Source organism: Sporacetigenium sp. TC11, from assembly GCF_058146105.1.
In genome coordinates, this window is record NZ_JBYVNY010000012.1 from 1 (window position 1) to 99,599 (window position 99,599).

General features: G+C 28.9%; 103 protein-coding genes, 1 riboswitch and 2 other annotated features. Of the genes, 75 read left to right on the top strand and 28 right to left on the bottom strand.

Going from position 1 to position 99,599, the window contains the following annotated elements:
• From ACUSRV_RS14285 to ACUSRV_RS14295, 3 genes are all read left to right on the top strand, one after another.
• Positions 1-1,152, top strand: a 1,152-nt coding sequence (locus ACUSRV_RS14285; RefSeq protein ID WP_490142641.1) for a S8 family serine peptidase, incomplete at its 5' end; no start/stop codon positions are given.
• Between the two features lie 14 nt (positions 1,153-1,166).
• Positions 1,167-2,861 carry a S8 family serine peptidase gene (locus tag ACUSRV_RS14290; RefSeq protein ID WP_490142642.1) on the top strand — a complete coding sequence of 565 codons (1,695 nt, stop codon included), beginning with the start codon at positions 1,167-1,169 and terminating at the stop codon, positions 2,859-2,861.
• A gap of 105 nt (positions 2,862-2,966) precedes the next feature.
• Entirely contained in the window at positions 2,967-3,509 is a 543-nt protein-coding gene (locus tag ACUSRV_RS14295; protein WP_490142643.1) for a hypothetical protein, read from the top strand.
• Between the two features lie 118 nt (positions 3,510-3,627).
• Here the strand turns inward: ACUSRV_RS14295 and ACUSRV_RS14300 are convergent, their stop codons facing one another.
• Positions 3,628-3,951, bottom strand: coding sequence for a YlbF/YmcA family competence regulator (locus ACUSRV_RS14300; protein WP_490142644.1), 324 nt, complete (start codon positions 3,949-3,951; stop codon positions 3,628-3,630).
• A gap of 175 nt (positions 3,952-4,126) precedes the next feature.
• On the opposite strand from ACUSRV_RS14300, the gene ACUSRV_RS14305 reads away from it, so the two are divergent.
• Positions 4,127-4,498, top strand: coding sequence for a hypothetical protein (locus tag ACUSRV_RS14305; protein ID WP_490142645.1), 372 nt, complete (start codon positions 4,127-4,129; stop codon positions 4,496-4,498).
• Between the two features lie 322 nt (positions 4,499-4,820).
• Here ACUSRV_RS14305 and ACUSRV_RS14310 read toward each other — a convergent pair whose 3' ends face one another.
• Complete coding sequence (locus ACUSRV_RS14310; protein WP_490142646.1) at positions 4,821-5,441, bottom strand: hypothetical protein; 621 nt, start codon at positions 5,439-5,441, stop codon at positions 4,821-4,823.
• A gap of 159 nt (positions 5,442-5,600) precedes the next feature.
• Here ACUSRV_RS14310 and ACUSRV_RS14315 point away from each other — a divergent pair, with 159 nt between their 5' ends.
• The 3 genes from ACUSRV_RS14315 (at position 5,601) to ACUSRV_RS14325 (ending at position 7,806) form a co-directional block, all read left to right on the top strand.
• Positions 5,601-6,761 carry an amidase domain-containing protein gene (locus tag ACUSRV_RS14315; RefSeq protein WP_490142647.1) on the top strand — a complete coding sequence of 387 codons (1,161 nt, stop codon included), beginning with the start codon at positions 5,601-5,603 and terminating at the stop codon, positions 6,759-6,761.
• A 150-nt stretch (positions 6,762-6,911) separates the two neighbouring features.
• Positions 6,912-7,112 (top strand): cold-shock protein, encoded by a 201-nt coding sequence (locus ACUSRV_RS14320; RefSeq protein ID WP_490142648.1) that lies wholly within the window; start codon positions 6,912-6,914, stop codon positions 7,110-7,112.
• Between the two features lie 265 nt (positions 7,113-7,377).
• Positions 7,378-7,806 (top strand): CBS domain-containing protein, encoded by a 429-nt coding sequence (locus tag ACUSRV_RS14325; protein ID WP_490142649.1) that lies wholly within the window; start codon positions 7,378-7,380, stop codon positions 7,804-7,806.
• 38 nt (positions 7,807-7,844) lie between these two features.
• On the opposite strand, the gene ACUSRV_RS14330 is transcribed toward ACUSRV_RS14325, so the two are convergent.
• Entirely contained in the window at positions 7,845-8,606 is a 762-nt protein-coding gene (locus ACUSRV_RS14330) for a peptidylprolyl isomerase (protein ID WP_490142650.1), read from the bottom strand.
• A gap of 206 nt (positions 8,607-8,812) precedes the next feature.
• Here ACUSRV_RS14330 and ACUSRV_RS14335 point away from each other — a divergent pair, with 206 nt between their 5' ends.
• Positions 8,813-9,037, top strand: coding sequence for an alpha/beta-type small acid-soluble spore protein (locus tag ACUSRV_RS14335; RefSeq protein ID WP_490142651.1), 225 nt, complete (start codon positions 8,813-8,815; stop codon positions 9,035-9,037).
• Positions 9,038-9,080: 43 nt separating this feature from the next.
• On the opposite strand, the gene ACUSRV_RS14340 is transcribed toward ACUSRV_RS14335, so the two are convergent.
• A complete protein-coding gene (locus tag ACUSRV_RS14340) occupies positions 9,081-9,530 on the bottom strand; it encodes a hypothetical protein (RefSeq protein WP_490142652.1) in 450 nt (149 codons plus the stop codon).
• Positions 9,531-9,742: 212 nt separating this feature from the next.
• Between ACUSRV_RS14340 and ACUSRV_RS14345 the strand changes: the two genes are divergently transcribed.
• The 3 genes from ACUSRV_RS14345 (at position 9,743) to ACUSRV_RS14355 (ending at position 11,542) form a co-directional block, all read left to right on the top strand.
• On the top strand, positions 9,743-9,952 hold the full coding sequence (locus ACUSRV_RS14345) for a cold-shock protein (RefSeq protein WP_490142653.1): 210 nt from the start codon (positions 9,743-9,745) through the stop codon (positions 9,950-9,952).
• Between the two features lie 110 nt (positions 9,953-10,062).
• Complete coding sequence (locus ACUSRV_RS14350) at positions 10,063-10,803, top strand: alpha/beta hydrolase (protein ID WP_490142654.1); 741 nt, start codon at positions 10,063-10,065, stop codon at positions 10,801-10,803.
• An 88-nt stretch (positions 10,804-10,891) separates the two neighbouring features.
• Complete coding sequence (locus tag ACUSRV_RS14355; protein ID WP_490142655.1) at positions 10,892-11,542, top strand: hypothetical protein; 651 nt, start codon at positions 10,892-10,894, stop codon at positions 11,540-11,542.
• A gap of 52 nt (positions 11,543-11,594) precedes the next feature.
• Here the strand turns inward: ACUSRV_RS14355 and ACUSRV_RS14360 are convergent, their stop codons facing one another.
• Entirely contained in the window at positions 11,595-12,041 is a 447-nt protein-coding gene (locus ACUSRV_RS14360) for a hypothetical protein (RefSeq protein WP_490142656.1), read from the bottom strand.
• A gap of 281 nt (positions 12,042-12,322) precedes the next feature.
• Between ACUSRV_RS14360 and ACUSRV_RS14365 the strand changes: the two genes are divergently transcribed.
• From ACUSRV_RS14365 to thiE, 9 genes are all read left to right on the top strand, one after another.
• A complete protein-coding gene (locus ACUSRV_RS14365; RefSeq protein WP_490142657.1) occupies positions 12,323-12,868 on the top strand; it encodes a DUF3867 domain-containing protein in 546 nt (181 codons plus the stop codon).
• Between the two features lie 94 nt (positions 12,869-12,962).
• A complete protein-coding gene (locus tag ACUSRV_RS14370; RefSeq protein WP_490142658.1) occupies positions 12,963-13,721 on the top strand; it encodes a SagB/ThcOx family dehydrogenase in 759 nt (252 codons plus the stop codon).
• Positions 13,722-14,131: 410 nt separating this feature from the next.
• Positions 14,132-15,409, top strand: a complete 1,278-nt coding sequence (locus tag ACUSRV_RS14375; protein WP_490142659.1) for an HD domain-containing phosphohydrolase — start codon at positions 14,132-14,134, stop codon at positions 15,407-15,409.
• Positions 15,410-15,420: 11 nt separating this feature from the next.
• Positions 15,421-15,702, top strand: coding sequence for a DUF1653 domain-containing protein (locus tag ACUSRV_RS14380; protein ID WP_490142660.1), 282 nt, complete (start codon positions 15,421-15,423; stop codon positions 15,700-15,702).
• 219 nt (positions 15,703-15,921) lie between these two features.
• Positions 15,922-16,086 (top strand): zinc-ribbon domain-containing protein, encoded by a 165-nt coding sequence (locus tag ACUSRV_RS14385; RefSeq protein WP_490142661.1) that lies wholly within the window; start codon positions 15,922-15,924, stop codon positions 16,084-16,086.
• A gap of 94 nt (positions 16,087-16,180) precedes the next feature.
• The gene (locus tag ACUSRV_RS14390) at positions 16,181-17,005 is read left to right on the top strand and encodes a DUF2278 family protein (RefSeq protein WP_490142662.1); all 825 of its coding nucleotides are present in this window, start codon (positions 16,181-16,183) and stop codon (positions 17,003-17,005) included.
• Positions 17,006-17,034: 29 nt separating this feature from the next.
• A riboswitch (TPP riboswitch) is annotated at positions 17,035-17,145 on the top strand.
• A 69-nt stretch (positions 17,146-17,214) separates the two neighbouring features.
• A complete protein-coding gene (thiD, locus tag ACUSRV_RS14395; RefSeq protein WP_490142663.1) occupies positions 17,215-18,024 on the top strand; it encodes a bifunctional hydroxymethylpyrimidine kinase/phosphomethylpyrimidine kinase in 810 nt (269 codons plus the stop codon).
• The gene (thiM, locus tag ACUSRV_RS14400; RefSeq protein WP_490142664.1) at positions 18,017-18,817 is read left to right on the top strand and encodes a hydroxyethylthiazole kinase; all 801 of its coding nucleotides are present in this window, start codon (positions 18,017-18,019) and stop codon (positions 18,815-18,817) included. Before thiD ends, thiM begins: the two co-directional genes overlap by 8 nt.
• Positions 18,810-19,421: a thiamine phosphate synthase gene (gene thiE, locus ACUSRV_RS14405; protein ID WP_490142665.1), complete on the top strand. Its 612-nt coding sequence runs from the start codon at positions 18,810-18,812 to the stop codon at positions 19,419-19,421. The genes thiM and thiE overlap by 8 nt, the downstream gene beginning before the upstream one ends.
• Before the next feature lie 42 nt (positions 19,422-19,463).
• Here thiE and ACUSRV_RS14410 read toward each other — a convergent pair whose 3' ends face one another.
• On the bottom strand, positions 19,464-20,252 hold the full coding sequence (locus ACUSRV_RS14410) for an ABC transporter permease subunit (protein ID WP_490142666.1): 789 nt from the start codon (positions 20,250-20,252) through the stop codon (positions 19,464-19,466).
• Positions 20,245-21,153 carry an ABC transporter ATP-binding protein gene (locus ACUSRV_RS14415; protein WP_490142667.1) on the bottom strand — a complete coding sequence of 303 codons (909 nt, stop codon included), beginning with the start codon at positions 21,151-21,153 and terminating at the stop codon, positions 20,245-20,247. Before ACUSRV_RS14415 ends, ACUSRV_RS14410 begins: the two co-directional genes overlap by 8 nt.
• A 192-nt stretch (positions 21,154-21,345) precedes the next feature.
• Here ACUSRV_RS14415 and ACUSRV_RS14420 point away from each other — a divergent pair, with 192 nt between their 5' ends.
• Entirely contained in the window at positions 21,346-21,993 is a 648-nt protein-coding gene (locus ACUSRV_RS14420) for a lysoplasmalogenase (protein WP_490142668.1), read from the top strand.
• A gap of 78 nt (positions 21,994-22,071) precedes the next feature.
• On the opposite strand, the gene ACUSRV_RS14425 is transcribed toward ACUSRV_RS14420, so the two are convergent.
• A complete protein-coding gene (locus ACUSRV_RS14425) occupies positions 22,072-23,181 on the bottom strand; it encodes a DEAD/DEAH box helicase (protein ID WP_490142669.1) in 1,110 nt (369 codons plus the stop codon).
• A gap of 337 nt (positions 23,182-23,518) precedes the next feature.
• On the opposite strand from ACUSRV_RS14425, the gene ACUSRV_RS14430 reads away from it, so the two are divergent.
• Positions 23,519-25,135 (top strand): SulP family inorganic anion transporter, encoded by a 1,617-nt coding sequence (locus ACUSRV_RS14430; protein ID WP_490142670.1) that lies wholly within the window; start codon positions 23,519-23,521, stop codon positions 25,133-25,135.
• A 30-nt stretch (positions 25,136-25,165) separates the two neighbouring features.
• Here ACUSRV_RS14430 and ACUSRV_RS14435 read toward each other — a convergent pair whose 3' ends face one another.
• Both ACUSRV_RS14435 and ACUSRV_RS14440 read right to left on the bottom strand, forming a co-directional pair.
• Positions 25,166-25,588, bottom strand: a complete 423-nt coding sequence (locus ACUSRV_RS14435) for a hypothetical protein (RefSeq protein ID WP_490142671.1) — start codon at positions 25,586-25,588, stop codon at positions 25,166-25,168.
• Between the two features lie 10 nt (positions 25,589-25,598).
• Complete coding sequence (locus tag ACUSRV_RS14440) at positions 25,599-26,030, bottom strand: hypothetical protein (RefSeq protein ID WP_490142672.1); 432 nt, start codon at positions 26,028-26,030, stop codon at positions 25,599-25,601.
• A 182-nt stretch (positions 26,031-26,212) separates the two neighbouring features.
• Here ACUSRV_RS14440 and ACUSRV_RS14445 point away from each other — a divergent pair, with 182 nt between their 5' ends.
• A complete protein-coding gene (locus ACUSRV_RS14445; protein WP_490142673.1) occupies positions 26,213-27,034 on the top strand; it encodes an MBL fold metallo-hydrolase in 822 nt (273 codons plus the stop codon).
• Between the two features lie 35 nt (positions 27,035-27,069).
• On the opposite strand, the gene ACUSRV_RS14450 is transcribed toward ACUSRV_RS14445, so the two are convergent.
• A complete protein-coding gene (locus ACUSRV_RS14450; protein ID WP_490142674.1) occupies positions 27,070-27,273 on the bottom strand; it encodes an alpha/beta-type small acid-soluble spore protein in 204 nt (67 codons plus the stop codon).
• 119 nt (positions 27,274-27,392) lie between these two features.
• Positions 27,393-28,589 carry an anaerobic nitric oxide reductase flavorubredoxin gene (locus ACUSRV_RS14455; RefSeq protein WP_490142675.1) on the bottom strand — a complete coding sequence of 399 codons (1,197 nt, stop codon included), beginning with the start codon at positions 28,587-28,589 and terminating at the stop codon, positions 27,393-27,395.
• Between the two features lie 133 nt (positions 28,590-28,722).
• On the opposite strand from ACUSRV_RS14455, the gene ACUSRV_RS14460 reads away from it, so the two are divergent.
• Positions 28,723-29,433, top strand: coding sequence for a YczE/YyaS/YitT family protein (locus ACUSRV_RS14460; RefSeq protein ID WP_490142676.1), 711 nt, complete (start codon positions 28,723-28,725; stop codon positions 29,431-29,433).
• Positions 29,434-29,471: 38 nt separating this feature from the next.
• On the opposite strand, the gene ACUSRV_RS14465 is transcribed toward ACUSRV_RS14460, so the two are convergent.
• Positions 29,472-29,651, bottom strand: a complete 180-nt coding sequence (locus tag ACUSRV_RS14465; RefSeq protein ID WP_490142677.1) for a hypothetical protein — start codon at positions 29,649-29,651, stop codon at positions 29,472-29,474.
• Between the two features lie 155 nt (positions 29,652-29,806).
• Between ACUSRV_RS14465 and ACUSRV_RS14470 the strand changes: the two genes are divergently transcribed.
• The 11 genes from ACUSRV_RS14470 (at position 29,807) to hcp (ending at position 39,299) form a co-directional block, all read left to right on the top strand.
• The gene (locus ACUSRV_RS14470; protein WP_490142678.1) at positions 29,807-30,214 is read left to right on the top strand and encodes a CidA/LrgA family protein; all 408 of its coding nucleotides are present in this window, start codon (positions 29,807-29,809) and stop codon (positions 30,212-30,214) included.
• Entirely contained in the window at positions 30,207-30,899 is a 693-nt protein-coding gene (locus ACUSRV_RS14475; RefSeq protein WP_490142679.1) for an LrgB family protein, read from the top strand. The genes ACUSRV_RS14470 and ACUSRV_RS14475 overlap by 8 nt, the downstream gene beginning before the upstream one ends.
• Positions 30,900-31,018: 119 nt before the next feature.
• On the top strand, positions 31,019-31,201 hold the full coding sequence (locus tag ACUSRV_RS14480; RefSeq protein ID WP_490142680.1) for a hypothetical protein: 183 nt from the start codon (positions 31,019-31,021) through the stop codon (positions 31,199-31,201).
• 60 nt (positions 31,202-31,261) lie between these two features.
• The gene (locus ACUSRV_RS14485; RefSeq protein ID WP_490142681.1) at positions 31,262-31,513 is read left to right on the top strand and encodes a hypothetical protein; all 252 of its coding nucleotides are present in this window, start codon (positions 31,262-31,264) and stop codon (positions 31,511-31,513) included.
• 67 nt (positions 31,514-31,580) lie between these two features.
• Positions 31,581-31,843 (top strand) — a binding site (T-box leader).
• A gap of 155 nt (positions 31,844-31,998) precedes the next feature.
• Positions 31,999-32,805: an amino acid ABC transporter substrate-binding protein gene (locus ACUSRV_RS14490; RefSeq protein ID WP_490142682.1), complete on the top strand. Its 807-nt coding sequence runs from the start codon at positions 31,999-32,001 to the stop codon at positions 32,803-32,805.
• A 45-nt stretch (positions 32,806-32,850) separates the two neighbouring features.
• A complete protein-coding gene (locus tag ACUSRV_RS14495) occupies positions 32,851-33,462 on the top strand; it encodes an amino acid ABC transporter permease (protein WP_490142742.1) in 612 nt (203 codons plus the stop codon).
• Between the two features lie 11 nt (positions 33,463-33,473).
• Complete coding sequence (locus ACUSRV_RS14500; protein WP_490142683.1) at positions 33,474-34,220, top strand: amino acid ABC transporter ATP-binding protein; 747 nt, start codon at positions 33,474-33,476, stop codon at positions 34,218-34,220.
• 169 nt (positions 34,221-34,389) lie between these two features.
• Positions 34,390-35,808: a fascin domain-containing protein gene (locus tag ACUSRV_RS14505; RefSeq protein WP_490142684.1), complete on the top strand. Its 1,419-nt coding sequence runs from the start codon at positions 34,390-34,392 to the stop codon at positions 35,806-35,808.
• A gap of 237 nt (positions 35,809-36,045) precedes the next feature.
• On the top strand, positions 36,046-36,924 hold the full coding sequence (pdxS, locus tag ACUSRV_RS14510; RefSeq protein WP_490142685.1) for a pyridoxal 5'-phosphate synthase lyase subunit PdxS: 879 nt from the start codon (positions 36,046-36,048) through the stop codon (positions 36,922-36,924).
• A gap of 1 nt (position 36,925) precedes the next feature.
• Complete coding sequence (pdxT, locus tag ACUSRV_RS14515) at positions 36,926-37,504, top strand: pyridoxal 5'-phosphate synthase glutaminase subunit PdxT (RefSeq protein WP_490142686.1); 579 nt, start codon at positions 36,926-36,928, stop codon at positions 37,502-37,504.
• A 145-nt stretch (positions 37,505-37,649) separates the two neighbouring features.
• On the top strand, positions 37,650-39,299 hold the full coding sequence (gene hcp, locus ACUSRV_RS14520) for a hydroxylamine reductase (RefSeq protein ID WP_490142687.1): 1,650 nt from the start codon (positions 37,650-37,652) through the stop codon (positions 39,297-39,299).
• A gap of 43 nt (positions 39,300-39,342) precedes the next feature.
• Here the strand turns inward: hcp and ACUSRV_RS14525 are convergent, their stop codons facing one another.
• A complete protein-coding gene (locus ACUSRV_RS14525; protein ID WP_490142688.1) occupies positions 39,343-41,022 on the bottom strand; it encodes a flavin monoamine oxidase family protein in 1,680 nt (559 codons plus the stop codon).
• A 248-nt stretch (positions 41,023-41,270) separates the two neighbouring features.
• On the opposite strand from ACUSRV_RS14525, the gene dmpI reads away from it, so the two are divergent.
• From dmpI to ACUSRV_RS14540, 3 genes are all read left to right on the top strand, one after another.
• Positions 41,271-41,483 (top strand): 4-oxalocrotonate tautomerase DmpI, encoded by a 213-nt coding sequence (gene dmpI, locus ACUSRV_RS14530; protein WP_490142689.1) that lies wholly within the window; start codon positions 41,271-41,273, stop codon positions 41,481-41,483.
• Positions 41,484-41,607: 124 nt separating this feature from the next.
• Positions 41,608-42,924 carry a hemolysin family protein gene (locus ACUSRV_RS14535; protein WP_490142690.1) on the top strand — a complete coding sequence of 439 codons (1,317 nt, stop codon included), beginning with the start codon at positions 41,608-41,610 and terminating at the stop codon, positions 42,922-42,924.
• A gap of 78 nt (positions 42,925-43,002) precedes the next feature.
• Positions 43,003-43,506 carry a peptide deformylase gene (locus ACUSRV_RS14540; protein ID WP_490142691.1) on the top strand — a complete coding sequence of 168 codons (504 nt, stop codon included), beginning with the start codon at positions 43,003-43,005 and terminating at the stop codon, positions 43,504-43,506.
• Between the two features lie 49 nt (positions 43,507-43,555).
• Here ACUSRV_RS14540 and ACUSRV_RS14545 read toward each other — a convergent pair whose 3' ends face one another.
• Positions 43,556-44,104, bottom strand: a complete 549-nt coding sequence (locus tag ACUSRV_RS14545; protein WP_490142692.1) for a DUF2238 domain-containing protein — start codon at positions 44,102-44,104, stop codon at positions 43,556-43,558.
• Positions 44,105-44,282: 178 nt separating this feature from the next.
• Here ACUSRV_RS14545 and sfsA point away from each other — a divergent pair, with 178 nt between their 5' ends.
• The 4 genes from sfsA (at position 44,283) to mnmA (ending at position 48,862) form a co-directional block, all read left to right on the top strand.
• Positions 44,283-44,972 carry a DNA/RNA nuclease SfsA gene (sfsA, locus tag ACUSRV_RS14550; protein ID WP_490142693.1) on the top strand — a complete coding sequence of 230 codons (690 nt, stop codon included), beginning with the start codon at positions 44,283-44,285 and terminating at the stop codon, positions 44,970-44,972.
• 143 nt (positions 44,973-45,115) lie between these two features.
• Complete coding sequence (locus ACUSRV_RS14555; RefSeq protein WP_490142694.1) at positions 45,116-45,985, top strand: DegV family protein; 870 nt, start codon at positions 45,116-45,118, stop codon at positions 45,983-45,985.
• A 195-nt stretch (positions 45,986-46,180) separates the two neighbouring features.
• Positions 46,181-47,635: an amino acid permease gene (locus ACUSRV_RS14560; protein WP_490142695.1), complete on the top strand. Its 1,455-nt coding sequence runs from the start codon at positions 46,181-46,183 to the stop codon at positions 47,633-47,635.
• A gap of 138 nt (positions 47,636-47,773) precedes the next feature.
• Positions 47,774-48,862, top strand: coding sequence for a tRNA 2-thiouridine(34) synthase MnmA (mnmA, locus tag ACUSRV_RS14565; RefSeq protein ID WP_490142696.1), 1,089 nt, complete (start codon positions 47,774-47,776; stop codon positions 48,860-48,862).
• Positions 48,863-48,897: 35 nt separating this feature from the next.
• Here the strand turns inward: mnmA and ACUSRV_RS14570 are convergent, their stop codons facing one another.
• The 3 genes from ACUSRV_RS14570 to ACUSRV_RS14580 all read right to left on the bottom strand — a co-directional run bounded on the left by ACUSRV_RS14570 (position 48,898) and on the right by ACUSRV_RS14580 (position 51,838).
• Complete coding sequence (locus ACUSRV_RS14570) at positions 48,898-49,350, bottom strand: staygreen family protein (protein WP_490142697.1); 453 nt, start codon at positions 49,348-49,350, stop codon at positions 48,898-48,900.
• Positions 49,351-49,554: 204 nt separating this feature from the next.
• Positions 49,555-50,487, bottom strand: coding sequence for an ATP-grasp domain-containing protein (locus ACUSRV_RS14575; RefSeq protein WP_490142698.1), 933 nt, complete (start codon positions 50,485-50,487; stop codon positions 49,555-49,557).
• A gap of 43 nt (positions 50,488-50,530) precedes the next feature.
• Entirely contained in the window at positions 50,531-51,838 is a 1,308-nt protein-coding gene (locus ACUSRV_RS14580; RefSeq protein WP_490142699.1) for a dicarboxylate/amino acid:cation symporter, read from the bottom strand.
• 121 nt (positions 51,839-51,959) lie between these two features.
• Positions 51,960-52,194: a binding site (T-box leader), on the bottom strand.
• A gap of 167 nt (positions 52,195-52,361) precedes the next feature.
• Here ACUSRV_RS14580 and cspBA point away from each other — a divergent pair.
• The 4 genes from cspBA to ACUSRV_RS14600 all read left to right on the top strand — a co-directional run bounded on the left by cspBA (position 52,362) and on the right by ACUSRV_RS14600 (position 61,591).
• The gene (gene cspBA / locus ACUSRV_RS14585) at positions 52,362-55,709 is read left to right on the top strand and encodes a bifunctional germination protease/germinant receptor pseudoprotease CspBA (protein ID WP_490142700.1); all 3,348 of its coding nucleotides are present in this window, start codon (positions 52,362-52,364) and stop codon (positions 55,707-55,709) included.
• A gap of 139 nt (positions 55,710-55,848) precedes the next feature.
• Positions 55,849-57,540 (top strand): S8 family serine peptidase, encoded by a 1,692-nt coding sequence (locus tag ACUSRV_RS14590; RefSeq protein ID WP_490142701.1) that lies wholly within the window; start codon positions 55,849-55,851, stop codon positions 57,538-57,540.
• Positions 57,541-57,859: 319 nt separating this feature from the next.
• Positions 57,860-61,282, top strand: coding sequence for a pyruvate carboxylase (locus tag ACUSRV_RS14595; RefSeq protein ID WP_490142702.1), 3,423 nt, complete (start codon positions 57,860-57,862; stop codon positions 61,280-61,282).
• A gap of 114 nt (positions 61,283-61,396) precedes the next feature.
• The gene (locus tag ACUSRV_RS14600) at positions 61,397-61,591 is read left to right on the top strand and encodes a CDIF630_02480 family spore surface protein (protein ID WP_490142703.1); all 195 of its coding nucleotides are present in this window, start codon (positions 61,397-61,399) and stop codon (positions 61,589-61,591) included.
• 118 nt (positions 61,592-61,709) lie between these two features.
• Here the strand turns inward: ACUSRV_RS14600 and ACUSRV_RS14605 are convergent, their stop codons facing one another.
• Positions 61,710-62,741, bottom strand: a complete 1,032-nt coding sequence (locus ACUSRV_RS14605) for an alpha-hydroxy-acid oxidizing protein (RefSeq protein ID WP_490142704.1) — start codon at positions 62,739-62,741, stop codon at positions 61,710-61,712.
• A gap of 94 nt (positions 62,742-62,835) precedes the next feature.
• Complete coding sequence (locus ACUSRV_RS14610) at positions 62,836-63,696, bottom strand: nucleoside hydrolase (RefSeq protein ID WP_490142705.1); 861 nt, start codon at positions 63,694-63,696, stop codon at positions 62,836-62,838.
• Positions 63,697-63,915: 219 nt separating this feature from the next.
• Between ACUSRV_RS14610 and ACUSRV_RS14615 the strand changes: the two genes are divergently transcribed.
• The 13 genes from ACUSRV_RS14615 (at position 63,916) to ACUSRV_RS14675 (ending at position 75,230) form a co-directional block, all read left to right on the top strand.
• On the top strand, positions 63,916-64,245 hold the full coding sequence (locus tag ACUSRV_RS14615) for a hypothetical protein (protein ID WP_490142706.1): 330 nt from the start codon (positions 63,916-63,918) through the stop codon (positions 64,243-64,245).
• Positions 64,246-64,256: 11 nt separating this feature from the next.
• Positions 64,257-64,931 carry a TIGR04283 family arsenosugar biosynthesis glycosyltransferase gene (locus tag ACUSRV_RS14620; RefSeq protein ID WP_490142707.1) on the top strand — a complete coding sequence of 225 codons (675 nt, stop codon included), beginning with the start codon at positions 64,257-64,259 and terminating at the stop codon, positions 64,929-64,931.
• 1 nt (position 64,932) lies between these two features.
• On the top strand, positions 64,933-65,643 hold the full coding sequence (locus ACUSRV_RS14625) for a TIGR04282 family arsenosugar biosynthesis glycosyltransferase (RefSeq protein WP_490142708.1): 711 nt from the start codon (positions 64,933-64,935) through the stop codon (positions 65,641-65,643).
• Positions 65,618-66,619, top strand: a complete 1,002-nt coding sequence (locus ACUSRV_RS14630; protein WP_490142709.1) for a phosphotransferase — start codon at positions 65,618-65,620, stop codon at positions 66,617-66,619. Before ACUSRV_RS14625 ends, ACUSRV_RS14630 begins: the two co-directional genes overlap by 26 nt.
• Before the next feature lie 20 nt (positions 66,620-66,639).
• Positions 66,640-67,392, top strand: a complete 753-nt coding sequence (locus ACUSRV_RS14635) for an exodeoxyribonuclease III (protein ID WP_490142710.1) — start codon at positions 66,640-66,642, stop codon at positions 67,390-67,392.
• Between the two features lie 361 nt (positions 67,393-67,753).
• Positions 67,754-68,824, top strand: coding sequence for a sulfurtransferase (locus tag ACUSRV_RS14640; RefSeq protein ID WP_490142711.1), 1,071 nt, complete (start codon positions 67,754-67,756; stop codon positions 68,822-68,824).
• Between the two features lie 63 nt (positions 68,825-68,887).
• Complete coding sequence (locus ACUSRV_RS14645) at positions 68,888-69,322, top strand: hypothetical protein (RefSeq protein WP_490142712.1); 435 nt, start codon at positions 68,888-68,890, stop codon at positions 69,320-69,322.
• A 219-nt stretch (positions 69,323-69,541) separates the two neighbouring features.
• Positions 69,542-70,654 carry a heterodisulfide reductase-related iron-sulfur binding cluster gene (locus tag ACUSRV_RS14650; RefSeq protein ID WP_490142743.1) on the top strand — a complete coding sequence of 371 codons (1,113 nt, stop codon included), beginning with the start codon at positions 69,542-69,544 and terminating at the stop codon, positions 70,652-70,654.
• 346 nt (positions 70,655-71,000) lie between these two features.
• Positions 71,001-71,936 (top strand): arsenosugar biosynthesis radical SAM (seleno)protein ArsS, encoded by a 936-nt coding sequence (gene arsS, locus ACUSRV_RS14655; RefSeq protein WP_490142713.1) that lies wholly within the window; start codon positions 71,001-71,003, stop codon positions 71,934-71,936.
• Between the two features lie 12 nt (positions 71,937-71,948).
• Positions 71,949-72,377, top strand: a complete 429-nt coding sequence (locus ACUSRV_RS14660; RefSeq protein ID WP_490142714.1) for a C-GCAxxG-C-C family protein — start codon at positions 71,949-71,951, stop codon at positions 72,375-72,377.
• A 184-nt stretch (positions 72,378-72,561) separates the two neighbouring features.
• The gene (locus tag ACUSRV_RS14665; RefSeq protein ID WP_490142715.1) at positions 72,562-73,266 is read left to right on the top strand and encodes a YdjY domain-containing protein; all 705 of its coding nucleotides are present in this window, start codon (positions 72,562-72,564) and stop codon (positions 73,264-73,266) included.
• A 60-nt stretch (positions 73,267-73,326) separates the two neighbouring features.
• Positions 73,327-74,517, top strand: a complete 1,191-nt coding sequence (locus ACUSRV_RS14670) for a VTT domain-containing protein (RefSeq protein WP_490142716.1) — start codon at positions 73,327-73,329, stop codon at positions 74,515-74,517.
• Between the two features lie 62 nt (positions 74,518-74,579).
• Complete coding sequence (locus ACUSRV_RS14675; protein WP_490142717.1) at positions 74,580-75,230, top strand: TVP38/TMEM64 family protein; 651 nt, start codon at positions 74,580-74,582, stop codon at positions 75,228-75,230.
• 163 nt (positions 75,231-75,393) lie between these two features.
• Here ACUSRV_RS14675 and ACUSRV_RS14680 read toward each other — a convergent pair whose 3' ends face one another.
• Positions 75,394-76,779, bottom strand: coding sequence for a peptide MFS transporter (locus tag ACUSRV_RS14680; protein WP_490142718.1), 1,386 nt, complete (start codon positions 76,777-76,779; stop codon positions 75,394-75,396).
• Positions 76,780-77,038: 259 nt separating this feature from the next.
• Here ACUSRV_RS14680 and ACUSRV_RS14685 point away from each other — a divergent pair, with 259 nt between their 5' ends.
• From ACUSRV_RS14685 to ACUSRV_RS14710, 6 genes are all read left to right on the top strand, one after another.
• Positions 77,039-77,398, top strand: coding sequence for a GntR family transcriptional regulator (locus tag ACUSRV_RS14685; RefSeq protein WP_490142719.1), 360 nt, complete (start codon positions 77,039-77,041; stop codon positions 77,396-77,398).
• 1 nt (position 77,399) lies between these two features.
• Positions 77,400-78,098: an ABC transporter ATP-binding protein gene (locus tag ACUSRV_RS14690; RefSeq protein ID WP_490142720.1), complete on the top strand. Its 699-nt coding sequence runs from the start codon at positions 77,400-77,402 to the stop codon at positions 78,096-78,098.
• On the top strand, positions 78,091-78,819 hold the full coding sequence (locus ACUSRV_RS14695; RefSeq protein WP_490142721.1) for a hypothetical protein: 729 nt from the start codon (positions 78,091-78,093) through the stop codon (positions 78,817-78,819). Before ACUSRV_RS14690 ends, ACUSRV_RS14695 begins: the two co-directional genes overlap by 8 nt.
• A 98-nt stretch (positions 78,820-78,917) precedes the next feature.
• A complete protein-coding gene (gene nagZ / locus ACUSRV_RS14700) occupies positions 78,918-80,144 on the top strand; it encodes a beta-N-acetylhexosaminidase (RefSeq protein ID WP_490142722.1) in 1,227 nt (408 codons plus the stop codon).
• Positions 80,145-80,365: 221 nt separating this feature from the next.
• On the top strand, positions 80,366-80,992 hold the full coding sequence (locus ACUSRV_RS14705) for a DUF47 domain-containing protein (protein WP_490142723.1): 627 nt from the start codon (positions 80,366-80,368) through the stop codon (positions 80,990-80,992).
• A gap of 11 nt (positions 80,993-81,003) precedes the next feature.
• A complete protein-coding gene (locus tag ACUSRV_RS14710) occupies positions 81,004-82,005 on the top strand; it encodes an inorganic phosphate transporter (protein ID WP_490142724.1) in 1,002 nt (333 codons plus the stop codon).
• Between the two features lie 66 nt (positions 82,006-82,071).
• Here ACUSRV_RS14710 and ACUSRV_RS14715 read toward each other — a convergent pair whose 3' ends face one another.
• The gene (locus ACUSRV_RS14715) at positions 82,072-83,499 is read right to left on the bottom strand and encodes an amino acid permease (protein WP_490142725.1); all 1,428 of its coding nucleotides are present in this window, start codon (positions 83,497-83,499) and stop codon (positions 82,072-82,074) included.
• Between the two features lie 172 nt (positions 83,500-83,671).
• Here ACUSRV_RS14715 and ACUSRV_RS14720 point away from each other — a divergent pair, with 172 nt between their 5' ends.
• The 6 genes from ACUSRV_RS14720 to ACUSRV_RS14745 all read left to right on the top strand — a co-directional run bounded on the left by ACUSRV_RS14720 (position 83,672) and on the right by ACUSRV_RS14745 (position 88,279).
• Positions 83,672-84,217: a hemerythrin domain-containing protein gene (locus ACUSRV_RS14720; RefSeq protein ID WP_490142726.1), complete on the top strand. Its 546-nt coding sequence runs from the start codon at positions 83,672-83,674 to the stop codon at positions 84,215-84,217.
• A 142-nt stretch (positions 84,218-84,359) separates the two neighbouring features.
• The gene (locus ACUSRV_RS14725) at positions 84,360-85,088 is read left to right on the top strand and encodes an ABC transporter ATP-binding protein (protein ID WP_490142727.1); all 729 of its coding nucleotides are present in this window, start codon (positions 84,360-84,362) and stop codon (positions 85,086-85,088) included.
• A complete protein-coding gene (locus tag ACUSRV_RS14730; RefSeq protein ID WP_490142728.1) occupies positions 85,081-86,265 on the top strand; it encodes an ABC transporter permease in 1,185 nt (394 codons plus the stop codon). The genes ACUSRV_RS14725 and ACUSRV_RS14730 overlap by 8 nt, the downstream gene beginning before the upstream one ends.
• A gap of 80 nt (positions 86,266-86,345) precedes the next feature.
• On the top strand, positions 86,346-87,155 hold the full coding sequence (locus ACUSRV_RS14735) for a ZIP family metal transporter (RefSeq protein ID WP_490142729.1): 810 nt from the start codon (positions 86,346-86,348) through the stop codon (positions 87,153-87,155).
• A gap of 53 nt (positions 87,156-87,208) precedes the next feature.
• Positions 87,209-87,583, top strand: a complete 375-nt coding sequence (locus ACUSRV_RS14740) for a DUF4363 family protein (protein ID WP_490142730.1) — start codon at positions 87,209-87,211, stop codon at positions 87,581-87,583.
• A gap of 12 nt (positions 87,584-87,595) precedes the next feature.
• A complete protein-coding gene (locus ACUSRV_RS14745) occupies positions 87,596-88,279 on the top strand; it encodes a YetF domain-containing protein (RefSeq protein ID WP_490142731.1) in 684 nt (227 codons plus the stop codon).
• A 46-nt stretch (positions 88,280-88,325) separates the two neighbouring features.
• Here ACUSRV_RS14745 and ACUSRV_RS14750 read toward each other — a convergent pair whose 3' ends face one another.
• Complete coding sequence (locus ACUSRV_RS14750; protein WP_490142732.1) at positions 88,326-88,547, bottom strand: hypothetical protein; 222 nt, start codon at positions 88,545-88,547, stop codon at positions 88,326-88,328.
• A gap of 348 nt (positions 88,548-88,895) precedes the next feature.
• Positions 88,896-89,285: a GntR family transcriptional regulator gene (locus tag ACUSRV_RS14755; protein WP_490142733.1), complete on the bottom strand. Its 390-nt coding sequence runs from the start codon at positions 89,283-89,285 to the stop codon at positions 88,896-88,898.
• A gap of 345 nt (positions 89,286-89,630) precedes the next feature.
• Here ACUSRV_RS14755 and ACUSRV_RS14760 point away from each other — a divergent pair, with 345 nt between their 5' ends.
• Together ACUSRV_RS14760 and ACUSRV_RS14765 are read left to right on the top strand one after the other, a co-directional pair.
• Positions 89,631-90,743, top strand: a complete 1,113-nt coding sequence (locus tag ACUSRV_RS14760; RefSeq protein ID WP_490142734.1) for an ABC transporter ATP-binding protein — start codon at positions 89,631-89,633, stop codon at positions 90,741-90,743.
• Positions 90,744-90,762: 19 nt separating this feature from the next.
• Complete coding sequence (locus tag ACUSRV_RS14765; RefSeq protein WP_490142735.1) at positions 90,763-92,316, top strand: glycine betaine ABC transporter substrate-binding protein; 1,554 nt, start codon at positions 90,763-90,765, stop codon at positions 92,314-92,316.
• Positions 92,317-92,373: 57 nt separating this feature from the next.
• Here ACUSRV_RS14765 and ACUSRV_RS14770 read toward each other — a convergent pair whose 3' ends face one another.
• On the bottom strand, positions 92,374-93,270 hold the full coding sequence (locus ACUSRV_RS14770; RefSeq protein ID WP_490142736.1) for an HD domain-containing protein: 897 nt from the start codon (positions 93,268-93,270) through the stop codon (positions 92,374-92,376).
• Positions 93,271-93,416: 146 nt separating this feature from the next.
• On the opposite strand from ACUSRV_RS14770, the gene ACUSRV_RS14775 reads away from it, so the two are divergent.
• Positions 93,417-95,159 carry an ABC transporter ATP-binding protein gene (locus ACUSRV_RS14775; RefSeq protein WP_490142737.1) on the top strand — a complete coding sequence of 581 codons (1,743 nt, stop codon included), beginning with the start codon at positions 93,417-93,419 and terminating at the stop codon, positions 95,157-95,159.
• Complete coding sequence (locus ACUSRV_RS14780; protein ID WP_490142738.1) at positions 95,149-96,885, top strand: ABC transporter ATP-binding protein; 1,737 nt, start codon at positions 95,149-95,151, stop codon at positions 96,883-96,885. The genes ACUSRV_RS14775 and ACUSRV_RS14780 overlap by 11 nt, the downstream gene beginning before the upstream one ends.
• 87 nt (positions 96,886-96,972) lie before the next feature.
• Here ACUSRV_RS14780 and ACUSRV_RS14785 read toward each other — a convergent pair whose 3' ends face one another.
• The 3 genes from ACUSRV_RS14785 to ACUSRV_RS14795 all read right to left on the bottom strand — a co-directional run bounded on the left by ACUSRV_RS14785 (position 96,973) and on the right by ACUSRV_RS14795 (position 99,266).
• A complete protein-coding gene (locus ACUSRV_RS14785; protein ID WP_490142739.1) occupies positions 96,973-97,929 on the bottom strand; it encodes a 1,4-dihydroxy-2-naphthoate polyprenyltransferase in 957 nt (318 codons plus the stop codon).
• A gap of 118 nt (positions 97,930-98,047) precedes the next feature.
• A complete protein-coding gene (locus tag ACUSRV_RS14790) occupies positions 98,048-98,566 on the bottom strand; it encodes a QueT transporter family protein (RefSeq protein ID WP_490142740.1) in 519 nt (172 codons plus the stop codon).
• A complete protein-coding gene (locus ACUSRV_RS14795) occupies positions 98,556-99,266 on the bottom strand; it encodes a radical SAM protein (RefSeq protein ID WP_490142741.1) in 711 nt (236 codons plus the stop codon). The genes ACUSRV_RS14790 and ACUSRV_RS14795 overlap by 11 nt, the downstream gene beginning before the upstream one ends.
• Between the last annotated feature and the right edge of the window lie 333 nt (positions 99,267-99,599).

The window sequence follows — 99,599 nt, forward strand, 5'->3', positions numbered from 1 at the left end:
TTATCACAAGATACAAATGGTCATGGAACATTAGTAGCTGGAATAGTAGGTGGAAGAGGAAGGGTGAATCCTCAATATGTAGGTGTAGCACCCGGTTCAGAACTTATAGTAGTAAAGTTAGCAGAAACAAATGGATATTATAGTAAGGTTGATCTTATGGCAGGAGTATACTATGCATATTTAAAATCGATAGAGCTAGGGCGGCCATTAGTTATAAATATATCTTTGGGAAGTAATTTTGGTGGAGTATCAGGAACAACTATATTTGAAAACCTACTTTTTTATGAAGATAGAGGAGTAGTTACTGTTGCTGCAGCTGGAAACGAAGGCAATACACAAACTCATTATTCAGGGACTATAATACAAGGAGAAAGTAGAGATATATTATTAGAAGTAGGGGCAAATGAAAGGGATATACAGCTTCAGTTTTGGGGAAAAAGACCTGATAAAATATCTGTATTAATAATATCCCCATCAGGGGAATTAAGTGAAACATCAACAGTTAGAGATTTAGCTACAGTTTCAGGAATATTTGATTATGAACTTACAACATATGAAATTTTTTATGACTATCCTGATTTTTTCTCTGGTGATCAGTTAGCACTAATAACTTTAAGAGATATAAAACCGGGAATATGGACAGTTAGATTAAGTGGAGACTATATAGTTGATGGGCATTATGATATGTATTTACCCAATCGGTCTCTATTACAGTCTGGAACTAAATTTTCAGAAGCAGACCCTTTTGGAACCTTAAACTATCCATCATCATCAAATGAAATGATTACAGTAGGAACATACAATACTGTAAATAATAGTATATGGCAATCTTCATCGAGAGGCCCAACAAGATTAGAAAAGTTAAAGCCAGATATTGTAGCTCCAGGAGTTAATATAATATCTACTTACCCAGGTGGTGGATACAGTAATATAACAGGAAGTAGTGCAGCAGGGGCACATGCATCTGGAGCTGTTGCATTGTTTTTGGAGTATGTATTAGTTAATGGAGCTAATCCTATTGTATCATATGTACAAATGATAAAATCATTTATGTTGCAAGGAGCTAGAAAATTTCCAGACATAACATATCCAAACGTTTCATATGGTTATGGATTATTGGATATTAGGGGAATGTTTGACCAATTTAGATAAAAGAGGTGATATAATTGGCTGACTTATCACAATTTGTAAAGTCATATTTTATTTTATATACAGGAGATATAAGAGCTGCTTTAAGCTCTATAGGACTTAGTAATATAATAATATTAAATGCAAAAAATGCATTACTTTATGCTCCAGAAAATTTTAATGATGCATTACTAAATACTATTAAACAAATAGATTTATGGAGAAGTTACTTTCCAATGAGCCATCTAGGAACTGTTACAAATAATCTATCAAATGGAGTAAGTGTTAGAGATGCTGTAGGTTCCCAGGTTCTTATACAAGAACAAACTGCATATGTAGATCTAACTGGAAGAGGAGTATTAATAGCCATAATAGATTCAGGTATAGACTATACCCACCCTGATTTTATATACCCAAATGGAAATTCTAAAATAATTAGATTATGGGATCAAGAAAACCAACAGGGAACCCCACCAGAAGGGTATTTATTTGGAACCGAATATACAAATGAGCGAATAAATGAAGCGATAGTAAATAATGATACATCATTATCTGTTGATAGTTTAGGATATGGAACTTTAAGTGCAGGTATGGCAGCTGGAATAGGAAACGTGTCTACAACATATAGGGGGGTGGCAATAGGTGCAGAATTAATAGTTGTAAAACTAAAGCCACTTTTAAATATTTATACGGAAGATAGAATATATTATAGCCATATAGACCTCTTTGCAGCGATAGATTATGTTATGAGGGTAGCACAGGAACTCAATAGACCATTAGTTATAAATTTATCTATAGGAGGTAGATTCGGAAATTATTCAGATACAACATTTCTAAATGCCCTAAGATCCCAACTTAGAAGAGGTGTTGTAGTAGTAAGCGGTGCTGGAGATGATGGGAATGCAGATATTCATTATTCAGGAAGATTTTCGGTAAACGGAGAAACTCAAGATGTAGACATAGAGGTAGGAGAAGGACAGAGAAATTTAGATATATATCTTAGTGCGGATATGCCAGATAAAGTATCTATATCAATTATAAGCCCTTCTGGTCAGATGACGCGGAAATTAAGTTATAAAACAGCTTTTCATTCAGGAATATTTAATATAGAGGATGTGAATTATTCTGTAACATATTTTTATCCAGAAATATTAACTGGAGATTTAATTGCAACTATAAGGCTTGAAGATGTTAAGCCAGGTATATGGACGATAAGATTGTATGCTGATTATGTAGTAAATGGAATACATGATTTATATTTGCCTCCTAGAAATATGTTACCTGTAGGTACTAGATTTGTAAAGTCAGACCCATTTGGAACTATAGATTTATTTGGAGTCGATCAGAATATTATTACAGTGGGAGCTTATGACGTTATAGCAAATGGGGTAGCTCGAATTTCATCTAGGGGAACACTAAATCAACAAGATACCATAAAACCTGATTTAGTGGCTCCTGGAGTAAATATAATATCTACATTTCCAGGAGGAAGTTATAATACTATAACAGGAACAGGTGCTTCAAGTTCAATTGTAGCAGGTGTTGTGTCATTATTACTTCAGTATTTCATTGTAGATAGAAATAGCTTACAATCTGCATATACAGAAATTATAAAAACCTATTTAATAGCTGGAGCTGATACTAAGTTAATATATAGTTATCCTAATGTATCTGAAGGGTATGGACTTTTAAATATAGAAGATACATTAGTACAAATAGATTTAACTATATAATAATGCTCAAATTATTAGTAACAGTATAGTATGTACTTCATATATTAATATTAGGCATAGTTGTACAAATACTTAGCCAATATTAATATATAAAGGAGTAAAACTATGAAGTGTAAAAAATGCGGATGTAACTCAGAATATAAACCTGAATGTGAAACTTATACAGAGCCTGAATACGAATATAAACCTTGTAATTGGGTTAATCCTATGTGGATGAATTATCCAACTTGGCCAATGAATGTTCAAGGACAATGCCAACAAGCTCCCGAATGTCCAAAAACATATGTAGAGCCTATGTATGATATGACACCTATGTATTACACAGGACAAATGAATAAAGAATATCCTCTTATAATGCAACAATCTGTAAATATAGATTTTGATATTATGCAATATTATATGTGGATGTATCAAAATATGATGATGCAATTTATGAACCAAATGGCGCAACAACCAACACCAATGCCAATGCCAATGCCAATGCAACAACCAATGCCAATGCCAACACCGATGCCAATGCCGATGCCAATGCCGATGCCAACACCACAACCAATGCCAATGGAACAATTTATACCAGAAGAAATTCCATTCCCAATGCCACAACCGATAGTTCAACCTACTACACAACCAAAAAAATTAAAAGGATAAATAAAATGGCTGGTGAAAACCAGCCATTTTATATTTAAAGAAATTTTAATTTCCAACTGCTAAACTTGAGCAACTAGCCTGCTTTTCAAGGCCGTTGGTGACATGAGCGCAGGGAATTTTATTTAGTTAATTCAGATTCTATATACTTATATATTTTTTCCATCATTTCATTAAATTTTTGAGCAGCAAGAAGATAGTTATTAACCTCATTAGATCTAAAGAAATTTTCATATTCCTTATTTAGTTGTGCAAGCTTTTCTTCCATTTGCTGTCCAGGTTGATATCTTGAGTATATAGTATTTTGTTTGTATAAGTAAGAATCAAGCTGTTTTTTAAGATTTCTATTTTTTTCTACAATAGCCTTAGAACTATTAAGTTCTATAAACTCTCTACTCATTTTTATAGAACTTGCAAGTGCCTTAGCATTTTTAGTTACATCCATAGTAAATCCTCCTTGTAAACTTTAAAATTAGACTCTATATATTATAATCATCAATAAGGATAAGTGTTACATAAGATAAACATATAAAAGTCTTAGTAACAGAAACATAAATCCAAACATATTATAAATTAAAGGAGGACAACTTCTTTGTTAATTTATAAATGGGAGGTAACTTATGTATAATTATTATCTAGCTCAAAATGATGATAATGAACCTAACTATACACCACAAAGACCACAAGGGTCACAGGGAGATGTATCTCTGTTCATATCTCCAGGGGCGATAGAAGATGCTATAAGAAGATGTAGAAGTAGATGGATATTTATATGGGAAAGGGGTAAAAGAAGAGGATATTGGATGAGAGTTAATTATTTGGATAGACAAACTGTTGGAGGAAGAGTAAGAGGACGACAATTTTATGTTGATTTACAAAATATAGAAGCAATATCATGCTACGAAAGACAATCTCAACCACCAAGACCACCAAGACCACCAAGACCAGGTCAACCTCAAGGACCAAATTTCCCATGGTGGTGGATGTTCTAAATTACTAGGATATTATAATTTATACGGTTTGCAGATAAGTTATAATATCCAACTGCTAAACTTAAGCAACGTACCTGCTTTTCAAGGTCGCTTAAGACATGAGCGTAGCGAATTTTTAATAATATATTTGAAAAATAGGCATTAGTAGTAGCAAAAAAATTTATAATGAATAGATTATATTAAGACAACTTTAGGATAAAGACACTGTAGATAAACTTCAAATTTATTTATATTATCACTAATAATAATGACAACGTGTATCAAAAATATAAATAAAAAAAGGTATAAGATTGACAATATCTTATACCTTTTTTATGTGTAATTATGCCGTCTCATATTTGGTATTGTACCACCCTTCGCGTATATCGTCTACGCTATATGATTCAGATATATTCTTATAAAGTACATATCTAACAGTTCCGTCTTCTCTAGTTCTTGTAGTACCTACCTTAAATCCTGCATTTAGTATGTTATTAAGGCTATATACATTTTCAACAGCAACAGTAGTTAGAACATACCTCTTACCTCTAATTTGAGATAATTTTATTCTAGTATCTAATAATATAGATTGAAGAGCATTTCCTCTATATGATGGATGAACCATAACAAAACCAGATATATAAGTGTTTACAAAATCTTCAGCAGGTATCTCTAGTTCATTCATCAACTCTATGTCAGATATAGAAGGAGTTTCACAAAGTGCACTTGCTATTATTTCATCTTCTACATAACAGCCTATTATAAAACCACCTCTATTTAATATTTCTTGCAAATAATCATGATCTCTAAACTTTAGCCAACTCTTTCCATCAAGGCTATCATTAACTATATTATATAATTTAATGATATCATCAAAATTTTCCTCATTTATATAACGTATATCGGCATATACATTATTAGTAGGAACTCCATTGACCTTAGATAGAAGTATTTTAGTTATCATCGCAACACCTCTTTTCTAGAAATTTATTTAATTATATCACAAATCCAGTGATTTTCAATGAAATTTTTTAAAACGCTACCAATTTTTTTAAAATGCTATTAAATTCCTTTAAATAGCTTTGATTTACTTTAAATAATTAGATACTGGGGGTGTCATTTATTGGTTGTATTAATATCAAAAAAGAAGTTTTTAAAATTGATATCTGTTGTAGTAATATTTTCTTTTTTTATAGTTGGAGTAATGTATGGTAGCGAATATCTAGCGATAAAGAATACACTAAAAAATTTAGAAAATACTGAAGAGACATTTTCAACAAAAGAAGATTATACTCAATATCAAAAGATGTTAGAAAGTATATTCGACTATAGGAATAAAGCTATATTAGAGCAAAATGAAGAAATACTTAAAGGCTTATACGATACAGAACATAAATATGGAACCTGGGCATATGAGCATGAAGTAAAGAAAATGAAGTATCTAAACAATTGGTCTTATAAGCAAGGGGTAAAATTCAAAGATATAAAAACTAGAGTAAAGGTTAGAGCAGTTAAAGAAAAGGAAGAGAATTTATACAGTGTTATATGTACAGTATCAACAGAATATACATATTCATATGAAAATGAACCAAAGGTGACTAATGTTAGTAGAATAGGAACTCATCATTATCTAAACCTTAGAACAGAAGATGGAGTTTATGTTATAACTAAGGAATGGTATACAGACCCATTTGCAGATTCACTAAATCTAGATAATATAAAATCTGATGAGATAAAAGAATATATAATTAATCAGAAACCTGTACAATTAGAGCTAAAAGAAACGGTACAAAAGGCTGTCGATTATGCTCATATGTACAGTGGAGCTGCAGGTGATGAGGAATATGGATTAAAATATAATAATGCTAAGTACAGGGACCATAATCCAGATGGCGGAGATTGTGCAAATTTTGCTTCTCAAATAATATTTGAAAGTGGAGCTTTTAAGAAAAATGGAACATGGAACTATGCAAATGGTTCAGGAACAAAGGCATGGTTAAATGCTCAGGGATTTAAAAATTATATATTGAATAGTGGAAGAGGGTCATTAATAGCTAAAGGAAGTTATGAAGATGTTTATAAGGTAGCTTATAATCTAAGACCTGGAGACGTTGTTGCTTATGAAAAAAATGGAAGAATAACACATGTGTCAACAGTGACTGGACTTGACTCAAAGGGATATCCCTTGGTTACTTGCCACAATACTGATAGGAAGCTAGTTCCTTGGGATTTAGGATGGAGTAATAAAAAAATAAAATTTCACTTATTACATGTACATTATTAAAACGAGGCCTATACTTGAGCAAAGTGAATTTTTTCCGTTAGTTACACTTGCAAAATAAATTGACAATATTATAAAATAGATGGTAAAATATTACTAATGTTACAAGTGTTTGGTAACAAATAAGTTTTAGTTTTTAGGAGGAATTTGCAAATGAAAACTGGAGTAATAAAATGGTTTAACAACGAAAAAGGATTTGGATTTATATCAGTTGAAGGAGAAAATGATGTATTCGTACACTTCTCAGCTATATCAGGTGATGGATACAAGTCTTTAGAAGAAGGTCAAAGAGTTGAATTCGAAGTAGTTCAAGGAGCTAAAGGACCACAAGCTGCTAACGTAGTTAAGTTATAATAGCAGATTTATATATAGATTTACTTGATTTATATAGTAACACTGATAGTATAACATGCTAAGTTAAAAGCTAGAGCCGCTGATATTCAGCGGCTTTTTTAATTAAAACACAAATTATTGCATATAAAATAATTGATAGATTAATTTTTAATTTAAATGTATAATTAGGTTGTTGAAATAAATAATCTTTAGAAGTTTCTTCACAATAAATTCATATTAAAGTGATATAGTACTATTGTATTTGGAAACATGGGAGGTGCGCATTTTGAATATACTATTTTTCCTTACACCAAAAAAAGATGTTGCATATTTAGATGAAAAGGACACTATGAGACAGGCATTAGAAAAAATGGAATACCATAGATATACTTCTATTCCTATAATAGATAATGAAGGTAAATATTTAGGTACCATAACAGAAGGTGACTTGCTATGGTCTCTAAAAAATTCTCTTGGACTAGATTTAAGAAGTACAGAAAATATATTAATTAGAGAAGTTCCAAGAAGAATGGATAATAAACCAGTATCAATAAATGCAAATATAGAAGACTTAATATATACTGCAATGCATCAAAACTTTGTACCTGTAATAGATGATCAAGATGTGTTTATAGGTATAATAAAAAGAAGTGATATAATACAATATTGCTATCAAAAAATGTATGAAAAAAACTTAGAAATAGCCTATACTTAAAAAGGTCTTCCTCAGGAAGACCTTTTTAATATTTAAAATTATCCATTAAATTTAACTGGATATTTAGCTTGTAATTCATTAACTTTATTAGTATAAATTTCATTTTGCTTTTGGTAAGTTAAGCCCTTAGTTATTTCAGCTCTAACTTCATCTAAAGATGCTTGACCACCTTGGTTTCTATCTTCAACTTTTATTAAATGATATCCAAATTCAGTTTTAACAGGACCTTTAACTTCACCTGGGTTCATGTTAAATACTGCTTCTTCAAACTCAGGAACCATTTGACCTCTTCCAAAACTTCCTAAATCTCCACCAACTTCTTTAGATGGACACTGAGAACATTGTAAAGCTGCTTCTTCAAATTTCATCTCACCAGTATTTATTTTGTTTAATAAATCACTAGCTTCTTCTTCACTTTCAACTAATATATGGCTAGCCTTTGCAGTTTCTGGATTCATAAATTGTTGTTTGTTAGCTTCATAATAAGCTTGTATTTCTTCATCAGTTAAAGTTATATTAGTTAAAAGTCTATTTATAGAATATTGTTTTAACATATTGTCTTCAACTCTTTGCATTTCTTTTCTAAAGTTTTCATCATTATGTAAATTTTGATCTTTAGCTTCCATATAAAATAATTCTTGATTTACTAAATCATTTAATAATCTGTTTTTTCCTTCTGCAGAATTAAATTGCATAGCTTGATATTGATCTAGACTTCTTAATGCATCTTCTACATCATGATTAGTTATCTCTTTTTCTCCAACAACAGCTAGAACTTTTTTTTCAATTGTATTTTCCATTTCTTAATTCTCCTTTTTAAAAAAGTTTCTTAATAGTTTTAAGTATTAGCATTTAATAAAATAATATCAGAAAAAATACCATATGTCTAATATTTCCAATTTAAAATTAATCCAAACATTTACTAGGATTAAAAATATAAATTTAAACAAAATAATATAGAAATCATTTATGATTTTAATTAAATTTAAAAAGGAAGTGACTATAAATGCCCAAACATCCAAATAGAGTACCTCAATATAGAAAAAGACCAGATGCTATGAAAATAGAAGTAGCAAGTGAACTTGGAATAACTCATGACATTTACAACGTTGAAAACTCTGTTAATTTGGCATCAGGAGGAGAACCAAAAAATAGTAAAAAAACTAAAAATATAAAAAATAGTATTAATAGAGAATATAGATTTAAAAATAGATTAGAAGATGAACAATAGTTTCAAAAATTAAAAAGCTTGGATTTACTTTATCCAAGCTTTTTTAATAAAATATTATAAGAGACAGTATAAGTAGAGACGAAATTACACCAACTACACCTTCTTCTAATTTATATTTTAAAACTTTAGTTGCAGAGAAGTATATATGTATAAATAAAAATAAAACTGTTAATACAATACATATAATACTAGTTGGGAATATAAAATATTTTAATGATGCAAAGAAAAATGCTAACACCGTGGTCATTCTATAATCTATTATAATTTTAGCTATACTTATATTTTTAAATTTTATAGTTAATATATAAGAAACTATATACCAAAATGTAAATATATTATATGAAAAAAATAAAAAATATTTTATTTGATAAGGTATTACAATCATTGATGTACCCCAAGATATTATCCAAAAAAATACTACTATAAATTTAAATAAATTGTCATATATAGATAATTGTCGAGTTTGTTGACTGAATTCTTGCATTTGATTCATATCAATACCTCCTAACTAACACAAAAACTATTATTTATCTAGATATTAAATTATATGCAATATTTTTGAAAAACTTCTAAAAATTCTTAAGTTTATATATTCATTATGTAACAAGTATAAACAATTGAATAAAAAATATGCATAAATTAGTACTAATATAAAAAGATATGTTGTAAATAATATTATAAAGACAATTTTAAGGAGGCTATAATATGAGAACTGGAGTAGTTAAATGGTTTAACCCAGAAAAAGCATATGGATTTATAACTGCTGATGATGACAATAGTGATGTATTTGTTCATGTATCAGCAGTAAAAGAACAAGGTTCAGAAAAAGACCTTGAAGAAGGTCAAAATGTAAAATTTGATGTAGTAAAAGGAGTAAAAGGATTACAAGCTTCTAATGTTATGAAGCTAAGATAAATTAACATAATAAATTTAGAAAGCCTTATAAGGCTTTCTTTTTTTTTCACAAAATTAAAGTTAAATGAATATAATATGATTGTAAATCATTTAAAGAGAGGAGTGAGATATTGCGAATTAAAAAGTTAAAACTAAGATATTATTTTATTACAACTATTTTATTATTATTGTCATTGTTTTTATTTTGGACTATTAATAATTATAAAGCAGACAATATAGCTAAAAATAATTTAAAATCTGATAAGTATATAAATGTCACTCAAGATGCTTATATAGAATTTACGCCAAAGAATAATATAAAAGACGTAGGGTTTATATTTTATCCTGGAGAAAATGTGCAAGAAGAATCCTATGCTACAATATGCAGAGGTATAGCAAATCAAGGATATAAAGTTATAATAGTCCCTATGCCATTTAATTTAGCTATACTTGACTGGGATGAAGGGTTGGAAGTAATAAAGCACCATCCAAACATAAAAAAATGGGTTATAGGAGGTCACTCACTTGGAGGAGTTATGGCTTCAAATTTTGTTTATAATAAAAAGCCTGAAAGTATAAAAGGATTGATCTTTTACGCTTCGTATCCATCTAAAGTAGATTTTAGTAAAAGTAATTTAAAATCACTATCTATATTTGGAAGTAAAGATTCTATTTTAGATATGCAAAAACTAAAAGATACAAAAAAATTATTGCCTTATGAAACTATATATGTAGAAATTCAAGGAGGAAATCATGCTCAATTTGGAAATTATGGTTTTCAAAGAGGAGATTTAAAAGCTGATATAACTAGAGAAGAACAACAAAAAATATCTATAGAATATACAGTTAAATTATTAGAAAGTATAAAATAAGTATTGTCATAAATAGAGATTTACATAATTACCCCACTTCATGCATAAATATGTATTAACTATTTAATATGTTTATAGGTGGGGTAGAATGAATAATATTGAAGATAAGATTTTGGAAATGAGGAATATTATTTTTAATAATGATCTTAGGCTTATAAAGAAGTGTAAAAACAAACCCCTAGATGAAAACATCAAATATACAGATAGTGAAGAAAAACTAGTTAAAGAGTATAACTATTATATTAAGTTTATAAAAAAACTAAAGAAATACATAAATAAAGCACAAAATACAATTATAAAGATATCCTATAATAATCAAAACAAAATACTTTGTTTAATAGTATACTTTGACATAAATAACATAGAACAATTTGGAGATATAAATATAAGAATTATAGACCCAGATACAAAAGACACTTATATGAACTGCTATTATTATAACAGTGAAGATAGTGGAATACTATATATAAAGGAGTTTAGAGCAGGCAAACCTAGATGTGGTCATGGAAGAATTATATTACAAAATTTAGATTATATAGTTAATGAAATAAATAAAGAAATAGATAAACACAATCACTATAACGAAGATATGAAATTAGGTACTATTAAGTATTCTAAAGGAATTGCTATACCTACAAAATCTATAATAGATCAAAGTTGCTTAAATAGTATATATAGAAAATATGGATTTGATGTAGATGATAAAAATAGAATTATTAAAAATTTTAAGAGTATATAAAAAGCCCATACCTTTAGGTATGAGCTTTTATTTTTGATGAGAGTAGCGAATTTTACTTAACTATTATAGCTATTTTTTCATCAGGGTTATAACTTATTTGTAGCAATTGATTTTTCTTTAATCTTTTAGGGTCATCTATGCCATGTTTAACTGATAATTTTATAGGCATTTTACCTTGCTTTAGTATTAATATATACTCTCCATTTTTTTCTTCAATGCTTATTAAATTCCCAACATATGGCTTGAAATTTTGGAATTTTTTGCTTTGATTTCTTATATAGAAATATGAAACTACACCTACTGCTGCTAGTAATACAAGTTGAAGCCATATGTTTAACTTTAAAACAGTTCCAGCTATTAATATGGCTACTAATATAACTATAGGAACTATACTTTTCTTTAAAAGTATCTTTCCTACTATTTCATTAACTTTTTTTTCTGGGTCACTCATTGTATTTGCTCTAGTAAATGCTCCTGTAAATTTGTCTTTTAATCCCATGTTAATCCTCCTACTCTATATCGATGTAATTTTTATGAGTTCGTACTTTACTGAATATTACCGATATATATATTATGTACAAGTTTTGTATTATTAATTTATATTCAGTAAAAGCAAAATATATTAACTATTTTAACATAAATAGATAAAAAATGAAATAAAGGAAAATATTTGATAAATTAAACTTTCGATAAATATAACTTATTATAAAGATGAATTAAAATATGTTAAAATTATAAAATAAACTTGTAGTTGTTTTTAATATTAAAGGAGGAATTTAGATGGATGATAAAGTTATAGATTTTAATGAGATAAAAAATAAAGTTAAGGATAAAGATATTAATAAATTTGAAGAGTATATATATAGCCTTTATTCTTCTGTAGCACAAGGTAGCATGTCTATGGTAGATTTTTCAAAAGAAATAATGAGTTATATGGAAAAAAATAATATATCTCAAGAAAAGTTTTTAGATATGCAAAAGAAACTTATGGAGAGATATGGATTCAATATGTCAGATGTAGAGGTACAGTTAAAAAATTTAGGAATAGATATTAATTCTTTTAATATTGATTCAAATTCACTTAGTTTTTATGAAAAATACCAAGAAAAAATAAAAATGAAGAATGTAGTTACTTATATTGTTAAAAACAATATTAACGATATATATATAATTGTAGATTCAGAAAATGTTATATTAAAAAGCACTAAAAAAATAAGCCTAAATGACCCAGAACTAAACGAATTTTTACGTTTGTATAAAAAGATAATGGGAGATAAAAAGATAAAAATAACAATTTGCGAAAATACAAACTCATACGACTATTAAATTGTAACGAATGATACATAAATGAATATATTATATTTGTTATAATGTATAGTTGTTATAATCAATAAAGAAATAAGAGAGAAGGTATTTTACAATGGGAAGATATAATAATTATAGAAACTTTTTAAAATCAAACTTTGATGAATTTGATAATACAAAAACAGATAAGGCATCTGGAATTACCCAACCACCAATAACTAAGTCTTATGATTCATCAGAAGTAATTATAGACCTTCCAGAGATAAGTGAAGAAATTTTAAAAAATGAAAATATATATAATTGCATAAAAGAGAGAAGAAGTGTAAGGCTTTACAGTGAAGAAAAGTTAACTTTAGAAGAACTATCTTATCTTTTGTGGTCTACCCAAGGAATAAATAATTCTAAAAATGTTCCTAATTTAAGAACTGTTCCTTGTAGTGGAGCAACTCATTCATTTGAAACTTATTTATTTATAATGAATGTCCATGATATAAAAAAAGGTATTTATAGATATTTACCAATTGAACACAAGCTTTTATTTATGTTTGAATTAGAAAATATAGATGAAAAAGTAGATATAATGACACTAGATCAACCATTTGTACCTCATTTTGCAAATAAAGCAGCTGTTATATTTGCATGGAGTACTATTCCATATAGATCAGAATGGAAATTTGATATAACAGCTCATAAAAAAATACTTATAGATGCTGGTCATGTCTGTCAAAATCTTTATTTAGCAAGTGAATCAATTGAAGCAGGGGCATGTGCAATAGGTATATATGACCAAAAAATGATAGATGATATTTTAAATCTAGATGGAGAAGATGAGTTTGTAGTATATCTTGCAGCAGTCGGGAAAAAGATAAGATAACTTTCATAAAATATTAGAGTCCCCATAGATTTTTTGTAAAATCTAAAGGGACTCTTTATTTTATTAAACAAAATTACATTTGCTCTTTATACATTTGCAAATGTTCTATATAATGATTAGCTTCTCATAACCTGTGATCAGCTAATAGTGGACAAATGGTACAATAAAAGCAATTTTCGTAAATGATAATTATTTTCACGTAATTAACAATAAATATTGTAATATATTATCAAGAAATATTTAAAACTGAACGTGTATGGAAATAAAAGCTGCACTGAGTTTTCGGTACAGCTTTTATTTAGTCTATAATAATTTTAAAGTTAAAATTTGTATAATAAGATATATAAATGTTTTGTATAATATAAAAGGGGTAAAAATTATATAGTTGTATTATAAAAGGGAGATTTAAGATGAAATATAATATTAACCTAAAAGATATTTTAAAGGTCACACAAAATACTATAAATTCAGTAGACAATAGATTACAAAATCATGGAGAGCAAGTAGCATATATAGTTTATAAAATAGGAAAACATCTAGGTTATGAAGAAGATTATTTAACTAAAATAATAACATTAACAATGTTACATGATTTAGGGGCATATAAGGTAGAGGAAAGGAAACTACTTACAGAATTTGAGACTCATAACGCTTATGAACATTGTATATATGGATATTTGTTTATAAGAGAGTTTAGTCCTCTAAAGGATTTATCTAGTGTAATTTTGTATCATCATCATAAATATGAAGAAAGAAATAACTTTATAAACAACATTCCTATACCAGAAGATGCCTTTTTAATTAGTTTAGCAGACCGTGTATCGGTATTATATATTAGTAATAAAAAGTCTTTTAAAGATAATGTAACAAAGCTTACATATAATTTAATTGATAAATGGTTTAAAAAAGAACATGTAGAAGCTTTAATTTATTTAATGGAGAATACAGATTTTATGGATAAATTGTTTGATGAAAGTTATATAGATGAAATATACCATATTTTTGATAAAGTAGAGTTAAGCAAAAATGAAATAGAAGAACATATGAAGGTATTAGTTTATGCAATAGATTTCAGATCTAGGTCAACTGTTATTCATTCAGAAAGTGTATCTATTGTAACTAATATTTTATGTAGATATTTAAATCTAGATGAAAAAACAACTAATAAATATACATTTGCAGCAATACTTCATGATATAGGAAAAATAACAACTCCTATAGAGGTATTAACAAAGCCTGAAAAATTAACAAGAGATGAATTTTCTGTAATGATAAATCACGTTGTTGCAACAGATAATATATTAAGCAATTTAGATTTAGATGAAATTAGAAAAGTAGCTTCATCACACCATGAAAAACTAAATGGGAAAGGATATCCTAAAGGGCTAAATGCAGAAGAATTAGGGCAAGGAGAAAGAATACTTGCTGTTGCAGATATTTTTAGTGCATTAACAGAACCTAGATATTATAAGCCTGCTTTTCCTAAGGCGAAGGTATTAGAAATAATGAATAATTGTGTAATAAGAAATGAAATTGATGGAAATATTGTAAATATAATAGAAAGTAATTTTGATAAAATAATGAAAGAGCTATCGTTTTATCAAAATGAAATTATTAAAAAATTTGATAGAATAGTTAATGAATACGATATTATTTTAGATAAAATGTATTTAAAACATATTTATTAAGGAAGGTACTTATGAATAGAAAATTAGCTACAGATACATATTATAGACATTTTAAAGATAAATGGTATTTTGTAATAGATATAGCTATACACTCAGAAAGTGGAGAAAAGTTTGTAGTTTATAAGCCATGTTATGGAGAACAAAAGATGTATGTAAGGCCATACAATATGTTTATAGAAGAAGTACCAAAAAACAAAGAAAACCCAACCAATCAAAGGTACAGATTCATGTCTTTAGATGAACTGAATATTAATATTGAAGACTTTCTAAAAGGGATAGCCCAAAGGTTTTAATGCACTGAACATCACATTTATAGCTAGAAATTAATGGTATATGTCAAGGGGTATATTTTTAAATTATCTATTGTATATAAAAGGTAATTATGGTATTCTCATTAGGTCAGTAATTCTCGTAATTACTTTACTGGATTTGAATTGAGAACAACTTCCTCTTTCTAGAGTATTTGTTAATCAGTTTTTAAATCTTAATTCTAAAGAAGGAGGAATGTTAAAATGGCAGATAAAACTTTAAGTTGTAAAGATTGTGGAAAAGATTTCCTTTTCACTGAAGGAGAGCAAGCTTTCTACAAAGAAAAAGGATTCGAAAATGAACCACAAAGATGTCCTGAATGTAGAGCAGCAAGAAAGCAACAAAAAAACAATAACTTCAGAAGATAGTTATGTTAATTAACCCTATGAGAATTTTATTCTCATAGGGTTTTGTTTTTTTGCAAAGAATATACTTGAATAAACTATATTAAAGGAGAATTTTATGCCTATTCCTGTATACTCTATATGTAAAGCTAAGGGAAGTACTATTAATAATATAAGTTGCGAAACTACAGATAAAAAAGGTCAGGTACTAAAAGAAAATATAGTCTGTAGAGTTAAAGATATAAAGAAGGGTTGTCATTATCATTTTAAAATTAAAGCTGAAAATATAAAAATAAAAGGTAAGGAGTTTAAATTTAAAGATAGAGAAATTAAAATTAAAATTAGCATTATGTCCCGAGGAAGTGCTAAATCAAAGCAAGAAGATATAAAAAAAACACTTTGCATTTTTAAAGATAATCTTGAAATACAGGGTAATGAAAAGTTTTCATTAGAAACTTTAACTAATTTGGATTATGGGATAAAAGTATTTGATTATGAAGAAAATGAAAATGAAATAAGCAAAATTGCATTAGATTATATTAGAAGTGGATTATTTCAAATAGATGAATTTGAAAAGTTTTCACATATTAGTGAATTAAATGAAATGATACATAAATATGTCGTTAAATCCAAAGAAGAAGATGCAGATATATATATATATGGAGATGTCTACCCTGTAGATTCCGAAGATGCAATAATGTCAGATAATGATAAGGAAAGAAAAATAAAACTTAGGCGTTTAAGTCAATATGGACCAGAAGGGGTACATGATATTCATATGAATCAAGGTAATGAAGAAAGTAAGTATTTATTAGATAATGGAATTTATCAGGATGGAGGAATTTTAATTCACTTTAAATCAGAAAATAAATGGAGTGCTATTTTCACTAGATTTGAAGGTCAATGTATAAAAACTAATAATGATGGGTGTTGTAAAAACTAAATCCTTATGTTAGAATGAAATCAAATTAATAGTAATGCTAGGGGTGCTGGGTAGGCCAGCTGAGATAAAGATCCTATAAAATCTTTGACCCTTAACCTGATCTGGATAATGCCAGCGGAGGGAAGCTATATGACTTTATATTTGTATATAAGCATAAATTCCATACTGGGATTTATGCTTTTTTTATTACATCAGTAGGAGGTTAAAATATGAAAACTGTATTGACAATAGCAGGAAGCGACTCCGGTGGAGGAGCAGGAATACAAGCAGATTTAAAAAGTTTTGCTGCAAATGGAGTTTATGGAGCAAGTGTTATAACAGCTATCACTGCTCAAAATACTACAGGAGTATATGACGTTTATCCAATTCCATCTAGTATAGTTAAATCACAACTTGAAGCCGTATTTTCAGATTTAGATATACAAGTTGTAAAAATAGGTATGGTATCAGATATTGATATTATGAATGTTATAAGTGATGCTTTAATAAAGTACAAGCCTAAATATGTTGTACTAGATCCAGTTATGGTATCAACAACAGGGCATACTTTATTACAGGAAGATCAAATAAACTCTTTAAAATCTAAGTTATTTAAACTAGCTACAATTATAACACCAAATATTAGTGAAGCTGAAGTTTTATTAGATAGAAAGATTAATACCTTTGATGATATGAAATCAGCATCGTATGAATTACATAAGGAGTATAATTGCCATGTTTTATTAAAAGGAGGGCATTTTCCAATAAGAGATGGTGAAAATGTAAAATCTGTAGATGTTTTATCAAATGGGGAAATGTTCGAAATGGATTGGATAAATACAACATCTACCCATGGAACGGGATGTAGTTTATCATCAGCTATTGCTGCCAATTTATTAAAAGGAAACTCAATTTCTAAATCAATAGAAAATGCAAAGGAATATGTAAATAAAGGAATAGCTAAGTCTTATAAAGTTGGAGAAGGAAATAATCCTATTCATCATTTTCATAAATACTGGGAGGTTGATACAAATGAATAATTTAGTAAAAGGATTAGGTTTAATCAAAGAAAGAAAACCTTTAGTTCACCACATTACAAATGTAGTTACTGTAAATGGTTGCGCAAATATGACATTATCAATTGGTGCAGCACCTGTTATGTCTCATGAAATAAATGATGTAGAAGGTATAGTTTCTATAAGTAATGCGTTAGTTATAAATACAGGAACTATAACTAATGAAACTTTTGAATCTATGATAAAAGCTGGAAAGAAAGCAAATGAAATAGGTATACCTGTAATTTTAGACCCTGTAGGAATAGGGGCAACTAAATATAGACTAGAAGTAAATACAAAGCTTATTAATGAAGTTAAATTTTCAGTTATTAGAGGCAATTACTCAGAGATAATGACGGTGGTTGGAATAGATGGGGGAAGAGGTGTAGATGCAGAATCTGACGCTTCACTTGATGAGAAAAGAATAATGGAATATGCACTAAAAAAAGATTTGGTAATGTGCGCTAGTGGAGCAGTTGATTTTATAAGTGATGGAAATAAAAAAGTATATTGTAAAAATGGAACAGCACTTTTAAGTGAAATTACAGGTACAGGGTGTATGTCAACATCACTAATAGGTTCATGTCTTGGGGCTGGAATTAATAGTTTTGATGCTGCAATTTTAGGAACAACTGTTATGTGTATCGCAGGAGAATATGCAAGTGAAAAGGTAGAAGGTAAGAGAAAATTAGGATCATTTAATCAATATTTATTTGATGGAGTTAGCACTTTAGATGAAGAGATGTTTATGAAAAGAGGTAATGTAGTTTATGAATAATAACTTGGACTATACACTATACCTTATAACAGACGGTAAACCTAATTTAATTGATAGAGTTGAACAAGCTATTTTAGGTGGAGTTACTATTGTACAATATAGAGAAAAGAAAAAAATCTACGATAAAATGTTAGAAGAAGCTCTAGAATTAAAAAAACTTTGTAGTAAATACAATGTTCCTTTGATCATAAATGACTACATAGATTTAGCAAAGGAAATAGATGCTGATGGTATTCACTTAGGCCAAGATGACACATCTATAGAAGAAATAAAAGACTTATTTAAGGATAAGGTTATAGGTATATCAGCTCATAATTTAGAAGAAGCTATAAAAGCTGAAAAAAATGGAGCCGATTATATCGGTTTTGGAGCAATATTCCCTACTAACAGTAAAGATGATGCTAAAGTATTAGATATAAATGATGTAAATATTATAAAGAAAAATATATCTATACCAGTACTATTAATTGGCGGTATAAATAAAGGAAATTTATCAAGTATTGATGTTAAATACGATGGAGTATGTGTAATATCAGCTATTTTATCTTCAAAAGACCCTAAGGAGTCTGCTAAAGAAATAAAAGATATTATATTAAATAAATAGCAAAATTAAAGGCTGACCAAATATATATTTAGTCAGCCTATTCTAGTTTAATAATTTTTCTATATCAAAGGATTTAGTAATTTTATCAAAAAGAAGTATATCTACTATAAACACTATAATTCCAGCCATTATTAAAACTAAATTATTCAGTAAAAACAATCCTGATGCCTGACCTACAACAAGAAATATTATAGGAACTACTACAAGTCCAGACATTTGTTGAGCTTCTTGAAAATTAGAAGCTTTAGCAGATGTTATAACTATAAGTAATAAACCTAAAAATGTAATACCGGGGCATATCCATATAAGAAGTATAATCCAGTTTAAGTTTGGAAATATTAGTTTATCAAAATGCATTATCCCACCTATATTCATAACAATTCCAAATAAGATAAATGAAATAAACGTTATTACATAAGATGGAATAAATATAGCTATAACTTTTGATAAAAGTAAATCTTTTATATCTATAGGAGTATATAATATTGTCTCTAAAGTTTTTCTTTCTTTTTCGCCTACTATACTACTGGCCCCTATAATACTCGAACACATTAGGGGAATAATAAGAAATAGCGGAGGAAACATAAAATTTAAAGCAATATATATAATTTGTTGAGAAGGAGTTAAATTTCCTAAAATAGGTGATAAATTTTTTACCATCATATCCATTCCATTTATCGTATTTACATTGTATTTTGCACCTATTATTAATACAGTAGGCATTATGATAGTAAACATAATAGGTATTATTATCATTGGAATATAAATCTGCTTACTAGAAAATATCTCCTTTATATCCTTTGATATAATAGCTTTAGTAACGTTATTCATTATTATCACCTCTTTGATATGCAAAGTATAAGTCTTCTAAATCCCAATGTATTTGCTTAGCTTCATAAATTTTACCGCCTAAATTAAATATTTGTTGCAGTATATTAGGAATATTTTCTTCATTATTTATTGATATTAAATATCTATCTTCTTTTATTTTTTTCATATTATCTATATTAGGTAAATTAGTACCTTTTATTTCTAATTTTATATTTTGATTTTTATTATATAAAAGTTCATTAAATGTTCCATAGCCTATTAAGTTTCCTTTATTTATAAAACCATATAAATTACATATCTCCTCAGCATACTTTAATTGGTGAGTACATAAAAATACGGTTACATCTTCTTCTAAAGCTATTTTTTTAATGAAATCTAATACTATTTTAGATGATTCTGGATCAAGCCCTGATGTTGGTTCGTCTAAAAATAGAATTTGTGGTGAATGAAGTAAAGTACGAATTAAAGAAAGTCGTTTTTTCATACCTGTACTAAATGTCTTTACTTTTTTATCTTTTACATCTAATAACTTAAATTCATTTAAAAGATATAAACTTCTTTTGTTTATTTCATCATTATTTAATCCAAACATTTTTCCAAAAAAGTTTAGATTCTCCATACAAGTAAGGTTTTCATATATACCGGCATTTTCAGTCATAACTCCACAAAGGGTTCTTATTTCTTTTCTATCGTTTATTATGTCTTTTCCAAGTATTTTTCCATTTCCTTGTGTAGGATATAGTATTCCATTTAAAGTTCTAACAAGAGTAGTTTTACCTGCACCATTAGGGCCTAAAAACCCAAATATAGATCCCGTTGGAACGTCGAAAGTTATATCCTTCAATGCTACAGTATCTTTATTATATGACTTACTTAAATTTATTACCTCAATTGCGTTCATAATTTACCTCCAATTAAATATTTAGATAAATGTCTAATTATTTAATTATATTATATTCTTTTATATAATATGTTTCAATATATTTTGCTACTTAATATTATTTTTTATTATAAAAATTTATATACAAGAAGTAATATATTTATGAAGTATGTATATAAATATTAGTATAAAATTTAGCGATGAGGTGTGTTGATGACTGCAAATTATATTGCACTAATATTTTTTATAATTATTTCTATTTGTAATATATACTACGTAAAAATAGGAAATAAGAAAGGTATTTATATAACAAAACCACTTTTAATGCCAATGCTTATTATTTTTTATGTACTAAGTACACCAAATATTAATTGGCTTATAGTTAGTGCATTAATATTTGGGTGTATAGGGGATATTTTGCTAATGGGACCGAAGAGTCTATTTATTGGAGGATTAATTTCTTTTTTAATTGGACACATATTTTACATAAAAGCATTTATAAATCCTATATTAGATTATAATATAGCCAACTTAATATTCATTCTTGCAATTCCGTATATTACATGTAATATACTTGTACTAAGAAGTGTTTTACCATATAAAAAGCTAAAAAGTATAATAAAGTTTTTTGGTTTCATATATATAATTGTCATAAGTTTTATGGGGTTTAGCAGTACAATAAGAATATTTTATGTGCAAGGACTTAAGTTCTTTGCTACCTTTTTAGGCTCAATGCTGTTTATAATATCGGACGCTATAATAGCTTTTAGCAATTTAAAATATAAGAGTAAAAATAGTGGAGTGCTTATAATGAGTACTTATATACTAGGGCAATTTTTAATAGTGTATGGGTTTATATAGATCTAATATGATAGGAAAATATAAAAAAGATATTGATAATTTTATCAATATCTTTTTAAATTACAAGGGTATTATAAATTATATATCCAATTTTCTTCTAGGTATTTTAAACTTTATAGTTCTTTCTATTTCTTGTAAAGTTCTTTCATTCTTTGGATCTATAAATAAACAAGTATATCCTTCTTCGCCAGCTCTTCCTGTTCTACCAATACGATGTATATAGTCTTCAGAAGTTTCTGGAATATCGTAATTATATATATGACTAACTCCGCTTATATCTAGTCCTCTAGATGCAACATCTGTAGCTATTAAGTACTGAATATCTGCATTTTTAAAAGATTTCATTATTCTTTCACGTTTTGATTGCATTATATCACTATGCAACTTTGCACAGTTGTATCCACGCTTATGAAGTGCCTCCTCAAGATTATCTACTCTTATTTTAGTTCTACAAAATATTATAGCCATAAATGGATTGTCTTTATCTAAGACCTTACATAGGGCATCTTGCTTTTGTCTATCTGTAGTTTCAACAACCTCTTGCTTTATATTTTCAAGTGTAACTTGCTTTTTTTGTATAGAAATTTCAATTGGATCATCCATATATCTATAAGATAATTTTTTTACTTGAGGATCCATAGTAGCTGAAAAACATAGAATCTGACATTTTTTAGGAGTTTCTTTTAAAATATCTTCAACTTCAGTTTTAAATCCCATAAGAAACATTTGATCTGCTTCATCTAATACAAAAGTGTTTAAGTTACTAAGATCTACTGTTTTTCTTTCAATATGATCTAAAAGTCTGCCAGGAGTTGCAATAATTAGGTGAATGTTCCCTTTAAGCTTTTTAAGTTGAGATGCTATATCTTTTCCACCATATGCAGCTAAAATATTTATATCTTTAGCTTCTTTAAGTTTCATAGCTTCTGCTGTTATTTGAATAGCAAGTTCTCTAGTAGGTGTTATAATTAATCCTTGAACTGTATTTATATTAGGTGATATATTTTCAAAAATAGGAAGTAAAAATGCAAGTGTTTTTCCAGTACCCGTTTGAGCTTGAGCTATAACATCTTTTCCTTCTTTAATAATTCCAATACTCTCTTGTTGTACTGGAGTTGGACTATTTATACCACTATTTTTTAATATCTTTATTATACTTTCACTAATTCCAAGTTCTTTAAAATTCATTATTTTTACCTCTCATTACTAATATGTATTTTGTTTGTTTTAGTCAATTAATAATATCATATTGATACAAATAATACTAATATTATTATAATAAGTATTATTAACAAAAACATAAAAAATAGTATTACAGAAATAATAAAAATAAATTTAATATAGCAAGATAATGAGCATTTTTAAGAATGGTGAAGATTATAGTGAGATATAATCTTATTTCGCATAATTAATGTTAATATAAACTTTTTTAAGTTTTCACTTTAATACACCAATCTGATATCATAGAAGACGTGGGTTTTTTAGAAAATTATATAAAAATATCTTTAAGAGGAAGTGTATTTAAGTGTCTGTATTTTATCCTAAACTTTTTACTTGTATGAAAAATTACAGTCTAAGTCAATTCTATAAGGATATAACTTCAGGTATAATAGTTGCAATTATAGCTCTGCCATTGTCAATTGCACTGGCTATTGCCTCTGGAGTATCTCCTGAAAAAGGATTGCATACTGCAATAATAGCTGGATTTATTATTTCTTTTTTCGGAGGAAGTCGTGTTCAAATAGGAGGGCCTACAGGAGCCTTTATGATTGTTGTATATGGAGTACTATCTAAATATGGGATAGATGGACTTATAATATCAACAATATTAGCGGGATTTATTTTAATGCTAATGGGTATCTTTAACTTCGGTAAAATTATCAAATTCATACCATATCCAATTGTAACTGGCTTTACAAGTGGTATCGCTTTAACAATATTTTCAACTCAAATCAAAGATTTTTTCGGACTATCAATTAAAACTGTTCCAAGTGAATTTATAGATAAATGGCAATCGTATATAACCAATATAGAAAGTATAGATTTAACTACTACTATTATTGGAATTGTTTCACTAATGATTATAATTTTTTGGCCAAAAATAAATAAGAAAGTTCCAGGAGCTTTAGTTGCATTAATAGTGACAACTTCAATAGTTTATTTTTTAAAACTAGATATTGAAACTATAGGTAGTAAATATGGAGAAATATCATCTGCATTTCCAATGCTTAGTATACCTTCTGTGAAATTTTCAGATATAAAAGATTTAATTCAACCTGCCTTTACTATTGCACTTCTTGGAGGTATTGAGTCTTTATTATCTGCAACAGTAGCTGATGGTATGATAGGAGCTAAGCATAGACCAAATACAGAACTCATAGGACAGGGAATAGCAAACATTGCATCGGGAGTATTTGGGGGGATACCTGCTACTGGAGCTATAGCTAGAACAGCGGCAAATATTAAAAATGGAGGGCGTACACCTATAGCTGGAATTGTTCACTCAATAGTACTACTATTTATTATGTTGGTTTTTATGCCTTATGCAAAGCTGATACCACTATCTTCATTAGCAGCAATATTAATTGTAGTAGCATACAATATGAGTGAGTGGAGAGAATTTAAAAACCTATTAAGTTCTCCAAAAAGCGATATATTTATATTACTTACTGCTTTTGTACTAACGGTGCTTGTTGATTTAGTTGTTGCAATAGAAGTTGGTGTTATATTAGCTAGTTTATTGTTTATGAAGCGTATGTCTGATGTTTCTAATGTGCAAAATATATCAAAAGATATTAATAAAGATAATATAGATAATGTTTTAGAAGACACATTAATATATAGAATTAATGGCCCTCTGTTCTTTGGAGCAGCTGATAATTTTACAGATGCCATTGAATATATACAAGATAATACAAGGATTATAATTCTTAAAATGGGAAATGTTCCTGCAATGGATGCAACAGCATCTCATGCATTAAAAAACTTATATGAAACTTGCAAGTTAAATAAAATAAATTTAATAATTTCTGGATTACAAAGTCAACCATATTCTGTATTAAGAAAATCAGGCTTTATAAATAAGATTGGAAAAGACAATATATGTACTAACATAGACGAAGCACTAAAAAAAGCATCTTAAAAAAAGAGCTACATAAAAGTAGCTCTTTTTTTATAATTTTCTAATCATATTGTTTAGGGTGTATTCTGATACATCTGTATGTGAGGATACTTTTCTATTATTTATATTAGGGCTGTCAAAATAACCACCCATATCTTTTATAATTTGTTTTAATTTATCTTTATTTTCCTCATTTGTTTCTACAATAACTTTATAATGCATATCAGATATTTCTTCCACTTTATCAATGCCATTAATTGTAGGGTTTACAGAGAATCGTTGATCAGTTCTTTTATCAACATCATTTGTAACCCATTCAGTAGCAAAACCTGAAATACTTGTTGAATTTGCTAGTTCCTCATGAAAATAATTATTGTTTATATCTATAAATGCTTTGTCAAAGCCAGATTGTTTCAACTTTGAAACTGCTTCATTTGCAGCTTTTATTCCTTTGAAAAATGCTTTTATTTTCATATTAACCTCCTTACAATCTTTTCATCATATTTCTGAGAGCATGTTCTAATATATCTTCAGGTTCTGTGTGCGATAATACTTGTCTTTGGTCTACATTTGGATTATTCAGGTCACCGCCCATATCCTTTAGAATTTGTTTTAATTTGCCTTCATTTTCCTCGTTTGTTTCTACAACGACTTTGTAATTTATGTCAGCTATTTCTTCCATTTTACCCATACCACTTACTGCAGGATTTGCAGCAGCTAATGGAGCAGTTCTTTTGTCTATGTCATTTGTGCCTGATTCCATAACAAGACCTGAAAGACTTGTTGAGTTTTCTATTTCTGAATGAAAGTAATTGTCGTTTATATCTACAAATGCTTTATCAAATCCAGATTGTTTTAACTTTGAAACTGCTTCATGTGCAGCTTTTATTCCACTGAAAAATGCTTCTGTTTTCATATTAATTCCTCCAAAATTCAATAATTTGTACACATCTTATTTTTTCACAAGAATAATGATTTATACGTATTACTATTGAACTTATTAGAAATCACATGTTTAATTATAGAATATATAACGTTAAAATTTGGGCAAAATAACTATGTATTAAACTTAAGCTAAATAGCAGAGGTGAAGAAATTATGAATAATATATTTAAAAAAATATCAGATATAGCTATGGAATCCAAACAGGTTACTGAAGATATACTACTTTTAAATTTTACTTTGGTAAATGCATTTATAGTAGGAAATCCATCTACTAAAAATTGGATTTTAGTTGATACTGGCTTAGCAAATTCAAAAAAAGATATAATTAAGGCATCTGAAGAAATATCCGGGAAGGGTAGTGCTCCAAAATCTATTATACTTACACATGGACATTTTGATCATGTAGGTTCAGTTATTGAATTATCTAAATACTGGAATGTTTTAGTTTATGCCCATGAATTAGAAATGTCATATCTCACAGGAAAAAGAGACTATCCTAAAGGAGACCCTACTGTAGATGGAGGTATGATTGCAGAAATGTCTCCGCTTTTTCCAAATGAAAGTATTGATCTAGGAGATCACATAAAAAAACTCCCAGATGATAAAAGTGTACCATGGATGAATGATTGGAGTTGGATTCACACACCAGGACATACACCAGGTCATATATCCTTATTTAGGGATAAAGATGGTGTACTTATTCCTGGAGATGCATTTACTACAGTAAAACAAGAATCAATGACTTCTGTTCTTACTAAAGAAAAAGAAGTAAATGGACCACCGGCATACTTTACTACTAATTGGAAAGAAGCTGAAGAATCAGTAAAAAATCTAGCAAATTTAAAGCCATCATTGGTTATTCCAAGTCATGGTCTTCCAATGAAAGGTGACGAATTAAATAGTCATTTAGAATACTTAGCACACCATTTTGAGGATATTGAGGTGCCAGATAATGGACGTTTTATTAAAAAATAAAAAGGGCTATTATAATAGCCCTTTTTACTTATTTACTATTTATTAGCCATATCTCTTTCAGCCATCTCAACTAGCTTTTTAACCATGTATCCACCAACATAACCATTAACTCTAGATGAGACTTCTCCTTTGTCTACTCCATCATAATTGTTTATTCCTAATTCATTAGCTATTTCTAGTTTTAAACTATTTAATGCAGCTCTAGCTTCTGGAACAACGTTTCTATTTGAACTTGACATAAAGATCACCCTTTCTTTAGAGATTTAGGTTATAAGACTTTTTAATATTAAATTGTCTTGTTATTAATATTTACAATAGAAGAATTTAAATGCTAAGCAAAATATGGATTTTTAATATTTTATAAACTATTTAGTTTATTTATAAATTCTCTTCCGTATGCTCTACATTCCTCTAAAGCTTCTTCTGATGGATTCCATAAAGCTTTTATACCGTCATTTACTAATTCAAGTTTGCTTTTAGTTAATTCTCCATTAATTAGTTTTAGACATTCACCGCTCCAACCATAACTTCCAAATGCAGCTCCTTTTTTATTTTTAAATTCAAGGCCTTTTATAATTTCTAATATTGAAGCTGTTGCTGATAATATCCCTTTATTAATAGTAGAAGACCCTACTAGTATGGCCTTTGACTTAAATACTTCAGTAATTATGTCATTTTTATCTCCTCTAGAACAGTTAAATAATTTAACATTTACAGAACCATCGGCTTCTTTAATTCCTTGAGATATAGCTTCAGCCATTTTTCTTGTTGCATCCCACATAGTATCGTATACTAATGTAATTTGATTTTCTTGATAATCACTTGCCCATTCCATATATTTATTAACTATTTGTAGTGGATCTTCTCTCCAAATTATACCGTGGCTTGGGCATATCATATCAACAGGGACATTTAAAGATAATAGTTCTTCAATTTTATTTTTTACTAATTTACTAAATGGAGTTAATATATTAGCATAGTATTTTATAGCTTCTTGGTATAATTCACAGGTGTCAACTTTGTCATTAAACATATATTCAGATGCATAGTGTTGGCCAAAGGCATCATTACTAAATAATATATTTTCGTTATTTAAATAAGTAAACATAGTATCTGGCCAATGTAGCATTCTAGCTTCAATAAAAGTAAGTTGATTTTTACCTAAATCTAATGTATCACCAGTTTTTACTTCTATGAAGTTCCAATCTTCATGGTAATGACCTTTTATAGTTTTTACTCCATTTTTTGTACATATAATAGGGGTATTTGGTATTTCTCTCATAAGTTCTGGAAGTGCTCCACTATGATCTGGCTCGGCATGATTTAATATTATGTAGTCAATTTTATTTAAATCTATTTCTTTTTTTAGATTTTCAACAAATTCTTTAGAAAAAGGCTTCCAAACAGTATCTATTAAAACTGTCTTTTCATCTTTTATTAAATATGAATTATATGAAGAACCCTTATGTGTTGAGTATTCTTCTCCGTGAAAAGTTCTCAATTCCCAATCTATTTTTCCAACCCATGTGACGATATCGTTTATTTTATAACTCATGGTTATCCTCCTTGTATAAAATTTATCATTATAATTATGTGGTTAAATAAGATAAAAAATACATATTGTATAAAACATGGTATAATAAAATCTTGGATTATATTATTATAAGCGAATTAATAGGAGGCTTCACATGAAGGAAATGATACTGCGCTTTATAAGATTATTTATAGGAATCTTTGTGTGTTCAGTTGGTATAGTTATGACTATTAATGCTAACTTAGGCCTTGCACCTTGGGATGTTTTCCATCAAGGTCTTGCAAATAAAGTTGGAATTACTATAGGGCAGGCAACTATTGTTGTTGGAGTATTTTTCGTAATACTAGATAGTTTTTTAGGTGAAAGATTAGGTTGGGGTACTTTGTTTAATATGATATTTATAGGTTTGTTTATTGATATTTTAATGATAAACAATATAATTCCTATTTGCCAGAGTTTTATATCAGGATTAATGATGATGTTAGCAGGTATGTTTATAATTGGAATAGGCTGTTATTTATATATTGGAGCTGAACTTGGCTCTGGACCTAGGGATGGTTTAATGGTTGCTCTTACAAAAAGAACAAATAAGTCAGTTCAATTTTTAACTAACTTTATTCAGTTGTTTGCACTTGTTGGAGGATATTTTTTAGGCGGACGTGTAGGTATAGGGACGCTAATTACAGTTTTGTGCTTTGGAAATTTCATTCAACTTGCATTTAAGGTTTTTAAATTTGACGTAAGTAAAACTAACCATAGGTTTATAGATGATGATATTAGATTAATTAAGAAAGTTATATTTAAAACTAACCATGATGAATTTACTGAAGATACTAGCTTACATGTAGTTACAAAAGAAGATTAAAGGAACTACTTAAGTAGTTCCTTTTGATTATATAAGATTTATCTAGTTACTTTAGTAGTAGGATATTCTGCTTTGTCTTCATAGTGTGCTTCATAAGTAGAAGCTTCTCCTTCATATTTATTTTTATCATTTCTTTCTCCGAATCCTTGTTTATCGTATTTTAGCTTTGATGAGTTAAAACTACTAGATTTCAATTTAGATTCTGATTTAAAGTTCATAAAATCACTCCCTTAAATTATTTTTGTATCAATATATATTTTGTATTATTATTATATTTTAAATTCATTTATAAAGTGGTAATTGAGTATTTTTTGATTTATAATTTATATAGTGAGTTGTTAAATAAAAAGGTTATTCTATAAAGGAGGACATAATGAAAATACTTAAACAGTTATCAATTATACTTTCTATTTGGGCATTAGGTGAATATATTAGCTCTTTAATATCAAGTATAATAATTATACCGGGAAGCATAATGGGAATGTTATTGCTATTCATATTCCTAAAAACTAAAATTATAAAGCTAGAAAAGATAGAAGATATAAGTGATTTTTTTCTGAAAAACATAGGAATATTTTTCATACCTCCAGGAGTTGGCCTTATAGCATCTTGGGGAATTATAAAACAAAATGGTTTAGTACTTATACTAACAACCGTTATAAGTACGATAGCTGTTATAGCTACTACAGGAATAGTCGTAGATAAACTTGTACTTTTAAAAAAGAAAGATGAAACAAAGGAAAATGTTGAAGATACTATAGGGGAGGAAAATTATGTATAATGTATTAGAAACTCCTATATTTGGTATAGTACTTACAGTTGTAGCTTTTGAAATAGGAATATTTATAGCTAAAAAAACTAAGAATCCATTTTTAAATCCATTGGTTACATCTTTATTGATGATACTAGCTTTTTTAATTATAACTAAAATACCATATGATAATTATAAAATAGGTGGAGAAATGATATCTTATTTTTTAGGACCTGTAACTGTAATCTTAGCAGTCCCACTTTATAAACAATTTGAACTTCTAAAGAAAAATGCACTACCTATATTGGTTGGAATATTTATTGGAGTAATTACATCATTTGCAACAATAATTATAATATGTAAACTAATGGGAACTAATTATGAAATAATAGCATCAATAATTCCTAAGTCTATAACAACACCTATGGGAATATCTCTATCTCAAAGCACAGGAGGGATACAAGCTATAACTATCATAGGTATAGTTATAAGTGGTAACTTAGGTGCTATGGTAGCAGAACCACTATTGAGGTTTCTAAAAATAAAGAGTCCTATAGCTAGAGGTATTGCCATAGGAACAGCATCTCATGCAGGTGGAACTACAAAGGCTGTAGAAATGGGAGAAGTAGAAGGGGCTATGAGTAGCTTAGCAATAGGTGTATGTGGAGTAATGACAGTTTTAATAGTTCCTATATTATATAATTTATTTTTATAAAAATTTTCAAAAGAAATATATTACAAATTTGGATATAAAATAAAAATCCTAAAACGAGAATATGAACACAATAATTACAGAAAATAACTTTGTGTATTATATTTAAAGGAGGATTTAAAATGAAAAAAGCTGCTAAAAAACAATTTTTTAAATATCAAAGTAATACAGGGCTTAACCCTAGTAATCCAGAATATCTAGAAAAAATGCAAAGCGGTGCATTTCAAAGGGATCCTGAAGGAAACAAATATCAAGGTAGTGAAGAAGCTGCTAAAGCGAAAAATGTATGGAATAACTTTAAATAATATTAAAAATAGTACCTAAAAGGTACTATTTTTGTTAAATTATAGAAGGGAATTGATAAAATGAAAGAATCAGGGTTACATATTTTTACTAAATTATCAAGAGATATATTTGATTTTAAATTTAAACAATACGAGGGACTTTACTTCCATGGGGATGTACAAGAAGACAATAAAACTGTAAAATATAAAGTCACAAGTGATATTGAAGGTGAAAATCTAAAGGAATTTGGACTTACTCATATAAAAGACAATATGGTTCATATACCTTTTATAGACGCATATATTGATTTAGATAGTGTAGATAAGAAATAAAAATTATAAAAAAACAATTGACACAATTATATATTAGGTATAGAATTAATAAAAAATAAGAAGTTTTATAAAAGCTTTGACGAGAAATAGTAAAAATATATTTTCTTTAACAGAGAGTTCCCGGTTGGTGAGAGGGGCAATAGATTATATTTTGAACACATCTCTGAGCTGGGCACCGAACCCTTTTGAGGAAGTAGACTGTTCCCGGAATCCCTGCACCCGTTATAGTGCTAGAGTATAAACAATTATTTGTCGTACTTGAAGAGGTTGATATCGTGAGATATCAATAAATAGAGGTGGAACCACGTGAGTAATACTCCCGTCCTCTAGCGATAGCTAGAGACGGGAGTTTTTTGTGTTCAAATTTGAGCAACGGACCTGATTTTCAAGGTCGTTGGCGACATGAGCATAGTGAATTTTAGTGTTTTAAATTTGTTAGGCCTACAAATTTAACATAAAAATAATAATTGAAGGAGAGAGATAATATGAAAAATAAAATTTTAAAATTAATAATGGTTATGGTTGTATTTACATTAGGATCAATTGCTTTAACAGGATGTTCTAGTACAAAAGAAAGTTCAAATGCAATGGATAAAGATTATATTGTTGTAGGACTTGATGATACTTTTGTACCTATGGGGTTTAAAAATAATAAAGGTGAAATAGTTGGATTTGATGTTGATTTAGCAAAAGAAGTAGGAAAGAGACTAGACAAGGAGATAAAATTTCAACCTATAGACTGGTCAATGAAAGAAACAGAGTTAAACTCAGGAAATATTGATTTAATATGGAATGGATATACAATTACAGATGAAAGAAAAGAAAAAGTTGGATTTACTAATCCATATTTAGCAAATAGACAGGTGATAATCACTTTATCTAATTCTGATATAAATTCTAAAAACAATCTTAAAGGCAAGAAAATAGCTGCACAAAATGGATCGAGCTCTTTAGATGCAATAAATAAAGAACAAGACTTACTTAAAGCATTTGATGGAGGTAAGGTAATATTATTTGAAACAAATAATGAAGCCCTTATGGATTTAGAGGCAGGTAGAGTTGATGCTGTAGTTGCCGATGAAATATTAGCTAGATATTATATTAATCAAAGAGGAACTGAAAAATACAATGTTCTTGAAGAAGACTTTGGAAAAGAAGAATATGGAATAGGAGCAAGAAAAGAAGATAAAGAATTTATTGAAAATATTAACAAAGCTTTAGATGATATGAAAAAGGACGGATCATCAGCTAAAATATCTGAAAAATGGTTTGGAGAAAATATAATGAAATAGAGGTGAAAAATTATGATAAATTATGTTTATTCTCTACTGCCCTCAATAATTGAGGGCATTAAAATAACAATATCTGTGTTTTTATTAACCTTAGTGATATCTATTCCTTTAGGAATTATCGTTGCACTTTTTAGATCATCAAAATTCAATATTTTAAGTAATATAGCTCAAATATATATTTTAATTATGAGAGGAACACCGCTACTTCTTCAAATAATATTTATATTCTTTGGCCTTCCTATAATTGGAATTGTATTTGATAGATTTACAGCTATTATAATAGCTTTTACTCTTAATTACGGAGCATATTTTGGTGAAATTTTTAGATCTGGAATTGAATCTATAGATAAAGGTCAATACGAAGCAGCAGATGTTTTGGGGTTGACTCCATCTAAAACATTCACGAGAATTGTATTACCTCAGATGACAAAAACCGTATTGCCACCTGTATCAAATGAGGTAATTACACTGATAAAAGATACAGCACTTGTGTATGTAGTAGGCTTAGATGACATACTAAAAGCTGGGAAAATAGCTTCTAACAGTGATGCATCATTAGTTCCTTTAGTAGTAGTAGGTATAATTTATCTTATTTTAACTGCTATATTGACAGATCGTTTTAAGGTTTTGGAAAAAAAATATTCTTATTATGAATAGGAGTTGATACTATGGTTCTTAAAATACAAAATTTAAATAAAAGCTTTAAAGGAAAAAAAGTATTAAAAAATATAAGTATGCAATTAAATAAAGGAGAAGTTTTGGCTGTTTTAGGGCAATCTGGAGCAGGAAAAACAACTTTAATTAGATGTATAAATGGACTAGAACAGTGTGATGAAGGAACTATTGAAATTGCTGGAATGAATTTGTGTACAGATAAAGATGGAAAAAGTATATACGCAAATAAAAATGAAATACGTAATATAAGAAGAAATTTAGGTATGGTTTTTCAAAATTTTAATTTATTTCCTCATATGTCAGTTTTAGAAAATATAATTGAAGCTCCTATAAATTCTTTGGGTATTTCAAAGGATTACGCGAAAGAAACAGCTATAGAACTTTTAAGATTAATGGGGCTAGAAGATAAGGTAGATTGTTATCCATTTGAATTATCTGGAGGACAAAAACAAAGGGTAGCAATAGCAAGGGCATGTGCATTAAGTCCTAAAATATTATGTTTTGATGAACCAACTTCTGCTCTAGATCCGCAACTTACAGAAGAAATTGCATCTATTATAAAGAATTTTGCAAAAAACAATATGGCAGTACTTATAATAACTCATGATATGGATTTCGCTAAAAGCGTTTCTGATAGAGTTATATTTATAGATAAAGGAGAAATAGTAGAAGAATCTTCTAATAAGAAGTTTTTTGAAAATCAAAAAGGAGATATAATAAGAAAGTTTAATTTAGCTTAAAAATACACACTTATATAGTTTTTAACATATTATACATATAAATTAAACTATATAAGAGGTGAATATATTGTATAAAAAGCATAAACCTATAAATTGTTATTACTATAATCCTTATGATTATTTCATGTATCTTAATTATTTATATCAAAATTATAGTATGTATAACAATATGAATAACAATATCAATATCAATATGAATAATAACAATAATCAAAATAATACAATACAACAAAATCTTGAATCAGATGATGCTGTAGAAGCACAAAACTTTACAGATGTAATAGGTCCTGTACTAGTACAACTAGGGGGAAGAGAAGTAAATATAACTATAAAATCTGTAGTAGAAAATAAGTTTGTAGCAGCAGAAAATGGTGGAGGAAGAGAACTAGTAGCAAATAGAGATGTAGCAGATATATGGGAAACTTTTACAGCTACTATTTTACCAAATAATATGGTTATCCTTAGAAGCTATAATGGTCAATATGTAAGAGTAAGAGAAAATGACGGAGTATTATTAGCAAATGCAGATAATAGACAATCAGCAACTAGATTTAGGATAGTAAGACTAGAAGGAAATGAAATGGCAGTTCAAGCTCCAAATGGTCAATATGTAAGAGTAAGAGAAAATGATAAATGGTTAGTAGCAAGAGCAGATGAAACAGGAAGAAGAACAAGATTTATAATAGATATAATATCACAAGTTCCAAGCATTCCAGATATAATAGAAGATATATTAGAAGAGATAATTGGTCAAACTGGAAGAGAAAGAAATGTAACCATAAAATCTGTAGTAGAAAATAAGTTTGTAGCAGCAGAAAATGGTGGAGGAAGGGAATTAGTAGCAAATAGAGATGTAGCAGATATATGGGAAACCTTTAAAATTATAAATACAGGAAGTAATAATGTAATTTTACAAAGTTACAATGGTCAATATATAAGAGTAAGAGAAAATGATGGAGTATTATTGGCAAATGCAAGTAATAGACAGTCGGCAACAAGGTTTAGAATAATAAGAGTAGAAGGAAGAGAAGTTGCTCTTCAAGCACCAAATGGTCAGTATGTAAGGGTAAGAGAAAGGGATAAATGGCTAGTAGCAAGGGCAGATCAAACTGGAAGAAGAACTAGATTTATAATAGATAGAATAACACAACCTATAGATATAATAGACGATATACTAAGCCAAGTAGGAAGAGTAAGAAATATAAATATTAAATCAGTCGTTGAAAATAAATTTGTAGCAGCAGAAAATGGAGGAGGAAGAGAACTAGTAGCAAATAGAGATGTAGCAGATATATGGGAAAACTTCAGAGCTATAAATACAGGAAATAACACAATAATCCTTCAAAGCTACAATGGTCAATACGTGAGAGTAAGAGGAAATGATGGAGTATTATTAGCAAATGCAGATAATAGACAATCAGCAACAAGATTTACAATAGTAAGATTAGAAGGAAATGAAATAGCCCTTCAAGCACCAAATGGACAGTATGTAAGAGTAAGAGAAAATGATAAGTGGCTAGTTGCAAGAGCAGATCAAACGGGAAGAAGAACTAGATTTACAATAAGTAGAGCTAGTCAATCTCGTTAACAATAAAATAAGTAGCAAAAATAAAGTGTGTAAACTCAGCGATATGGGTTACACACTTTATTTTTTAGAATATGACAAAACATTGATTACGATACAATTGTATGGGTACAATCTGATTTTATTACCATATTAGTGCATAAGTTGTTGACTGTATTACAGAAATATAAGACAATTAATATAAATAAGGGTACTTAAACGCAAATGTACCAATACAATTCACATAAGGGGGAAGTTGAAATGAATAATAGATATGATCTTAATAAAAATCTTGCTCAAATGCTAAAAGGTGGAGTTATTATGGATGTAACAAATCCAGAAGAAGCAAAAATTGCTGAAGAAGCCGGTGCTTGTGCTGTTATGGCTCTTGAAAGGGTTCCTGCTGATATAAGAAAAGATGGTGGAGTTGCAAGAGCATCAGACCCACAAATGATTAAAGGTATACAAGAAGCTGTTTCTATACCGGTTATGGCAAAGGTAAGAATAGGTCACTTTGTAGAAGCGCAGATACTGGAAGCTTTAGAAGTAGATTACATAGATGAAAGTGAAGTTTTAACACCAGCAGATCCAAATCTTCATATTGATAAAAAAGCTTTCGAAGTTCCTTTTGTATGTGGAGCTAAAAATCTAGGAGAAGCTTTAAGAAGAATTGGAGAAGGTGCTTCGATGATTAGAACTAAAGGTGAACCTGGAACTGGTGATGTTATAGAAGCTGTTAAACATATGAGAATGATGAACTCTGAAATTAGAAGAATACAAGGTTTATCAAAAGAAGAATTAATGAATGCAGCCAAAGAACTACAGGCTCCAATTCATTTAGTTGAGTATGTTCATGAAAATGGAAAACTTCCTGTTGTAAACTTTGCAGCTGGTGGTGTAGCTACTCCTGCTGATGCTGCAATGATGATGCAACTTGGTTGTGATGGAGTATTTGTTGGTTCAGGAATTTTCAAATCAGGAGATCCAAGAAAGAGAGCTAGTGCTATAGTTAAAGCTGTTACTAACTTTAATGATGCAAAAATATTGGCTGAGGTATCAGAGAATCTTGGAGAGGCAATGGTTGGAATAAATGTTTATTCAATAGATAAAGAAGAAAGAATGGCGAATAGAGGGTATTAATATGAAAAACATTGGTGTTTTGGCACTTCAAGGTGCATTTAAAGAACATGTAAAGATGATTGAATTGCTAGGTCACAAAGCTATTGAGATAAGAAAAGTGGAACAACTCAATAATATTGATGGAATTATTTTACCTGGTGGTGAAAGTACAACAATAGGAAAGCTACTTAATGATTTTCAAATGAAAGAAATTTTATCAAATAAAATTAACAATGGGTTGCCTGTATGGGGAACTTGTGCAGGTATGATTATTTTAGCAAAAAAAATTGCAAACTCCAATACAACCCATATACCTATTATGGATATTGAAGTAGTAAGAAATGCGTATGGTAGACAACTAGGTAGCTTTTCTGTAAATAAAAAAGTGGAAGGAATAGAAGGTGGAGAGATCCCTATGGTGTTTATCAGAGCTCCTTATATAAAAGAAGTTGGAGATAATGTATCTGTGTTAGCTACAGTTGACAATAATATTGTAGCAGCAAGACAAAAAAATATACTTGTAACTTCTTTTCATCCTGAACTTACAGAAGATTTGAGAGTACATGAATATTTCACTAATATGATAAATCAAGATAATTAGCGAAACCCAAGACCATATAGGTTACCTGTATGGTCTTTTCTATTTCTTAAAATTATTTTTATAATTAGTATAAAAATAATTTTTTAGACAAAAATACAAAAGTATGAAAAATTATATACAAAATAATGGACTAGGAGGATATATTATGGATTTTTCAATGTTTTGTTATCAATGTGAACAGGCAATAGGCGGAAAAGGCTGTACTAAAATGGGTAACTGTACAAAGGATTCAGAACTTGCTAAACTTATGGATTTGTTTGTATATCAATTAAAAGGAATAAGTTATTATGCAATGAAGCTGTTAGGTAGAGGTGTAAAAGTAAATCAAGATGTAGGTGCATTTGTTGCAGATGGAACATTTTATACCCTTACTAATACAAACTTTGATACTGATAGATTCTTTGATTTATTAAAAGAAGCACAAAGTATAAAAGAAGAATTAAGAAAACAAGTAAATAATGACGAAGGAGCTCCAGAGCAAGCTACATACAATTTACCATCAGACAAAAACCAAATATTAAAAGATGCTGTAAAAGCTGGTATAATGTACGATCAAACATTAGATCAAAATATACGTTCATTAAGAGAGACAATAATATATGGATTAAAAGGTATGGGAGCATATGCTCACCATGCAAGAGTTTTAGGATACGTTAGCGAGGAAGTAGACCAATTCTTCTTTAAAGGATTAGATGCAACTATAAATGATAAATTAACTGTAGAAGAATTAATAAATATGACAATGGAAACTGGTATGGCAAACTACAAGTGTATAGAATTATTAGATACAGCAAATACGGAGAGCTATGGGGACCCTGTTCCTACACACGTAAATGTAAATGTAAAAAAAGGGCCAGCGATAATAGTATCAGGCCACGACTTAAGAGATTTAAAAATGCTACTTGAACAAACAGAAGGAAAAGGTATAAATATATATACTCATGGTGAGATGTTACCATGTCATGGTTATCCAGAATTAAATAAATATTCTCATTTAGTTGGTAACTTTGGTGATGCATGGCAAGACCAACAAAAACAATTTGATGGAATACCAGCTGCTATACTTATGACTACTAACTGCTTAATGAAGCCAAGAGATTCATACAAAGACAGATTATTTACTACTAGTATAGTTGGATGGCCAGATGTTAACCATATAAACAAAGCAGATGATAAAGGAAACAAAGACTTTACACCTGTAATAAAAAAAGCATTAGAATTAGGTGGATTCCCAAAAGATGAAGAAGAAAAGAAAATAATAGTGGGATTTGGTCACAAAGCTACATTAAGTAATGCAGGTGCAATAGTTGATGCTGTTAAATCAGGAAAGCTAAAACACTTCTTCTTAATAGGAGGATGTGACGGTGCAAGACCAGGAAGAAATTACTACACTGATCTTGCTAAACAAGTTCCTCAAGATAGTGTTATACTTACTTTAGCTTGTGGTAAATATAGATTTAATAAATTAGAATTTGGTGATATAGGGGGAATACCAAGACTTTTAGATGTTGGTCAATGTAATGACACATATTCAGCTGTAAGAATAGCATTAGCACTTGCAGAAGCTTTTGAATGTGATGTGAATGATTTACCATTATCTATAATGTTATCTTGGTATGAACAAAAAGCTGTTGCAGATTTATTAACTCTATTATCATTAGGAATAAAAGGGATATACCTTGGACCATCAATTCCAGCGTTTTTATCTCCAGACGTTCTACAATACTTAATAAATCATTTTGATTTAAAACCTATATCAACGCCAGAAGAAGATTTAAAAGTTATATTAGGATAAAACATAAAGGAGGTTATCCCTTGTGGGATTACCTCCTTTTACTTTATCTATATCTTCTTTGTATTACAAATTTAGCTAATTCGTTAGCTGCCTCTGCTCCAGTTAATAAACCTCCTTGTACCCATGCATGAGTACCTGCAGCATAATTTCCTGCAAATAATAATCTGCCATTATATTCAGGTGATTTTAATGGATAAGTATATAGCCTCTTTTCTTCAGGTGACATATAAAAAAACGCTCCATAAAATGGGTATTCTCTATTCCAATTAACAGTTTTGAAATCAAGAACTATATCATCTAAATAACCTTTTGGAAGTTTATGAACTAGTTCAATTTGTCTTTTTATGTGTTCGATTCTTATATCATCAGGCAAATTACCCAATCTTGTTGCATCTTGAGTATAATTATAAGATGCAAGTAAAACACCTGATCTATCTGGATTTCCTTTGCAATTTTGTCCATATTCATCTAAATCATAAGATGGATACCAAATAGATGCAATAGGTAAGTCAGTAAAAGATCCGCCACCACATATTGGCCCATACATTTCATTTCTTTCCCAAAAACGTTCTTTACAAAGAAGTAATGTCTTTTGAGAGTTTTCGAAAGTAGCACTAAGTATTGCTTGTTCCTTAGGTACAGAAAGTGGTGGATTTGTTCTTATATTTCTAAAAGAAGAAGAAGGAGCACAAGATATAACATAATCAAATGTAGAGCTAGATATATTATTGTCATGCCTATAAGTTAGAGTTATAGGTCCGCCTTTTTCAAATTGTTTAATTTCTTCTACTAAGTGATCACTTTTAAAACTTATTTTCCCAAGTAGATCAATAGGTATATTTGTATACTCGTTAGGATATTCATTAGTTAATGAGTTATAAATTGCTAAAGGTAGATTTACCATACCTCCATCAATTTGATATACAACACTAAAATCAGCTGTATAAGTTTCCTGAAGAACTTCTAAAATATTATTATCTAAAAATTCTCCTGTAAAAGGATTAACACCAGAAATCATAGCTATTGCATCTTGGCTTAGGCCGTATAATTCAAGAGCACGCCTTATACTTAAGAAGTCAGCATTTATAACTTGTTGGTTATATTCAGGCTTTACTTGTATTATATCTCTTCTAAATGGAGGTTGAATTTGACGGAAATAATAATCTACTACATTGCCTAATAATTTATTCCAAGGAATTACCTTTTCAAAACCTTGTAAATTAAATAGTGGATAAATATTTTCCATTACACTTAATCCATTTGCATCATTTCTCGCATGTTTATTTCTCACATATATAATTCCATTTTCATTTGAATTTACAAATGGTTTTGTATTAAGTCCAAACAAATCTATATACTTCCATGTTGTTTCATGACTAACGGGTATTCTCATAGCACCTAATTCACCATAGAGATTTTTGTCAAAATAATATGTATATATCCTTCCTCCAATTCTATCTTTCAAAGCTTCAAATATAGTAATATTAAATCCAAGTTTTCTAAGTTCAAAAGCGGCAACAAGACCAGCTGGTCCTCCACCTATAATTCCTATATTTATATTTTTAAAAGACCCAGGATTAGCAATAGTTGTAATATCTGGAGGGGGGCTTAAAAGCTCAAGCACATTATAATAATCTTCTAGTCTATTTTGATTTCTTAATGTTTGATAAAACATCTCATGTCTTTGATTTGGGGTAGGGTTATTTATATATTCACGTATCATATTTTATCTGCTCCTCTAAGACCAATTATATTTCTGATATATATATATGTTTAAATAGATAGTTTTTGACCCCATAAATAAAAATTAAGTAATGAAAATATTCGAAATATTAAAGCATGGTAAAATATAACATATAAATTCCTAAGATTATTTAATAAAAACGTAATAAGTGTAAAACTTAATGAAGAAGATGTATATAGCATATTAAAGCTATTTATATAAATAACAAATAAAAAGGAGTGATTATCATGCCTCTAGTACAATTAGGTATGGGAGTAATAACTAAAGAACAAAAAAAGGAACTCATAGAAAGAGTAACAGAAGTAGTGTCTGATGTAGCACAATTACCTAAACAATCAATCACTGTAATTATAAGTGAAAGCCATGCTGATAATATAGGTGTAGGTGGACTTCAATTATCTGAAATGAAAAAAATTTTTAAAATAAAAACGAGTAATTAAGCCATGCTCGTTTTTATTTTGCAATAAAATAGTCTAAAAAATATAGTACTTGCGGAATTAATTCGTTATGTTTATAATATATTAATATAAATATATTATAATTTTTTTGGGAGGTAGTACTTAAATGGATCCTGATCCTAGTCAGAATATTACTATTCAGATTTTAATCATTTTATTTTTAACTTTAGTAAATGCCTTTTTTGCTTCAGCAGAAATGGCTATAGTTTCATTAAACAAAAACAAAATTAGAATGCTTGCAGATGAAGGAAATAAAAAAGCGATAATGCTTGAAAAACTTTTAGAAGAACCAACTAGTTTTTTAGCTACAATACAAGTTGGTATAACTTTTGCAGGATTTTTTGCCAGTGCATTTGCATCTACAGGAATGTCTGATGATTTAGCAAATTTTCTAAACACTATGGGTATTCCATATAGCTCTCAAATTGCACTTGTTACAATTACTATAGCTTTATCTTACTTAACCTTAGTATTTGGTGAATTATTCCCTAAGAGAATTGCACTTCAAATGTCTGAAACTATTGCTATGTTTTCGGTTAAACCAATAGTTATTGTATCTAAAATTACAAGACCATTTATAAAACTGCTTTCAGGTTCAAGTAACTTACTTGTTAGGATTGTAGGACTTGATGTAGAGGGGCTAGATGAAAAAGTATCAAGAGAAGAATTAAAATCAATGATTGAAGTAGGACAAGAGCATGGAGTTATAAATGCAACAGAAAAAGAAATGTTAGAGAGCATATTTGATTTTGATGATAAAGTAGCAAAAGAAGTAATGACTCCTAGACAAGAAGTATTTTCAGTAGAAATAAATGACCCTATAGATAAATTTGTAGAAGGATTCTTAGAAGAAAAGTTTTCACGAATTCCTGTTTATGAAGATAATACAGATAACATAATAGGGATTTTAAATATAAAAGATTTTTTTATAGAAGCTCACAAGTATGGATTTGAAAATATAAATATACAGCCAATATTAAGAGAACCTTATTTCGTACCAGAAACAAAAAGTATAGATGTTTTATTTAAGGATCTTCAAGGTTCTAAAAATCATATGGCTATTTTAATAGATGAATATGGTGGATTTTCAGGAATCGTAACTATTGAGGACTTAATTGAAGAGGTAATGGGTAATATATTTGATGAATATGATGAAAATGAACCAGATATTAAAAAAATAGATAATAATACATACTTAATAGATGGGTTATTATCTATAGAAGATGTAAACGATCACCTTAATTTGGATTTGAAGTCTGAACACTCAGATACAATTGGAGGATTTGTAGTAGACCTCATAGGTAGCATACCTACAAATGAAGAATATAAAAGTATAGAATATGAAAACTTAATTTTTGAAATAGAGGAAGTAAGAGAAAAAAGAATAGGAAAAGTAAGAATGCATTTACAAAGAGAGGCATAATTTGCCTCTCTTTTTTACTACTAATTATCCTACCCCGTGCATATAATTTAATAATGTAAAACAAAAGGGGGGGCCACTATGGCTAAAAGAGATATATTAGCTTTAGGAGATGAAAATTTACATAAAAAATCCATAGAGATATCCAAAGAAGATATAAAAAAAGCTGAAGAAATAATTAACGATTTACACGATACTTTAATGAATTTTAGAAAAAAGCATGGTTTTGGCAGGGCTATTACAGCACCTCAAATTAATGAATTTTATAGAATAATATATATAAATATTGAAGAGGACTCTATATCTATTATAAATCCAAAGATTGAATTTATAGGGGATGAAAAAATAGAATTATGGGATGATTGTATGAGTTTTCCAGGGCTAGAGGTCAGACTATATAGATATAAAAAATGTAAAATTTACTACAAAGATTTAAACTGGGATGACTGTGCTTTAGAGCTTGAAGGCGATCTATCGGAATTAGTACAACATGAATACGATCATTTGGATGGAATATTAGCTGTTCAAAGAGCTATAGATGGAAAATCATTTAGAATAAATAAGAAAAAATCAGGATATTTCTAAGATAAATTAAATAATAATATATTTAAAATAAAGTGACCATAAAATATGGTCACTTTGCTTTTATAAAATAGAAATAACTAAATATATAGGTTATAAATGATGCTATAACTCCATCTAATATATCGATCATAGTATCTTTTAAGCTAAAATTTTGCATATCCGTTTTTAATATAGAATCTGATATAAACTCAAATATCTCCCAAAATATATGGAAAGACACACTAAAACAAAACATAAAAAGACATATAAAGGATATGCTCATATAAGAGTATGACCTATCAGTATTAATTCTTTTTAATACATAATAACCTACAATACTAAATAGCGCACCAGCATATGCGTGTAAAATATCATCATAGATAGGAATTATGCCATAAAATTTAAAAACTTCTCCTAACAACATAGAAGATAAAATAAGAATATTTAAAAGAATATTTACAAGAGTTGAAAAGCAAAGTTTGAATTTCTTACATAGTATATCTATAAAGCAAGATGATATTAACGCTCCTACTAATATACCTATATTATTAAGTTTATTTGTAAATATAAAAAATACTATAAATATAATATAGATTATTTTAAACGATAAGCCAAACATTTTAAGCCTCCTATTTATTAAGCTTTATCATATATAATGTCCAAAAAAATGAAAATAATATAATAAATTACATAAGAATATCTTATATGCTTATTCATGTGAATCTTATTGATTAGCAGTTTACTATAAATGATATAATAATTAGATAAAATATATTAAATAAGATGTAGGTGAAAATATGATATATAAAGAAGAAATAATAAGAGGTATATTTATAAAGAGACCGAATAGATTCATAGCCCATGTAGATATAAATGGTGAAGAAGTTATAGTTCATGTTCCTAATACTGGAAGGTGTAAGGAAATATTAATAGAAGGATGTACTGTATTTCTTAAAAAATCAAATAATCCAAGTAGAAAAACTAAATATTCATTACTTGGAGCTTATAAAAAAGATAAAATAATCCATATAGATTCTCAAGAACCAAATAAGGTTGTAGAAGAAGCTTTATCGTTGCAAAGGATTGAAAAACTAAAGAAATATAATAAGGTCGAAAGAGAAAAAACATATGGAAATTCTAGGTTTGATTTTAGACTTTCAAATGAGGATGAAGAGTATTATTTAGAAGTAAAAGGTGTGACATTAGAAATTGATGGAGTATGTAAGTTTCCAGATGCTCCAACTCAAAGAGGAGCAAAACACTTACTAGAGTTAATTGATGTTAAAGAAAGTGGTAGAGGAGCAGGGGTTATATTTTTAATACAAATGGATAATATAAGATATTTTACTACAAACAAAGATATGGATAGAAACTTTTCAGATGCTCTAATTAAATGCAGAGAAAATGGGGTGGATATATTTGCATATCAATGTAAAATAGGTGAAGACTTTATAGAACTTTATGAAGCTGTTGATGTTGTACTTTAGGTTTTGATTTCACATATATACAAAACTTGTGTATAATAGAAAATAAAAGATTAAAAGCAACAAATAATAAAGGTAATTGTATAAAAACATCTAATAAATAATAAATAAAATGTAAAAAAGAAATTAAAATAAAGGAGAAATTTATGGGAGATACAGTAATATTAATAGATTCATGTAGCGACTTACCGATAGAATATATAGAAAAAAATAATATACCTACCATTGGACTTACTGTTAATTTCAAAGGAGAACAAATAGTAGATGATTTTGGAAAAACTCTTACATATAAGGATTTTTACAATGCGGTTAGAGAAGGAGAAATGCCAACTACATCTCAAATAAATTCATATACTTATAAGGATATATTTGAAAAATATATAAAAGAAAAAAAATCTATAATATACTTAGGATTTTCATCTCAACTAAGTGGATCTTTAAATAGTTCACATATTGCAAGAAATGAGTTATTAGAAGAATATAAAGAAGCTGATATTACAATTATAGATACTAAGAGCGCATCATTAGGAGAAGGATTAATAGCATATTATGCAAATGAGATGCTAAAAAAAGGTTGTACTAAAGATGAAATAGTGAATTGGGTTGAAGAAAATATATCAAAAGTAAATCATTGGTTTACAGTTGATGACCTTAATCACCTAAAAAGGGGCGGCAGAATTTCATCAACTGGAGCTATGATAGGAACTATGCTTAACATAAAGCCTATATTAACTATTGACGGTGAAGGAAAGCTAGTACCTGCTTCAAAAGTAAAAGGAAGAAAAAAGGCTCTTATGTCTTTAGTAGATGAATTTAGATTAAAATCAGTAAATCCTGAAGATCAAGTAATTTTTATAAGTCATGCAGATTCTTTAAAAGATGCGCTTACAGTAAAAGATATGATAACTAGTGAATTTAATGTTAAAGACGTAATTATTAATAATGTTGGTCCAGTAATAGGTTCTCATGCTGGTCCTGGAACTATAGCTTTATTCTTTATAGGTGAAAAAAGATAACTAATTACTAAACCTGAATTTTGCAATTTGCAGAGTTCAGGTTTTCTTTTTGTAGAAAATTATGAAATATTGCATTCAAAAATAAAACAAGTATGAAAGAAAAGTTTCAAAAAATGTAGAGATTATCATTATATTTTGGTATAATCATTATGATAATGTTTTCACAAAATAAATTTACAACGAGGTGGATTTTGAATGTCAGAAGTTAATGTTAAAAAAATGAGATGGTACAACCTTGCTTTAATGGCTTTCGTTACAGTATGGGGATTTGGTAATGTTGTTAACAATTATGCTAATCAAGGGTTAACAGTTATTGTTTCATGGGTACTTATTATATCATTATATTTTATTCCTTATGTATTAATGGTAGGAGAACTTGGTTCAGCATTTAGAAATGGTAAAGCAGGGGTTAGTACATGGATTAGAGAAACTAGCACTCCAATGTTAGCGTACTTAGCTGGATGGACTTATTGGGTTGTGCACGTTCCATATTTAGCACAAAAACCTCAAGGCGTACTAATAGCAATAAGTTGGTTTTTATTCCAAGATGGAAATGTTATTAAAAACATGAATCCAATGATATTACAACCAATAGCATTAATAGTATTCTTAGTATTCTTATGGATTGCTTCAAAAGGAATAACTTCTCTTAAGAGAATCGGTAGTGTAGCAGGAACAGCTATGTTTGTAATGTCTTTATTATATGTATTAATGATGATTGCAGCACCAGCAATAACTGGAGTTAAAGCTGCTGATATAAGTCTTAATGCAGAAACATTTATCCCTAAATTTGACTTTACATATTTCACTACAATAGCTATGTTAGTATTTGCAGTAGGTGGTGCAGAAAAGCTATCACCATATGTAAATAATACTGAAAATCCAGATAAAGAATTTCCAAAGGGTATGATAATACTTGCAATTATGGTTGCAGTATCTGCAATCCTAGGATCAATTGCTATGGGTATGATGTTTGATCCTAATAACATACCAGAAGATTTAATGATGAATGGAGCTTATTATTCATTCCAGTTACTAGGAGAGTATTATGGAGTAGGAAATTTACTTTTAATAATATATGCACTTGCTAATACAGCAGCACAAGTATCAGCACTTCTATTCTCTATAGATGCACCTCTTAAAGTATTACTTGCAGAAGCAGATGAAAGATATATACCAAAGGCACTTGGAAAAACTAACAAACATGGAGCGCCAATAAATGGATATATAATGACTGCTATACTTGTTGGAGCATTAATAATGATTCCAGCAATTGGTATAGGAAATATGAATGAATTGTTTAATTGGTTATTAAAATTAAATGCAGTAGTTATGCCACTTAGATATCTGTGGGTATTTGTTGCTTATATGGGATTAAAGCGTATGGCAGATAAATATGATTTAAAATACAAATTTGTAAAAAATGATAAAGTAGGATTTGCAATAGGTTTATGGTGTTTTGTATTTACTGCATTTGCTTGCATAATGGGAATGTTCCCAAGTGATCTTAAACCATTTACTTCAGAGTGGAATTTTATAGTTTCATTAAATATATTAACTCCTTTTATATTAATGGGATTAGGGTTAATATTACCTATGATAGCTAGAAAAGTAAATAAATTAGATTCAAGCCAGAAAAAAGTAAGTTAAGATTAATTATAATAAAACAAAAAGCCTAGATTTCATATAAAAATGGATTTAGGCTTTTTGTTTTATTATATATTAAATTACATATAATAATTTTGTATAAATTTCTAAAGATAAAATAAAGAGAGGTAGATTATATAGATGGATAAAAATCCAAAGAATATAAAAGTAGTAGTTGGAATGTCTGGTGGAGTTGATTCTTCTGTTTGTGCACTACTTTTAAAAAAACAGGGATATAACGTTGTAGGAGTATTTATGAAAAACTGGGAAGAAAAAAATGATGATGGAGTTTGTACATCTACTGAAGATTATGAAGATGTCATAAAAGTGTGTTCTACTTTAGATATTCCATATTATACAATTAATTTTGTAAAGGAATATTGGGACAGGGTTTTTGAATATTTTTTATCTGAATATAGAAAAGGTAGAACCCCTAACCCAGATGTAATGTGCAATAAAGAAATAAAATTTAAAGCATTCTTAGATTTTGCTATGGGCATAGGAGCGGATTATATAGCTATGGGACATTATGCTCAAGTAGATTATATCGATGGTGAATATAGGCTTTTAAGAGGTGCAGATAAAAATAAAGATCAATCATATTTTTTATGTGAATTAAATCAAAATCAATTATCTAAAAGTATGTTTCCTGTTGGCCATTTGACAAAGCCTGAAGTTAGAGAATTAGCTAGAAAATACAACTTAATAACAGCAAATAAAAAAGACAGTACAGGAATTTGCTTTATAGGAGAAAGAGATTTTAGAGAGTTTTTAAACAACTATTTACCTGCAAAACAAGGAAATATAAAAACATTAGAAGGAGCAATAAAAGGAGAACACCATGGGCTTATGCACTATACATTAGGTCAAAGAAAGGGATTAGGTATAGGTGGTTCTGGTGAACCTTGGTTTGTTGTAGAAAAGGATTTAAAAAATAATATACTTTATGTAGTTCAAGGTGAAAACAATCCAAATTTATACTGTAATGGACTTAAAGCTACAGACGTAAATTGGATAAGCAATAAAGAAAAACCAAAGACCTTTGAGTGTAGTGCTAAGTTTAGATATAGACAGCAAGATCAAGATGTTATAGTACATATAAAAGATAATAATACTTGTATAGTTGAATTCAAGGATCCTCAAAAGGCAATAACTCCAGGACAAGCAGTAGTATTTTATGATAAAGAAGTTTGTCTAGGTGGAGGTATAATAGATGAGTGTTTTAAATAAAAATAATATAGTTTAGAGTGAAAAAACACTCTAAACTATATTAAATAATCTATAGGTCTATTGTAAAATTCAGTTCTATTGAACTGAGGAAACGATGATATAAATCTAACTGTAATAGGAGTACCTAAAAGTTCAGGGTGTGCCTTGAAAAATTCCCTATCTCCATAAATTAAAGCTTCAAGTGCCAATGGAAGTTCTCTTTTGAATATATCATATCTTGTTTTTGCCATATTAAAATTTGAGTTGCCTACATACACAAATGCTTGCAGTGTATATATCCCTGGACTTACTAAGCCCCATTGAGCTAGAACTTCATCTCGAGTCATTGGGTTTATCTTATCAAAATCAAAATATGGCCCTATAGTTAAAAATAAATTGCCTGTATTATCAGAATGGGTTAAGGTATATTTTCTAAAACGTATAGGATCTGTTTCAGTTATAGGTGGAACAAATGTAACTGATAATTTTTCAGGATCTAATTCTTTCAAATATATTCCCCCTTAAAGGTTTGATTAACATTATTAAAAAATTATGTTGTCCATATATAATATTAAAATTAATTATGTTATGTGCTATTAATTAAAAAAATAACCTCACTGTAATTTTATAAAATCACAGTGAGGTTATAATATCTATCTGCTAAATTTGAGCAAGGTGCCATCTGGTCGTTGGCGACATGAGCGTAGCGAACTTTATTTTAGTTTTTCAAGTTCATCTCCAAGATATCTTGCAATTGCACGCATACCAGATTTTTTAGATATAGCTTCTGCATCTGAGTTATAGTTTGTATTTGTATTTACATCATAAGTATAAATTTCTCCATTTTCATCAGTTATAAATTCTATACCAGATATATGAATGCTATTATTTTTTAGAAAATGTTCATACTTTTCTATTATAGGGTTATTAAACCCTTCTATAATTTTAAACTTAGGTCTTTCTGATTCTGTACCAACTGGGCAGAATGTATCTCCAATTTGGCAAGCATCAGCAGGGCACAACTGGAAGCCCTTTGATGTATCAACTTGAACTGCATATAAGAACTTTCCACCAACAAACTCACAACGAGTTATATAAGGCTCTGGTGATTTTATATATTGCTGAATTAAAGTTATACCGTCTACAGGAGTATCAAATAAAGGACCATTTACATATTCTTTCAAAGCTTCAATATTGTTGAATAATTGAACTCCAAGACCTTTACCTGCACGATTGTGCTTTGTAATAAAAGATCCATCAAAGTCCTTTGCTGCTTCAATAATATTATCTTTTCCTATGGATGCTACAGTTTTTGGTGTATTAATTCCATGGGCATTAAGTGATGTATATTGACCTACTTTACTAACTTCTAACTGCAATGCACGGCTAGTATTTATAACCTTTCTTCCATGAGATTCTAACCAATATAAAACCGATGCTGTATATTCAGGAGCAAATCTATGATCTCTTGTATGTGAAGATGCGCTCATACGATTATAAAAAACTCCTTCAGGTGGTTCTTTAGATATATCTAATACACCTTCATTAAGAAACCAGTCTTCATAAGGAAGGCCTAGTGCTTCTAACTCTCTTTTTAATGGCGCTGTCCATTCACTGTTTTCGTGGATAATATAAATTTTTTTCATAATAATTACCTCCATAATCTAAATATATCTAATTAATTAAGTTTTAAGCTACATTTAATTTTTCTTCTTTATTAAATGATTCTTTATCAAATTCATTTTCAGAACTTCCAACTAAAAGTGTTACTACAGAACTTGATGTAACATTTGTCATAGTTCTTATCATATCAACTATAACATCAATTCCTAATAACATTGCCAATCCTTCGACTGGAAGGTTTAAACTTGATAATACAACTGTTGCAGCCATTATAGCAGCTCCAGGAACGCCAGCTATACCAATTGAACCTAGCGTAGTAGTTGCAACAAGTAATAGATAGTCATTTATTGTAAGGTCTATATTAAATATCTTTGCTACAAATATTGCTGCTAGGGCAGGATATATACCGCCCCCTCCATTCATTCCCATAGAAGAACCAAGTGGAGCAACAAAACTTACTATTTTATCAGATATCTTTGCTTCATTTGTAAGAGCTTTTATTGTTACTGGAAGTGTCCCATAACTACTTCTTGTAGTAAATGCTACAACCATTGGTTCAGAAATCTTTTTAAAGAACCTAAATGGGTTTATTTTTGCAAATAATGCTATTAAACTTCCATGTACTACTACTAAATGTATTACACATGCAATATACATTGCTAATATCACTTTTGCAAGTGGTATTAGTGCTGAAAGTCCAGATGATGCAGATATAGATATCATAAGTCCAAATACACCATATGGAGTTAGAGCAATTACAATTTGAGTTATTCTAAACATAATTTTAGCAAATGAATTAATAAAATTCTTAACCGGTTTAACTACTTCAGAATCCTTTGTTCCTTCAATTATTATAGCTATTGAGAAAAGCATAGAGAATATAATAACTGGTATTATTTTATCACTAGCCATTTCGTTTATTATATTCGCAGGAATCATGCCCATTAAAACATCTTTAAAAACAGGTATTTCTCTTGCCTCAAAAGCTGAATCATTTACAAATTTAACTCCTGAACCTATATCCATTAAATTACCAACTAAAATCCCAACTACAGTTGCAATTGCAGTAGTACTTAAAAGAAGTGCTATAGTTTTAAAACCAATTTTCTTAAGTTGGTCTGGATTATCAAGTGAAGTAACACTTGAAATTAAAGAACTTACAACAAGAGGTATTACAAGCATTTTAATTAAACTTATATATATACCACCAATAGGTTCAAGTATCATTGCATTTTCTTTGAATATAGCACCAAATCCAAGTCCAAATAACATAGCTATTAAAACTCTATTTCCAAAACTTATTTTTTTATTTTTTAGAAAATATAAAACACCAAGTAGTAGTAGACCTACTAATAAACCTATATATATTGACATTATGTTTACCTCCTAATTATTTAGATTTAATATAAAAACTTTTTACCATAAAAGCTAATAACTATATTGTTTGTATATGCGCGCTTTACACAAACAAAAAAACCTTCTACCTCTGTAATATTACAGAGGCAGAAGGTGACTTCCGCGGTTCCACTCTGATTAGGCAATTTGCCTATCTCATTTTAGACACAATCATGTCTATTCTCTATAACGGGAGAACCCGTAACAGCCTACTGTATTTCGGCCTAACACTCACAGGGGCACTTGGGCTACAATCCTACATAAAACTCTCTCAGCCAAGGAGTTTTTCTCTGTTATGATTCATATAACTTACTTTTCCTGGTCATAGTGCTTAATTCTATAATTCATATCAGATTACTAGGTATTGCTGTATTTTTATTATAAATACATATTAAATAAAAATCAATAGTTTTTAAAAATTTTTATATTTTTTATAAAAATAGGTATTTTTATTTAAATTTTATATATATTTTTAATAACTGCAATCTCTATACATAGAGGGGTGATTAAATTGAATTTTGAAGTTATAGTTAGATATTTCGGAGACTTAACAAATTTACAAAATGAACTGGGAGTAAGAGTAGAGTTATTAGGTTTTAACTATGCCATAATTACTGTTCAAAATGAAAGTCAAATAGATGAGTTATTAAATTATCCACAAATAGTATACGTAGAAAGACCGTTTATTTTAGGACCGGGTCAAAATATACCTTCATTTTTTTCAAGTGGAATAGTTAACTTTAAGAATCAAACAGGGCTTACTGGAAATGGTGTTATATTAGGGCTAATAGATTCAGGGATAGATTACAATATACCTATTTTTAAAAATCCAGATGGAACTAGTAAAATACTTTATTATTGGGATCAATCATCAAAGCAAGGAAGTCCACCTCCTGGATTTAATCAAGGTACATTATATACACAATCAGATATAAATAGAGCAATAAATATGGAGACAAATATACCAGTATCTTTAACTGCTGCACATGGAACTCATGTAGCAGGGATAGCAGCTCGTATAGCAAATGAATCTAATTTAATTGTTGTAAGAGTTGGAAGCATACAAACAGATGTGTTCTCAAGAAGTACAGAGTTTATGAGGGCAATAAAATTTATAATAGATGCTTCAATAGAAAAAAATATGCCAGTAGCTATAAACATGAGTTATGGTACTAATGAAGGGTCTCATTTAGGGGTATCTTTGTTTGAACAATACATTGATGATATGTCACTCATGTGGAAAAATAATATGATAGTATCAGCAGGAAACAATGCAAATAAAGGTCAGCATAAATATATAGAGCTAATTCCTAATCAAAGTCAAGAAGTGGAGTTTGTAGTAGGAGAAAATGAAAAAATATTAAATCTAAATATATGGCCTAACTTTGCAGATGTTATTGCAATATCTATAACCACTCCTACAAACAATACTACACCTGAATTAAGTTTGAATTCACGGATTTTAAGAACTACTTTAAATAGGACTAATATAACGGGGGTTTTCTATCCAATTCCACCTTATACCCTTTTAAGAAGGGTCACAATACAATTAGCATCTAATACAACTATTCAACCAGGTATATGGAAAATAAACTTTAGACCAATTACCATAGTTGCTGGTGGTATTAATATATATTTGCCTACCTCTGAAGGGCTAAGCCCAGATACTAGATTTTTAAATCCAACTGTAAATTTAACAGTTACAGTTCCAGGTACTGCAAGAAGAGTTATAACAGTAGGCAGTTATAATGATACAACAAGTGCTATTTCACCATTTTCTGGTCAAGGAGATGCAAGTCAAGGAGTATTAAAACCAGATATAGTAGCACCTGGAGAAAATATATTATCATATTTACCTGGAGGAAATCAGGGTGTTTTAAGTGGAACAAGTATGGCATCCCCCCAGGTAACTGGATCAGCTGCATTACTTATGCAGTGGGGAATAGTAAACAACAATGACCCATATATGTATGGAGATAGATTAAAAGCAATTCTTCTAAAGTTTGCAAATAGAAGCCAGGATATAGCATATCCTAATGATGTATATGGATATGGAAGACTTGATTTAGACAATATTCCACTTGAAAGTGGAGCAATGGTTATGAATATTGACGAAAAAGATGGGTTTAATAAAGCAGATGAATTTAAATATTATGATAAAATTGAAAAAAAAAACCCATATATTAGATTTAAAGCTAAAGAAGAAAGTGGATTTTTTCTCTCATATAGTGGAGATATAATATCACAACTTGATACTGTAGGAATCCCTTATATATTTGTTCCATTGGGAGAGAATACAGCATTAGTTTATTTTGATGTATTTGTACCAACTTCTACAATGTTGGAATTACGTAACGTAAATGATGTACTAAGAGGCTTGCCAATGGTTTTATTAGGAGAAAGACAAGAATCTATTCAAGGTGGAGTAACTGCAACACAAGAAATAGGAGCTAAGTTTTTTCAAAATACACCATATGCACCTTTAACGGGTAAAGGAGTTTTGATTGGACTTATAGATACTGGAATAGATTATCTGCATCCTGATTTTATATTCGAAGATGGAAAATCTAAAATTAGGTATATTTGGAACCAAGAGCAAAATATAGAAGGAAAAAACCCAGAAAGATTTCCCTTTGGAACAGAGTATAACAACGAAGAAATAAATCAGGCAATAGCTAACAATAATCCGGATTTAGGTATGGATACTGTTGGCCATGGAACTTTGGTTGGGGGAATAATGGCTGGCAGAGGAGTTGTAAATCCTGATTATATAGGAATTGCACCAGATGCAGAACTTATAGTTGTAAAGTTAAGACCAAGAATGGATATTGATTACTCCAGTTCAGATGTTCTAGCTGGAATGTACTATTGTTATACTAAGGCACATGAGTTAAATATGCCTTTAGTTTTAAATATATCTTTAGGAAGTAACTTTGGTGGAGCATCTGGAGCAACCATATTTGAAAATCTAGGCTTATATGAAGACCAGGGGGCAATAACTGTTACAGCAGCAGGAAATGAAGGAAACACCCAAACTCATTATTCAGGAAATATGACAAATAAAGGAGAAATACAAGATGTAATAGTAGAAGTTGCTCCTGGAGAACAGGATTTAAGAATACAGGTATGGGTAAAAAAGCCTGATCAGATATCTGTAAGCATAATATCTCCATCTGGAGAAATAAGTAAAGAACTTCCTGTTAGAAATTTCCTTGAAATAAATGGATTATTTAACCTAGAAAATACGAGGTATCAGTTGATTTATTATTATCCAGAACCTAGCTCAGGAGATGAATTTATTGTAATAGTTCTTAGTGATATAAAGCCTGGTATATGGACTTTAAGACTAAAAGGGGATTATATAATAGCTGGCCAGTATGATATATATTTGCCTAATAGGTCTTTATTACAACCAGGTACTAAATTTGTAGAGTCAGACCCATTTGGAACAATAAACGTACCTGCTACATCAGCTGAATTTATAACTGTTGGAACATATGATTCTATTAATAACAGTATATGGCCATCTTCATCAAGAGGACCAACAAGGTATGAACAATTAAAGCCTGATATAGTAGCACCTGGTGTAAATATAATATCAACATCACCAGGTGGAGGATATTCTACTATAACTGGAAGTAGCGCTGCTGGGGCACACGTTTCTGGAGCGTGTGCACTATTTTTACAATATTTATTAGTAGATAATGTAGACCCTTATAGAGCTTTTGTACAAATGATGAAAACATTTTTTATGGGAGGAGCTAGGACTTCTCCAGAGATAACTTTCCCTAATTTAAGTTATGGTTATGGTATTTTAAATTTAATCAAGACATTTGAGGAGTATAGGTAAAAATCCAGTATATTTGAAAAAGAGTGGGTAAACATCTACTCTTTTGTTATATTTTAAAACAAATCAAGAATAATTAGCATATAAATTTAGTAAGTATTTTTATAGGTCAGGATTAAATTAGTAAAAAGGAGTTGGATAAATGGCTGACTTATCACAATTTGTTAGAGCATATTACTTATTATATGAAGGAGATATAAGAACAGCTCTAAGCAATAGAGGTCTAAATAACTTAATAATATTGAATAATAGGAATGCCCTTTTATATACTCCGGCTGATATTACTGATGAATATATACTCAGTATAAGCGAGATAAAATTATTGAGACCATCATTATCTATGGGGGATTTGGGAATAATTACAAATAACGTTAATGAAGGGGTAAGACCTAGTGATGGATTAGGCGATGCAGGACTTGTACAAAGTGCCTACCTAAGATTAACGGGAACAGGAGTAATTATAGCAATAATAGATTCGGGAATTGATTATACTCATCCAGATTTTATTAAGCCAGATGGAACTTCAAAGATAATAAGAATATGGGATCAAGAAAACCAAAATGGGACTCCTCCTGAAGGATATTTATTTGGTTCAGAATTTACAAATGAGCAAATAAATGAAGCCATTAAAAACAACGACTCATCATTAGTTATTGATACTAGAGGAACTGGAACTATGTCAGCAGGACTATCAGCAGGCCTAGGGTCAATTGATAGTGCAAATAGGGGAATAGCTCCAGGTGCTGATTTATTAGTAATAAAACTAAGAGAATACCTAGATCCATACATGACTGGAGAACACGCTTATAAAAATACCGATTATTTTGCTGCGGTTGATTACGCTTTTAATGTTGCTACAGAACTAAATAAACCTTTAGTTATAAATGGGACAGTTGATGTTAGGGGGTGGACTTTTGGAACTAGAACAGCATTAAATGCATTGAGATTTTCTAATGTAAAGGGAAGGATTATAGTATATGGCGCTGGAAATGAAGGGAATACGGATACTCATTATTCTGGTAGATTCACATACAGTGGAGAGTTTCAAGATGTATTAATAGAAGTAGGAGAAAATCAAGAAAACTTAGCGATATTTTTAATAGCACAAAGACCTGATATAATATCAATATCTATAATAAATCCAGCCGGAGAATTTACTCCTAAAATAGATTTTAAAGAATCTTTTATTTATTCTGGAACCTTTAATTTACAAGATGTAGATTATAGTGTTCTTTATTACTATCCAGAATTTATAACAGGAGATTTATATGCTGTTATAAATTTATTTAGAGTCAAACCTGGAGTATGGACTATAAGATTGTATGCAGATCATATAGTGAGCGGAATACACGATTTATTTATGCCAGTTACACCCCTTTTAGATACTAGTACTAGATTTTTAAAACCAGATCCATTTGAGACGATAACTATATTTGGGAGTGATTCAGGAGTAATTACTATTGGAGCCTATGATATAAAAACCTCCAGTGACTGGATAGGTTCATCTAATGGTGCTGTACCTATTGATTATATAAAACCTGATATAATAGCATCAGGTGAGAATGTTATAGGTCCGTTTCCAGGCGGTATATACAATACAATGACTGGAACAGGTGCATCAAGTTCTATTGTATCTGGAGCTGTAGCACTTATGCTCGAACTTTTCTATGTAGATGGAAAAAGTATTGAATCTTCATATACTCAAGTTATAAAAACATATTTAATGGCTGGTGCTACAACTAAAACTGCATATACCTATCCAAATGTATTTTCAGGGTATGGTGCGTTAAATATAGGAAATACCTTTAGACAGATATCTCAAACCATAAAATAAAAACTATTGATTAATTCAATCAATAGTTTTTTGCATTATAAAATAAAATAAAAATTAAAAATACTTTATTTTTTAAAGAAAATATACTGTTAATTATATGAATTTCTTTAAAAAATAAAGATAAAAAAATTTATATTAAAGTGATAAGGCGTTTTTATCGTTAATTTATTATGTGATATTAATATATTATCTTAAAAAAACACATATAATATACTAATTGTTTATTTAAGTTAGGACTTTATAAAAAACCAACATTTTTTCAAAAAAAGATGATATAATTCATACTAATATAAACATTAATGACATGAGGGGTGATTTTGTGGAAAGAAAATTCAAAAAAGTGTTAGTTGCTAATAGAGGAGAAATAGCTATTAGAATTTTTAGAGCATGTGCAGAATTAGGAATAAGAAGTGTGGGTATATATAGCAAAGAAGATAAATATAGTCTTTTTAGAACTAAGGCAGATGAATCTTATTTAATAGGAGAAGGTAAGGGGCCACTTGATGCCTATCTTGATATAGATGGAATAATAGATTTAGCTAAGAGAAAAGGTGTAGATGCTATACATCCTGGATATGGATTTTTATCAGAAAATCCAGAGTTTGTTAAAAAGTGTGAAGAAAACAATATAACTTTTATAGGACCATCTGCAAATATAATGGAGTCTATGGGAGATAAGATAAATTCTAAAAATATAGCAAAAGAAGTTGGCGTTCCTACAATACCAGGAATTGATTATCCTATAGATAATATAGATGAACTTAAAAAAGTTGCATCAAATATAGGGTACCCTGTAATGCTAAAAGCCTCAAATGGCGGTGGCGGAAGAGGAATGAGAGTAATACACAGTGAAGATTCATTGGAAGTAGAATTTAATACAGCATGTAGTGAATCAAAAAAGGCATTTGGTAAAGCTATGATATTCGTAGAAAAATATCTAAGTAATCCTAAACATATAGAGGTACAAATATTAGGAGATAAACATGGAAATATTGTTCATTTATATGAAAGAGATTGTTCTGTTCAAAGAAGACACCAAAAAATAGTTGAATATGCACCTGCTTTTTCATTAGATGAAAAACTTAGAGAAAGTATATGTAATGATGGTGTTAAATTAGCTAAACATGTCGGATATGTAAATGCAGGAACATTAGAATTTTTAGTTGATGATGATGGCAGCTATTACTTTATAGAGATGAATCCTAGAATACAAGTAGAACATACTATAACAGAAATGATTACAGGAATAGATATAGTTCAAAGTCAAATATTAGTTGCACAAGGTTATAGTTTAGATAGTAATGCTATAAATATAAAATCTCAAGAAGATATAAAAATAAATGGATACTCTATACAATGTAGAATAACTACTGAAGATCCTAAAAATAACTTTATGCCTGATACTGGAAAGATAAACGTATATAGAACTGGATCTGGTTTTGGGGTAAGACTTGATGGAGGAAATGGATTTGCAGGTTCTACAATTAGTCCTTACTATGACAGCTTACTTGTAAAAACTATATCTTGGGATAGAACATTTGAAGGCGCAATAAGAAAAATGACACGTTCTATAAAAGAACATAGAATAAGAGGGGTAAAAACTAACGTAGGATTTTTGGTAAATGTATTAAACCACCCAGATTTTATAGATGGAAAATGCAGTACAAAGTTTGTAGATGAAACAGATAGCTTATTTAAATTTATAGAAGATAAAAATAGAGGAACAAAATTACTTCAATATATAGGCAATGTTATAGTAAATGAAAATAAAGGTAGTGAAAAGCCACAGTTTGATAGTATATATGTTCCAAAGGCAGAAATAAAACTGCCAGGAAGTAGAGATTTATATAAAAAATTAGGAACAAAAGGTTTTATTGATTATATAAAAAATGAAGATAAGTTGCTTATAACAGATACAACTATGAGGGATGCACATCAATCTCTTCTTGCTACAAGACTTAGAACTAATGATTTACTTAAGGTAGCAGACGCAACAAGCTCTCAAATGAATGATTTATTTTCTTTAGAGATGTGGGGAGGCGCTACTTACGATGTAGCTTATAGATTCTTAAAAGAATCTCCTTGGAGAAGATTACAACAATTAAGAGAGAAAATACCAAATACATTGTTCCAAATGCTATTTAGAGCATCTAATGCTGTAGGATACAAAAATTATCCAGATAATATAATTGATGAATTTATAAAAGAATCGGCAAATCAAGGTATAGATGTATTTAGAATATTTGACTCATTAAACTGGGTTGAAAATATGAAACCTTCTATAGAAACAGCACTTAAAACAGATAGTATAGTTGAAGGTACTATATGTTATACAGGTGATATATTAGATAAAAGTAAAACTAAATACAATTTAGAATATTATGTAAATATGGCTATGGAACTTGAAAGATTAGGAGTTCACATAATAGCAATAAAAGATATGGCTGGACTTTTAAAACCATATGCAGCATATGAGTTAGTTAAAGCACTAAAAGAAAATGTAAAAGTTCCTATCCACTTACACACACATGATACTAGTGGAAATGGTATAGCAACTTACTTAATGGCAACTCAAGCTGGAGTTGATATAGTAGACTGTGCACTAGAATCTATGTCAGGACTTACTAGTCAACCATCATTAAACTCATTAGTTGAGGCTTTAAAAAATACTAAGAGAGATACGAAAATAGATGTAGAAAGATATCAAGAAATAAGCGATTACTATAAAGATATAAGAAATATATATTCTAAGTTCGAAAGTGATTTAAAAAATCCATCTGCAGAAATATATAAATATGAAATACCAGGAGGTCAATATACTAACTTAAAACCTCAGGTAGAAAGTTTAGGCCTTGGAAATAAATTTAAAGAAGTAAAGGAAACATATAAAGTAGCAAATGATTTATTAGGAGATATAATAAAAGTTACTCCTTCTTCAAAAGTAGTTGGAGATCTAGCAATATTTATGGTTAAAAACGATTTAAATAAAGATAATATAGTAGAAAAAGGAAACAATTTATCATTCCCAGATTCTATAGTAGATTATTTTAAAGGTATGATAGGTCAACCTGAAGGTGGAATACCAAAGGATTTACAAGAAGTTGTTTTAAAAGGTGAAGAACCTATAACTGTAAGACCAGGAGAACTTTTACAAGAAGAGAACTTTGAAAGTACAAGAAAATACCTAGAAGAGAAATTTAACATGAAAGCAAACATTAGAAATGTAATAAGTTATTTATTATATCCAAAGGTATATGAGGATTATTTAAGTCATTTAAATACTTATCACGATATATCAAGACTTGAAAGTGATGTTTTCTTCTATGGTTTAAATAAAGGTGAAGAATGTGAAGTAGAAATAGATCCGGGAAAAGTCCTTACTATTAAGTTTATAGATATGACTAAAGCAAATGAGAATGGAAACAGAACTTTGATGTTTGAATTAAATGGGATGCTAAGAGAAATAGAAATAGAAGATAAAACATTCTCAAGTAGTGTTAAAAATGTACAAAAAGCAGATATAAATGATGAACTACAAATAGGAGCTAGTATTCCTGGTAAGGTAGTTAAGGTTATAGTAAAAGAAGGCGAATCTGTTAAGAAAAATCAGCCACTTGTTATAATTGAAGCAATGAAAATGGAAACAGTAATAGTTGCAAAGGTAGATGGAGTTATAGATGAGATACATGTAAAAAATGAAGAAATGGTTTCTGACAAACAACTTTTAATAACTATGAAATAAAAAATTAAAATAGTAAAATTTTCTTCATGAATTATAGTCATCCTAAATAGGGAAAATAAGAATTAAGAAAGAAGTTTTATTACTTTCTTTAAAATACAAAAAGGAGTGACTATAATGGAAAAAAAATTACAACCTTTAACAGGAAAAGATAATGCGAGACTTCGTGCATATAGACCAAAGCAAAGTGAAGCAACTGCAGGGTGGCAAGATATACAAAGATATGCTCCTCATGCAAAAACACCTATACCATCTGAAATAGGAGTAGAAGAAGCTAAAGATTATGTAGATAATGTAAGTAGATTATCATAATAAAAAGAGGTGTATATACACCTCTTTTTTTAATTTAAGGAAATTATAATTTCAAACCTATGAACTTGAAAAACTAGCCTGTTCTTCAAGGTAATTGGCGACATGAGTGAAGCGAATTTTAAAAATTATTATTAAAGTTTACTATCTTACTATTATCTATAGACGAAATATCTTTTGATCCTGTTAAAATCATAGTTTGAGTAAGCTCATTTTTAAACTTATTTATAGTAGCTTTAACTCCATCTTCACCATTTCCGTAGGCTCCCCATATTATAGGTCTTCCAATTAATACTGCATCAGCACCTAGTGATATATACTTAAATATATCTAAACCTTGTCTTACATTACCATCAGCTAATATAGTTATTTTACCTTTTAGTTTTTTAGATATTTTAGGTAAAACTTCTGCAACTCCTAGTGTATCATCAAGAATTCTTCCACCGTGATTTGATACAACTATAGCAGATGCACCTGCTTGATATGCAAGCTCTGCTTCTTCTTCGTCCATTATACCTTTTATTATAAATGGAAGATTTGTAGATGATACTAATTCTTTTAATTCATCTAATGATTTAGGCCCTACTGGTTGATTGTTAAGTGTCATAGTTACAAGCCCAGCACCATCTATATCAATTCCAACTGCAATACAACCGGCTTCTTCAGCTACTTTTATTCTTTCTATTATATCTTCATTTTCTCTAGGTTTTATAATTGCAATACCATTTCCATTTACTTTTTTTATAGCATCTATTCCATATTGATAAAGTTTTAAATCAGCACCATCACCAATCATTCCTAATGTGTTTGAGTTAAAACTTCCTAATATAGCCGCATTAACATATTCTTCCTCCGATAAAAATCCACCCATATTATATGATGCTCCTGTTATAGGTGCAGTCATTAGAGGTAAGTCCAGTTCTTTTCCAAAAATATTGACTTTTGTATCTGGACTTTTAACGTTGTGAATAGTTTTTAGTTTAAGTCTTACATTTTTTAAAGTCCTATAATTTCTTTTGAAAGCATCGCCAGTACCACATCCACCCATTCCAGGAACCTTACCTGCACACCAAACACCATTACATTCTTTACATACATTACAATAATCTTTCATATTCTTTCTAGCATTTTCTAAAACTTCATTTATATTCATAAAGAAACCCCCATTTATTGATAAGTAGTATAAGACAAAAGCTTACAATTCTATTTTAAAATATAATTTAAAAATATGAAAGGTTAATTATTTTTTATATGTTACTCCATGATTCAAATATTATATTATTAAATTTATCAACATCCTTTATTAGTGTAGGCATATTAATATTTGAATTAGGACTTTTTGAATTTATAATAAGTTCACTTTTTAAATCATCTACTGTAGAATGTATATCTACAAAATTATCTTCAAATAATTCTGGATTTGTTATATACACGCTTGCTACTATATCCCAGTTATAAAAACCATCTATTCCAAACTCATTAATTATAAATTCAAACCATTGATAAGTCTTAGAATTTATATATTTGTATATAGGTAAGTCATTTTTAGTTAGTCTTTCGTATTCTTTTTTTCCAAAGAAAGCTTGGAGGCATATATGAGCATTTAATATAGTAACTTTACATCCAGAGTTAAATATTTTATATGAAGCCTCTGAATCACAAGAAAAATTAAGTTTGGGTAAATGTTTATTATTTATAATAAGAAGCTTAGCTATTCCTCCCATTAAAACTATTTCTTTTACTTTATCAAAAAAATTATTGTCTAAATTATATGCTCCTAATAAATTTGTTAAAGAGCCTGTTGCAAGTATAGTTATAGTATTTGGAGATTTGTTAACTATTTCAACTAAAAAACTTGCAGCTTCACTATTTCTATTTTCAGTATTAAGTGCTCCTTTTAAAAGGGAGATATGGTTTATATTAAGTTCATTAAACATGTTTTTTGTATTTTCATAAACTGCTTCTAACTTGTTATTTCCATATGTAGTAGTAACCCCTAAAATATCAATATCATCTCTTCCAAGTAAATATAAAAGCGTAAGACCATCATCTACATCACAACCGTAAATTTCCATAGTATTATCACAGTCAAATACAACTTTATGCATTAATAACTTTACCTAGGTAGAAATATACACATAAGCCAATTGTATATAATCTAACAAAAAATTACAAAAAAATATATATATATCATATTTACTTATATTATGTAAATATGATATATATAACAAAAGGTATAATATTTAAATACTGAAGATAAGGAGTGTATATAAGAAAAAAATTATATCAATTTTAATGACAATACTTATAGTAATTGGATTAAATGGTTGTGGTGGAGACGAAAAAATTACATAAAAGGCAAAATAGAAAACAATATACCTAAAACAGATTTTGGAAAATTCAAGGTAAATTACAATGAAAATAATAATGTAAATATTATGATATCTCCAGGAAGAATAAGTATAAATCCTTTAAATCATATATCAAATATAGAAGGAATAGTTATTAAAAAGAGATATGCTGGAGATAGAATTTATTATAATGCAGACATTAAAAATAATAATATTAAGATAAGCTCTGTAAATAATAGTTATAATATAGGAGATAAAGTAAAAATTGAAATAGATTTTGAAAACTCTATTTACTTTAATTTGTAAGGAATGATTATATGATATCTATTATAATACCTACATTAAATGAGGAAAAAACGATTGAAAATACTATAAAGAATTTAAATAATTTAAATGGAGATAAAGAGTTAATAGTAGTAGATGGAGGTAGTTCTGATAATACTGTAATAGAAGCAAGTAAGTATGCAAAGGTTGTAAAATCTAAAAAGGGTAGATCATTACAAATGAATGTTGGAGCAAAAATAGCAAAAGGAAATATATTATGGTTTGTCCATTCTGATTCTATAATACAAGAAAATTCGTTAATTGAAATAGAAAATGCTATAAATAAAGGATATATAGGTGGAGGATTTCATCTATATTTTTACGACTTAAATACAAAATTTATGAAGTTTGTACAAGTTACATCAAATATTAGAGGTAAGTTTTTAAAACTTATATACGGAGATCAAGGAATATTTGTAAGAAGAGATGTTTTTGAAAAATTAGGAGGATTTCCAGAGATTGAAATTATGGAGGATTGGGAATTTAGCCTTAGGATAAAAAAGCAAGGAAAAACATGTCTTATAAATACTCCTATTGGGACATCGGCAAGAAGATTTAAAAAAGGTGGGGAACTTAAAACCTTATTACTAATGCATAAACTTAAGATATTATATACATTAGGAGTATCACCTAAAAAATTAGTCAAAATATACAGGGAGGCTAGGTAAAATGAAAAATGCATTGATACTTATGACTAGAATCCCTGTAGAGGGAAAGACCAAAACTAGGCTTATGAGTATTTTAAGTGGATTAGAATGTGCGCAAATACACATGTGTTTTTTAAAAGATATATTCGAGGTTCTTCGTTATATAAAAAATGATATAGATATATATCTAACATATACACCTGAAGATTCTTTTGAAATAATAGAAGATATAATACCTGATTATGTGAGATGTTTTCCACAACATGGAGATAACCTAGGAGATAGAATGGATAATGCTATAAAATATGTATTATCTAAAAATCACAATAAAGTTTTGCTAATGGGATGTGATATTCCACATATACAACCTGAAAATATAATAAAGGCCTTTGATGAATTAAATTATAATGATCTATGTCTAGGGCCTACTTTAGATGGTGGATATTATCTTGTAGGTATGAAAAGTAAAATAGATTTAATATTTGACAATAACTTAAAATGGGGATATAAAACTGTACTTGAAGGAACATTAGATATATGCAATAAAAACAACATAAGTGTAGGGCTTACGAATAAGTTAATAGATATTGATACTAAAGATGACTTAATACACTTGTTTAACGAAATATGCAATAACAAATTCAAAGATAAGATAATGCCTGTAAATACAGCAAACTTCATACTAAGCTGTAAGGAAGGAACTGAGTATGCTAAAAGATACATTAAAAGGTAATATAAAAAATTATATAAATGATTATAATCTAAGAGATAAACTACAGGTAAAAGAGAATTTTAAAGTAGAGTTTTTGGCTCAAGGTGAATATAATATTAATTTTACTATAGATGACAATGAAAAAAAGTATGTATTTAGGGTAAATACTAAAAGTCAGTTAGAAATAGAAAATCAAATAAAATACGAATATGATGCTTTAAAAAAACTAGAAATAAGTAAGGTAACGCCTAAAGCTTATTATTTAGATGATACTAAAGATTATTTTGATTATGGAATATTAATAATGGAATTTTTGCATGGAAGACCTCTTGAATACAATAAGGATATGAATAATGCTGGTAAAATATTTGGAAGTATTCACTCATTAGATTTATCTAAAATTAATAGTGATAACTTCATAGTAGAAAGCAATATATTAAGCGATAGAATAAAAGAAGGCAATAGATGGTTAAAGGACTTTTTTAAATGTGATTTAGTAGAACATGAACTTAAAAATTTATTTTATAAGCTTATTAATTACTGTGAAAAAAATAAATATAAAGAAAAATACTTTATAGAAAATAAATGGCATGTTATAAACAACACTGAAGTAAATTCTCATAACTTTATAATAGGAGATAATAGCTATTTAATAGATTGGGAAAAACCTGTTATAAGTGATCCATGTCAAGATATAACTCAATTCTTAGCAATAACAACTACACTATGGAAACAAAATTATATACTAAATGATTATGAGATAAATGAATTTTATAAATCTTATCTAAAAAATATAAATCATGATAAAAATATAAGAGAAAGAGTAAGTATATACAGTCCATATTTGTATTTAAGGGCTTTATCTTGGTGTGCTAGTGCATATTTAGAATATCAAGATCTTAATAAGGATATAAGAAATATTGATACCTATAATAAAATAAAAGAATATTTAGATATAGACTTTATGGAAAAAATATTAAAGCCTTATCTAGGATAATAAGAGGAGATAAAAAACCTATGAAACTAATATCGTGGAATGTTAATGGGATTAGAGCTTGTGTTAGTAAAAATTTTTTAGATTATTTTAAAGAAGTAGATGCAGATATATTTTGTATCCAAGAAAGTAAATTACAAGAAGGACAAATAGATTTAGAATTAGATGGATATTATCAATACTGGAATTATGCAGAGAAAAAAGGATACTCAGGTACAGCAATATTTACAAAAATAAAGCCTATTAATGTTACTTATGGAATAAATAAAGAAGAACATGACAAAGAAGGAAGGGTTATAACTTTAGAGTTTGACGATTTTTATTTTGTAACAGTATATACTCCAAATTCACAATCAGCACTAGCAAGACTTGATTATAGAATGAAGTGGGAAGATGATTTTAGAAATTATCTAAAAGAACTAGATAAAAATAAACCTGTAATAATATGTGGGGATTTAAACGTTGCCCACAATGAAATAGACCTAAAAAATCCTAAAAACAATAGAAAAAATGCAGGATTTACAGATGAAGAAAGAAATAAATTTACAGAGCTTTTAGATAATGGATTTATAGATTCATATCGTTATTTTAATCCAGATAAAGAAGGGGTATATTCTTGGTGGAGTTATAGATTTAATGCAAGGGCAAATAATGCAGGGTGGCGTATAGACTACTTTGTTGTTTCAGATAGATTAAAAGATAGACTTGTGAGTGCAGATATTCATTCGCATATACAAGGATCAGATCACTGTCCAGTTGAATTAGTGATAAAATAAGGGATTAATACAATCCCTTATTTTTTTTATTATAAGAATAAATTATGATAATTCGCACTGTAAATCTATTGTAGTATCATCTACAGAACATATTGCTTTTATATAATTTTATAATGATAGATAATTTCATATATAGAAAAAATAAATAATATCAACCAGCAGTATTTGAACTTTCTATATATATTGGAGATTTATATGAATTATGGTAAAATTATTCAAAGTAAGTTACTGCAAATTTAAATCTTTTAGATTTATTTTCATGGGAGCAATTTTTATGTGTATTGAAATAATCCATAGTGATATTTAAATTAGCTACAAGCTCTCATATTTTAAGATTAAGGGAAAACAACGGAGGATAATTATGAAAAGAAAATTAATTAGTGCATTAGTTGGTATTACAATGGTAGCAACAATGGCAGTAGGGTGTAGCAGCACTTCAGATGATTCTCAAAAAACAACTGACACAAAGTCAAATGTAAAGGCAGAGCAAGTAGATACAAAAAAAGTATTTGTATCATCAGACTGGGTACAAAGTGTTATAGATGGAAATCAACCAGAGTCTAAAAACTATACTATATTAGAAGTTTCATGGGGGACTTATGAAGAAAGTCCAACTTATACAAAGGGACATCTTCCAGGAGCTTTACATGTAGATACTTCAAGTGTCGAATCTGAACCTATTTGGAATATATCAGAGCCTAAAGTAGTTGAAAAAGGTATGTTAGATTTAGGAGTTACAAAAGATAAAAATGTTATCTTATATGGAACAGATATTTCAGCGGTAAGTAGGGTAGCATATGCATATCTTTGGGCAGGTGTTGAAAATGTAAAAGTTATAGACGGTGGACTTGATGCATGGGAAAAAGCAGGATATAAAACAGAAACTACAATAGAAAAAGCTACACCAGCAAAAGATTTTGGAACAACAGTTCCAGCACATCCAGAATATTGGATGTCTATAGATGATGTTCAAAAGAAGCTAAAGGATGATTCAAATTTCCGTTTAGTAAGTATAAGAAGTAAAGATGAATTTGATGGTAAAACAAGTGGATATACATATATAGATAAAGCTGGTGAACCTAAAGGTGCAGTTTGGGGACATGCCGGAAGTGATCCATATAATATGGAAGATTATACAAATGAAGATGGAACTGTTATAACTGCTGAAGAAATGGAAAAGTTATGGTCAGATTCTGATATTGCTAAAAGTAATGAACTTTCATTTTATTGTGGAACTGGCTGGAGAGCTACAGTTCCTTGGCTAATAGCTTATGATGCAGGCTGGGAAGGTATGACTGTTTATGATGGTGGCTGGTATCAATGGCAAATGAATAAGGACCTTCCTGTACAAGTAGGAGATCCAAATAGTGACAATGTAGAATATACTACAGTAGATAAACTACCAACAGATAAAGCTGTAAAAGATAAATAATTTATGATAAGCACTGTAATTGCAGTGCTTATTTAAATTTCATCAAAGGGGATTGATATTTATATGGAAAAAACAAAAAAGATTTTATATATACTGACTACCATATTAGAAATTTCGTTACTAATTGTGGCCTATATGTTCAATTACTTTACCAAAAAGAAGATGGGAATGTCACGACATGTAATATCTAAAAATTACGTTTGGGAAAATACATATCCCATTATAAATATACAATATGCTACTATAACAGCACTGATTATATTAATGATATTAGTTTTAATAGTATATATGAAAAGAAAGAAAAACTTTAAAAAAATAGTAACCATTATGAGTATTACTATGGTTATACTTGTACTTTTGTTTACAGGATTTACACTGATATATTCAACAAAAGAAATTAGGGCATTTTATTATATAGATTTTATACTTGGGTTGATAACATTGATTCAGATTATTAAAACCTTTATAGGAGTTATGTGGTGTAAGGATGAAAAATAATTATTTTAATAACAAAGCAACATTAAATATTAAAACTAAACAAGTGAAGTAACTTCAAAAAGATATACATTTATAATAAAATACATAATCCTTAGCAAGTTGATAAGTTGTAAGAAATTAAAAATATAGATATAATACAAACAATATTTACATAAATTGAGGTGACTAGCTATAGAAAAGATTATATTCCCAAATAAATTAAAAGATAAAATAAAAGAAATAACTGACAGATGCATTGATTGTAAGCTCTGTATGAAAGAATGTGTAATGTTAAATGATTTTTGCACATCTCCAAAACCTTTATTTGGAGATATATTAGATAAAGAAGGAAATGTTGATCCTAAAATACCATTTTCATGTAATATGTGTAATCAATGTATAATAGTATGCCCAAAGGACCTTAAGCTTGGGAACGCATTTATGGATATAAGAAAAGAAATGATTAAAGCAAATAATGGTAAGTCACCAATGACAGGACATAAAGCTGTAGATATGCATCAAACATTGAGTTTTTCTAAGATATTTAATACATCAGTTGGTGATAATAGAAAAACAGATATAAAGAGAGTATTTATACCGGGATGTTCACTACCATCATACAATCCAAAAGCAGTGGGACAAATACTTGATTATTTACAACGTGTTTATCCAGGTACATCTGCGATACTTAAATGCTGTGGAAAACCAACTAAGGCATTAGGCCAAACTGAACTTTTTAAAGAAAGATATGCTGACTTACAAGCTGAAATAGATAAACTAGAAGCGGATGAAATAATAGTTGCCTGTCAAAACTGTTATAACATTATAACTGAAAATAGCCCTAATCAAAAAGTTAGATCATTATGGAAAATACTACCTGAAATAGGACTTCCTGAAGGGGCTAAGGGAAAAGGTATAGGCAGTGATATAACTATTGCTATACACGACGCATGTCCAACAAGAGAAGAAAGCAGTATCCACGATGGTATAAGATGGATAATGAATGAATTAGGATATGAAGTTGAAGAACTTCGTTATTCAAGAGAAAATACTAAATGTTGTGGTTTTGGCGGTATGATAGTTCCAGCTAATCCAGATTTAGCACAAAGAGTAATGAATAGGGTAACAGAAGAAGTTAACTCTGAATATATAGTAACTTATTGTGCTTCTTGTAAAGAAGCAATGGCAAGAGGAGGTAAGAAATCAGTTCACATATTAGATTTAATATTTGGAGGACAATATAACTCACAATCTGAATGGCCGGAAAGTCCAGGAAGTGCTTTAATAAGCTGGATGAATAGATATGCTTGTAAAAAAGAAATAAAAAAAAAGAAAAAAATAAAGACAACTTAGTGAGGAAAATAAAAATGACATTGAGAAAACAAATAGGAAAATTGTTTGTGGAAGTAATTCAACTACGGTATGATCAAAAAAATATTTAATCTGGTTTGATAGATTATGGAGTACAGAAAGCCCAGCGTCTATTTCATATAGGGAAAGAATAGTTTTTGTCCCTAATGATACAATAGAAAGCGCCTTACTAGGTGGTTTTATACGTAATATATAGATTTTTATGTAGAAACAGTATAAGTGCCATTAAATAATATAATTAGTTCTTGAATGTTAAAGAAGTAAGAAAGAAGAACTTCTTATAAAACCTGGCGAGTATGATGGAATCTAAAAAAGGGGGAAAATATAAATGAATTTTGTAGAGAGAATAAATAGCTCTTGTAAGAGAACAGCTCAGATTCACACATTGCAAGTGAATTTAGGAAAGCAATGTAACTTGACATGCACACACTGTCATGTCAACGCAGGCCCTAATAAAACAGAGATAATGACAAAGGAAACAATAGACTATGTGTTAGCGTCATTAAAAAAATTTCATTTTAAAGTACTGGATATTACTGGAGGGGAACCTACAATGCATTCTTACTTAAAATACTTAATTGAACATGGAAAAAATTATGTTGACACCATCATCGTAAGAACCAACCTAGTTATCCTAAAAGAGGAAGGCTATGAAGATTATATTGATTTCTATGTTAAAAATAAGGTGCAGCTTGTGGCATCTCTTCCTTGCTACACAAAGGAAAATACAGATACTAGGCGTGGAGAAGGAACATTCTCAGCTTGTATCGCAGTGATAAAAAAGCTGAATGAAGCTGGATATGGTGTAGATGAATCTTTAGAACTCAATCTTGTGTATAATCCAGGGGGACCCTTTTTACCAGCATGCCAAGGGGACCTAGAGAAGGATTATAAAAGAATTCTTGGGGAAATTTATGGTTTAAAGTTTAACCATCTTTTCACAATTACAAATATTCCGGCTGGTCGCTTTGCACAAGATTTGAAAGCTAAAAATTTGATGGATGAGTATGTGAAACTTTTGGAAGAAAACTATAATGAAGAAGCAGCAAAGAATATCATGTGCAGAAATCAAATTTCTGTTGGATACGATGGAAAGCTTTATGACTGTGATTTTAACCAAATGTTAAACTTACCTGCCAATGGCCCAGCAACGCTGCAGGATCTGTTGGATGAGGAAGCATTGGATAGAGAGATTGTGTTTGCAAATCATTGTTATGGATGTACCGCTGGATCAGGCTCTAGCTGCGGAGGAGCAATTGTTTAGAGGGAGGACAATATGGTAACAAATGAATTTATAGTAGAAGAGTTTAAAAAAGGTTTTGACTGCGGGCAAGTAGTTGTTAGCCATTTTGCTAATGAGCTTGGAATCAGTAAGGAAATGGCAAGAAAAGTATCTGCAAGCTTTGGGGCAGGAACTTTCAAATCAGAAACATGTGGAGCTGTGCTAGGTGCCTATGTTGTCATTGGACTAAGATATGGACACTGTCAAGAAGGTGATGGGGAAAAGAAAAATAATACAATAGCAAAAATTAAAGAATTTGATGAGAAATTCAAAGTCCTACATAAATCAGAAGTATGTAGAGAGATGTTAGGTTATGATTTGAGCAAGGCAGAGGACAACAAAGTCATTATGGAGCGAGGACTTTTATTCAGCTATTGCCCGAATGCTGTCAGAACTACTGTGGAAATTCTAGAAAATCTATAGTATATTTCAACAGGAACATTTTGGGCAAATGACATCATAAATAAATAAAAAGGTACTATGATAGGTTTTTGTTATAATTCGACAAGAATATATAGATTTTTCCAATTTGAAAGAAAATTAAATTTCCATTAAACTAAAGTAGGATTAACATATGAGAGGATATTTTAATAAGGAGGAATATGTAATGAACTTTAAGAAAAAAGCAATTATTGCAGCAGTATTATGTGTGAGTATGATAGGATTTGTTGGATGTAGCTCTAAAAATAATGGAGGGGACTCAGCTAATTCTCAAAAACAGGAAGAAAAAGCAAAAGCATCTGATGAAATAGCTGGTGTATCACTAGAAAATCCTATAAAAGTTGATAAAGAAGCTGGTACAATAACTGTACTTACCCAAGTAAATGGTAAGTATTTTACAGAAACAACTCGTCATGCTTCAGTATTTAAAGATGGAAGTAATGGAGCTAAGTCTGTATTTACTGCATATGCAACTCCAGAGGACTTCTATAATGCGCTTATAGAGATAGGAGCTGAGCCAGGAAATAATATGACTCCTGATAATGCTTCAACTACTAAAGTTGAAGGGACATCAATTGATTTAAAGGTTACTTGGAATGGTGCTGATAAGGAATATGATGTTAATGAAGTTATTAAAGATAGCACTGGAGGTAAGATAGCCTTCAAATTTGGAGGAAATTTAGATAGAGCTAAAGCTAAGAAAACTGGATGCCTATCTTGTCTTGATAGTTGCCCAGTTGGTATAATATCTAACTCTGCTTATACTAATGGTGTAGTAGAAAAAACTCAAGAAGTTAAATTTACTGCAAATCAAGATGTGCTTCCAGAAGACGGAACTTATGTAGCTACAATATATTCAATTGCCAAATAATTTAGCTTAAGTTTCAGATTTGTATGGCTTTTCATACAAAATAATTTAGGAGGTTAATTGATGAGAAAACTAAGATTGCTACTTTACTATACTACTACAGGTATAGCACTAGGCTTTCTTATAAGTATGTTACTGTTCTTTAGTGTAGCATATGAAATGATGATAGGACTAGGGTTAGTAATGTATGTTTTTACAGGCTTTGGACTTATGGTCGGTATTTCTAAGAAAAGACTAGATTGGAAGTATTCATTTTATATCATTGAATTGGCGGCTATACTAATAGCTTTATTGACAGGAAGACTACAACAATTCTTTTATATTACAAGAGAAACACTATTAATTACAAATCCTGTATCAGAGATACTACCTATATTCATTGTATGTGCAATAATAGTAAATATAATAAACTTATATATTGTACTTACTGTTGGAAAATACCAAAAGGAATATACTAAAGAAGAAAGAAAAGCTCTAAAAGAAAAAGAATTAAAACTAAAAGACTTAAGAGAAGAACTAGATGAAGAACAAATTGCAAAAGTTAAGAAAAATAGAAGAATAGGAAGAATTATTGCAATTGTTTGTATAGCAATTTTTATGCTTTGCTACTTTACCATTCCTTCTCTTCATAATGGCTTAAATAAAGCCTTTAGTACAATATCTAAGTTAGATACAGAAGTAGTAATTAATTATTTGAGATCATATGGTAAATTAGCTATCGTAGTGTCATTTACTCTTATGGTTCTTCAATCAATTGCTGCACCAATTCCAGCGTTCCTAATTACCCTTTCAAATGCAGCTATATTTGGATGGTGGCAAGGAGCAATACTATCTTGGTCATCTGCTATGGCAGGGGCTGCATTATGTTTCTTCATAGCAAGAGTACTTGGTAGAGATGCTGTTGAAAAGCTTACTAGCAAAGGAGCAATGGAAACTGTAGATATTTTCTTCGAAAGATACGGAAATTATACAATATTAATCTGTAGACTCTTACCATTTGTTTCATTTGACTTTGTAAGTTATGCTGCTGGTCTTACTAATATGAGATTTTGGCCATTCTTCATAGCAACAGGCTTAGGTCAATTACCAGCGACAATTGTATATTCATACGTTGGAGGAACACTTACAGGTGGAGCTCAGAAATTGTTTGTTGGATTATTAACATTATTTGCTTTATCAATGGTAATAGGTATTGCAAAGAAAGTATATAATGATAAGAATAAAGTTAAGAAAAAAGAAGAAACAGATAAATAGTGAAAAAGAAACCTGATGTAATATTACATCAGGTTTCTATTTTGAGAAAGGATATAGAATATATGTCAAAGAGACTAAAAAAAGTTATCATTATTGTATTGACAATAGCCTTTTTTCTAACTTATAAGATGTTTCTATCGAATATTACTGCACAATCCATTCGTGATTGGATAACTGGATTTGGTGCACTAGCACCAATTGCATATATTCTTGTATGGGTTGTACTTCCAGTATTTTTCTTCCCGGTTCCTATATTGGCATTGGCAGGCGGTCTTTCATTTGGCCTTTGGATAGGCACACTATATACTTTGATCGGTGCAGCACTTAATAGTTCATTGATGTTTTGGATAGCTAAATTATTGGCAAGGGACATGGTAAATAAGTATCTTGAAGAGAAGATGCCAAAAAAATGGTGGGATAAATTTATAAAAGCAGAAGGAAACGAAAGCTTTCTAATTGTATTTATATGTAGGCTAATACCAGCAATGCCCTACAATGTAATTAACTATGCATCTGGACTTACTAATATACCTTTTAGTAAATATACTATTGCCACAATTATAGGAATTTTGCCAGGGACAGTAATATTCCTAAATGTAGGAGATAAGATATTAGATATACACTCTCTAGAGTTTATAGTTTCTATAGTACTAGTGATACTACTTACTCTAGGATCAATACTGTTAGGGAAGATGGTGTCTAAAAAGAAATAAATTATAATGAAGAAGAGGAATTAGTAGTAAAGGTTAAAAATAATACTAAGGATATTTTTATATAAGGTCAGGAAGTTTTAAATAATTGAATTTTAAAAAGCGTATGATTAGCCAATCATACGCTTTTTTTATTAGATAAATAATAAATCTATTATTTAAATTATTATTCGTGCATCATTTCAACAAGTTTCTTTCTTAGTGTTAATAATAATAATCCAAAGAATATAACTGCTCCTGCTATAGTACCGAATACTTGAACATGTCCAAGAGTCTCAACATAAGAAGCTACATATCCACCAACTATATTAGCAACGAAACTAGCCATTAACCAAATTCCCATAAGGAATGATGCTAATTTTACAGGTGCTATTTTACTTACCATTGAAAGTCCAACTGGAGATAAGCAAAGCTCACCAAGTGTGTGTAAGAAATAAGCTCCAACTAACCATATCATACTTGCTTTTACAGTTATATCGTCTCCAGCATTTCCTCTTTCTAAACCAGCTCCTACCATTAACACAAATCCTAAACCAAGAAGAATTAGTCCCCATGCCATTTTAACTGGTATAGATAAATCACCACGTTTTGAGTTAGCTAATTTAAACCATAACATTGACATTAATGGTGCAAGTAAAACTATAAATACTGGGTTTAATGATTGGAACCAAGAAACAGGTACTTCCATTCCAAATGCATTTCTATTTATAAAGTCTTGAGTATATATTGTAAGCGAGCTTCCTGCTTGTTCAAATCCTGCCCAGAAGAACACAACGAAAGCTGCCAATATGAATATAACTGCAGTTCTTTCTTTTTCTTCCTTAGTAAGAGGTTTGTTTGCAACCTCACTATCTTTATTATCAGTTTTTCCTTTTCCAGCTGGATATTTACCTATATCACCAAGGTATTTATTTGATAAAGCATTGAATAATATTTGTCCTATTATCATACCCGCTGCTGCTGCTAAGAAACCAAATTTAAATCCATAGTGTACTATCATTTCACCTTGTTTTTGTGCAAATATATTTTCAGCTAAAGTACCACATACAAGTGGTGCTAAGAATGCACCTACGTTAATACCCATATAGAATATTGTAAATGCACCATCTCTTCTTTTATCTCCATCTGGATATAATTGACCAACTAATGTTGATATATTTGGCTTGAAGAAACCATTACCTATTATAAGTAAAAATAATCCTAAATATAAAGCTCCCTTACTTTGGCTAGAGAACAATGCTAATTGCCCAAGTGCCATTGTTATACCACCGATAGTTATAGCTCTTCTTTGTCCTAAATATTTATCAGAAAGCCATCCACCTATCATTGGAGTGAAATAAACAAATCCTGTAAAATAACCATAAAGAAGTGTTGCACTTTGAGTACTAAATCCTAAACCACCTCTTATAAGTTCTGTTGTTAAATACATAACTAATAAGGCTCTCATACCATAATAACTAAATCTTTCCCACATTTCTGTGAAAAACAGTAAATACAAACCAGGAGGATGTTTTACCTTTGCGTTTTCTTGCACGCTTGCTGTCGCTTGCATAATATTTCCCCTTTCTATCAGTTGTAAGATTGTGAATTATTTTTCAATCGATAATTTTTAAAATTATTTTAACATCTTCATGTTTGAATTACAAGTAATTTGTAAATATACGGAAGATTAAAATAAATGAAAGGAAAATTTGTCGAAATTCAAATTAAATTTTAAAAATTAAATTTTAAAATATAAATATAAAGTCATTGACGTGAATATAATAATAGTGTACTATCTAAATATAACAGTATTACTAGGAGGTGATTAAATGGACTTTGATACAAGGATTCCCATTTACTTACAAATTATGGATAAAATAAAAAAAGACATTATATTAGAAAGGATAAATAAAGGAGAAAAATTGCCTTCTGTCAGAAGTATGGCATCAGAGTTAAAAGTTAATGTGAACACTATGCAACGTGTTTATCAAGAATTAGAAAGAGAAGGAGTTACTTATACTCAGAGGGGAATAGGTTCTTTTATAACTGAAGATGAAGAAGTTATAAAAAAAATAAAAAGTGACTTAGCAAATGGACTTTTAGAAAATTTTATAAATGGAATGAAGGAATTAGGATATTCAAATGAAAAAATACTAAATTATATTAATAAGTACTTAAAGGAGGATTAATATGGAATTATTAGAAGCTAAAAATATAACAAAAAAGTTCATAAATAAAAAGGCCTTAGATAATTTAAATTTATCTATACAACAAGGGAAAATATACGGATTATTAGGACCTAATGGAAGTGGAAAAACTACATTTATGAAGATAATAGCAGGCCTTAGCTATCCTACTAGTGGTGATATAGAAATTAACAATGAAAAAATAGGAACAAACACTAAGAAAATAGTTTCATATATGCCAACGAGTAATCATATTCCAAGATGGATGAAAATAGAGCAATGTATAAAATACTATGAAGATATGTACAGTGATTTTGATAAAAATAAGGCTATGGAAATGATAGATTTTATGGGACTTAACAGTAAACAAAAAATATCAGACTTATCAACTGGTATGCTAGGAAGATTAAGGCTTAGTTTAGCTTTTTCTAGGAATGCAAAGCTATATGTGTTAGATGAACCTTTAAATGGAATTGACCCTATATCTAGGGAAAAGATTATGGAGTCAATACTAAATATTTGTAATGAAGAAAATACTATTATAATTTCAAGTCATTTAGTAAAAGAATTAGAGACTATAATAGATGAAGCAATATTTATTGATAAAGGAACTGTAGCATTAAGGGGAAATGCAGAGGATTTAAGGATAGAAAGAAATATGTCTATAGATGAGATATATAGGGAGGTTTATAAAGATGTTTAAATTAATAAAATATGATTGGATGAGTAGATGGAAGTTTTTCTTAGGTGCAATAGCAGTTGCTATAATATTGAATATAGATATTATGAGAAGAATAATTACAGAAAATAGTAGTGAACCATCAATATTTACAATTGCTTTATTTATGATAGCATTTGCTATGGTTGTGATTTTAGGTGTTGACCATATAAGAAGAATGTATACAAGTCTATTTACAGAAGAAGGTCAGTTTTTGTTTTCAACTCCTTTGAGTGGATATAGAATTTTAGGGGGGAAATTATCTGCTATTATAGCTGAATGTATAGGTATATTGTTATTTGCAGGATTAATTGGATTTATAGATTATCAAATATTGGCAAATAAATTCCCACAAATATCTTTATATGGAGTAATTCCTACTGAATATATACCTGAGGTGTTTAAGATTTTATTATTAATTTTAATTGGATATATAAATTTTTTATTGACAGCCTATTTATCTATGGCTTTGACAAAAAGTATATTTTCTAATGTAAGACATGGTAAGTTATTGTCATTTATAATTTTTATTATTATATCAACTATTACTGGATATATCGGTGAATTATTTTTAAATTCTCAAGATAATATGATGGTAGTAGGGCTGAACCAAGTATCTTATTTATACATTTTATTAAATATTGTTATGAACGCTATGTTATTTGGAGCTACAGGATATTTATTAGATAAGAAAATAAATTTATAAAATTAATTACAAAATACTTCACCTATTGGCGGAGTATTTTTTTTGTTGAATTTAGAATATAATAATATTATTAGTTATATAAAAATAGGGGGTATAATATGGGCAAAAAATATTATTTATTAATAATTTCATTAATATCTATAATACTCTTTTTAGTAGGATGTAGTATTGTAGATGAAAAACAACCTAATAACAATCAAGCTGAAACCGATAAACCAGTAGTAGACCCAATAAAGGAAAAAATAAAAACAATGAATTTAGAAGAAAAAATAGGTCAAATGGTTATAGTAGGCCTTGATGGATATAATGTAAATGAAAATACTATAGATATGATACAAAATAAAAAGGTAGGGGGATTTATTTTATTTAAAAAAAATATAGGAGATTCTGGGCAATTACTTAATCTTGTAAACTCATTAAAAGAAAATAATTCAAATAATAAAATACCTTTATTTATATCTATAGATGAAGAAGGAGGAAAAGTAAGTAGAGTCCCAGATGAATTTAAAAATATTCCTACAAATAGAGAAATAGGAAAAATAAACAATAAGAATTTTTCATATGAAATAGGAAATATATTGGCTATGCAGTTAAATGCATTTGGAATTAATATGGATTTTGCTCCAGTATTAGATGTAAATACAAACCCGAATAATCCTGTAATAGGAAATAGATCATTTGGACTTGATCCTAATATTGTAAGCGACTTAGGGATTGCAACAATGAAAGGTATTAAAGACAAAGGAGTTATCCCTGTTGTAAAGCATTTTCCTGGTCATGGCGATACATCTGTAGATTCTCACTTAGGATTACCTTCTATAGAGAATAATTTAGATAGATTAAATGAAGTTGAACTTGTCCCTTTTAAAAATGCAATAAAAGATGGAGCAGATGTAGTAATGGTTGCGCATATATTAATGACCAAACTAGATCCTGATTATCCAGCATCTATGTCTAAGAAGGTTATAGGTGATATATTAAGAGATGATTTAAATTTTGATGGGGTTGTAATAACTGACGATATGACTATGGGTGCTATTATGAAAAACTACAATATAGAAGATGCTGCTATAAAATCAGTTAATGCTGGATCTGACATTGTATTAGTTTGCCATAACAACGATAATCAAGTTAATGTAATAAACTATTTACAAAAAGCGGTAAAAGATGGAGAAATATCAGAAGAAAGAATAGATAAAAGTGTATATAGAATTTTAAAACTAAAGGATAAATATAATTTAGATGGTGAAATTATAAATTCAGTAGACATCAACGGTATAAACAATAATATAAATAAAGTTTTGGACACTTATACAAGTAAATAGATATAATAAAAAAAGATATGTTTGGAATTAAAATATATCTTTTTTTGTGTAGAAAAATGTTAAATACATGTTAAATTTGTTATTAAGTGTTAAAATTATTAAGAATATGTTATATAATCTTTAAGGGATATAAAATGCATTATAAAATTTTTGCACTATACCCGTTTATTGTCTGTGTATGTAAGCAAATGAGAAAATTATATATTAGGAGGAAAATAACAATGTTATTTGGAAATAAGGGAAAAGACAAATTATTTATAATGCTTTTGGAACAAGCAGAGGTTGTAAGAGAAGCTTCGAAATATTTTTTTAACTTTAAAATAAAAGAAAGTAACCACTTAGAAGAATTCTATAATGAAATAAAGAGTTATGAGAAAAAAGGTGATAAAATAGTTCACGAACTTACTAAAGAACTTAATAAATCATTAATAACTCCTATAGAAAGGGAAGATATACTTCATCTTGCAAATAGTATGGATGATATATTAGATGGACTTGAACAATGTGCAGCACGTATTGAAATGTATGATATACACCAAGTTACTGAAGAAATGGTTGAATTTAGCCAACACGTAAACAATTGTTCAATAGAAGTATTCAAATGTATTGAATTACTTTCAGAAAAGAAATTAGCTAATATGATGGATCCTATATTAAAAGTAAAAGAATATGAGTCTGCATCAGATCGTCTTGAAAGACAAGCAATAAAGAAGTTATTTGTTGATTACAAAGATGATGCAATAAAAATTATACAGTATAAATCAATATATCAAACACTTGAAGCTACTGTAGATAAATGTAAAAATGTATCTAAGGTTTTAGAAACAATAATAATGAAAAATGCATAAGGGGTGTAATTATGGATACAGCATTAATAGTAATAATTTTAACTGTAATTTTAGCCCTAGCTTTTGATTTTATAAATGGATTTCATGATACTGCTAATGCCGTTGCTACAGCAGTTTCAACTAGAGCTTTAAAGTTAAAAACGGCAATTTATTTGGCAGCAGTAATGAACTTTTTAGGGGCTATTGCTTTTACAGGTGTTGCAAAGACTATTGCCAAAGATATAGTTAATCCATATGCCATTGCAAATGGTTCATATGTAATTTTAGCAGCCTTAATTTCTGCTATAGCATGGAATTTACTTACATGGTATTTTGGGATTCCAAGTTCATCATCACATACATTAATAGGTTCTATTGTAGGAGCTGCTATTGCTGCATCTGGATTTGATACAATACATTATGATGGATTTTTAAAGATTTTAAAAGCACTTATAACGTCGCCAATTTTAGCATTTGCAGTTGGATATATTGTACTTTTTATACTTAAAAATATATTTACAAAATCTAATATATTTAAAACTAACAATGGATTTAGAAGATTACAAATATTAACTGTTGCAATACAATCTTTTTCACATGGTACAAATGATGCACAAAAATCAATGGGTATTATAACTATGGCATTAGCTACTACAGGTTTTTATAGTGGAGATGCTATTCCATTTTGGGTACAACTTTCATGTGCTATAGCTATGGCACTTGGAACTTCAATTGGTGGTTGGAGAATTATAAAAACTGTTGGAACTCAAATTATGAAGATTAGACCTATAAGTGGAGTTGCTGCTGATTTATCTTCAGCTTTAATAATATTTGGAGCATCTCATATTGGTCTTCCTGTAAGTACAACTCACGTTATATCATCTGCAATAATGGGTGTAGGTACTGCTTATAGACCAAGAGCTGTAAAATGGGATACAGGTAAGAAAATGCTTATTACTTGGGTAATTACTCTACCTATATCAGCTGCATTTGCAGCATTGATTTATAAATTAATAGAGATTTTATTTTTATAAAAAAGTTAGAGAACTATATTAATATAGTTCTCTAACTTTTTTTATTTACAATAAATTATAAAAATATTATTTTTCTGGATTTGAAAAATCAGCTTCTTCCAATTTTACAAATTTAGTTTTATATTTAAATTTATATAATATCCATAATAATAAAAATACTGGTAATCCTATATAGGATGCAAGTACTCCTATCCAATCTACATTTTCAGCTTGGAAATAGCTTATTCCTTGACCTAATACAACAACTATGCATAATACTAAAGCTATTATTGGACCAAGTGGGAATAACTTAGCTTGGTATTTTAATTTACTTAAATCACGGCCTTGAGCAGCGTAAGCTTTACGAAATCTATAATGGCTATAAGCAATACCAATCCAAGCGATAAATCCGGCTAATCCTGAAGCAGCAACTAACCATACATAGACAGTATCCTCAGCATAAAGTCCTGTTAAGAAACAAGCAGAAGCGACGATTGTAGTTAGTAATAAAGCATTAACGGGAACACCCTTAGAGTTAACTTTTCCAAATGCTTTAGGTGCTTTGCCTTCTTGAGCCATTGCATATAGCATTCTACTAGATGCATACATTCCAGAATTACCACAAGATAATACAGAAGTTAATACAACTGCATTCATAAGAGATGCTGCACCAGCTATACCAGCTTTTTCAAATATTAAAGTAAATGGACTAGTATCAACACCAGCATCAGTATATGGAATAATTGCACCAACTACGAATATAGTGCCTATATAAAATATTAATATTCTCCAAAATACAGTATTAATAGCTTTTGGAATATTTTTTTCTGGATCTTCACTTTCACCAGCTGCAATACCAACAAGTTCAGTGCCTTGGAATGAAAAGCCAGCTATTAGAAAAACCATGAGGATTGAATTAATTCCTCCAACAAAAGGGGCTTCTTTATATGAAAAATTTTGAAGACCAACTGTATCGGAATTAATTATTCCAAAAATCATACAAACTCCAACGATTAAAAATATTACTACTGTAATTACCTTTATGCCAGCGAACCAATACTCAGATTCACCATAAGCTTTAGCTGATAAAAGATTTAGGGCAACTATCAAAGCTAAGAATAAAATACTCCAAATTATAGCAGGGGTATCAGGAAACCAATACTTCATAATAAGGGCTCCAGCAACCATTTCAGCAGCAACAGTTATAGCCCAGTTATACCAATAATTCCATCCAAGTGCGAATCCAAATGAAGGGTCAACAAATTTAGAAGCATAAGTTTCAAATGAGCCGGAAACAGGCATAAAAGTTGCCATTTCGCCTAAACTAGTCATTAAGAAATAAACCATAACACCTATAATTGTATATGATATGAGAGCACCTCCAGGTCCTGCTTGATTAATTGTAGTACCTGTGGCTAAAAACAGTCCTGTTCCTATAGCACCTCCTATAGCTATCATATTTAGATGTCTTGCTTTAAGACTTCTTTTGAGTCCATTGCCTTTCTCAGTTGACATGTAAACGCCCCCTTAAATAATTAATAATCTAATAAAAATATTTTTTTATTAATTTTATGCAAATTAAATTTTAAAAAGTACTTATTAAATTTAAAAATTGATTTAAATCACATAATTATGATAAACAATTGTATATAATAAGAACAATATAAATTTGAAAGGGGATATTAAATTGAACTCAATATCAATTATGATGAAAGAGCACGAAGATATAAAAAGAGTACTTAGTGTTGTTAGAAAACTATGTATAAATATAATAGATACAAAGGAAGTTAATTACGAAGCTTTCGATATGTCAATTGATTTTATAAGAAATTATGCAGATAAACATCATCATAGTAAAGAAGAAGAAATATTATTTAAAAAGATGATAAAAGAGTTGCCACATACAGAAAGTCCTATACTTGGAATGTACTCAGAACACGATTTAGGAAGATTATATATTGGGAATTTAGAAGAGTCTTTGAAAAAAGTTAAAGACGGAGATTTAGATTCAAAAGTAGATATAATAGGTAGCGCTATGGCTTATGCAGATTTATTATCTAGGCACATTCATAAAGAAGATAGTGCTATATATAAATTTGCCGAAAAACAATTAAGTGAAAATGCACTAAAAGAGATAGAAGAAAGCTGTAGAGAAGTTGAAGATAGAGGTTTTGAAAATAAAATTCAAGATAAGTACTTAAAAATTATAGAGAAATTAGAAAAAATGATATAGAAACTATAAAATAGGGACTACTTAAAAAAGTAGTCCCTATTTTATTTATGATATAATATAATATAATTAGAATATGCGAATAATTATTGTTATTTGATAATAAGAGTATTATTAATGCATATTAAATAAACGAGGTGATTAAATGATAGAAGTCAATGGGCTGACAAAGAGTTTTAAGTCAGTAAATGCAGTAGATAATATAAATTTTAAAGTTAATAATGGCGAAATAGTAGGTCTTCTTGGAGAAAATGGAGCAGGAAAAACTACAACATTGAGAATGTTAGCTACTATGCTTAAATCAACTAGTGGAACATCTATTATTAATGGATATGACATAAATAAAGACCCTAGCAAAGTTAGAAAAGAAGTTGGGATACTATTTGGAGGAGAAGTGGGACTTTACGATAGGTTGACAGCTTTTGAAAATATAATGTATTTTGCTCAGTTAAATGGAATTAGTAAAGAAGATGCAACTAAACACATAGAATATCTTGCTGATATATTGGGAATGAAAGACTACATAAATAGAAGAGTTGGAAAGTTTTCAAGGGGAATGAAACAAAAGGTGGCTATAGCTAGGAGTATAGTGCATAATCCTTCTGTAATGCTATTTGATGAACCTACTATAGGACTTGATGTATCATCTATTAAAATAGTTCAGGATTTTATATTAAAGTGCAAAAAAGATGGGAAAGCAATATTGTTTTCAAGTCACAGTATGAATGAAGTTGAAAAATTATGTGACAGAATAATAATAATTAACAAAGGTAAATTAATAGAAACAGGAACGGCAAAGTATTTAAAAGAAAAATATAATAATGATAACTTAGAGGATATATTTATGATGTTAGTAGGTGATAAAAATGAATAATATAACTTCTATAGTTCTAAAAAAAGAATTAAAAGATTTATTTAGAGATAAAAAGACATTTATAATGGGAATTGTAATTCCTCTACTTTTAATTCCAGTTTTGTTCTATGTAATGGATAAGAGTATGAGTAGTTTTATGGAAGATGCAGAGAAAAGTATAATAATAGGAATACAAGATGAAAGTAACGGATCATTTGCAGAGTTCATTAAATCACAAAAGAACATAAATATAAAAGAGTCTAATAACTTTGAAAAAGATGTGAAAAATGGAAAAATAGATGTGGCTATAAATATACCTAAGAATTTTGAAGAAAATTTACAAAATGAAAAGCAGTCAGAACTTACTATAATTTATGACAATTCAAGTCAATCATCATCAACTGCTTTTAGTTTTATTAATTCTTACATAGATATTTATTCCAAAGAAATAGTAAAGGTAAGATTACAGCAAAGGAATATAGATGAAAATATATTGACACCTATAGTTGTTAAGGAACAAACTTCTGTAGATACAGGTAAAGGTGAAGGTATATTAATGTTATCTTCAATGTTACCTATGTTCTTAATTATATATAGTGTAACAGGGCCACTTGCAGCTGCAACAGATTTAGGGGCAGGAGAGAAGGAAAGAGGAACTCTAGAACCGCTTTTATCTACCCAAGCTGGAAGATTATCATTACTTTGGGGTAAATTTCTGGCTATAACTGTTATGGGAATTATAACTTCCGCTGCATTTATAGTGGGAGTACTCATAGCAATGAATAAAAGCAAGAATATGTTTGGTGGAGATATATCAGGAATTAATTTATCTTTAGGATCATTAGTTATTATAGGACTAATTTGTATATTAATTACAATGGTATTTGGAGCGATAGAATTAGCGATAAGTATATATTCTAGAAGTTTCAAGGAAGCTCAAACTTATTTATCACCAATTACTATAATAGCATTTATACCTGCATATGCTACATTTATGTTAGATCCTAAAAATATAGATTTAATATATTTTAATATACCTGTAGTAAATGCAATAGTTCTAATAAAAGAAGCTATTGCAGGTGTCTTTGACCCTATACACATAGCACTTACATTCGGATGGTTGTTATTTTATATAATAATATCTATATTGTTTGCTAGATATATGTTTAATAGAGAAGATGTTATATTTAGAACTTAATAATAGAATAATAGAGGACCTATATAGAGAAAATACTATATAGGTTTTTTATTATTAAGTAAATAGTTAGGAGGGGTATTGTGATTATAGATTTTATAAAAGATTTAAATCACGTGGAACAAGCATTATTAGCTACTTTATTTACATGGTTTGTAACTGCACTTGGATCGGTAATAGTGTTTTTCTTTAAAACTATAAATAAAAAATTAATGGATGGTATGATGGGATTTGCAGCAGGAGTAATGATAGCAGCAAGCTTTTGGTCGCTTTTGGCTCCATCTATAAAAATGTCTGAACAAGGGCCTCTACCATCTTGGATACCACCAGCTATAGGATTTTTAGCTGGGGGAGGATTTTTATATGCTGTAAATAAATTTCTTCCTCATTTACACATAGGTCATGAAAAAGCAGAAGGGATGGAAAGTGGTTTACATAGGAGTATACTTTTAGTTCTAGCTGTAACACTTCATAATATACCAGAAGGATTGGCTGTAGGAGTTGCATTTGGAGCAATAGGAGCAGGTCTTGAATCCGCATCTCTAGCAGGTGCAGTTGCTTTAGCTATAGGTATAGGACTGCAAAATTTTCCAGAAGGAGCTGCAGTTTCAATGCCACTTCGTAGGGAAGGTCTATCTAGGACAAAGAGTTTTTTATACGGTCAAGCATCTGGAGTAGTAGAACCTATAGCAGGTGTATTAGGAGCTTTATTAGTTGTACAAATACAGTCTATACTTCCTTATGCTTTAGCATTTGCAGCAGGATCAATGATATTTGTAGTAGTTGAAGAACTTATACCAGAGTCACAGCTTGATAAAAATGCAGATTTAGCCACCTTATGTACATTATTTGGATTTACTGTAATGATGATATTAGATGTTGCATTAGGATAAAAAACCGTATAAAAAATATGATTTATGTTAATTATCATTATGAGGTGATTTATGTGCTTTATAAAAAAGACATTACAGTTCAAATAGCCATAACTACTATTTTATTATTTTTAATAATGCTTTTTAGTTTCTATAGTCTTACTAAGTCTGCAAGAGCTATTGAAAGAGATATTGATAGGATAGAAAAAAGTTTAGTTTTAGAGAATTGGGATGCTATAGAAAATGATTTAAAGGATATAGAGAAAAAATGGAAGAAAAATGAATTAATACTAAGGATAGTTAACACAACAGAGAGTATAGATAGGTTTGAAGAAAACTTAAGTCAGGCTACTACTCTTACAAAGCATAAAGAAGATGATCTAGTTGATTATATAGCACCTTTAAGAGATACTACTAGGGTAATAACAAGGATTATACCTAATCCATAGGGAGATGATAAAATGACTGGTATATTGGCTTATATATGTAAAGGGATAATTATTTTTATTTTTACTTATCTTTTTTTAAGAACTTTATCTAAAAAATCTATGGTTCATATGGCACCGTATGAAATAGCTGGTCTTATGATTTTTTCAAACGTAGCATCACAACCTTTAATTACAGAATCTTTAACAACAACTATTATAGGGTTAGGTGTGTTAATAATTTTAACTGTTGTTATAGCTAAGCTTTCACTGATAAATAAACTGACACCAATATTAGAAGATGTTCCAACTATTCTAATAAATAGTGGTCAAATAGACATGAAGGCACTTAGAAAAACTGATATAAGCTTAAATGAATTACTAGGTCTATTAAGACAAGACGGTTATGATAGTATAAGAGATTTAGATTATGTAATTTTAGAACCGCAAGGTCAAATTTCAGTTTTTCCTAAACCTGAAAACAGGCCTGTTACAATAAAGGATTTAAATTTAAAAAAAGAACCTTCAGGAATAACAGTACCTTTAATAATTGATGGAGATATAGTATATGTAAATTTAAATCACACTAATTATAATAAGGATAGATTGATGAAGGAACTAAAAAATAAGGGAATTTACAATGTTAAAGACGTTGCATTAGCCGAATTAGAACCATCTGGTAATCTTGCAATATTTAAAAAAGATAAAGTTTCTACATAATATAAATTTAAAAACCGCCGTTATAAATGGCGGTTTTATAAAACATTTATTGTATATTATTTCTACCTGTAATTTGATTCTGAATCATTTTTAGAATCTTTCTGCCAGTACTAACTTTAGGATAATCAAATTGAGTATATGTTTTATCGTGGTCAGGTAATCCTATTTCATTAGCAATTTCTAGATTCATCTTATCTAAATCATTTTTTACTTTATTAGGATTGTAATTATGATTTTTCTTATGAGCCTTCTTTTTTTTCTTTGACATAAAAACCACCTTTCCTTAATCTAAGTAAGTTGCTTTTATAGATATTAGTAAGTCTAATATTAGTATGTGTAGCAAACTTAATTAATATAAGGTGATTTTCATTATACAAATCTTAGAATATTGCCATTCCAAGTACTGCTAAAAATACAACTGTTAAAACACCCATAAATGAATAAACTAGCTTTGCATCTCTTTTCATTTTTTTCTCATCCATAAATTACCCCTCATTCCATTGAAATTTTTGAATTTTTGGAAAACAATACATTTGATTAATTATATAAATTTTAACTGAGGTATATAACTTTTTAACATAAAATTCACATAAAATTAACAATGGATAGAAGTTAGTTATTCTAGTGGGTCTGTCTTCATAGAATATTCTAAAATTATGTCTATATACTTATTAATTTCCTTATCAATTTTTAACTTTTCACTTTGTAATTCTTTAATTTTTTGTCTAATTTGTTTTATATCTTTCTTAGAATTAAATTTTTGAAGATAAGCATAGGCATTTTCTGAAGATGTAACATATATACCGCTTTTTTCAGATACCTTTACTATGTCCATATCTTGAAGTAGTGAAACGGATCTTCTTATAGTTTCTGGAGATACGTTATATTTACTAGAAAGAGTAGACCTTCCTTTTAATTTATCTCCAACCTTAAACTCTCCAGTATAAATTCTATTTGCTATATCGGCAGCTATTTTTATATATCTTGGAATTTCTTGATTTTCCATAAAAAGTTCTCCTTAAAACATAATCTATAAATAACAAAATTATTATATCAAAAATAACACTTAAATATATCAGATTTTACAAATAAGTTTTAGTGTGCTATAATGAATTTAACGTAACTAACATATCCTGAAAATTTTAAAGTTGTCACATTTAAATCTTTATTGCCTTATAAATACATATTAAGGTAATGGTCTAAGGTATACACGTCAAGATATCTATAAAAATCTATATTTTTCAATATATTATAATTTAGTGTTTAACCTATATGGTTATTTAAATAAAAAAGGATCACATATTTAAATATGTGTTAATTTTTATAAATTTTTAAGAGGGGGTTTTATAATTTGATTAAATTTGAAAATGTAAAGAAGTCTTATAAAGGTAATGTTGTAATGGAAAACTTAAATCTTGAAATAAAAAAAGGTGAGTTTATCGTTTTAATAGGTGAGAGTGGTTGTGGTAAAACAACAACTATGAAAATGATAAATAAACTAATAAATCCTACAGAAGGTAAGGTTTATATTAATGGAGAAGATATTTCAAAAATAAATCCTATAGAACTTCGTAGAAATATAGGATATGTTATACAAAAGGCAGGCTTATTTCCTCATATGAATGTTGGTGAAAATATAGAATTAATTCCTCTATTAAAAGACTGGCCTATTGAAAATAGAAAACAAAGGTCAAAAGAACTTTTAGATTTAGTAGGATTGCCTGCTAATGAGTATTATGATAGATATCCACATGAATTAAGTGGAGGACAACAGCAAAGGATAGGTATAGCTAGAGCACTTGCAGCTGATCCAGACATTATTTTAATGGATGAGCCATTTTCAGCCTTGGATCCTATTACTAGGGAACAATTACAAGATGAGATGGTTAGATTACAAGAAGAGTTAGGAAAAACTATAATATTAGTTTCACATGATATGGATGAAGCTATAAAATTAGGTGATAAAATTGCAGTTATGAACGAAGGAAATATAATTCAATTTGATTCACCTGAGGAAATCTTAATCAATCCAGTAAATGAATTTGTAGAAAATTTTGTTGGAAAAGATAGATTGTGGAGACAACCTGATTTAGTTCAAGCAAAGGATATAATGATAAAAAACTATCCAAAGGTACTTTTAAGAAGTGGGTTAGTTAAAGCTATAGAAGTAATGAAAGAGAAAAAAACAGAGTTTTTAGTTGTAGTAAATAAAGATGGATATTATGAAGGATTTTTAACAAGAAAAGAATTAAAAAGTGCAGATCCTAAATCTAAAGTTATGGATATAAAAGATAATTCAATAGAAACTGTTGATGAATCTTTAAATATGGTAGAAGTTATAGAAATAATGAAAAATAGGCATGCCAAATTTGTTCCTGTTGTAAACAGTGAAAACATGTTTATGGGTGTTATAACAAAAAGTAGCTTATTAAATATGATATCGGATTTAATTGTTTTAGATTAATTAAGGGAGTTGATGCTTAGTGATTTTAAATTATATGTTAAATAATATGAGTTTGGTTATGGAGAAGTTGTTGCAACATATGCAAATAACTTTAAGTGCGGTATTGATTGCAATTGTAGTAGGGATACCTTTAGGGATTTTAGTTTCTAAAAGTGAAAAGTATGGAAAAGTTATATTAGGAGTAGCAAATATATTTCAAACAATACCAAGTTTAGCTTTGTTTGGATTCATAATACCGCTACCTATAATAGGTGGTATAGGTTATAGGCCTGCAATACTAGTGTTGTTTTTATATGCGCTACTTCCTATAATAAAAAATACCTATATAGGTATTAAAAGTGTAGATGATTCAGTTGTTGAGGCAGCAAAAGGTATGGGGATGACCTCTAGACAAAGGTTGTTTATGGTAATACTTCCCCTAGCATTTCCTATAATAATGGGTGGTATTAGAGTTGCTACAGTTATAAATATAGGAACTGCAACTATCGCTTCATTAATAGGAGCAGGTGGACTTGGAGACTTTATATTTAGAGGAATATCTATGAGTGATACAGGGATAATATTAGCTGGTGCTATTCCAACTACAATATTAGCTTTAGCTGTAGATTATATACTTGGATTAGTTGAAACTAAACTTCCAATGGGATCTCTTGGGAAATTAATTACAAATAAAAAAATGATGAAAAGAGTAGGGATTGGAGTTGCTATACCATTATTAATAATAGGCTTCATAGTCACTTCTAAATCTTTTGTAAAAGATGAAACAATAATTATAGGTACCAAAAACTTTACAGAATCTAGATTAATGGGATATGTTTTATCGGAATATATTGAAAAAAATACTGATTTAAAAACAGAAGTAGTTGAATTAGGAGGAACACTTCCTGCATTTAAGGCACTTCAAGAAAAAGATATAGATATGTATGTAGAATATACAGGAACTGGATATGTAACACTTCTAAAGAAAGAAGGAGAATTACCTGAATCTCAAAAATTATATGATGTAGTTAAAAAAGAATTTAATGATAAATATAATCTAAGTTGGTTAAATCCATTGGGGTTCAATAACACTTATACATTGTCTATAAAAAAAGAAACAGCAGAAAAATACAATATTAAAACTTTTTCTGACTTAGCAAAGGTATCTGATCAATTTGTATTAGGAGCAACAGCAGAGATATTAGAGCGTCCAGATGGATTTCCAGGACTAAAAAAACTATATGGATTAAATTTTAAAGATATAAAATCATTAGATCCTGGTCTTAGATATAATGCAATAGCGGATAATCAGGTTCAAGTAATAGATGCATTTGCAACAGACGGTAAATTAAAGGAATTGGGTCTTGTTATTCTTGAAGATGACAAAAACTATTTTCCACCATACTATGCAGTTCCTGTAGTAAATAATGAAACACTAAAAGAAAATAAGGAATTAAAAGAAATGTTAGAAAAATTAGATAATATTTTAGTAGATGAAGAAATGCAGGAATTCAATTATAGGGTAGATACAAAGAAAGAAGAATTAAGAAAAGTAGCACAAGATTTATTAAGAAGCAAAAACTTAATAGATTAGAAAAAAGGTTATATTGAATTTTCATTCAATATAACCTTTTTTGAGCAACGCGAATTTTTATACATACAATTTGCCTTCAATACGTCTTTCAAATGGAGTCCATGAATTAGGTCTAGTATCTTTAGTTATAATACTTATTTTATTTAACATAGCATCTACATAATCTGCAAAGTGAACAATATAAGATTCTTCTAATTTAGGAGGTTGAGGAGACCCATATTCTACCTTACCATGATGTTGTACTATACACCCTTTAATTCTCTCCATAAAATCTTCGCTATATAGACTAGGATTTTCTTTAAAAGCCATTTCAATCATAGTAACACCTATTACTATGTGACCTTCCATAGAACCTTTTAATGTATATGTAAATGCACCATCATAGGTCATTTCTTCAATTTTTCCTATATCGTGAAGCTTAGCACCTAAAATTGCTATTTCTTTGTTTCTAGTGTTATATCTATAAGCCATTGTTTTGGTTAAGTACATAACATTTAATGTATGCTCAGCAAGGCCTCCAATATAGTTATGATGTTGACTTACTCCACCAATAGCTCTTTTAAATCTATCTACAAAATCATTATTTTTAAAGAAATAATTGTTTAAAGCTATAGCCTCAGGACTCATAAATTCTTCTTTAGATATTTGGTCTATTTCATTCATAATATCATCTATCGGCCTTTCTACATTAGGTAAATAATCTTCAATATTGTACTCTGTTAATTTATCGGATTTATCTGCAGTAAAATTACTACGATAAGTTCCCTTTACGTTTATAATATCTCCTAATCCAAAATTTCTTTGTTCATCAGGTATACTTGCTCTAAACTCACCGGTTTTATCTCCAATAATACCAATTAAGTTATTTTCTTCCCTTGTAAATATCTTCTTTATCATAAAACTAGTGTTTATATCTTGTCCGGATTTTAAATCTTTGGCAAAACTTTTTTTCATAAAAGACACATCCTTATTTAGAATATATAATAATACTTATTTTTAACATAAATCTTTATAATTATTATTTTAAATTTAGGTTAAAAATAGATTATGTAGTGTATATTTAAAATAGTCACTATGAAATAAGTCGAAAGGATAATAATATGGAAAATGTAAATAGAATAATAAAATATCTAAAGCCATATAAGGTTATTGCAATTGTAGGTCCTTTATTTATGGTACTTGAAGTTTTTATGGACTTACTTCAACCCAAAATAATGCAAAATATTATAGATATAGGTATAGCAAATAATGATTTAAATTATGTAATGGTAAACGGTGCCATTATGATACTGGTTGCATTTATAGGCCTATTAGGAGGTCTTATATGTATATATTTATCAACCAAAGCAGCTATAAATGCAGCTACAGATATAAGAAAAGATTTATATAATAAAATCCAAAGTTTTTCTAGTAGAAATATAGATAAATTTCAAAGTGGAAAGTTAATAACTATACTTACAAGTGATGTTAACAGTGTTCAGTTTGCAACTATGATGTTATTAAGATCTATGGTAAGATCTCCATTGTTGTTTATTGGAAGTGTAATAATGGTTTTAATAAGTTCATATAGTCTATCGCCTATACTTATTATAGTAGTACCTTTTTTAGGATTATCATTATTTTTTATAATTAAAAAGTCAGGTAATCTTTTTAGAAATGTTCAAGAAGCTATAGATGATGTTAACAACACAATGCAAGAGAATTTGTCTGGAATTAGAGTTGTAAAAGCATTTGTAAGATGGAAGTACGAAATAAGTAAGTTCGATAAATCCAATGATAATTTAACAAAGGTAAATATAAATGCAAATCAAGTTATGTCTATATTATTACCTATTATTATGCTTTCTGTTAATTTAGGAATAGTTGCAGCCCTTTGGCTTGGAGCTATAAATGTAAATAATGGGGTCATTGAAATAGGACAATTAGTTGCATTTTTAAACTATCTTATTCAAATTTTATCATCTTTAATGACCTTTGGTATGGTATTAACTCATATAACCAGAGCTTTTCCATCAATTGATAGAATTAATGAAGTATTAGATACAAAAGCTGAAATTCTAGACAGTTTAGATTTTACAGAAGAAAAACATATAAAAGGAAATATTGAATTTAAAAATGTTTTTTTTAGCTATAACAAAAGCGATGAAATGGTATTAAATAATATATCATTTAAAGCTAATATGGGTGAAAAGATAGGAGTAATAGGTTCAACGGGAAGTGGAAAATCTACCTTAGCAAAGCTAATACCAAGGCTTTATGATATAGATAAAGGTGAAATATTAGTGGACGGTGTTAATATTAAAAAAATTAATATAAAATCTTTGAGAAAATCTATAGGTTTTGTTCCTCAAAAGGCTTTACTATTTTCTAAAAGCATAGAAGAAAATATCCTATATGGTAAGGAAAATGTATCTTATGAAGAAATTGAAATAGCAGCTGAAGATTCATGTTCAATTGAGTTTATATATAATTTTGATGATAAATTTAAACATAAACTAAATCAAAGGGCGACAAATTTATCAGGAGGACAAAAACAAAGACTATCAATTGCTAGAGCGTTTATAAGAAAGCCATCTATACTAATATTAGATGATTCTACTAGTGCCGTAGATGCAAAATCTGAAGAATTAATAGTAAATAGATTAAATAAAAATTATAAAGATACAACTACATTTATAATATCTTCAAAAATATCATCTATAATAGATGCAGATAAAATATTGGTACTTGATGATGGTAAATTAGTAGGGATAGGAAAACATAAAGAACTAATAAGAAATTGCAATGTATATAAAGAGATATACCTTTCTCAAGGTGGAAAGGAGGAATCTTATGAAAACTAAAAACACAAAGTATACATTAAATAAAATATGGAAGTACTTAAAAAGACAAAAAATTTCACTTATTTTAGTTGTAGTTATAGTAATAATAACTTCGATTTTAAGCCTTTTAGCTCCCTACTTAATGGGATTAGCTGTTGATAATATATTGAATAAGGACATAAATAAAACATTGAAAACATTAATGATACTTTTATCTGTATTTTTATTAAATTCACTTTTTACATGGGTTCAAACCTATATTATGGTTATAGTATCTCAAAACACTATAAGGGATATAAGAAAAGACTTATTTTCAAAACTTCAATCCCTATCATTAAGGTTCTTCGATAAACATAGCCATGGAGACCTTATGAGTCGCGTTACTAATGATATAGATAATATAAATACAGCACTTACACAAAGTGTAGTAACAATTATGTCTATTTTAATTTCTGTAGTAGGTATAGTAATTGCTATGTTTTATTTAAATTGGATAATGGCGATTACAAGCTTAATTAGTATACCACTTATAGTACTAATAACAAAGGTAGTAGGAAATTATACAAAAAAGGCATTTATAAAAAGGCAAAAGCATTTAGGTGATTTAAATGGATATATAGAAGAAACTATAGATGGGCAAGAGGTAATAACTTTATTTGGAAAAGAAGAATATGTATTAGATGAATTTATAGTGAAAAATAATTCTCTAAAAGAATCATCACTTAAGTCAGAAATATTATCAGGTATCATTCACCCTCTAATGAACTTTGTAAATAACTTAGGATTTGGAATAGTTGTCTTTGTCGGTGGATACTTAACACTAAATGGAGCTGCTACAATAGGTACAATAACAAGTTTTGTAAATTATTCAAGGGAAATAGCAAGACCGTTAACCCAAGTTGCTACATTATATAATACTATATTAGCAGCAATAGCAGGTGCAGAGAGAGTATTTGAAATAATGGATGAGGTTGTAGATATAGTTGAAAAACAAGATTCAAAGGAAGTAATTGAATTAAAAGGTGACGTTGAATTTAAAAATGTATCATTTGGGTATGATGAAGATAAACTAGTCCTAAAAAATATAAATTTACATGCAAATCCTGGAGAAACTATTGCTTTAGTAGGTCCAACTGGATCTGGCAAAACAACTGTAATAAATTTATTAACACGTTTTTACGAGGTAAATAGTGGGGAAATAAAAATAGATAAATTAGATATAAGAGATTATAAAGTTGACTCACTAAGAAAAAATATAGGTATAGTCCTCCAAGATACTTATCTTTTTTCTGGTACTATAAAGGATAATATAAGATATGGTAGGCTTGATGCAAGAGATGAAGAGATAATAGAAGCCGCAAAGCTTGCAAATGCACATTCATTTATAAAACACCTACCTAATAAATACAATAGTGTAATAAGCTCACAAGGAAAAAATCTAAGCCATGGACAAAGACAACTTATAGCCATTGCAAGAGCTATACTATCAGATCCAGACATATTAATTCTTGATGAAGCTACAAGTAATATAGATACTAGAACTGAACTTCATATTCAAAGTGGACTTAATAATCTTATGAAGGGAAGAACTAGTTTTGTAATAGCACATAGACTTAAAACTATAGAAATGGCAGATAATATATTGGTTATTAAAGATGGAGAATTGATAGAACAAGGGAACCACAATAGACTTCTAGATAAGAAAGGTTTTTATTATGAACTTTATACATCACAATTTAAAATATAAAAATTCACTTCGTTCATGTCGCCAACGACCTTGAAAAACAGGGACCTTGCTCAAATTTATCAGTTGGAAATCATAAAGAAAGTGGGCTTATGCCCACTTTTTTATAATTAATCCTAATAATATAGTAACAAGATAAGAACCATTTATTAATGCGAAATTTTTTACAGAACAAACAAAAGTATCTTTTTTTGTTTGCTTGTCCATAAATGCATTTATATTTTCTTTTACTGGTTTATAAGTAAGTAACACAAGTAGTGAAGTTAATGGATTTATACCTAATATAGTTAATAATATAATTGAAATATATGAAATATAATATAGTGACTTCCAAATTAACAACCCTTTTTGTTTACCTATGTAAATAGGCAGAGTATATCTTCTATTTTCTAAATCATCTTCTATATCGCATATGTTATTACCTAACATAATATTACCAATACATAATGTAGGAGGTATAGCCACAAAGAAAATTATAATACATTCTAAAAGATCGAAAGAGAATTCTATTGTTTCTAAAGTAATTTTAATATCAATAATTTGATTAGTTAAAGATTGTATTAATATTGATATAAGTGGAATTAAAAATCCCATAAATACACCTGAAAATACTTCTCCAAAAGGTGTTCTAGATATTGGGATTGGTCCAAATGAATAACTTACAGCAACTAAAAACGATATTGCACCAAGGAAAAATACTACTATATTTGTTCTAAAAACTAATAATATACCAAAGGTTATAGCTATTAGTATAAGACATATTATTATAGATAAAGCAGTTTTTTCTTTAATATTATATTTTACCATTGCATTATGTTCTTCATATCCATAACCATGTTCTTTAATTGCCTTTTTATAATCCATAAAGTTATTAAGTGCTGTAGTAGCCATATCAATTGAAATCAATGAAATAAACATAAAAAGGAAGTTTACTAAACTAAATTTATTGTATCTATACACAGCGAAGGCTGTTCCTAAAAAAAGTGGTATTATACTTGCTAGTTTAGTCTGTATTTCTACGAATTTAAAAAAACTTTGTATATTCATTATATCTCTCCTAACTAGTGATTTAAATTGTCCATTATATATTATAATAGTTTAACGTTAATTCATCAATTTAAAAAGCAGCATCTTTATAATGCTGCTTCCTAAGTTTTTAAATATATTATTTTTTATTAAATTTTTCTTCAATAAATTTAGAATCAGTATCTATTTTAAGAATAGATACTAATTTAGGGTTTTTTAGGATATTCTTAAATAAAGGATATCCTATAAGACTAACAACTACAAATTCTCCAAAACCTATTTGAAAAGTTGTTAAGAAAAGAGGTACATTAACTAGGAAATAAAGTTCTAAACCTATAATTATAGCGTTGCATACAGTAGGCCATAAAGACGCAACAAACAAGCTTTTAGATTTACTTATAAGGTAAACACTAACATAAGTAGCAAAGCTACCTACTATAACATCTACAATACCGAGTGGACTAAAAAAATTAGATATAATACATCCTAAAACCAAACCTGGTATATAAAGGGGATCAATAAAAGCAAGTAAAGTTAAAACCTCTGAAAATCTAAATTGTATAGGCCCATAACTAAGTGGGGCTATAAATATTGTTAAAACCGAGTATATTGCAGCAACTACTCCTATTTTTACTAATTTGTTTACATTAATTTTCATCACTGTTATCTCCAACTCCAAAGTCTGTATTGTGTACTAATATTTCGATATTAGGATTTTCATTAAGATAGTTGTATTCTTTTAAAAACCATTTTATTAGATCGTAGTCACGTTTTATATTAGTTGTATTTTCATTAAATATATTTATACAACCTCTTTTAAAGTATTTAAGTAATGTATCGACATCATTTCTTATCATATCTTTCGTTTGACCTTTAATCCCTACTAAAAGGCATATTGAAGAAAAATAATTAGAAACTTCTTCAGGGTTATTAATTATCATTCCCTTTTTAAGCACTTTATTTCTAAAATAATCATCAAAGGTTTCAACACCGCATTTAAATATTATAGGCACATCAAAGAATTTTCTTATTTCATTTAATCTGTTTCTATAAATCCAGTGGCTTTCAAAATATAAAACTTCTATATTTTTATCAACTACTATATTCTTTATATCTTCTAGTGTTTCATCTGGAAGTTCAAATACACTTCCTGAGTTTATAACTTCTAGAGAAGAGAATTTTCCTGTTACATTAGATAAAACTTCTTTATTAATTTTTATTATTTCTTCTTGATTTATATTGTTGTCATGAATATAGTCACAAAAAGAACATTGGCTCCACTTACAAGGGAAGCCCTTAAGTAAAACTATTTCTCTTGGGTTCTTATCAGTGATAATACTGTATCTACTTAAATCCATATAATCACACCTTCATAATATAATAAAAAAAGCTGCCATAAGCTATGGCAGAATATCTACATTTTAGCAATTACAACAAATAGAGTCAATACAATATCTAGTTATATAAATTATAGGTAATTTTTAAAATATTATTCATTTGTAACTTACGTTACCGAAAAACATAGTAATTTGATATATATTATAAACATGAGTTACAGCAAATTAAAAAAGAAAACAGGGAGGAATTTAATAATGTTTGGATTATTTAAAAATAAAAAAGAAGAAACTAATACAACTGCTACACCAATAAAGGTTGAGCCAAATCCAATGTTCTGTTATCAATGTGAACAA

What these genes read in the sequence shown, in the direction of transcription:
- ACUSRV_RS14295 (WP_490142643.1), top strand. Translation starts at nt 2,967, where the DNA reads ATGAAGTGTAAAAAATGCGGATGTAACTCAGAATATAAACCTGAATGT.
- ACUSRV_RS14300 (WP_490142644.1), bottom strand. Translation starts at nt 3,951, where the DNA reads ATGGATGTAACTAAAAATGCTAAGGCACTTGCAAGTTCTATAAAAATG.
- ACUSRV_RS14305 (WP_490142645.1), top strand. Translation starts at nt 4,127, where the DNA reads ATGTATAATTATTATCTAGCTCAAAATGATGATAATGAACCTAACTAT.
- ACUSRV_RS14310 (WP_490142646.1), bottom strand. Translation starts at nt 5,441, where the DNA reads ATGATAACTAAAATACTTCTATCTAAGGTCAATGGAGTTCCTACTAAT.
- ACUSRV_RS14320 (WP_490142648.1), top strand. Translation starts at nt 6,912, where the DNA reads ATGAAAACTGGAGTAATAAAATGGTTTAACAACGAAAAAGGATTTGGA.
- ACUSRV_RS14330 (WP_490142650.1), bottom strand. Translation starts at nt 8,606, where the DNA reads ATGGAAAATACAATTGAAAAAAAAGTTCTAGCTGTTGTTGGAGAAAAA.
- ACUSRV_RS14335 (WP_490142651.1), top strand. Translation starts at nt 8,813, where the DNA reads ATGCCCAAACATCCAAATAGAGTACCTCAATATAGAAAAAGACCAGAT.
- ACUSRV_RS14340 (WP_490142652.1), bottom strand. Translation starts at nt 9,530, where the DNA reads ATGAATCAAATGCAAGAATTCAGTCAACAAACTCGACAATTATCTATA.
- ACUSRV_RS14345 (WP_490142653.1), top strand. Translation starts at nt 9,743, where the DNA reads ATGAGAACTGGAGTAGTTAAATGGTTTAACCCAGAAAAAGCATATGGA.
- ACUSRV_RS14355 (WP_490142655.1), top strand. Translation starts at nt 10,892, where the DNA reads ATGAATAATATTGAAGATAAGATTTTGGAAATGAGGAATATTATTTTT.
- ACUSRV_RS14360 (WP_490142656.1), bottom strand. Translation starts at nt 12,041, where the DNA reads ATGGGATTAAAAGACAAATTTACAGGAGCATTTACTAGAGCAAATACA.
- ACUSRV_RS14365 (WP_490142657.1), top strand. Translation starts at nt 12,323, where the DNA reads ATGGATGATAAAGTTATAGATTTTAATGAGATAAAAAATAAAGTTAAG.
- ACUSRV_RS14370 (WP_490142658.1), top strand. Translation starts at nt 12,963, where the DNA reads ATGGGAAGATATAATAATTATAGAAACTTTTTAAAATCAAACTTTGAT.
- ACUSRV_RS14375 (WP_490142659.1), top strand. Translation starts at nt 14,132, where the DNA reads ATGAAATATAATATTAACCTAAAAGATATTTTAAAGGTCACACAAAAT.
- ACUSRV_RS14380 (WP_490142660.1), top strand. Translation starts at nt 15,421, where the DNA reads ATGAATAGAAAATTAGCTACAGATACATATTATAGACATTTTAAAGAT.
- ACUSRV_RS14385 (WP_490142661.1), top strand. Translation starts at nt 15,922, where the DNA reads ATGGCAGATAAAACTTTAAGTTGTAAAGATTGTGGAAAAGATTTCCTT.
- ACUSRV_RS14390 (WP_490142662.1), top strand. Translation starts at nt 16,181, where the DNA reads ATGCCTATTCCTGTATACTCTATATGTAAAGCTAAGGGAAGTACTATT.
- thiD (WP_490142663.1), top strand. Translation starts at nt 17,215, where the DNA reads ATGAAAACTGTATTGACAATAGCAGGAAGCGACTCCGGTGGAGGAGCA.
- thiM (WP_490142664.1), top strand. Translation starts at nt 18,017, where the DNA reads ATGAATAATTTAGTAAAAGGATTAGGTTTAATCAAAGAAAGAAAACCT.
- thiE (WP_490142665.1), top strand. Translation starts at nt 18,810, where the DNA reads ATGAATAATAACTTGGACTATACACTATACCTTATAACAGACGGTAAA.
- ACUSRV_RS14410 (WP_490142666.1), bottom strand. Translation starts at nt 20,252, where the DNA reads ATGAATAACGTTACTAAAGCTATTATATCAAAGGATATAAAGGAGATA.
- ACUSRV_RS14415 (WP_490142667.1), bottom strand. Translation starts at nt 21,153, where the DNA reads ATGAACGCAATTGAGGTAATAAATTTAAGTAAGTCATATAATAAAGAT.
- ACUSRV_RS14420 (WP_490142668.1), top strand. Translation starts at nt 21,346, where the DNA reads ATGACTGCAAATTATATTGCACTAATATTTTTTATAATTATTTCTATT.
- ACUSRV_RS14425 (WP_490142669.1), bottom strand. Translation starts at nt 23,181, where the DNA reads ATGAATTTTAAAGAACTTGGAATTAGTGAAAGTATAATAAAGATATTA.
- ACUSRV_RS14435 (WP_490142671.1), bottom strand. Translation starts at nt 25,588, where the DNA reads ATGAAAATAAAAGCATTTTTCAAAGGAATAAAAGCTGCAAATGAAGCA.
- ACUSRV_RS14440 (WP_490142672.1), bottom strand. Translation starts at nt 26,030, where the DNA reads ATGAAAACAGAAGCATTTTTCAGTGGAATAAAAGCTGCACATGAAGCA.
- ACUSRV_RS14445 (WP_490142673.1), top strand. Translation starts at nt 26,213, where the DNA reads ATGAATAATATATTTAAAAAAATATCAGATATAGCTATGGAATCCAAA.
- ACUSRV_RS14450 (WP_490142674.1), bottom strand. Translation starts at nt 27,273, where the DNA reads ATGTCAAGTTCAAATAGAAACGTTGTTCCAGAAGCTAGAGCTGCATTA.
- ACUSRV_RS14455 (WP_490142675.1), bottom strand. Translation starts at nt 28,589, where the DNA reads ATGAGTTATAAAATAAACGATATCGTCACATGGGTTGGAAAAATAGAT.
- ACUSRV_RS14460 (WP_490142676.1), top strand. Translation starts at nt 28,723, where the DNA reads ATGAAGGAAATGATACTGCGCTTTATAAGATTATTTATAGGAATCTTT.
- ACUSRV_RS14465 (WP_490142677.1), bottom strand. Translation starts at nt 29,651, where the DNA reads ATGAACTTTAAATCAGAATCTAAATTGAAATCTAGTAGTTTTAACTCA.
- ACUSRV_RS14470 (WP_490142678.1), top strand. Translation starts at nt 29,807, where the DNA reads ATGAAAATACTTAAACAGTTATCAATTATACTTTCTATTTGGGCATTA.
- ACUSRV_RS14475 (WP_490142679.1), top strand. Translation starts at nt 30,207, where the DNA reads ATGTATAATGTATTAGAAACTCCTATATTTGGTATAGTACTTACAGTT.
- ACUSRV_RS14480 (WP_490142680.1), top strand. Translation starts at nt 31,019, where the DNA reads ATGAAAAAAGCTGCTAAAAAACAATTTTTTAAATATCAAAGTAATACA.
- ACUSRV_RS14485 (WP_490142681.1), top strand. Translation starts at nt 31,262, where the DNA reads ATGAAAGAATCAGGGTTACATATTTTTACTAAATTATCAAGAGATATA.
- ACUSRV_RS14490 (WP_490142682.1), top strand. Translation starts at nt 31,999, where the DNA reads ATGAAAAATAAAATTTTAAAATTAATAATGGTTATGGTTGTATTTACA.
- ACUSRV_RS14500 (WP_490142683.1), top strand. Translation starts at nt 33,474, where the DNA reads ATGGTTCTTAAAATACAAAATTTAAATAAAAGCTTTAAAGGAAAAAAA.
- ACUSRV_RS14505 (WP_490142684.1), top strand. Translation starts at nt 34,390, where the DNA reads ATGAATAACAATATCAATATCAATATGAATAATAACAATAATCAAAAT.
- pdxS (WP_490142685.1), top strand. Translation starts at nt 36,046, where the DNA reads ATGAATAATAGATATGATCTTAATAAAAATCTTGCTCAAATGCTAAAA.
- pdxT (WP_490142686.1), top strand. Translation starts at nt 36,926, where the DNA reads ATGAAAAACATTGGTGTTTTGGCACTTCAAGGTGCATTTAAAGAACAT.
- hcp (WP_490142687.1), top strand. Translation starts at nt 37,650, where the DNA reads ATGGATTTTTCAATGTTTTGTTATCAATGTGAACAGGCAATAGGCGGA.
- ACUSRV_RS14525 (WP_490142688.1), bottom strand. Translation starts at nt 41,022, where the DNA reads ATGATACGTGAATATATAAATAACCCTACCCCAAATCAAAGACATGAG.
- dmpI (WP_490142689.1), top strand. Translation starts at nt 41,271, where the DNA reads ATGCCTCTAGTACAATTAGGTATGGGAGTAATAACTAAAGAACAAAAA.
- ACUSRV_RS14535 (WP_490142690.1), top strand. Translation starts at nt 41,608, where the DNA reads ATGGATCCTGATCCTAGTCAGAATATTACTATTCAGATTTTAATCATT.
- ACUSRV_RS14540 (WP_490142691.1), top strand. Translation starts at nt 43,003, where the DNA reads ATGGCTAAAAGAGATATATTAGCTTTAGGAGATGAAAATTTACATAAA.
- ACUSRV_RS14545 (WP_490142692.1), bottom strand. Translation starts at nt 44,104, where the DNA reads ATGTTTGGCTTATCGTTTAAAATAATCTATATTATATTTATAGTATTT.
- sfsA (WP_490142693.1), top strand. Translation starts at nt 44,283, where the DNA reads ATGATATATAAAGAAGAAATAATAAGAGGTATATTTATAAAGAGACCG.
- ACUSRV_RS14555 (WP_490142694.1), top strand. Translation starts at nt 45,116, where the DNA reads ATGGGAGATACAGTAATATTAATAGATTCATGTAGCGACTTACCGATA.
- ACUSRV_RS14560 (WP_490142695.1), top strand. Translation starts at nt 46,181, where the DNA reads ATGTCAGAAGTTAATGTTAAAAAAATGAGATGGTACAACCTTGCTTTA.
- mnmA (WP_490142696.1), top strand. Translation starts at nt 47,774, where the DNA reads ATGGATAAAAATCCAAAGAATATAAAAGTAGTAGTTGGAATGTCTGGT.
- ACUSRV_RS14575 (WP_490142698.1), bottom strand. Translation starts at nt 50,487, where the DNA reads ATGAAAAAAATTTATATTATCCACGAAAACAGTGAATGGACAGCGCCA.
- ACUSRV_RS14580 (WP_490142699.1), bottom strand. Translation starts at nt 51,838, where the DNA reads ATGTCAATATATATAGGTTTATTAGTAGGTCTACTACTACTTGGTGTT.
- ACUSRV_RS14590 (WP_490142701.1), top strand. Translation starts at nt 55,849, where the DNA reads ATGGCTGACTTATCACAATTTGTTAGAGCATATTACTTATTATATGAA.
- ACUSRV_RS14600 (WP_490142703.1), top strand. Translation starts at nt 61,397, where the DNA reads ATGGAAAAAAAATTACAACCTTTAACAGGAAAAGATAATGCGAGACTT.
- ACUSRV_RS14605 (WP_490142704.1), bottom strand. Translation starts at nt 62,741, where the DNA reads ATGAATATAAATGAAGTTTTAGAAAATGCTAGAAAGAATATGAAAGAT.
- ACUSRV_RS14610 (WP_490142705.1), bottom strand. Translation starts at nt 63,696, where the DNA reads ATGCATAAAGTTGTATTTGACTGTGATAATACTATGGAAATTTACGGT.
- ACUSRV_RS14620 (WP_490142707.1), top strand. Translation starts at nt 64,257, where the DNA reads ATGATATCTATTATAATACCTACATTAAATGAGGAAAAAACGATTGAA.
- ACUSRV_RS14625 (WP_490142708.1), top strand. Translation starts at nt 64,933, where the DNA reads ATGAAAAATGCATTGATACTTATGACTAGAATCCCTGTAGAGGGAAAG.
- ACUSRV_RS14630 (WP_490142709.1), top strand. Translation starts at nt 65,618, where the DNA reads ATGCTAAAAGATACATTAAAAGGTAATATAAAAAATTATATAAATGAT.
- ACUSRV_RS14635 (WP_490142710.1), top strand. Translation starts at nt 66,640, where the DNA reads ATGAAACTAATATCGTGGAATGTTAATGGGATTAGAGCTTGTGTTAGT.
- ACUSRV_RS14640 (WP_490142711.1), top strand. Translation starts at nt 67,754, where the DNA reads ATGAAAAGAAAATTAATTAGTGCATTAGTTGGTATTACAATGGTAGCA.
- ACUSRV_RS14645 (WP_490142712.1), top strand. Translation starts at nt 68,888, where the DNA reads ATGGAAAAAACAAAAAAGATTTTATATATACTGACTACCATATTAGAA.
- arsS (WP_490142713.1), top strand. Translation starts at nt 71,001, where the DNA reads ATGAATTTTGTAGAGAGAATAAATAGCTCTTGTAAGAGAACAGCTCAG.
- ACUSRV_RS14660 (WP_490142714.1), top strand. Translation starts at nt 71,949, where the DNA reads ATGGTAACAAATGAATTTATAGTAGAAGAGTTTAAAAAAGGTTTTGAC.
- ACUSRV_RS14665 (WP_490142715.1), top strand. Translation starts at nt 72,562, where the DNA reads ATGAACTTTAAGAAAAAAGCAATTATTGCAGCAGTATTATGTGTGAGT.
- ACUSRV_RS14670 (WP_490142716.1), top strand. Translation starts at nt 73,327, where the DNA reads ATGAGAAAACTAAGATTGCTACTTTACTATACTACTACAGGTATAGCA.
- ACUSRV_RS14675 (WP_490142717.1), top strand. Translation starts at nt 74,580, where the DNA reads ATGTCAAAGAGACTAAAAAAAGTTATCATTATTGTATTGACAATAGCC.
- ACUSRV_RS14680 (WP_490142718.1), bottom strand. Translation starts at nt 76,779, where the DNA reads ATGCAAGCGACAGCAAGCGTGCAAGAAAACGCAAAGGTAAAACATCCT.
- ACUSRV_RS14685 (WP_490142719.1), top strand. Translation starts at nt 77,039, where the DNA reads ATGGACTTTGATACAAGGATTCCCATTTACTTACAAATTATGGATAAA.
- ACUSRV_RS14690 (WP_490142720.1), top strand. Translation starts at nt 77,400, where the DNA reads ATGGAATTATTAGAAGCTAAAAATATAACAAAAAAGTTCATAAATAAA.
- ACUSRV_RS14695 (WP_490142721.1), top strand. Translation starts at nt 78,091, where the DNA reads ATGTTTAAATTAATAAAATATGATTGGATGAGTAGATGGAAGTTTTTC.
- nagZ (WP_490142722.1), top strand. Translation starts at nt 78,918, where the DNA reads ATGGGCAAAAAATATTATTTATTAATAATTTCATTAATATCTATAATA.
- ACUSRV_RS14705 (WP_490142723.1), top strand. Translation starts at nt 80,366, where the DNA reads ATGTTATTTGGAAATAAGGGAAAAGACAAATTATTTATAATGCTTTTG.
- ACUSRV_RS14710 (WP_490142724.1), top strand. Translation starts at nt 81,004, where the DNA reads ATGGATACAGCATTAATAGTAATAATTTTAACTGTAATTTTAGCCCTA.
- ACUSRV_RS14715 (WP_490142725.1), bottom strand. Translation starts at nt 83,499, where the DNA reads ATGTCAACTGAGAAAGGCAATGGACTCAAAAGAAGTCTTAAAGCAAGA.
- ACUSRV_RS14725 (WP_490142727.1), top strand. Translation starts at nt 84,360, where the DNA reads ATGATAGAAGTCAATGGGCTGACAAAGAGTTTTAAGTCAGTAAATGCA.
- ACUSRV_RS14730 (WP_490142728.1), top strand. Translation starts at nt 85,081, where the DNA reads ATGAATAATATAACTTCTATAGTTCTAAAAAAAGAATTAAAAGATTTA.
- ACUSRV_RS14745 (WP_490142731.1), top strand. Translation starts at nt 87,596, where the DNA reads ATGACTGGTATATTGGCTTATATATGTAAAGGGATAATTATTTTTATT.
- ACUSRV_RS14750 (WP_490142732.1), bottom strand. Translation starts at nt 88,547, where the DNA reads ATGTCAAAGAAAAAAAAGAAGGCTCATAAGAAAAATCATAATTACAAT.
- ACUSRV_RS14755 (WP_490142733.1), bottom strand. Translation starts at nt 89,285, where the DNA reads ATGGAAAATCAAGAAATTCCAAGATATATAAAAATAGCTGCCGATATA.
- ACUSRV_RS14770 (WP_490142736.1), bottom strand. Translation starts at nt 93,270, where the DNA reads ATGAAAAAAAGTTTTGCCAAAGATTTAAAATCCGGACAAGATATAAAC.
- ACUSRV_RS14775 (WP_490142737.1), top strand. Translation starts at nt 93,417, where the DNA reads ATGGAAAATGTAAATAGAATAATAAAATATCTAAAGCCATATAAGGTT.
- ACUSRV_RS14780 (WP_490142738.1), top strand. Translation starts at nt 95,149, where the DNA reads ATGAAAACTAAAAACACAAAGTATACATTAAATAAAATATGGAAGTAC.
- ACUSRV_RS14785 (WP_490142739.1), bottom strand. Translation starts at nt 97,929, where the DNA reads ATGAATATACAAAGTTTTTTTAAATTCGTAGAAATACAGACTAAACTA.
- ACUSRV_RS14790 (WP_490142740.1), bottom strand. Translation starts at nt 98,566, where the DNA reads ATGAAAATTAATGTAAACAAATTAGTAAAAATAGGAGTAGTTGCTGCA.
- ACUSRV_RS14795 (WP_490142741.1), bottom strand. Translation starts at nt 99,266, where the DNA reads ATGGATTTAAGTAGATACAGTATTATCACTGATAAGAACCCAAGAGAA.